Raw genomic sequence first — 115343 nt, forward strand, 5'->3', positions numbered from 1 at the left:
CAGGACTTCCTCGCGAAGATCCTGCACTGAGCCATGCCGCGGCGCGCCATGCCGCCCGTTCCACGCCTGCCCTTCCGATGAAACGACTTCCTTCCCTCAACGCGCTGCAGATCTTCGACATCGTCGCCCGCCACGGCAGCTTTACGCGTGCCGCCGAGCAGCTGTGCCTGACGCAGGGTGCCGTGAGCCGGCAGATCCTCGCGCTCGAGGGCTTCTACCGGTTCCCGCTGTTCAAGCGCACGCCGAAGGGCCTGACGCTGACGGCGGAAGGCGAACTGCTGCTGCCGACGGTGCGCGAAAGCTTCGCGCGCATCGAAGAGGTGTCGATGCGCCTGTCGCGCCGGCGCACCGAGCTCGCACTGAAGGTGCCGACCTGCATGATGCAATGGATGCTGCCGCGCATCATGCGGTTCCAGGCCGAGCACCCCGAACTGCAGGTGCAGATCACGACGACCTGGGACCATCACGTCGATTTCCGCATGGAACCGTTCGATGCCGCGGTGATCTACGCGCCCGGCGCCGGCCCCGACATGCATGCGATCCCGCTGTTCGACGAGCAGCTGACGCCCGTCTGCGCGCCGGGCCTGCTCGAGCGGCAGCCGCTGGCCGATCCCGACGATCTGGCCGGTCATACACTGCTGCATCCGACCCGCGACCATCGGGACTGGAAACGGTGGCTCGACCAGGCTGGCGCCCCTCACGTCGATTCGACGCGCGGGCTGAGCTTCGAAACGCTGGACCTCGCGACGCAAGCGTCGATCGACGGCTACGGCATCGCGATCGGCGACCGGACGCTGGTGGAGGAAAACGTGGCGGCGCACCGGCTCGTGATGCCGTTCGACATCGCGCTGCCGACGGGTTTGGGCTATTACTTCGTGTATCCGGGCGGAGCCGAGCAGCAACAGAAGATCCAGCTGTTCGGCGACTGGATCGCGGACGAGCGCAAGGGCGCCACACTATCCTCGATCGAACGTCCACTTGGAGGCGAGCGCGATCGCGCTGCATTCCGCAGGCCATTTTCACGAGAACAGCCGTAGCACCATTCGACATTTGGACGCGGACAACTTCAACGCATACAACGATGCGCACGGCCATGCGCAGGGCGACCTCGCACTCGCGCACCTGGCAAACTGCATTACCAAGCACGCACGACGGCGTGGCGACCTTGCTGCGCGATACGGCGGAGAAGCGTTCGTGGTGGTATTGCCGGACACGGACGAGAACGGGGCCGCGCATATCGCGGAAACGATACTGCCGAAGTAGCGGGCTCCCGGCCGATGGCGGGAAATCAGCCTTTGGCGCCGTTCACGGTCAGCGTGGGTTACGCTACGGCGATGTCGGCCGCCGTTTCGGGCGCGCCGTGCTCTGCTCGCCCGGGAGAGACCGGGCCGCCCCATCGCCCCCCAGTGCACGTCCGCTGGCAACACCGGGGCCATGGCGAGGTAGTCAGAATTTATGGCGGATTGCGGCACGCATGATGAGCTGATTGCGATTGGAGGAGACGTCGTCCGCCCCGGGCACGAAGGCGACATCCAGCACGGTGCCAGTCTTGTCGCCACCGACATGCTGATATGCACCCTGGAGGTAAACATCCGTTCGCTTCGACAGGTTGTAGTCGGCCATCAATCCGACGGTCTGATAGTTCGGATGTTGTCTACCGGTCGTCGCATTGAAATCCGCTCGAGTGTAGGTATACATCGCACCCACGTAAAACGCCGGTGTGAATTGGTACTTCCCGTTCACCTCGAAATTCTGGAACCGCAGGGACGAAAGCGTTCCGCCAGACGGTGTGATCGCGCCGATGTACCCCGAGCTTTGAGGCTGCGTCACATACGTGTTCGTGTACGCGAAGCCCATCGTCGCAGGGCCGAAGCTGTAATTGACACCGGCACCGAAAATGCGAAGACGTTGCGCGACGAAATTTTCGTCACCTCCGTTGTTGATGGCGCCGCCTGCCGTTGCCGACGGATTGTTCGCTTGCAAATAGGCTGCCGCAATCAACAGTCCGCCGTTCGCATACTGCGCCCCCGCGCTGTACTGGCGGTTGTTCGCAAAATTCGTGTCATTACTGAAGCTATACGTGCCACCGAACTGGAAGCCGGAAAAGTTGGGACTCGCATATTTGATCGTGTTGTTCACACGAAACGTGTTGTCGGTGTTGTCGTTGTCATAGGGGTGCGAGAACATGTAACCCGCCCAGTTCCCGTTTGCCGTCGTCTGCGCGAGATAGTCGACGAGAGAATCGTACTGTCGGCCGAACGTAACCGTGCCGAACTGGTCGTTTGCGAGGCCGACATATGCCTGGCGACCGAACATGAGGCCGCCTTGACCCAGGCGACCGTTGTTGACATTGAATCCATTCTCGAGCTGGAAGATGGCTTTCAGCCCGCCGCCGAGGTCCTCCGCGCCCTTCACCCCCCATCGACTCCCTTGCACGAAACCGCTCTGGAGTTCAAAGACTTTGCCACCACGGACATTATTTGTGAAGTCGAAGCCCTCGTCGATGAGACCGTAAAGCGTGACCGTGCTTTGGGCATGCGCGGAAGCACCGAATGCCGCAAGAATGGATGTCGCAATAATTTTCTTCATTCCATGATCTCCAAATATTTGCTTAGTACGATTAAATAAGTGATAAACAGCGACTATCGGGCGAATCAAGAACAGAATGCAGCCCCAAGGTCTCAGGGTTGCTTGTGCTTATGCTGGAACGGAATAGGGAATCGTCGGAAGTACGGCTGCCGATTCGTGCCACATGCTCGTCTTCCTGCTTCGGTATGTGACGAGGTCGGCAATGGAGATGATCGGCAAGCCGTGCAGCCTCGCAAATGCCTCCAGTTCCGGCCGGCGCGCCATGGTTCCGTCGTCATTGACCACCTCCGCCAGTACAGCGCCGGGCCTGAGGCCCGCGAGCCGGGCCAGGTCCACCGCGGCCTCTGTATGTCCCTGGCGATGTAATACACCACCGGGCACCGCGCGCAGTGGGAACACATGGCCAGGTCGACTGAAATCCCCCGCAGTGGCCCGTTCATCGACCAGCGCGCGTATTGTCGCCGCGCGGTCCGCGGCGGAGATTCCGGTCGTCGTCCCGTGGCGGTAGTCGACGGTTATGGTGTATGCGGTTTTCATCGAGTCGGTGTTGCGCTCTACCATCAGAGGAAGGTCGAGTTCGTCAAGACGCTCGCCCGCAAGGCCGACGCAGAGCATACCGCTCGTATATCGCACCATGAAGGCGATTGCCTCGGGCGTTGCATGCTCGGCAGCCAAGATGAGATCCCCCTCGTTTTCCCGATCCTCATCGTCTGCGACAACGACGATCGATCCTCGCGTCATCGCTTCAAGCGCATCCTCAATTCGATCCATCTTCATTTCGATATCCTCATAATTAATTCCACCAGGTTCCACCCGTGAGTTGATCGAGTCGAGTGCGTCAATACTCAAAATACCGGGTCAACTCGTAGGCCACCCGTTCATATCGACGAGGTTGGGCATATCAGTGAAGAGTTCCGTGTACGCCCCCTTGTAAAGGGCTGCTACGACGACGGACACATCGATGTCGTGAATCATCTGCGGTACTGCGGAAATTTTCGGAATTCCAACGAATCCGGCCGGTTCCGATCCATGCCTGTCTCCTCATTTGCTTCGGTAGCCGAGAACGGCATGTGAACGAAGCCGTATGTCAGGCAAGCACGCTGTACGTGAGGATTTCGCAAAAACTCCAGGCTTTTGAAACCCTCATCCGAGTGCGCTGCGTAGACTCGTGGTGGCAGGATGAATCTTGCTTCGTCCATGTTCGGTCGTAAACGCAGGAAAAAAAAGGGAGCGTGATAAGCCTGGGTTAACAGGCGACCGAAGCATCGGCATCGCCCGAATGTAAGGCTTCGATGTCGAGCCGTGCCGGTCCGCGACGCGAGTCGAGCGGACTGCCGGCTGGCAACCGGATTGAGCGGAATCGGGACGCCACCGATCACCTGGCGGCCACCGCTCCTCCCCCGCACGAGCGCTCACGGGCGCCTTCGAGAGATCGGGTTTGTACGCAGTAGCGAAGACCTCGAGTCGTTACCGCGTCCGGTCCATACGTACGAGCAAAGACTACCCCGGCAACATCCGACTTCCTGCACGCGGCGAGGCGGTGTCGTGAGTGCCGAGCTTCCAGCTCGCCCGAGACGCCGCGCGATGCGGCCTTTTTAGCGAAGGCCGCACAGCAGGTTTCCGCTGACCAAACCTCGCAAACCCTAGGTTAAGAAAAACTTTACGTGCGGCTATTATTTTCCTGCGTTTACCGGGCATGACCGCGTCGATATGATCAGTTCCGCTTACCGCCGAAGTGAGACAAGAACGGCACGGAGCACGCTGGTGGCCGAGCAGTCCGGCCAACCGACCTGACAGCCGGGGCCCGCCTCGCGCCTGTCGCGATGGATACGGAAACGCAGAGGATCCGATGAGCAAGAAGCAGATGAAACTTGGCCTGTCGATCAGGTACATGGGATACCACCTCGGCGCATGGCGCCACCCGGAGCTGCAGGCCGATGCTGCGTCGCAGTTCAATTTGTATCTGGACATCGCGAGGCTCGCCGAGCGCAACAAGTTCGATCTGCTGTTCCTTGCGGACGGCATCGGCGTGCGCTACGACGACGTGCCGAAGGGCTCGCTGTGCCGCTCGAGCCACAACGTCGAACTCGAGCCGCTCACCCTGCTGTCCGCGCTCGCCAGCCAGACCCGGCAGATCGGCCTGGTCGCGACGGCGTCCACCACCTACAACGAGCCGTACCACATCGCACGCAAGTACGGTTCGCTGGACCAGATCAGCGGCGGGCGCGCCGGCTGGAACGTGGTGACATCCTGGTCCGAGCAGGAAGCGTGGAATTTCAACCGCGCCAAGCATCTCGACTACGACACCCGCTACGAGCGAGCGGCCGAATTCGTCGACGTGGTGACGGGGCTGTGGGACAGCTGGGACGCCGATGCCTTCGTGCACGACAAGGAATCGAGCGTGTTCTACGACGAGTCGAAGCTGCACGTGCTCGGTCATGCGGGCAAGCACTTCTCGGTGCGCGGCCCGCTCAGCGTGCGGCGCTCGCCGCAGGGGCGGCCGATCCTGGTGCAGGCGGGAACCTCCGAGGTCGGCCAGCAGATCGCCGCGAAACATTGCGACATCGTGTTCGCTGCCCAGCAGAGCATGGCGGCCGCGCAGAAATACTACGCGTCGGTCAAGGATCGCCTGCCGGCCCTCGACCGCAGCGAGGACGAACTGCTGATGATGGTCGGCCTGACACCGATCGTCGGCCGCACGCGCGACGAGGCGCAGGAGAAATACGCGATGCTCCAGGAACTGATCGATCCGCTGGTCGGGCTGTCGATCCTGAAGCGCTCGTTCGGGGATCTCTCGCACCTGGACCTGGACGGCCCGGTGCCGCCCCCGCCGCTCGAAGACGTCGGGCTGCGCAGCAGCGCGAGCATGTACTACGAGACGGCGCAGCGCGAAGGCCTGACGATCCGGCAACTGTACAAGCGGATCGCAATGTCGCAGGAGCATCTGACCGTGATCGGCACCGCGAACGACGTGGCCGACGCGATGGAAGCGTGGATCGACGGCAAGGCCGCCGACGGCTTCAATATCGCGCCGACCCACCTGCCGCACGCGCTGCACGACTTCGCCGATCAGGTGCTGCCCGAACTGCGCCGGCGCGGACGATTCCGTACCGAATACGAAGGAACCACGCTGCGCCAGAACCTCGGGCTGCCGGAACCGCGCAGCCTCTACGCCTGACGAGCAGGGAACGCCGGTTTTCGTGAAACTCTCTTGAGACTGTCAAACCGATCATGCGCATCTCCGAATCTTCCACGCAGCGCGCGCTCGTGCCGATCGAACAGGGCAACCCCGCCGACGATCCGCGCATGTTCCGCCGCGGCCTGAGCCAGTACGGCACCGGCATCGCCATCGTCACGACCGCGGACGGCGAGCGCCGTTCGGCGGTCACTGTCAACTCGTTTTCCTCGCTGTCGCTGGATCCGCCGCTGCTGCTGTGGTCGATCGACCGGAAATCACGCAGCTTCCCGGCATTCTCGAACTGCGAGCATTTCGCGGTGAACATTCTGTCTTCCGAACAGATCGAGCTGTCGCGCCATTTCTCCAGCAAGATCGAGGACAAGTTCGCGGACGTGGCCTGGCACCCGGACCCGTTCGGCTCGCCGCTGCTGGACGGCTGCCTCGCCCATTTCGAATGCGACGTGCACGCCCGTCACGACGGCGGCGACCACCTGCTGCTGATCGGCCGGGTCACGCGGCTCACACGCTTCGAAGGCGTGCCGCTCATCTTCAGCCAGGGTCAGTACTGCATTGCCAGCGAGCCGCCCGAGGTGCCGGGCGATTCGGCCGAAATCGCCAACGCGGGCACCGGGCCGTCCGGCAACAACCTGCTGCAACTGATCTTCGACACACACCACGCGCTGTCCGAAGCCTTCGATGAACATCGCCGCGCCGAAGGCGTGAGCATCGCGGTGGCGCGCGTGCTCGCCAGTGTTCACGCCAGCCCCGGCATCAAGGTCGGCGACGTCGCACGCCAGACCTATCTCGGCCAGCGCGACGTCGAGGACGCCGTTACCTGGCTGGCCCAGAAGGCGCTGTTGATCCGCGCGGCCGATGGCGGCGTACGGCTGACCGACGCGGGGCTGGCCTTGCGCCAGTCGATCCGCGCGCGCTGGATCGCCTTCGAGGATGCGCAGCTCGACGGCGTGTCGGCCGCCGATATCGCCGTGCTGATGCGCACGCTGACGCGGCTGGTGGAACGCACGCGCGGCCAGCCGGCTACCGCGCGCCAGGCGTGACGCGCCGCGCGCGGACGGGCCTCCCCCCGCCCGCGCACGTAGCCAGGCACGAGTTTTCGGTTTTCGGTCCGCCGCGCGATTGCCAGGCACCCGTACAGGTTCGAAAGGGCACGAAACAATGAGCTGGGATTTCATCATCATCGGTGCAGGGTCGGCGGGATGCGTACTGGCGAATCGCCTCAGCGCCGATCCGCGCAACAGGGTGCTGCTGCTGGAGGCTGGCGGCAGCGACAACCGCTTTGCCATCAAGATTCCGGCCCTGGCGATGAAGGCCATGAACGATCCGGAAACCGACTGGATGTTTCCGACCGAACCCGACCCCACGCGCAACGATCGCACCGAGGTCGTGCCGCGCGGCAAGGTGCTCGGCGGATCGAGTTCGATCAACGCCACCTGGTACGTGCGCGGCAACCGCGGCGACTACGATCATTGGGCCGCGCTCGGCAATACCGGCTGGTCGTACGACGAACTGCTGCCTTACTTCCGCAAGGTGGAATGCAACCGGGACGGCGTCAGCGAGACTTACGGAAAGGCCGGCGCGATCGTGATCAGCGAGATCCGCGGCGTACCGACGCTCACGCGCGTATTCCTCGACGCGATGGAAGAGCTCGGCTATCCGAAGAACGTCGATTTCAATGCCGAGCCGACCGAGGGCGTGGCCATCCTGCACTCGACCCAGCATCGCGGCCTGCGCTGGAGCGCGGCGCGAGGCTATCTCGACCCGGCCAGGCGCCGCCCCAACCTGTGCGTGCTGACCGGCGCGCTGGTGCGCCGTGTCATGATCGAGAACCAGACGGCAGTCGGCGTCGAATTCGATCTCGACGGCCAGCGCCGCGTGGAGCGCTGCCACGGCGAGGTGATCGTCAGCGCGAGCGCCATCAATTCGCCGAAGATCCTGATGCATTCGGGCGTCGGCCCGGCCGACCAGCTGAACCTGGCCGGCATTCCGGTGATCGTGGAGAACCGCGCAGTGGGCCGCAATCTGCAGGAGCACCCGGCCTGCCAGGTCAAGGCCTATGTAAACGTTCGCACCGCCAACCAGGAATTCAACGCGCTCGGCATGCTCAAGTACGGCACGCGCTTCCTGCTGTCGCGCTCCGGCCAGGCCACTTTCTCGTACAGCGGCGTCGGCCTGGTGCGCACGCGGCCCGAGCTTGCCTATCCCGACATCCAGTATCACTTCGGCGCGTTTTCCTCGAGCTACACCGACCAAGGCATCCGCATGGAGCCCGAGGCCGCGATCAACCTGCAGCCCAACGTGAACAATTCGCGCAGCCGCGGCGAGGTGAAGCTGCAATCCTCGGATCCGCTCGCGCCGCCGAGCATCCAGTTCAACATGCTGGCCGACGCCTACGATCGCGAGACGCTGATCGCCGGCGCTCGCATCGCTCGCGCGGCGCTGCGCTCGCGCGCCTTCGCGCCTTATGTGACCGGCGAGTGCAAACCCGGTGACGACGTGCAGACGGACGACGAATGGCTCGCCTACTTGCGCGAGAACGCCGGCGGCAGCTTCCACCCGTGCGGCACTTGCAAGATGGGTGTCGATGCCGATGCGGTGGTCACGCCGGAGCTGAAAGTGATCGGCGTGGAGCGCCTGCGCGTGGTCGACTCCTCGATCATCCCGCAGATTCCGAGCGGCAATCTCAATGCCATCAGCCTCGTGATCGGCGAGAAAGGCGCCGACATGATCCTCGCAGCACGTCGAGCCGCAGCGGCTGTCGAGGCCGTTCAGCATACGTAAGGAGGCTCGCGCCTCGTTGTTTTTACCGTTTCTGTCCCCTCAGCCTTTGTTGGAGATTCAGTGTATGAAATCACGACTCGCAATTCTCGCTGCAGCTCTCCTGATCGGCCCGATCGCCACTCCTGCCATGGCGGCGGAGTGCGGCTCGGTGACCATTACGGAAATGAACTGGTCATCCGCCGCCATCGTCACGGCGGTGTCGAGCTTCCTGATGGAACAGGGCTACGGCTGCAAGGTGCAGAAGGTGCCGACCTCGACGGTGCCGGCGCTGACCTCGCTGTCCGAAACGGGCAAGCCCGACATCCTCACCGAAGTCTGGCCGGCGGTGGCGGACGTGTACTACACGCTGGAAAAGCAGGGGAAGATCGTATCGCTTGCCAACGTGATCGCCGACGGCGGCCAGGACGGCTGGTGGGTGCCCAAGTATCTGGTGGACCAGCATCCCGAACTGAAGACGCTCGACGGCATCCTCGCGCATCCGGAGCTGGTCGGCGGCCAGTTCGACAACGGCCCGCCCGGCTGGGGCTCGACGGTATCGAACAACAACCTGATCAAGGCCTTCGAGCTGGAGAAGCACGGCATCAAGGTAGTCAGCTTCGGCTCCGGCGAAACGCTCGCGGCCTCGCTGGCGGCGGCCTACAAGGACAAGAAGCCGTGGTTCGGCTACTACTGGGCGCCGACCGCGCTGCTCGGCAAGTACCCGATGGTCAGCGTGGACATGGGCCCCGTGGTACCGGCCGTCGCCAAATGCAACGCGCGCCTGGACTGCCCCACGCCGGGCAAGACGGGCTGGCCGCGTGCACCCGTGCTGACCACCATGTCGAAGCCGTTCCGCGACGCCCATCCGGACATCGCGGCCCTGATGAGCCGCGTGTCGTTCTCGAACACGCTGATGAGCCAGCTGCTGTCCTGGCAGGAGACGAACAAGGCCACGGCAGATGAAACCGCCGCCTATTTTTTGACGCACTATAAGGATCAGTGGAAGAGCTGGGTGTCGCCCGCCGCGCTGACCAAGGTCAGCTCCGTCATCAAGTAAGGCACCCCCATCGGCTCCGGGCAGGCAGGCGTACCCGGAGACCGATGCATCGTTTTTCGCGCCCTGCCCTGCCCCAACGCAACGCAACGCAACGCAACGCAACGCAATGCATCCATGACTCGAGCGGCCCCGGAAGCGAGGATTGACATCCATGAACATCGATAACGCATTTTTTGACTCGGTCGGCCTGCGGCCATGGTGCGATGCCCATGCCCAGTCCGGGCCGGTCACCCTCGCGCAGTTGCTGTCGAAGTCCGCCGCCTCGTCATCGAACCAGGACAGCGGATGGAACTTCCCGTTTCCGTCGCTCGACGCGCTGAACGCGGACTGCGCGGCCATCCCCCGCACCCGCGACCTGACCACCGGCATCGAGCAGGGCTTCCTGCACATCCGCCACGGCCTGAAGCTGGTACTCGACCCGATCACCCAGCCGTTGTCGTGGATGCTGCAGCTTTCGCTGCACATGGTGGAGATCGTGCCGTGGTGGCTGGCCACGCTGGCGCTGCTGGCCGTCACCTACGGCCTGTCGCGTTCGAAGAAGGTGACGGCGATGACGGCCGCCCTGCTCTTCTGCCTCGGACTGGTCGACTATCTGCACTACGCACTGCAAACCACGGCGATCGTGCTGACCTGCACGCTGATCTGCATCGTACTGGGCATTCCGGCCGGTATCGCCATGTCGAAGAGCGACCGTCTCAAGAGCAGCATGCTGCCGGTGCTCGACATGCTGCAGACGCTGCCGTCGTTCGTCTACCTGATCCCGCTGATCTTCCTGTTCAGCGTGACCGACCCGAAGCTTTACGGAATCGCCATCATCCTTTACGCGATCGTGCCGATGATCCGGCTCACCGATCTCGGCATCCGCCAAGTGGACGGCACTGTCGGCGAGGCGGCCTCCGCCTTCGGCATGAGCTGGTTTCAGAAGCTGGTGGGCGTGGAGCTGCCGCTGGCGCTGCCCAGCATCATGGCCGGCGTGAACCAGACCATCATGATGTCGCTGTCGATGGTCGTGATCGCCTCGCTGGTATCGGCGCCGGGGCTCGGCGTGCTGGTGCTGCGCGGCATCAACAACCTCGAGCTCGGCGTAGGTCTGCTGGCCGGGCTGTCGATCGTGTTGCTTGCGATCCTGTTCGATCGCGTCACCAAGGTATCGATGTCGCGTCTCGCGGTCCACAAACAAGGAGGCCAGCAGTGAGCCAGGACATCAAGATCGCCGTGCGCCAGTGCTACAAGGTGTTCGGCCCAGAGGCCAAGTCGATGATGCCGCTCGTGATGAACGGCATCAGCAAGGCCGAACTGCTCGACAAGCATGGCCACGTGATCGGGCTTCACGACATCAACGTCGACATGCGTGCCGGTGCGATCACGGTGGTGATGGGCCTGTCGGGCTCGGGCAAATCGACGCTGATCCGCCATCTCAACGGCCTGATCGTGCCGACCGCCGGCGAGATCCTCGTGGACGGGCGCGACATCACCCGGCTGTCGGGGCGCGCATTGCTGGAGTTCCGCCGCTCGAACGTGTCGATGGTGTTCCAGAACTTCGCACTGATGCCGCACCTGACCGTGCTCGACAACGTCGGCCTGGCGAAAAAGGTGTGCGGTCAGGCCAGGCCGGCCGTGCAGCAGGAGGCACGGCGCTGGATCGCTCGCCTCGGCCTGTCGGGCTTCGAGGGCCGCTACCCGCACCAGTTGTCGGGCGGCATGCAGCAACGGGTCGGGATCGCGCGGGCGCTGACCTCGGATGCCGACGTGCTGCTGATGGACGAGGCGTTCTCGGCGCTCGATCCGCTGACCCGTGCCGACATGCAGGACCTGCTGATCGAGTTGCAGCGCGAATTGAACAAGACCATCGTGTTCATCACGCACGATCTCGAGGAGGCGCTCAAGATCGCCGATCACATCGTAATCCTCAAGGACGGCAAGGTCGTGCAGCAAGGCAGCCCGGAAAGCATCGTGCTGCAGCCGAAGGACGACTACATCCAGCGCTTCGTCAACGACATCAACCGCGCACGCGTGCTGAAGGTGGGCTCGGTGATGAGCCCGTCGGCATCCGCGCCGTACCGGGCCGGCGACACGCTCGACGAAGGCGACACGCTCGAGGCCGCCCTGGCGAAGTCGCAAGGCGATCTCGACCGGAGTTTCGCGGTGACCCGCGGCGGTGCGGTAGTCGGTCAGTGCGCGATGCGCGACGTGGTGCGAGCCATCGTGCCGCGGCAGGTTCGCGGACAGCAGCAACCGAGCCTGCCCGATACCGCCGGCCTTCCGACCACGACGGCCTGAACCCGCGAGCGCCCCGCTTCCCGTTGCCACTCAATTCAAGGACTATCGTGCGATACCTCGACCATTTCTACATCGACGGCCAATTCGTTCCCGCCACGCATCCGGCGCGGCGCGCCGTGATCAATCCGGCAACCCTGGCGCCGGTCGGCGAGATCGCGATGGGCACGCGCGAGGACGTGAACGCCGCCGTCGCGGCGGCCAAGCGCCGGTTCCCGTCGTTCTCCACCTCGTCGGCCAGTGCGCGACTCGCCATGTTGCGTCGTATCGAAACGCTGTTCATCGAGCGCAGCGAGGAGTTCGCGCGGCGCATGACGCTCGAAATGGGCACGCCGATCAGCTTCTCACGGCAGGCGCAGGTGGCGGGCTCGCTGGCGCATATCCGGAACGGCATCGAGATCCTCGAGCGTTTCGAGTTCGAAAAGACGCGCGGCAGGACCACCCTCGTGATGGAACCCGTAGGCGTGTGCGGCCTGATCACGCCGTGGAATTTCCCGATATTGCAGATCATCACGAAGCTGATCCCGGCACTCGCGGTAGGCTGCACCGTCGTGCTCAAGCCCAGCGAATACTCGCCGCTGAGCGCGCTCTACCTCGCCGAACTGCTGCACGACGCCGACCTGCCGGCCGGCGCGTTCAATCTCGTCAACGGCGACGGCGCCACCGTCGGCGCCGCAATCGCCGAGCATCCGGATCTGGAAATGGTGTCCTTCACCGGCTCGACCCGCGCCGGCATCCAGGTGGCCCGGGCCGCGGCCGACACGGTGAAGCGCGTCCACCAAGAGCTGGGCGGCAACTCGGCCAACCTGATTCTGCCCGGTGCCGACATCGACACGGCGGTGGCCGCCGGCGTGCATGCCGCGTATCGCAACGCCGGGCAGTCGTGTACGGCGCCGGGGCGCATGCTGATACACCGGCCGCAATACGAACGGGCGGTAGCGCGCGCCAAGGCCGCTGCCGAAACGCTGCGTTGCGGCGACGTGTTCGACGAGCGCACCACGCTTGGGCCCGTGGTCAATCAGATCCAGTTCGAACGGGCCCGCGCGCTGCTCGCGTCGGCCGAGCAGGAAGGCGCCACCGTCGTGACGGGCGGCCTCGGCCTGCCGGCTGGCGTCGACACGGGCTATTTCATCGCGCCGACGGTCGTGGCGCAGGTCACGCCGGACATGCGCATCGCCAGGGAGGAAATCTTCGCGCCGATCGTATCGCTGATCGCCTACGACACCGTCGACGAGGCGATCGAGATCGCCAACGATACCCCCTACGGGCTGGCCGCGTATGTGCAGGGTGACGCGGCGGCCGCCTCGCAGGCTGCTGCGCGGCTACGCGTGGGCCAGGTGGAGATCAACACCCCGGGCTGGGATTCGTGTGCCCCGTTCGGCGGCTTCAAGCAGTCGGGCAACGGCCGGGAATGCGGTGAAGCCGGGTTCGAGGCCTATCTTGAAGTGAAGGCCGTGATCCGCCCGTAGTCACGCGCCCCGTTGCCCACCGGCTATCGCACCATCATGCCGCCCCTGCTCCCGCTCGCACCGCAAGCGCCGGTGCCGGCCGACAGAACGCTGGCGAAGTTCGCCGGCGCCTCGCATTTCGTGTTCCTGCTGGTGCCGAATTTCAGCATGATCGCCTTCGTCAACGCGCTGGAAGTATTGCGGATCGCGAACCAGTTGAGCGGCAAGCCGCTGTATCGCTGGTCCGTGATCAGCGTGGACGGGCAGCCGGTACAGGCCAGCAACGGCCTGACGCTGTCAGTCGACGTGCCGGAAACACCGGGCCCGGCCGATATCGTGTTCGTCTGCGCCGGCAACGAGGTGCAGCACGCCACCACGCCGGCACATCTGCAACGGGTCCGCCAGTTCGCACATGCCGGTGCGCTGCTCGGCAGCATCTGCACCGGCGCCTACGTGCTGGCCAAGGCCGGCCTGCTGGCCGGCCACACCTGCGTGATCCACTGGGAATACCTGCACGCGCAAGCCGAAAGCTTCATCGACGTCACGTTCGAGCGCAGTATCTTCCGCATCGACCGCGATCGCATCACCTGCGCGGGCGGCGTGGCGCCGCTCGAGATGATGCTGTACCTCGTCGGCTTGTCGATGGGCGACGCGTTCGTGCAGCACATCTCGAGCTATCTGGCGGTGGACCGGGTTCGGCATCCCGGCGCGCTGCAACCGCCCGCCGGCTACGGCTCCACCAGTCGGCTGCTCGCCGAAGTGCTTCAATTGATGGAAGCGCACATCGAGACGCCGCTGTCGCTCGTGGCGTTGGCGCAGCGTGTCGGCGTGCGCGAGCGCAGGCTGCTGCGCCTGTTCAGGTCTGCGGTGGGGCAGCCGGTGATGCAGCACTATCGATTGTTGCGCCTGCGCCGGGCTCGCCAGTTCCTGCAGCAAAGCACCATGATGCTGACCGATATTGCGGTAGCCTGTGGATTCCAGTCGCTCTCGGTATTCACCTCCGCCTACCGAAAAACCTTCGGCCGGACACCCGGCCAGGAGCGCCGGCAGGCGCAAAGCCGCACCTTCGGCGGCGACGCGCGCGAGCACGCTGCCGAGCAGCACGATACAGTCGCGGCATTGCGTCGCTGAGCCGCGCGTGGACAGGAGACCCGAGTCATGAGTTCATTGAAAGCGACGCTGCCGCCACCGAACACCTTGATCGTGTTCGAGGCAGCCGGCCGTCATCTGAGTTTCTCGCGGGCGGCCGTCGAACTGAACGTGTCGCGCGTGGCCGTCAGCCAGCAGATCCAGGCGCTCGAGAATTTCCTCGGCGTGCAGTTGTTCGACCGCGCCGACCGCACCATCCGGCTGACCGACAGCGGAGTGCGGTATCACACGGCCATCTCGTCCGCGCTGCGGCAGGTCGGGCAGGCCACCATCGAGATCAGTTCGCGGCCGGCGAACAACATCGTCACCATCAGCGCGACCGCCGGCTTCGTGACCTACTGGCTGCTGCCGAACTTCGGCAGTTTCCGCGCGCAGTACCCCGACATCGAGCTGCGCTTCATCGTGTCGGACCTGCCGTATCTGGGCGAGAAGGATGTGGATCTCGCGGTGACCTACAGTTCCGCGCCGCCCGCCGAGGATTCGATCCTGCTGATCTCGCAGACCATCGCACCCACCTGCTCGGCCAACTACCTGGTCGACCACGACACGCCGATTGATCCCGGCGATCTGCTCGGACATCCGCTGATCCACCTCGAAGGGCCCTACGATCGCCTCACACGCTGGTCGACCTGGTTTACCAACCACGGCGTCAGCATGGACGGAACCAAGCCGAACATCACGGTCAACACTTATACCAACCTGGTCCAGGCCGCTCTGGACGGGCAAGGCTTTGCGCTGATCGGGCCGCCGCTGATGAGCCGCTTTCTCGCCAGCCGGCTGCTCGTGCAGCCCATTCGGACCGATCCGGTGCGTTGCCACGGCTTCCATCTGACAGTGGCGCGCAACTCGGCCGGCACACCGGCCACCGAAGCCGTGGCGTCCTGGGTCAAGGGCTCCTTTGTTCAGCAGATGACCGCCTGAGGCACCGGCCGGACACGTTCACTTTTCATTAACAGGCGGAGATTTTTTCCTTGCGTTTACGCAGGACGGCCCGCGAACGATACTGCTGCCACCGGGCCGGACGACGCTGGCCCGCCCCCGGTGAAGGGCGGCACTGAACCGTGCTCCCATTTATATGCACCACTAATCAATATCGTTCGAAGTGACGCCACCGATTCCCGGCTGCGCATCGTCGGTCCACTTCCCCTCACTGACAGGTATTCGAATGAACCGCCGCTTCACTGATGACACGGATGCATCGACGGTCGCCACGACCGGGCGCCGCCAGTTCCGGCAGGACCCGCTCTCGCAAGGGCATCGGGCCAGTTCCATCGACCCCGGGCTGATCGAGGCGTTCGAGGCGCTCGACCGCCCGGCGCTGCGCGCGTACCGACTCGAGCGATTGCGTGCGCAACTGAAGCGGCACGACTACGCCGGGATGCTGCTGGCCGACCCGATCAACATCCGTTACGCAACCGACACCAACAGTCTCGGCGTCTGGGTGATGCACTCGCCGAGTCGTTACGTGTTCGTCGCCACGGACGGCCCCGTGATTCTGTTCGACTTCTCCACCAGCCGGCACAACAGCGAAGGTATCGAGACGATCGACGAGATCCGGCCGACCATCCCGTGGAACTTCTTTCTCGCCGGGCCGCGTGTGGACGAGAAGGCACGCGAGTGGGCACGCAGCATTGCGGACGTGGTGCGGCAGCATGGCGGCGGCAACCGCCGGCTCGCACTCGACAAGTGCGACCCCTGGGGCGCGGAATGGCTGCGCACGGAGGGTCTTTCCTTGCACGATGCGCAACCGCTAACTGAAACGGCACGCATGATCAAGGGCCCTCAGGAAATCGAGCAACATCGCATTTCGATGGGCGTGTGCGACCTGGGCGTATCGAGGATGCGCGAGGCATTGCGCCCCGGCATCACCGAGAACCAGCTCTGGAGCGTGCTGCAGGACACTAATACGGCACACGGCGGCGAATGGAGCGAGGCACGCCTGCTGAGCTCCGGGCCGCGCACCAACCCGTGGTTCCGTGATGCCACGAATCGCGAGATCCTCGCCGGCGACATCGTCGGCTTCGACACCGACATGGTCGGGCCGGGCGGTTACCTTTCCGATATTTCACGCAGCTTCGTGTGTCCCGGCAAGGCACCTTCCGCCGCGCAACGTACACTGTTCGGCCGTGCCCGCGATCAGATCGCACACAATTGCGCGCTGTTGCGTCCGGGCGTGACCTTTCGCGAGTTCGCCGAGAAAAGCTGGGCGGTACCGTCGCAGTACGTCCACAACCGCTACATGATGATGGTTCACGGTTGCGGGCTGGTGGACGAGTTCCCGAGCGTGGCCTATGCGGTCGACTTCGAGGAATGGGGTTACGACGGCGTGTTCGAGGAGAACATGGTGGTGTCGGTCGAGAGCTTCATCGGCGAAAAGGACGGGATCGAGGGCGTCAAGCTCGAGGAGCAGGTACTGATTACGGCCGAGGGTGCGGTGCCCTTGTCGTCGGTGCCGCTTTGCGATCTGCGGGATATTTGAGCGAGGACGCATGTGGGCGGCGTATTTTGGCGCGAACCGGATGCGCAGCCCATCTTCAAGGCGCCCGCCGCAAAACCCGCTCCGCCAACCTGACGAAATAACTCGCCCCCACCGGCAGCAACGCATCGTTGAAGTCGTAACTCGCGTTATGCAGCAGGCAAGGCCCGCCGCCGTGCCCATGCACGCGATGATCGCCCGCCCCATTCCCGAGGAACGCATAGCAACCCGGCTTCTCGCGCAGCATGAACGAGAAATCCTCCGCCGCCATGGTCGGATCGACGGCCGCGTTCACATGCGCGTCGCCCACCAGCTCGCGCATCACCGCTACCGCCACCGCCGTCTGCTCGGCGTCGTTCACGGTAGCCGGATACTGGCGCTGGAAATCCACCTCGCTCTCGCAATCGAAGGCTGCAGCCGTCGCGGCCACCACGGCGCGCATGCGCGTCTCGATCAGGTCGAGCGTCGCATCGGAGAAGGTCCGCACCGTGCCGCCGAGCCAGGCATCGGTCGGCACCACGTTCATCGCCTCGCCCGCATGCACCTGCGTGACCGACAGCACCGCGCCGTCGATCGGATTCCGGTTGCGCGTGACGATGCCCTGCAGGGCGCTCAGCACCTGCCCCGCCGCGAACACCGGATCGCGGCCCAGGTGCGGCATGGCCGCGTGGCAGCCGGCACCGCGCAAGTTGATCCGGAACAGGCTGGTCGAGGCCATCAGCGGCCCCGGCCGCACCGCGAAATCGCCTGCCGCGATGCCGGGCCAGTTGTGCAGCCCGAACACGGCATCCACCGGGAAACGCTCGAACAGGCCGTCCTCGATCATCGCGCGCGCGCCGCCGCCCGCTTCCTCGGCCGGCTGGAAGAACAACTGCACGGTGCCGTCGAACTCGCCATGCCGCGCCAGATGGCGCGCGGCCCCTAGTAGCATGGCGGTGTGCCCGTCGTGGCCGCACGCATGCATCGCGCCGGGCACCGTCGAACGGTGCGCGAAGGTGTTGGCCTCCTGCACGGGCAGCGCATCCATGTCGGCGCGCAGGCCGATCGCACGCGCGCTGCCGCCGCGCTTCAAGGTGCCGACCACGCCGGTGCGGCCGACGCCGCGCGTGACGGCATAACCCCATTGCTCGAGCCGCTCGGCGACGAGTTCGGCGGTGCGGAACACGTCGTAGCCCAGCTCGGGATGGGCGTGGATATCGCGGCGTATCGCCGTCAGTTCGTCGGCGTGCGCGACGATGGAATCGATCAGTTTCATGCGGAGGGGAGCGCTTTTGTCGGTCGTCGCGGCGCGACGGCGGGCCGGTCCATGCCGCCCGCCGCCGCGCCGCGAGGCATCAGATGTGGAACAGCTGCGCCACCAGGGTCGCGCCGATGAAGGTGCCGGCATTGGCCACGAAGGACACCAGCACGATGCGCCAGCCGAGCCGGCGGAAGGCCGGGATGTCCTTGGCGATCGACAGCCCCGCGAACACCAGCATCGGCGTGGTCACGCCGAGGAAATCGTTGTGCGAGCTGAGCGCGGCGATCTGCGAAGCCCACGGGGACCACGGCGACGTCAGGAACATCGCCACCACCGATACCCAGCAGACCGCCGGAATCCGCCGCCCCGTCACACGCGCCAGCGCATCGCCGACGATCGTCGCGCACACCATGATCGCGATTCCCGGCAGTCCGACCAGCGGTGTGGTGCCGTGGGCAATCCAGTCGCACACCAGCGCCATCGCGGCCGTCACGATCCAGGCGAGCAGCTTGCCGCCGTAGCCGAGCGCGGGCGCCTCCGTCCGCACTTCGCCCAGCGACGGGCTGGCCGCCTCGGGCTGCGCCGATGCCTTGGTGGTGCGGCCGATCAACGGCTCCAGCACGCGATAGCCCCAGACCGCGAGCGGCAGCGAGATGAACAGCGTGAAGTAGGTACCGATGGTGGTGGTGATCAGGTTGCTGGCCGCGGCGAACGCGAGCACGGATTTCGCCGTCTCCGGGTCCTGCTGCGCGGCAATCGCGCCCGAGGCGGCCGCCATCATGCTGCCCGAGCCGACGCCCGAGCCCATCGCCAGCGCGAGCGGATCGAAGATGCCGAGGCTGCTCACGAAACCCGCGAACACGGCGATGAACACCGCACCGAACACGGTGCCGGTCAGGTACTCGGCCAGCACGCCGCGGCCCTCGGCCGAATCCATCCCGTACTTCTCGCCGATGATCGCCAGGCTCGGCTCGCGGCCCACCGAGAAGGTCGCGCCGATCGCCTCGCGCTTGATGCCGAGCAGCAACGCGAGCGGCAGGCCGAGCAGGATGGTGCCGACGAAGTGACCGAATTCCTGGAAGGCCAGCGCCCAGCCCGCCGACGCCAGCTTGGGCAGCGCGCTACCCACCATCAGCCCGAGCTTGGAGACGAACAGCAGCAGCGCCGGCTGCAGGATCGCGGCCGCGAAGAACTGGTCGGGCACGCTCAGGCGCGCGCTGCTGTTCCAGCGCGCGCTGGCCAGCCCCACCGCGGCGCCGAGCAGCAGCGCCCAGATCATCGGCAGCAGCACGACCTTGCCCGGTCCGAGCTTGAACGTAAACGAGCCGATCCATTCGGCGACCAGCAGGATGCCGGCCGCGTAAAGCAGGACCTTGGCGGTGGCCGCGCCGCCCAGCTCGCGGCGCTCGATACCCAGTGCGTGTTCCATGACGAATCTCCCCTTGAAGCCCGGCTGCCGTCGCATGCGGGCCGGTGATTACAGATAACCGAACGCGGTGGGCGGCGCTTCGGCCGTCTCGACCCACACGCTCTTGGTCTGCGTGTATTCGTACAGCGCCTCGACTCCGCTCGAGCGGCCGTAGCCGCTCATGCCGTAGCCGCCGAACGGCGACGCCACGTTGATGGTCTTGTAGCCGTTGACCCAGAAGGTGCCAGCATTCACCTGCGCGGCCACGCGATGCGCGCGCGCCACGTCGGTGGTCCAGACCGCGCCGGCCAGGCCGAAGTCGGTGTCGTTGGCGATCGCGATCGCCTCCTCCTCGGTGTCGAACGGGATGGCGGCCACCACCGGCCCGAAGATCTCGGTGCGCGCCACCTCCATCGCGTTCGACACGCCGGCCAGCACGGTGGGTGCGACGAAGTAGCCGCCGCGGCCCGCCTCGACGCGCTCGGCCGAGCCGCTGGCGAGCGTGGCGCCCGCCGCCACGCCGTTCGAGATCATCGACATCACGTGGTCGTACTGCTTGCGATTGTTGATCGGGCCCACCTCGGTCGCCTCATCGAGCGGCGCGCCGACACGGATCTTCTTCGCCCCGGCAGCCACCATCGCGACGAATTCGTCGTAGATCGCCCGCTGCACCAGCAGACGCGAGCCGGCCACGCAACTCTGGCCCGCGCCGGCGAAGATCGCCGCCTGGGCGGTCAGCGCGGCGCGCTTCAGGTCGGCATCGGCGAACACGATATTGGCCGACTTGCCGCCCAGCTCCAGCACGCACGGCAGCACGCGGCGCGCGGCGGCCTCGGCGATGCGCGCGCCGGTGGCCGGCGAGCCGACGAACACCACCTTGCTCACGACGCGATGCGCGATAGCGGCCTGCCCGGCGGTGTGACCGAAGCCGGCCAGCACGTTGACCAGGCCGCGCGGCAGTCCGGCCCGCTCGCCGAGCCTGGCGACCGCCAGCGAGGTAAAGGGCGTCAACTCCGAGGGCTTGAGCAGCACGCCGTTGCCCATCGCCACCGCGGGCGCCACCTGCCAGCCGCAGGTGAACACCGGCGCGTTCCACGGCGTGATCTGCAGCACCACGCCGGCCGGCTCGCGGCGCGTGTAGTTGAGGTGCGAGGTCGGCACCGGGATCACGCTGCCGTAGAACTTGTCGGTCCAGCCCGCGTAGTACTCGAACATCTCGGCGACCTTGGCCACCTCGCCGCGGCAGTCGCGGATCGGCTTGCCCGAGCCCAGCGCCTCCAGCCGCGCGATCGCCTCGGCCTCGGCGCGGATCGCGCGCACCACCTCCTGCATCACGCGGCCGCGCGCGGCATGCGTGAGCGCCCACCATTCGCGCTGCGCGCGGCGCGCGCTTTCGGCGGCATGGTCGACAACGGCTGCGCCGGCGTCGCGATAGGCGAGCGTGGCCTCGCCCGTCGCCGCATCGTAAAGCTGGATCGTGTCGCCCTGGCCGGCGACGAGCTCGCCGTCGACATACGAGCCGATCGTGGCGGCACCGGGGAAGAAATGCGCGAAGGCGGCGAGCAACTGGTCTGCGTGCTGGGTCATGTCAGGTTTCCGTCTATGGGGGTCGAGCGGGATCGTGGTGCGGGCTGCCCGGCCTCAGGCCGGGTCGAGGAAGTCGACGATGCGGTTGAAGTCCTCGCCGTCGGCGACGGAACACTCGCTGGCAGCCCACACGCGCGCCGCCTCGCGCGCCACCGGCGCGACGCTGTCGAACTGGTCGAGCAGGCCCAGCGCGAGCCGCACGTCCTTGCGCATCAGCTTCATGGTGAAACCGGAATCGAACTTGCCGTTGAAGATCCAGGTCGGGTAGTTGGTCAGCGTCGCGCTGTTGCGGCCGGAGCCGCCGTTGAGCGCTTCGACCAGCTTTTCCGGATCGACGCCGGCCGCGCGCGCGGTGCGCACCGCCTCGCTGGCGACCAGCAGGTGCACGCCGGTCAGCAGGTTGTTGAGCAGCTTGGTAACGTGGCCGGCGCCCACCGGGCCCACATGCACGCGCTTGGCGCTGATCACCGCGAGGATCGGCTCGATGGCCGCGATATCGCTGTCCGAGCCGCCCAGCACCATCGTCATGGTGGCGGTCGCCGCGCCCTTCGGGCCGCCGCTCACCGGGCCGTCGACGAAGCCGATGCCGCGCTCGGCCAGGGCCGCCGCCACGCGCCGCGTGCTGTCCGGATCGGCCGTGGTGGTGTCGATCACGATGCTGCCCGGCCTCGCGTTCTCGAGCACGCCGCCCGCGCCCAGCACCACCGCCTCGACCACCGCCGAGGTCGGCAGCGACAGCAGCAGCACGTCGGCATCGCGCGCGATCTCGGCCACCGAATCGCGCGCCGACAACACTGCCTGCCCGGCCAGCTCGAGCGCCACGCCCGGCGCCGCGTCGTAACCGAGCACCGTGTAGTCGCCGCGCCGCAGCGAACCCGCCATGCCGCGCCCCATGTTGCCCAGACCGATCACGCCCACCGTTTTCATCCGACGACTCCTGATAGCTGTTGGTTCGAGGCCGGCGCGCCAGCTTGCGCCCGCCTTGCATGCCAACGATGTTCGGTCCGTCAACCCGTATAATCAATCAACGCCAATATTGATATTGTTCTCTTTTTTAGAACACTCGAATCATGAGCGATACCCTGACCGACAGCCGGATCGTCTATTTCTACGAGGCCGTGCGCTGCGGCACGATCCGCGCCGCGGCCGACTGGCTCGACGTGGCGCCGTCGGCCGTGAGCCGCCAGATCGGCCTGCTGGAGAAGGAGCTCGACGCCACGCTGATGGAGCGCCACGCGCGCGGCGTGACGCCCACCGAGGCGGGACGCTGCGTGATCGAGTATTTCCGCGAGCAGCTCGCGCACCGCGACGACCTGATCTCGCGTTTGCAGGAGCTGCGCGGGCTCAAGACAGGCCAGGTCAGCCTGGTGCTCGGCGAGGGCTTCGTGTCGGATCTATTGGCCGGGCCAATGCAGCAGTTCTGCCGGCAGTTCCCCGGGATCCGCGTCAACCTCGACGTGGGGAGCACCAACGACGTGATCCGCAAAATCTCGAACGACGAGGGCGAGATCGGCCTGGTCTACAATCCGCCCGCCGAGCCCAAGCTGGTGTCGCGCGCCTCGAAGCGGCAGCCGATGATGGCAATCGTCGGCCCCGACTTCCCTCGCCGCAGCCACAAGGTGCTGACAGTGCAGCAGCTCTCCACCTACCCGCTGGCGGCCACTCACCCGTCCTACGGCACGCGACAGATGATGGAGGCCGTGGAATACGCCGAGCGCGTACGGCTCGCGCCGATCATCACCACCAATTCGTTCGCGATCCTGAAGGAGTTCGTGAAATCGGGACTCGGCATCGCGGTGATGCCGGCCTTCGCGGTGGCGGCCGAACTGCAGGCCAAGGATCTGTTCGCGCTCGAGATCGCGCATCCGATCCTCGAGAACGCCGAGGCGCACATGGTCACTCGCGCCGGGCGCAAGCTCTCGGTGGCCGCCAACAAGATGCTGCAGATGATGACGGGGCAGATGCGGGCGTTCCGCTAACGGCTCCTGCGCGCGACGCGAAGCCGGACTAAGAGGTCTTAACAAAATGCGTTTTTTTCAGGTGTCGCCGGCCGTCGACAACAGTAAACTTGTCACGTTCGCGAAGCAAAAATTTCACTTCGCCCTGCAACAACAGTGGGCCACGCTGTTGCTCGCCCCCGTTCAACCGGGCGTGACCGTCTGATGTGCGGCTTGGCTGGGCTGATTCGCCATGACGGCCAGGCGCCGGCACAGGTCGAGCGGGTGCTCGCCATGCGCGAGCGACAACGGCATCGTGGGCCGGATGGCCGGGGCTTATGGCATGACCAGCACGCCGTGCTTGCTCACGCCCGTCTGGCTCTGCTCGACGCCGGGCATGGCGCGCAGCCGATGTGCAGTGCCGACCATCGTTACGTGCTGGTCTACAACGGCGAGATCTACAACTACGCGGAGCTTCGCCGCGAACTGAGCGCGCACTGGTCGTTCCGCACGAACACCGACACCGAGGTGGTGCTCGCCGCGTATGCGGTATGGGGCGAAGTGTGTCTTCAGCGCTTCAACGGCATGTTCGCGTTCCTGGTGTGGGACACCCATCGTCAACGAGCCTTTGCCGCGCGCGACCGGCTGGGCGTCAAGCCGTTCGTTTACCTGCAACAGGGGGCGGAATTCCTGTTTGCCTCGGAGGCCAAGGGACTGTTGCCTGCGATGCAAGCGCCGCGTGCGAATATCGACGCCGTGCTGGAATACCTGGTGGCGCCGTTCTTCAGCGGCGTGGCGCAACCCATGTTCGATGGCATGGCCTACCTGCCGCCTGGGCATCTGCTACGCGTGGATCGCGATGGCTTGCAGCTATCGCGCTGGGCGCCTGAGATTGCCGAAAACCCGGTTGCCAGGGCGGCCGATGTCGCCCACGCGCTGCGCGAGCGGCTGGCCGCGGCTGTCCAGCGTAGCTTGATCGCCGATACACCGGTCGGCCTGTTTTTCAGCGGCGGCCTCGACTCCACGCTGATCGGCGGCCTGGCGCGAGCGGCAGGTGCGACACCGCGCTGCTTCACCATTCGCTTTGAAGATCACCATCGCTACGACTACGCGCGTTCGCTGATCGTGGCTTCCGATGACCAACCTTTCGCCGAGCAGGCCGCAAACGAGTTGGGCCTGCCACGTGAAGACGTCGCACCGACGCGCTCCGCACTCGCCCAGGATCTGCTGCAATTGGCCACGCAAAACGATGCACTGCCCGCGTGGGAACAGGAGCTGGCGCAACATTACCTGGCGCGAGCCGCCAGCACGCGCGTCAAGGCGGTATTGGTGGGCGATGCCGCCGATGAAACGCACTACGGTTATCACTTTCTGCTCGACCCGCACGCCACCCGTGATCCGACCCATATCCTTCAACGCTTGACCGCCGATCCCTATCTGCGGCCCGGCTTGCTGGAGCAACCGTTGCAGCACTACGGCGAGGCCTATCGCCAACTGGCGATCGTAGCCGGACACGATTGGCATACGCCCGCCTCACGTTTGCGCGCCACGCAATGGCTGGTGCGCCATCGTTGGTTGCAGCGGCTGTTGCATAACGGCGATATCCATGGCATGGCGCATGGACTGGAAGCGCGCGTACCCTTCAGCGATACCGAAGTCCTGGACCTGGCTGCCACTATTCCGGCCGAGCTGGCGCTACGTGATGGCGTCGAAAAGGCCATGTTGCGCGAAGCGGCGCGCGGCGCGTTGCCGGAAGCCGTGCGCCTGCGCAGGAAGTCGGCCTTACCCAAGGATCAAGGCAACGGCGAATCATTGCGCCAGCATACGCGCGAAATACTGGCTACGGACGCCGACCGCATCGCCGGCTTGCTCGACGTACCGCGGCTGCAGCGCCGCTGCGCCGATCCGTCGCCGCTGAACGAGCACGAGCGGGCGGTAATGTTTCGGGCTTGCTCGCTGGCGCACTGGTCGCGGGCTCACGGCGTGAGCATGCCATGAGGCGAGCCTGGTCTTGCGTAGGGCCCGAGAAGGAGCGTCTCGATCTTTGCATCGAACCAGACCAGTGCTTGCGAATCGGTAGGCTTCGAGGTGGCGCTCGCCGCATTGCGCACAACGATACGGCGATCCCACAAGACTCGCGTTGACTATGTAGGGTGTTTCCCGCCCGCAATGATGGCATTGCGTCTCGAGATTTCGTCGGTGGGCGGGACAACGGCCGTCCAACCAGCCGAGGCCGTCACTCACGGCACCAAGGTGTCGCTGATTGGCGTCGGAATGCCGTGAATTGGGATGCGCGACAAACTGGGCCAGCGACAGTGGCGCCCACTCGGGAGGGAACGAGTCGGGAAGTCCGAACGAACCAGTTCAAGCATCGCTGCGACGGTGCTCCCGATCGAGGATCAAGAAATCAGTTCAAGATGCTTCGCTCCATTCGGCACGGCGTCGACAACCAAGCGCCTGTCGAAAGTCGCCAACTTGCCTTTGTATGCGCGAGCGAGCGCGAGGAGGTAAGTGTCGGTCAGCTGAGCAGATGACAGCAAGCGCGTGGGGTCGACGTGCTTTTCGTCGAGCAGGCTCACATCGTCCGACCAGAACGTGTGCCCGGCATGAGACCGCAGTTGTGCAACAAGCGGCGCAACGGATGCCGGAGATCCCATCGTGTTCGGGTATTTCGGATTGCCAATAATTCGAAGCACGCCGTTCTCGGTGAGCGGGCATGTCGCCCACGCGGAATGGCCTACCCGGCCAAACCATGCATGCGCGGGTTCGTGCTGAACGTGCGCAGGGTCGAGCAAAGCAATGAGCACGTTGACGTCGAGAAGGTAGGCCATCAAAGCGAGTCGTCGCGAAGTTGATTTACGGTGTCAAGGGTGACCGGTCGAGAGGTCGCGGAAACCGGCATCAGCGGCAAGCCGTTCCGGCTCGACTGGTTCGTCGTCGGCCGCTGCAGGGCGGCACGAGCCAGATCGGAAATGACCTTCCCGATACTCGTGCCAGGCTTTGCACGCTCCCGTGCGAATGCAAGGACATCGTCGTCGATATCGAGAGTGGTGCGCATCTTGCCCTCCTTGTGAGCATCAAACATCAAGCATCGTCATTATACCGCGAGCACATCAAACATCAAACATCACGCACCAAACGCGTTGTAAACGCTGCTGCCGGGCGCTATACCGGTCTTGCGCCTGAGACAACAGGCGCCGGGTTTGGCGACCCGAACGATTAATGCGCACGGCCGCGTATCACAATTCATTTAGCTTTGGATCGTGGCTGTGCTGCCAGCCAATGCCCGTAAGGCTTTCCGTTCCGCCCCCTTAAAACGAAACTCGCGTCAGCTCGCCCAGACACTAAATAGACACTAAAAAGCGGGAGCGACGAAGCCGCACCTAGAGGTCAACAGGTTCCCACGCAGAATCCGGCACGCTCGCCACCTCAATGCCATCCCCAACCACACTACCTGCCGCCGGCCCCACTAACCGGCAACGGCGCCCTCAACATGGATCCGCTGACGAGGAGTGAGGCGATCCCGCAAGGCAGCCATGCTGAGTATCCGTTGACTTCGGATCACCCGGCTTTGTCTGCCGCCCCATCTCTTTTGGCCTCGTCTTCGAAATTCGACGTCTCCCGCAGCTTGTCCAGCACTTCCCGATAGCTATCATGCAGTTCCGGCCAGTCCACACCAAGCTCCAGTGCCGCTGGATCAAGCCGACCAGAAGTCACTGCAAGACGCACGGCGGGATGGCGGTGTCCGACTTTAGCCAACCATCCGGCACATGCGAACTCCTCCCCTTGCCGGGATTGATGACACGCAAACATACTGGCTCCAAAATCTGGACCCATGCCCCGGTGATCAGGGCATGTATCAGCCAGTTTTTCGGCTAGGTCGAGATCGAAGTTTGGAATATCTGCCGCCCCCGCAGCACGACGCCACGGACACGATGCACAAGGTTTTCCAGGTGTTTTCATAATTCAAATCTTGCTCTTTCCCCCCAGCGGGCACTGACTCCGGAAATCCAACCTCTTGCACCCAGAAATGCCGGCGGGGCCATACCGCGACACCGTTACGCTCGCGGACCACACGGAAAGCAGCGTGAGCGAGTCTATGTACACCACCATAAGCGCACATCTACATCTGCATCGGCAGCAGGCTTGCCTCACTCGACACACGGCCCCTTCGAAGCCGCGTCTTGCCACGCGGCTTCCACAGCCCAATCCCCAGCGCAGGCATGGCCAAGTATTGTTCCAGTGGCTTCGTCATAAACGATCGCACCATCGACGACGTACGCCGACGCCGCGCGTGGGCACTTCACCCGAACCAATTCGCGAGCCTGCGCTTCCGCCTCGTGGCCCGGTCGGCTACGGTCGTTCGACATGTCTTTTCCTAGTTTCGCGCACGCGAAAATCACCGCTCGCCCTCCTATCGCACTGTGCCATTCTTGCAGTGTCCACACCACATGCCTTTGCTCGCATTGCACAATGCAGGGCGGCCACAATACGGGCAACGGATCGAGAGTTATCCTAAGTACATAGTATTTCCTCGCTCAAAACCGGATTGTGTCAACCGGCACGTCAATCCCATGATGCATCAGGACTGCGTCACGCAAGGCACGCCATTCCTCTGTTCCAGCCGCCTCGTGTGTGCAATGCAGGCACTGGTCCGCGCCGGCCAACTGCTCGGTTATGGTCCGATGTACGTCTACGCCAAAACGCTTGCTGAATCGCCCGACACATGATCCATCGTGCCCCGTCACCCACACGGTATCGCCGGCCGTCGAGACGTCGATGCTGTAAAGCTGTTCCATCATTTCCGTGTCCTTAGGCCAGTTCGTACTTGTCGAGCAGTTCGAGTTTTCGCATCTCTTTGCGACGTCGCTCTTGTCGCGACTCCTCGGTCGGAATGATGTCGCGCTTTGCCGCCAGCGTCGCGTCGTAGCGTTCGATTTCCGCCACGAGCGTCAGGAGCTCCTTAAGTTCCGCTTTGGCTCTTGTGAACATATCACTTCCTTTTTCAGTGGATCGGCCGGCGCCACGATTACTTGATCAACTGCATCCCTGCAACCTTGGAGGCCATCACGTCGAAAGTAGCCGTGTACTCGCACTCCGCTACATGCCCAGAACGCTCGATCAGGCAGTCAGCGAAATCCGCCTTTGCGGATGCCGCGAAAACGCGAAGTGCCTTTCGTACCGTGTCAGCACTTTCGATAATCAGTTCTTTGGTGCCGATCATCGAGTCGATGATGTCCTTCATCTGCTCTCGTTCGACACCGTAGCAGCGCCCGAGTACCCACACGACCTCGACCAATGCAACCTGCGAAACGTACCCCGGCCTCTCGGCCGACAGGGACTCCATCAGCAGCGTCGCCTTCATCGACTGAACCTCGTCGTCTTGCGCGAAGTAGCGGACCAGCACGTTTGTATCCAGTCCGATCATCGCGCCGACGCCCCCTGCTCAGCGATGGCCCGATTCATGTCATCAATCGACACCGGTTTCGCAGGCTTCTTCACAACGCCCTTGAGCGCTACGAGCGCGCGCGTTGCTGGATAGACCTCATACCGGCCTGTCGCCTCGTTGAAGCTGAATTCGATCCGGTCACCGGCCTCCAGGCCAAGTTGATTTCTTACGTCTACCGGAATTGTGACCTGACCCTTTGACGTGATGGTTGCCGTAGTCATAACGATACCCCCTTATTCCTTACTTTATGGTAAGGAGAGTCGAAAAGCAAGGGAGCTACGGACGCATCGCGCCGCCACGAGAACATCGAGTTCCAACGACACAATCCCGAGCAAATTGTCCGGACTATCGCCGAATACATCCCACTCGATTGTCAATCCAGTGGCTGGAGCCTTGTGGGAGCGGCGTTTCCGCGCAGTCATGCGGCGTCGATACCGTCAGCGATACCGAAAATCCCGCCCAGCACTTAACAGCTTTCGTCGAACAGCACCGGAGAACCCAAGCCCGCTCTTGTTTCAAAAATCACAGACACCGGTGTCTCCGGACGATTCGTTAGCGCGATACCGTCGCTGATACCGTCAGGCTTGTTCGAACGCGGTCCTCGATACCGTCACAACTGTAGTCCGGCGCAAAAAGGTGGAAGCGTCGATCGAGCAGCGCAAACAAGCTCCCTCGCGGCGGCACCTCGAAGCTGGATTTCCACCTGCGGAAACCCGCCCTGCTCAAGCGGGTTCGATTGAGGAGTGAGCCCGCCACTGCCCTATTCGGGCGATAGGCGTTTGATGAATATTCTATATAACTCTCCGTAATTCGGTAGCTCGTTGTGCCGAGATAGCCATTCGTCCGGCAGGCCGGCGATCGCGCGGAACCGCGGATAAAAATCACGCCGTCGATCGGGATCGAGCGTCGCAACCGCGTCTTTGGCTTGTCGAGAGAGGTGCCGCGGTGACCAAATCTCGCCGCGTTCGTTTATGACGACCACCAGCGATCGATGCGTAAAGGCGCTGGTGTCCCCACTGCGTCCGCTCGACTTCCCCCTGTGATATTTCTGTAGCTTGAGCGCGACGACAAGACTGCGCCCAGACAGCTTCAGCAGCGAAAACAATGCGCTGCGCGTAACGAGCAACCGGTAGCCGGTTTCACTCCATGCGTACTCACCCCGTCCGCCCTCAGCTCCCCAGGCTTCGGCGCGATATGCTTGTACCCCGTCCACAGACCAGTGGCGTATCACATCATCACCTGCGACTGTCCCCAACAGGTCTCGTGTCCAAGCCAATGGGAAAGGCCTGTCGAGTGCGGTGGACGTACCATAGGGATCGTGGCGATCGAGCTGGCGCTCTGTGTTCGGTGTCTTTGCGACCCATGGCTGAACCGTATGACCGTCGCTGCCAAAATTCCGGACAATTTCATCTTCATCGTCGGGCAACCATCTAAAAAATGCTTTCTCTGAGAACAACGTCATGACCACCGCTCGCGCATCGATGGCATTCGCCAGAACGCTTTGAAGCGTGACGCCTGTGTCTCGCCCGATCGACCAACGTCCCGTAACGGGAAGCCAATCCTTCACTATCTTGCCGTCCACCAGACCCAGTAAAGGTGCCAGCAGATTACTATCTTCGCGCACGGTCCCGCTCTCACCGCTCTCCGGCATGGGCATGGCCGCTTCCTTGGTAAGGTCGAGCGGAAACGGATCGGTAAGATCGGCAAGCCAGAGACCGTCGTCTCGTGAGATCGGTTGACGGCGATTCTTGCGTCGACGCGAGGCGTAGATGAAACCATCGGTCTATCATCCAAGCGTCCCGGTGCGTTCGCGACAGGAGGTGACCCGACGTGTGCCGCCACCTCGATGCGATTGTCCAACCGCGCCTGCCGTGCATCCGCCAGACGCGCCAGATCAGCCGCTTTTGGCTCGTAGCCGCTCACCTCGATGCCGAGCAGCGTGCCTTGCAGCCACGCCTCGCCGCGAAATACCTCGTGCCCGGACACTCGAATGCGCCGCCACGACTTCGCATGCGCCATGTCGATCATGGACTCGACTACGTCCGGGCGGTTGTGCTCGGTAACGAGATACGGCCCCAGATCTTCAAATGCCAGCTGATACGGCGCGTCCTTCAGGAAATACTGGTTGCCGGTACGCAGGTAGCGCTTGCGTACTCGTTCAGGCGGTTGGCGATCGCCACGCTCTCGCGTGTGAACACCGGCGGTCGGTAGGTATAAGCCAGCGTGATCACGAAACGCTGCGCAGGCTCGGCATGAGCCTCGCCGTTCTTGAACGACGTGCGCTCGACATGCACGACCGCATGGCCCGGTTCGTCGGGTGGCAGCGTGATCGAAAGAATCCGGACGCGCCGTTCGATACTCGCTCCTAACTGCTGGTCCAGTGCGTCCGGACCGCTGTAAATACCGCGATAATCGCGGGCGACGGCGTCATCGCTCATCGCGAGCACGCTGTCATAGTCCATCTGCAGCAGTCCCCAGTCGTAGCGCTCGCGGGCTCGCACATAGTTCTCGACCCAGTGCTTGTCCTGGATTTCCTTTGTGTGCACATGGCGCGCGTCGAGCACGTCGATCACCTGGGATTCGCCCGTCAGACGATCGACCTCGATCGGCAAGGGGACCACGCGATAGAACGGCACCATCACCGCAAGCGCAATGGCACAAAACACCGCAACACCGACCGCCGCATACGCGACATACCACGCACGTCGTTCAGAGCGCTCCTGGAGGTCAGTCAGCGACGCCTCGATGTCGAGCACGCGGCCATAATCGTGCGACGCGTTCATGATCGGTCTCCAACATCCGACGATGCCGGCTGGTTCGGAGCGGTGGGCACCGCCATTGGCCAGTCCGGGACGGGCAGCACGCGGTTGATCGGCACGCGATGCAAACCGTCCGGCAACACGGGTTTCGGTGGCCCGCTGCTGCAAGCGGCCAGACTCCAGGCGAGGCACCCGGCCAACGTCAGTGAGCTCAGCTTGAACATGGCGTCACCTCAGTTTCCGAATGACAGAGGCACCATACGATCCTGCGGCCGGTTGGTCTTGCCAGCTCGGCTCAATACCAGTTCGCTCCGCTGTTCGGCCACGAGCTTGTCCTCGGTCTCGGCCAGCATCCGGAAGAGTTGCAGCTTCGTCATCTCGTTGCCGACCGCTGTCGATTCCGTCTGAATGCGCGCCTGTAACTCGGCCACGCCCTTCGGATCCTGCGTCGCATTGATCTGTTGCGCCAAGCTCTGGATCTGGTTCAGCTCCTGCAACTCGGTCTTGTATGCCTGCAGGCCAAACGCCTTATCCTGGTAGGGCTTGTTGAGCGCGCGCTGGCACAGCTGTCGATCGATTCCGGTCTGATCCTCGCAGTTGTAAATCTGACTGGCCGAGCGCAACACCTGCGCGCTGCCGGTCAGGCCCGCGTAACCACCGTTCTGGATGGCGGTATAGACGCCCTGCCAGTTCGATGGCAACGAGTTGGCGACGATCGGATTGCTCAGCAGCGCACCGAAGCCGCGTGTACCGACCGTCGACTGGTAGATCTGGATTTCCTGCTGCACCTGCTGCTTGAGCTGACCGACAGTCGCAATGGCCTGCACCACGTTCTGCGCGTCATAGACTGGGATCCCTTGCGCGTGAGCGCCGGCGCACCACGCCGCCCACATGCATACGGCACGCAACCATCTGCTTCGTCCGTTCATGGTCGTCACCTCCCTTTCAGCTGCTCTACTGGCCCAGATTCGCGCGCGCAACGCGCTGGTAAGCCGGCGCTGCGCCGCCGCCCGATCCACCACTCGATCCGCCACCCGAACCGGTCCGGTCGCGAATCTCACCTCCGGAGCGCGGTCCTTGTCCGTTACGGCTGAACGCCCGTCCAATCGCCGTGACGAGACTTCGTGATGCCATGCCAGCCGCAAACGCCCCAAAACCCGATAGGGTTGCGCCACCAGACAGGCCAGCCGCAACAGATGGCAACTGCCAACCGACCATCGCGAGGAACAAGCCGGTCGCAAACATGCCAATCGCGGCGGCGGCCGGAGCGGCATCGTCAAGGGAGGCGGAAATCGCTTGCATCAGGGCTGACGAGTCGGCACCGGGTGAACTGCTCGTCGCATGGAGCGAGGTGAGCTCGGCCGAGAACGCTGTGAGCGCCATACCGAGGAACGCTGCGACAAGGACCTGCAGCAACGCGTAATTGGCAAGCTTCGCGGTCCACGCTTCGAAAAACCGCGCGGTCGGCGCAAATGACCCGCACGCGATGAAGATCGGGCCCAGTCCGAGCACGAGTTCGAGCAGCATCCTCGCCATCACCACCTCGAAGGCCAGGACAATCAAAAAGATCGAGCCACCGAGCGCGGCAATCAGGCCGCAGAGGAAATCCCCCATCGCGGCGGCCAGACCGCTCGGGCTGATCCCCTCGTGCGTCGCTTTGTTGAAGTAGGCGTCCATCACGAGGTCAACCTGCTGGTCGTAGCAGTCGAGCGTCTCATAAATGCTGGTCGCAGCAGCCTGTCCTGTTACGCTACTGCCATTGGTCGAACCGCATCCCGGATTACCCCCACCCGTCGTGTTCGCCGCATTCTGGATTGTCTGGGCCAGCCCCGCCGTTGCACCGTTGACCGCACCGACGACGTGCTGCTGGTAGATCCCGGCGCTCAGCGCGAACGCCAGCGTGATCGCCATTTTCAACCCTCGCCAGGCAAAGGCAGGCACGGCCTCGTGGGCCTCGCCGCGTACCACCGCGAGACCATAGGCCAGCACCCAGATCGTCACGGCCGTGGTCGCAACGGGCACGAGTGCCCCGGAAAGCGCCGACGACACATTCGTCACGTAGCTCGACATGCCGTTTTCAAGGGTGCCACCCACGGCGGTAAAGAGGCCGCTCATCACGCACCTCCCGGACCTGGCTTTGAAGACGGTCGCGCTCCGACCTGCGCCGCGCGGCGCTTCGCGAGCTCGTCATGGAATACGGGTAGCCAATCGTGCGGTGCGTCGCCGACCTGAGCGCGGAACCAACTGGGCTGAATCCGTTCCAGATGGCGCCGGATGAACTGGTGATCGACTTTTGGGAGCGCCTTGTGCGCAAACTTGTCGACATTGGTGCGCCGCTGTCGGCGAAGGACGAACTCGACATCTCGCGTGCTGTTCGCGAGGTCGCGCGTATGGATAAACCGCTGCGCCGCCTGTCGATGGTACGGCAGCTTTTGCCGAACGTCGGTGAAAACAGCTTGCACGCGCGACTGTCGAAATGGTGTGCGGGCGGGCGTCTGGGTTGGGTGTTGGACAATCCGGCCGATCGCATCGATCTGGCGCACGCGGACCTGTTTGGTTTCGACGATACCGAGCTGCTGGACGATACCGAGGTGTCGACGCCCGTCACGATGTACCTGCTGCATCGGACCGAGCACTTGATTGATGGTCGACGCTTCATTTACGTGATGACCGAATTCTGGAAGCGGCTCAGCGATCCGGTCTTTACCGATTTTGCCAAAAACAAGCAGAAGACGATCCGCAAACAAAACGGGCTTGGGATTTTCGACACTCAGTCGCCGGCCGATGTGTTGCGTAGTGACATCGCGAGTGCGCTGATCGAGCAGAGCGCGACATTCTTCTTCCTGCCGAATCCGCGTGCCGACTACGACGATTACGTGCATGGCTTCAAGCTGACCGAAGCGGAATTCAATATCGTGCGCAACCTGGGCGAGAGCAGCCGCCTGTTCCTCGTCAAGCAAGGCCATCGCTCCGCGATCGGCCGGCTCGATCTCGCCGGGCTCGGCGATGTGCTCGATGTGCTCTCTGGCACGACCGACAACGTGGAATTGCTCGACACGATCACCGCGGCGGAATACCGTATAGGTCCCACCCATCGCACGAATCGCGATCTCCGTGCCGCGGTCCTTGTCAAACAGCACGGCTGTGATGCCATACTTGGTCGCCATGGCCAGCAGGAATAGCTCGAGCACCGTCTTGCCCGCGCCGGCTCGGCCGATGATCTGGGTGTTGGCAAGCGCCTTCTCGTCGAACGAGTCCTGCTTGTCGGGTGTCGCGTGGAAGTTCAGATAGAGTGGCTGGCCGCTCGGCGTCTTGACGATCGTGATTGCCTCGCCCCACGGATTACCGTCACGTTTGCCGGTCGCGAAGTTGTGCAGACTCGCCAGGCCACAAAAATTGCGCGACGTGAGCTTTGCCTCGCGCGGCCGGTAGCGCCAGTTGGCCGGCAGTTGCGCGAACCACGCCGCATCAGCCACCAGGTCGATCAGTGCCGTCTGGAAGCCGGCATCGGCCAGTTGCGTACGGGCTTTGGCGATGCTTCGTGACACTTCGTCCAGCGTGTCACCGAGCACCGCCAGCGAATAGTGGTACTCGCCGAGAACGAAATTCCCGTTAATCAGCTCATCGAGCGCCTGGTCGATCGCTTCGACCTGGGACACAGCGACATCTTCGCCGGCGATGAGCTGATTGCGCTGCCGCTCCAGCGCTTCCTTCCCTGTGGGTTTGTCCAGGATCGTAAAGCTCTGCGTCTCGATATACTCGAAGTCGCCGTACAGCAAGCCATTGAGCATGCCTGGTTCGGTGTCTTCCGGATAATCCTTGAGGTCGAGCATCGCCGCGAAGCGCGTTTTCGTCGGCATACGAATCTCGACTTTCTCGGCACCGACAAACAGCCGCGAAATCGGCAGTGCCTCGCGAATCGAGCCGGTGGGCACAGGCTCACGCTCCCAGACCCCGTTGATCAGATAGCCGAGCAGTTCCAGCGCTGACGAATAGCGACGCGAGGTCCTCCCGACGGGGCTGGGCCGGCGATAAACGCCAAGCGCAATCGGCTCGTACGGTTTGAGGCTGGATTCAACCTGAGCGGCGAGCTCCGTCATGACCTTCAATGCGTCGATCTGATCGCGTCGGATATCGTCGCGCGTGCGGCGTGCCGCACGGCTGAAGACACGTCCCAGTCGCGTGCGGTTTGGCCGGTAGACCACCGTCAGATACAACTCGTTGGCCATCATCCGGTAGCCCGAAAAGCTCCCGTAGTAGCGTGTCGCCAGCTCCTCGCAAAAGCGATTGCGGTACTGGCTCGAAAACTGGTCCGACACCCGCCGACGCAAACGATGCGACCACAGCGACACATGGCCGCCCGCGAGTCCACGCACGAACTGGTTGAACCCGTCATGCCGCGCGAGGATGTCGGCGGGATCCGCCGCCTCAAAGGCGATGCCGGCGATCTTCCAGATTTGCACGTAGTCGCCTTCGCGCGTCTTAATAATGTGGTCGGTCACATGTGTCGAGTACGGGATATAGCCGGCAAGCGGTACTTCCCGGTTCGCGACGGACACGATCGGCATCTTTCCCGCCATCTCACGCCCTCCTCTTCAGGCGCACCGGCACATAGGCATGCACGCCCCAGAAGCGGCGATTGCGCTGGCACAGCGCCATACGAACGCGTCGCCCGTGCTGCGCGAGCCGCTGGTCGTCATGGCGTGTGATCCACCGCATCGCGACGAACCCGGGAATCATCAGAAAGAGGATCGCGACGCCCAGCAGCGGACTGGCCAGCAGTGCCCAGATGGCCGGAATCAGCATGCCGCCCCCGATCATCAGGAACGGAACCAGCGGCACCCCCCACAGCATCGCGGGACGGGTGCAGCCTTTGAAGACGGGATCTTTGAGTGCGTGCATGGTTCGGCGCCGCCCGGATCAACTCGTCGGGATCAACATGCCGGCGATGACCGTCGCGCAACCGACGAACAGGCCGCCGATAAACACATTCGCGATATCACCGAACCGGGCGTGCTGGAACATCATTCGAAATCCCGCCCAGATAATGGAAATCGAACAGATCACGCCGCCGACGCTCAACAGTGTTGTCTGGATCATGTTCAGCAGCGCATTAACCTGAGAGAGTTGCGCCCATGCCGGAACAACGAACATCAGGGACGAAGCGGCCAGAGCGATTGCGCGAGCCGTGCTTCGCCCGGATAGCAGTCTCACCATCCACACATCGATCACCAATTTATTAAATCGTATTCCTAAGTACATGTCCGACTCCGCGTCGATTGATCACCACCTGATTCCTAAAATGAAGAGCTAGAACACCACTGCATTCGTGTCCGGTTCGCGCTCCGGATCCGCAGCGGGCGACACCGCATCCACTCCGTCGTAATCCCGTCGCGATGGCTGCTGAATCAAAGATCGAGAGCGTGATGAACGGATAGGCGGCACAGAACCGATCGGTAAGACCGGAATAGGCACGATCTCCGGTACGGAAGACTTCAGCGTCGCGGCGTTCTCAACGACATGCTGTACGTAGCCCGTCCGGTAGCCGGTCGAGAAATTACCGCTCGCATAGCAGGACAGGCCCGCACGCAGCGCGGCTTGGACATCAGATTGATGATCGGTCAGTACACGGAACTCGCTGGCCTTCGCCGCCGCGCTAAAACAACGGTGGAGGATCGCCGCACCGGCCGCCAAGTTGCGGCACGGCTCAAACGCGTTCTCGGGGGTCATGCCGTAGGCCGGCCAATTCTCCCGATTCACCTGCGCGAGTCCGACGCTGAAGTTCCAGCCGGTCTCCTCCAACGCACGTGCTGTCGCGACCGCTTCGGCGGCACTCAATGGCTGTCGACGCAACCGACCGTGTACGACGCCAATCGCGTAGGGATTGAATCCAGATTCGGTCCGCACGATCGCCGCCATCGTGGTCGGATCGATCTGCGGCGCACAGCGTTGCGCGATGGACAAGAAATCGATCGGCATCATCGATTCCTCCAACCAAGTCGATTGACCAGCTGCAGGTGATCCGCTGTCGAATTTGCAAGGTCATAGGTCGACGGTGCGCTGCCAGCGCCATAGAATTTCGCGACCGTCGGTCTCTGGTTTCCGACACGCCGCCAGACACGATCATCGAGTTGATAGTCGGCCTTGGCGTTGATTGCACCAATTGCCTGGCACATACGTTCGCTCTGCTCCGACCCAGCCCAGTACAACATGGGTTCTCGGCAATAGCTGGCGTCGGCGAACGTGTTGGTCGCCAATCCGCCTCGCGCGCCACCTGTAGCGAAATCGCAAGTTGGAAACGGATCACCGTGTCGCAGCGCGTCCCATAATCTTTCGATTGGTGGTTCGCATTCCGCGTACTGCTCCGGGCCACCCGGATTAGACAGACACAACATCACCTGACAGCCCCAATCGTCCGCACGCGTCACATCGGGCCACGCCATGAACGTGCCAAGCACGACGGCAAGCGAAACCACACCGAACCGCGCAGTTCGACGTATATTCGGAATCGACGTGAACTTACACATGACACGCCTCGCTCCATTCCGACTGCAACGGGGCCTCGCGTATGGCATCGAGTCGTCGAGCGATCACATCGAAACACGCGCTCATGGCCATCCATTCGCGATGAACATTCACATCGCCCTGGACAAGTTCCGCTACCGATATCCCACATGCCTGCGCCCGCGGAATGACGTCGAGCCGAGGCAGCAACAGGTGGCCTGTTGGACTTTGATCATGCGGAACCAGCCATGCGCCCATGGGCACCTCGAACCAACCACGCCGAGTCTGCTGCGAGGTCGGCTCGATGCAGTTGGGCACGATGCCGATAAAGCAGAGCGACGGATTGAGGCGCGCGCGTACATCGCGCACGCCCTTGTCGCCGTTGACAAAATCAACGATCGGCTCCAGCGCGTCTGGTGACAACGTAACTGGACTGATCAGCGCATCCGCGAGCGCTGCCGCGCATACGGCACGCAAATCAGGCCACGGTGAACTATCGATCAGACAGATGTCGAACAATGCGTCGACCTGGGACAACAAGTGTCGCAAGTTGGCGTAACAACGCGCGCCGACCGGATCGTCCCGATACGCAATGCCGGCGATGGTGGCTGCGGCGAGCACCCCAATGTACGGTCTGGCCGTGTCAGATAGTCGATCGCGCCGAACATTGGATGACGGGCACTTCGTCATGCGCGCGCAGGTGCCGCGTGTGAGCGAAATGGCACTGCATGCCGGCTCGGCCAGATCAAGCACCAACACCCGGTATCCACGTACCAGACGAAGATAATGGGCGAACTGACACACGAACGTCGTTCTGCCTGTACCACCATGAGCCGAAGCCACTAGAAGCGATTTCATGACCGTCTTTCCTCGGATGAGCTCCGAGCGTCGACGGCCGTCCATGAAAAAGAGAACCCGCGGCGTCACAAAGACCACCGCGGGTTCAACGGGGAATCTTGAAACCCAACCAGCAAACAAAAAGCCTGCGATTGCGAACCAATCGCAGGCTTTCTCATGTGTGCTACGGCACACCTTTCACAGACATCGATGCATCGGGGCCGCTAACGCGTACTCGGTCGTGCTACGCACGTTGACCGGATCAGATTGTTGGCTTCACTGTAGGTCAGCCGTCACGGCGATTCAAGCGCCGACGCTCGCCAACAGAACGCATTTCGTTCCCAGTCGCGCCGCAATATTCCTTGCTGTTCCTATATTTATTTTTTGTTCGGCAAGAACGTGATCTTGTCCACGACTCACCATCGCGATGCGCCTGCGCTTCGCTCTGCATGAGCGCCTATGCAACTGAACTCGCCGAACATTCATTCCGCGAACGCTACTGTGTGAACTTGCCTTCCTCAAGGGCGCGGGCAAGCGCGGACCGCGCAGCACGGAGTTCGAAATCGAACAGATGACCTGGATGGCGAACAATCTTCAGTCGTCGACACACGACCTCCCGACTCGCATGCCAGAGGTAGACCATCCGCAGAACCTCCCGATGTCGTGGCTGCAGCGTTCGCCACGCCCGGGTTACACGTTCGGCATCGCCGGGATCGTACGCGCCGCGATTCGACTGCCCCCAATTGCGAAGACGCTCATCGAGTGACGGCGATTGCTCATCGTGCTTCACCGCCATCTCCCCTGTCTTCCGTCTCGTGCGCCTGGGATGCTCGATATCGCGACGGATCGGCCAGGAATTGTTCGATATCGGTCGCCCGCCACCCTACCATTCGTCCACCAAGCGGAATGGCAGGCGGAAACGTTCCGTCTCGCATGCGCTTATAGATTGTCGATCTCGATAGGCCCGTGCACCGCTCGACTTGTCGGCGGCGCAAGATCGTTCGCGTTCCATCATCATTCCAAGACATGATTAGCCCTCCATATCCGGCACGAACATGGCCGGAACTGAAAGGCATTCAAGCAGCAAGGATGATCAGATACCAAACCCGTCGTACCGACGGGACATTCCGTCGGTTAAAAATGGTGTCTCTCCAGAGATTGCACGCGACATGCTCGTGATCCGTCGCATCGAAGCCTGGCAACGCCATCGCGTTTCGATACGACCTTTCCACAGTGACCGATGTGGTATTGGTCACGCGGAGGCTGAAAGGATGATCTCAGGATGCGCTTACGGTAAGCTGTTTGGCTTCACGGCGCCGCGCCCGACGTCGGAATGGGTGACCGGATCTGTCCGGTCATGAATCGTTGAAGGTCTTCCCATGCGGTGCAGTACCTGTGCATCGATACCGCCGCCAACTGCTCGTCATGGACGACTAACATCTGCTCGATCGTGGACTGCTCGCGATCGAGCAACAACCAGGCAGCGCCCTGCTCCGCACGTGCAATGCAGGCCTCCAAAGCGGCCTCGGCTTGCCGGTACAGGTTCAAATCCGCCCCCGCTCCCGTCTCGTTGCGCATATAGAATGCGAGATAGACGACCCGTAGCAGACAACTAATTTGCTCTTCTCCCCCGTGACCAGCCCTTACAGCGGCCAGTGCCATATGATTTTCGAGGGACAGCGCTCGGACCTTCGCGGTCGGCAACGGTAGAAGGTCGCCTTTGGTAAGCGGCTTGCGTCCCGCGCGTCGGACTATCGGCAAAACCATGAGCCATGAAGTGTTCGTGATGATGTTGGGACATGATACCGCGAGCCTCACGTCGAGGCAGAGCGCACCGTGCTCTGTCGAATCGATGCGTGCGCAACGCAGCCGAAGTCGGATACCGGCCCGGCCGCGTTCTGCTGCAACGAAGCGGCGCAACTTAGAACTTGACCCGCATTCCGGCGCCTACACTATTGCCAGTCGACACACCTGTGATCGTGTCATAACGCCAAGCTGCATACACATCGGTCCGCTTCGACAACGGGTAGTCGTAGCCGAGCGCGAGCGTCGACCAACGGAGATGATCTCCGACCGACGGTCGCCGCCGCGTTCCCGCCCACGACATCAGTACGCTTCCTAACCCTATCCGAACGCTTGCCCCGAGCTGCACCGTATCGTCCGTGACGCGATTGTTGTTGTCCACGCGCTCGTACTGGGCGAACAGCTTGACCACACTCAACCGATACGCGCCACCGACCATCCATGCAGTCTGCGTAGTGGCGCCGTTCAGAAACAACGATGCCGTGTGCAGACTCTGCACGGCGGCCGTCGCCGAAAACGGGCCACCGAAATACAAGACGTTCGCGCTGTAGTTGGCCTGCCCGGCATGGCCGGCAACGCCAGCGTTGCTGTACAGCAGGCTTCCGGACAGACCGGCAACCTCGGGAGTCTGATAAAGGAGCGAATTGTCGATCGCCGTGTCGCTCTGGAGCGACGCAGCACCCATGGCCGAGCCAAGGAAACTATGGACGACAATCGGCGAGAAGACGAACGAATTGCCGAACGGATTGAACAGCAGCGTCGACACGAACAGTGGCGCGGTATTGCGCCCCAGCGTCAACGCTCCGAAATGACCGCTCAGACCAACGAAGGCATTTCGCCCAAAAAATGACTGTCCGGGAAACGAACCGGCCTGACCGCCGTTGATACGATAAAAGCTCTCGAGCGTGAAGACGGCCTTCATCCCCCCGCCCAGATCCTCCGTACCGGACATCCCCCAATACGAAGTCGTCATCCCGCCAGAGCCGACTTGCCACGCGTTGCCGGCTGCACCAGCAGGATGCACTTCGCCAATGAATGCGTCCGCTAGCCCATACAGCGAGACCGATGATTGCGCATGTGCGATCCCGGCACCGGTGCACACGCCCAACGTTACAGCCAACTTAGCCACGCTTCCCCGAAATGTTCTTATCTGCATGATGTCTCCTTCGTCTTTGTGATTGTTTGTTCGTGTCGTGCCGTCTTGGCATCGACACTGTTCAGTCCGGTCGAACACGCGCTAGCGGTCTACCGCTGTCGGCCAGCGCGATCGCCACTACGATCTCGTTCGGCGCTGGCGCATCGGCGAGCGTCAGCGAGACCGTGTCAAAGTGGTCAAAGCTCCACATGTCGGTGCAGCCGTGGAGCGGAATGTCCACACACGCGCCCGGCGCCGCACGCTTGGTCACAGACGGAATCAACGACGTCGCGCCTGGCAAGCTCTCGCGCATGGCCCTTCCCATGCGGGGATGCAAGAGCGCCGCCGCACATTCGAGCGGTACCGCGCTGCCCACGAGCGCTGCCTTGCCGTAGGCCTGAATTGCCGACGGCGTGACATCCAACGCCCATCGCGCCCGTCCGGTCAGCAACGTACCCAGCTCAGCGCCCAGTTCATAGAGCGACTCAAGCGCCGCAGTCGGCCCGTCCGCGTGCCAGTCGTCGAGCCGCAGAACCGCCGCCGCCACGACTTGCCGATGCGGCGGATCGACCTGTATTTGCAGTTCGGCACGCCGCTCGAGGAGGTAAACGACGATTTTGGTGATGGGCGGATTCATATCCGCACCTCTACGACCTCAGTCTGGCCTTGCATTGCTTCTGGCGGAGCCGGAAACGGACCACGTGCGCACTCGTACGCCCGTGCCGCGCGCAGCACTAGCGCATCGCCGCCCGACGGCCCGATGATCTGTAGGCCCGTCGGTAACCCTCCAGGCAAACCACACGGCACGCTCGCCGCCGGCAACCCAGTCTGGTTACACCACGACGTCAACGGCGGCGCCATGCGCGAGTGCTCGGGCTGCCCCTGTGCGAGCGGCGGGGCACAATGGAATGTCGGCGTGAGCAGAAGGTCGTAGTCTTCAAAGAACGCGGCCATCGCGACCGTCAGCGCGTGGCGCGCCTGAAGCGCATCGACGAAGGTCGAAGTGAGAACGTCATCCCCTACCTCGGCCAGTGCACAGACATCCGGGTCAAGCTGCTGCCGCGCAGAGGGAGGAAGCTGCCGTGCTCTTTGCGCAAAGAAGACGGCCCACTGGGTCGCGTGCATGCGACTCTCCAGATAGCCGTCCAGCGGCTTCACGTCCGTTTCCTCGACCCGTGCCCCGAGTGCCTCGAACAGGCCCACCGCCTGACGGACGCTCACGGTGATGTCAGGCTCAACCTGTACGCCAGCAGGCGCCGGGCAATAGGCAATGCGCAACCCGGCGATGCCATCATCCAGACCGATGCGCAGATCGGGACAAGCAGAAACCAGTCTTCGCGCATCGCTCTGGCGGGCCATCACGGTCAGCATCAGCGCCGCGTCGCTTACGCAGCGCGCGATCGGCCCAAGCGTCGATAGGTGCGTCCAACTCACCGCCGCGCCGGCTGGCACAAGGTTGAACGACGGTTTCATTCCGACCACCCCACTCCAGCAGGCTGGGACGCGGATTGAGCCGCCGCCGTCGGTGGCCAGCGACAACGGTCCCATGCCGAGCGCAACCGCTACAGCTGATCCACCGCTGCTCCCGCCGGACGTGAGACGCCGGTCCCACGGGTTACGGGTAATGCCGGTGAGCGGGCTGTCCGTGACGATCTTGTTGCCAAACTCCGAGGTCGTAGTCTTGCCGAACAGCAGCGCGCCGGCCTGTCGCAGTCGCGCGACCGCGGGTGCGTCATCGGCCTCCGGCGCATTGGGTGACGTGAGCGATCCGTATCGGGTAGGCAGTCCGCGCACGGCGACGAGGTCCTTGACCGAAACCGGTACGCCATCCAGCAATCCACACGGCTCCCCGCGCATCCAGCGTCGCTCCGACTCGCGTGCGGCGGCCAGCACGCTGTCCTCGTCGAGGCTGCACACGCCGTTGACAAGGGGATTGAAGAGCGCGACCCGGTCCAGAACCGCGGAAATAACTTCGACGGGCGAGAACGAGCGGCGTCGGTAGCCGACCATTAACTTCTCGACGTTCATTCCCAGTACGTCATTCATATGCAATCCTTAATAATATAGAGAAATTAAAACGTGTTTGATTACCTCATTCCTATCCCTCGCACTGCGGTGAAATCGGTCCGGCCGAGTCCAACACCGCGAAACTATTGTCCGACAGTGCCCTGCCGATACGGGTTTGGCACAACACATGGTCGCCGTCCTGGCTCACGCCCGCCTTCCCCCGCGGCAGATTCAACGAAACACCCGGCAGCGCGACTTTCACGCGGGCAACGTCGACGCTGCCGGCCGCCTTGACAGCCGCTGCAAACAGGCGAAGTCCGGCATACGTGCACTCGCCGTGCGGGAGCACCACGGCCAACTGCCCTAACCGAGGGTCGTGTGGGCCAGCTTCATGTGCCGTGTAGCGCGCGAGAAAGTCCCGGTTCTCCGGGTTGTCGACACTCATGAAATACGAGGAAACGCCAATGATCCCGGTCGACGCGCCCGTGGTCGCGATCGACAGCGACTCGTGCGCAATGTCAGTCACCAGTTGCGGTTGCATGCCGAACGAGCGGTACTGCTTGACGAAGGTGACCGGGTCGTCGCCGATGCTGTGCCAGACAATCTGTGGGTGCTGGCTTGCGATCTGCTGCAAGACGGCACCATAATCGCGTGTGCCGAACGGCAACCAATACACGTTGAGAAACTGCCCGCCGTAACGCTTCACCGCTGCCTGCAGCGCGGGTACCAGCACCTTGCGGTTGCTGCCGATGTCCGAGACCACCGCGCAGACCGTTCGACCACCCTTGCGCATCAGCCAATCGATCAGTGGATCGACGCGCTGGTTGACAGTCAGGCCCGTAGTGAACAGATTCGGATCGCAGCGCCCCTCGTCGAAGTTCGGGTAGATCACGAGCCGCCCAGCGGACTTGGCGGCCTGCAACGCTGCTTCGCGCTCGGACGGTAGCACCATGCCGGTCAGGACCGCGACCTCATCGCGCATCAACAGTTGCCTGGCCTTCTGCAGCGTCACAGCAGTGGACATCTGGGTATCCTCGACGCTCAGTTGCAACGGGCGGCCCAGCAACCCACCGGAGGCATTGATTTCGTCGACGGCCAACTGCGCGCAGTTGCGGTTGGTTTCGCCCACGCGGGTGAGCGGACCGCTCAGCGGTGCAAGCAAGCCAATCTTGAGCGGCGCCGCGGCGCGCGCGAGCGACGGCACCACGGACGTGGCGAGTGCGCCAATGGCACTGAATAAGGCGGTTCGGGTAAAGGCGCGACGATTCATCGTAGTCTTCATCGGGTGAGGTCCAGGTGGGAATGCGTCGAATGTGGTGAAGAGATTGAAAACGTGTCAGACTCGGCGGCCGGCGACAGGTATTGCGCCAACGGATGAGCCCCCGCCGAACCGCTTCGTGGCTCGATGCGGCCGGCATGGGCAACTCGTCCATTCTTGAGCACGATGCAGCGCTGCGCGCTGCGCAGCACGAGATCGAGGTTCTGCTCGACGAGCAGCACCGAGAGCTGCGATCGGCGGCACAGCGTTGGGATGACCTCGCCGATCAGCTCGACCAGATTCGGCTGCACACCGTCGGACGGTTCGTCCAGCAACAGCAGTTTCGGCCGACCGCACAGCGCGCGGGCAATCGCGAGCACCTGTTGCTCACCACCGGACAGCGTGCCGCCGTGCTGCGAGAGTCGGGACTTGAGAATGGGGAAATACTCGAACACCTCGTCGAGAATCGCCCCACCACCCACAGCCTGCGTGCCCATCATGAGGTTTTCGCGCACGGTCAGTTTGGGAAAAATCCAGCGCCCCTGAGGAACTAGTCCGATGCCGCGTCGGGCGATCGCATGGGTGCGCAAGCCGTTGATAGATTGCCCCTGAAACCGCACGTCACCTGTCACGCGTGGCAGCAAGCCCATGATCGCTTTGACCAGGGTCGTCTTTCCCACGCCATTGCAGCCGAGTACTCCGACAACTTCGTTTGGCCCGACGTCGAGGTCGAGTTGATGCAGCACTGCTACGTCGCCATACCCGGCAGACAGATTCTCAATGTGTAGCATGACCCGCTCCCTGACCGAGATAGATGCGCCGGATTTCTTCATCGCGCGCGATGTCCGCATAGGAGCCCCGTCGAACGATCCGGCCGCGGTGCATGACCCAGGTCTCGCACCGTAGCGCTTCGACAAAGCTCAGGTCGTGCTCGATCGCGAGTACCGCGCAGCGCTCGCGCAGACGGTGAATCAGGCATACGAGCCGCTGCGCATCGGCGACCGAGAGGCCAGCGGCCGGTTCATCGAGCAAGAGCAACGCGGGTTGGCACATCATCGCCATACCGATCTCCAGCCACTGGCGTTCACCATGCGGCAGGGTCATCGCACATAAGTTGGCCTGGTCCGACAGTCCTATCTCGTCCAGAATGGCGTCCGGGTTCGGCATCGGCGTATCCCGGTACGCGGCAACACCGAGGCCCGCGACGACGAGGTTCTCGCGCACGCTCATTGAAAGAAATGTATTCGTGCCTTGGAACTTGCGAACCACGCCGCGTCGGCAGAATCGGTGCATCGGCCGCCCCGTCATGCGCTCACCGGCGAGATACAACTCTCCGGCCCCTGGCGCGATCGCACCGGACAACAGCCCGACCAAAGTGCTCTTGCCAGCGCCGTTCGGGCCAATCACGCACAGCAGGTCGTGTGAGCCAATCGACACATCGACGTTGTCGACCGCGTGAATGCCACCGAACGCGCGCTGCAACCCTTCACCCTTTATCAGCGGCGTATCCATTACCGGCCTCCTTCCACGCGTTCGGCACGATGTAAGGGGCTACGTCTCCGTCGAATTCGCTCGATCCGACGTGTCCCGGCAATCAAGCCATCGAGTCGTACGCCGTTGGGCAGGAACAGCACGCAGCAGAGGAACAATGCGCCGAGCAGCAGCGGCCATCCGTCAGTAGTTGCGCTCGATACCGTTTGCTTAAGCAGCGTCAACCCGACGGCGGCGAGTACCGGACCACCGAGCGTGCCTTTACCGCCGATCGCCACCCATAGAATGACTTCGGTAGCCAGCACCGGCGAGAACACATCGGGCGCCACTACCCCCGAACAGGCGGCCATCAACGTTCCTGCAATAGCGGCAAGTCCGGCCGATGCGACGAACACCAGCAAAAGGTGCCCGGACGTGTGATAGCCGCACGCCTTTGCGCGCCATTCGTTCGTCGCGATCGCGGTCAGCACTTTGCCGTACCGGCTGCGGCATACGAGCCAGGTCGCGACAAGCAGCACGGCAAGCACGATCACGACCGTGTACCAGGACCCGCGCGCCCCGCTCAGATCGAGCGTCTGCCCGACCGGTGAGAAGGACAATCCCGGAATGCCGAGGAGGCCCGTGTCACCGCCCGTGACCGACTGCCAGCTTGTCGCCAGTTGCTGGACGACAATCAGCACGGCCATGCTGATAATGGCGAAAAAGTGCAACCGCACACCGGCGAACAACAGGAAATAGCCCAACACGACCGCGACGACCATGGCACAGATCAGCCCTACGATCACTCCAACGGCGGACGTCTGTCCATATTGCACGGTGGCGATTGCGAAACCGTATGCGCCGAGTCCGAAGAAGGTCGTGTGTCCGAGCGTGAGCACACCAGCCCTGCCCCACAGCACGTCGTAGCTCAGCGCCAGCAGTCCCATGATCAGCGCATCCCGCACGGTCGAAAGCGGGTAGCTCCCCAGGCAATACGGCAAGATCAATGCGGCAGCAACGATCGCGGCGCCGATTGCCATCGGAGAGATGTCTTCGATACCGAGCGCTGGCTGAAACAGCCAGCGGCGCATACTCGAAAGAAGTTGTCGGAGCATGATTCAACCTTTACCGTGGAGCTGATGGGCGGCGCTGAAACCGGGCAACAGCCCTTGTGGCCGAAAACGGATCAGAACGATGGACAGAATCAGCACGATCGCCGAGGCGAGCGACGGATCCACGCGATAGCTGAGCAGCGTTTCAGCCGTGCCGACGAAGGCGCTGCCCAGAAGACTGCCGGCGATCGAACCGATACCGCCCAACACGATTACGAAGAACGCCTTGGCCAGATAGGCGACGCCAAGATGGGACTCCACCGATATCATCGGCGCGACAAGTACACCGGCCAGCGATGCGAGTGCGGCACCGCCACAGAACGCCAGCCGGTTCAGCCGTCGCGTGTCGATACCGACGGCCTCCGCCATCGCGGGGTGTTGGATTACAGCACGCAGCTGAATTCCGAAGCGCGTATAGGCGAATAGCAGCCAGCAACCGGTCGTCACCACCGCTGCAACGCCAATCACGAAGAGTCGATACGCCGGATAGCTGCCCCCCGGCACGGGAATCGCCCCATCTACGGGCGCGTACACCAACATCGGATGTGTGCCGAAAATCAGTTCGAGGGCTTTCTGGACAATCAAGCTGATCGCGTACGTCGCGAGCAATGTGTCAAGCGGACGGTCGTAGAGCAGTCGGATCACGAGGCGCTCAAGGAACCACCCGAGCACCGCGCCAACCGCCGGCGCGACAAACAACGCGAGCCAGAACGCATGCGGCCCGCCCAACGATTGCGCCACTGCCAACGTGTAGGCCCCGATCGTCACCCATTCCGCGTGTGCAAGGTTCACAATGTCCATCAGGCCGAAAACAATGGCTAGCCCCAAAGCAATCAGCATCAAGATGCAGACGTAACTCAATATATTAAGCATTCCTACCATATATCCCTCGCAAGCTCACTCCAATCAAAGGGGCGCGCGCGATCTAAACGTGACACGTCACCCTAGCGGGGTCGACGTCCCCTGACTCAAACACCCCACCTTCCGCCGGCCCAGCGCTTGACCGACACCCCCATAAAATTCACAATATATTGTGAATACTAGGACAAAACAAATCGAATTCACAATATATTGTGAATTTCAGAGCGAATGCTCCCCGATACTCGATTTGCCTAATCAAATCGAGTTGGCATGACCACAGAATCATTCATCAAAGCGCTCGGCAACGAGATACGCAGCCGTCGCAAAAGAAAAAAGCTGACACAGGTCGGGCTCGCTGTTCGCGCAAACGTCCATCCCAACACCGTCTCGCTCATCGAACGCGCTGAGACGGTTGCCGGACTCGAGGCCCTGCTCGTTCTGGCTGAGGCACTCGACACGCCGCTGTCGCAAATCATCAAAGGCGCCGAGGACCGCATCAGTCTTCGTTGATCTGTTCTGTTTCGGCTCCCCATCTCAGCGGAGCTCTTCCCCCGTCGCAACACTTGCCGTAGCCCTACCCGCCAACACCGCACTGTCGGCCGTGGTGGCGCACGCTCGGGGACATATCTGACTTCGCCAGCGAGCGAGCTGGAAGCGCTAGACCATACAGGCCGCTCTCGAGCGGCGACACCGTTCTTCGACAGATTTATTATCACTAATCTACGAGCCTAGTAATCAGCTGTCAACGGCCACCGTCGTCGCGTTTACCCTATAAATATCGATCACATGGCGGCCTTGACATACACCATCATCGCACCTACCTTCAATTTATTATAATTAATTGGAGGCGAGATGACGAACAACCTTTGCGAGCTAACGACCCACGAACTCAGCGCGCTCTACGAAAACGGTGAAGTCTCGCCGGTCGACGTCATGCGTGATGTGCTCGATCGCATCCAGTCGCTCGACCCGGCGGTCAATGCGGTCTGCGAAATTACCGACACAGCGCTCAGCATGGCAGAGGCCTCCGAAGCTCGATGGCGACGCGGCATACCCCTGGGGCCGCTTGACGGCGCACCGATCACCATCAAGGACAACGTTTCCATCGCGGGCGTCGCAACTCGGTTCGGCTCTCGCGCTACCGGGTCAGAAGCGTCGCATTCGGACAGTCCCTGCGTTGCAAGACTGCGAGAAGCGGGTGCAATCTGCTTTGCCAAGACCACGCTACCCGACTTTGCACACAAAATAGTCACAGATAGCCCTCTTACCGGTACTACACGCAATCCGTGGGATCTCACGCGTACGCCCGGCGGCAGCAGCGGTGGTGCAGCAGCAGCAGTTGCGCTCGGGATGGGCTCCGCAGCGATCGGGACCGACGGCGGGGGTTCCATTCGTATTCCCGCTGCATTCACCGGAACGTTCGGGTTCAAACCAAGCTTCGGGCGCGTGCCTCATGCGCCACGCGGCCCGTTCGGTTTGCTCAGCCATGTCGGCCCTATGACGCGCTGCGTCGAAGATGCGGCGCGCATCCTGACCGTGATCAGCCTGCCAGACAGCCGTGACTGGTACGCCCTACCGTTCGATGGAGGTGACTACACACGCTGTCTACAATGTCGGCCTGTCCCCGACGGTATCCGTATTGCCTGTAGCCCAACGCTCGGGCTACCGATTGCGGTTGAACCTGGAATCCATGCCGCCGTGATGCGTGCCGCAATCACCCTCCGCGAATTAGGCGCCCGAATTGATGCTGCCGACCCGCCCAGCATCGGTCGATGCAACGCCGTCCATGCGACCCTCTGGCGCGCGTTTTGCCGACAGCTCACGTCCGGCCTGCCAAGTGGCATCGATGATCTGGATCCGACGCTACAGGCATATGCTCGTGAAGGAGAGGACGTGTCGCGCGAAACATTGCTTGGCGCGTTGATCGAACGCGGCGACCTAGGTGCGGCAGTCAATGCCTTTTTCGAGCGACACGATATCCTGATCTGCCCTGTGTACCCGCGTGTCGCCATGCCGCTCGCCGAGGTAGCGTCTACCAATGAGCTGTTTCCACATTTCACTGCATGGTGTAATCAACTCGGCTTGCCCGCGGCGAGTCTTTACGCAGGCTTAACGGACGACCAACTACCCATTGGCGTACAGATCGTCGGAGGCCGTCACTCTGATGCATTGGTCCTTTGGGTCAGCCATGAGCTTGAGCTCGCATTGGGAAGAGCGCCATTTGCTAAGATGACGCGCGCTCTGTCGGCTTCCGTCGCCGGCGGGGCGCGGATGATCTGAGACGCCCAAGCGGATTACGCCTCGATCGTAGCGAACTTAAGCTGATGCGTCATGCGGACGCTGACTGGCGGAAAGAGCCGCAACGTCCGCGCACATCCAAACTCATCGAATCGACAGCGCGCTGTAGGGGCGGGCAATCGATGATGTCACTGCCGCGTCGTCGAACCGACGCTCGTAGTGAATGTCAAAATTCACTGCCCATCATGACTCGCCGCGGTCGCCAAGATCCAATTCGGAGTCCAGCACCAGCTTCTGCTGCAGCGCAGCGTGCACTGTGCGCAACTGCGAATGCGCTTCGTCCATGTGCGCCGTCATGAGTTGCGCGACCGCGTCGGCATCTCGGCGTCGCGCGGCGTCCAGTATCGCGCGGTGCGCGGCAACCGTGTGCCGCCCGAATGCCTGATAGTCCTGCTGTGTCACGTTTCCCGCCACGATCACGAGCGTGTGCAGCATCTGATTGATGATCTGGCACAGGCTGCGCAGAAACGCATTCGGATGCGCGGCAGCCAGTACATCGTGGAAATGGATATCCTCGTGTCGCTGGTCGAGCGCCTCGGCGTGACGTGCCTCGAACGGCTCGCAGACGGACACACTGCGCTCGAGCGCATCGAAGTCCGCGTCGCTCAGATGGGGAACCGCACCCGCCGCCACCATGGGTTCCAGCGTGCGGCGTACCGCATAAATGTCCTCGAGCGTGACGCTCTCGAAAAACAGATAGTTCTGAAGCGACTGGAATGCTCGGGCCAGTGGCACGCGCGTAATCGTCGCCCCGCCATCCGGCCCGGTACTCAGGCTCACGAGTCCTTGTATCTCCAGTGCCTTGAGCGCATCGCGCATCGAGCCGCGGCTGACGTTGAACATTTGCTGTAGCTCAGCCTCCTTGTTCAAGCGCTTTCCTGGCCGTGCCTGCCCGTCGTTAATCCAACGCTTGATCTGCTCGGCCACTTGGTCGCCGCGCTTGATTGCGCGCGAGCCTCGTTTATCCGGCTGCGTCGGCGACATCTTCTTTTCGGTTGTCGGTTTTCGCCCTGCCATATCGGTCACGTCCGTCGTTGGCCATTCACTGCTGTATTCCGGCGCCATTATCGGGCATCCGCGCCCGATACGGACAAATTTCCGGTTCCATGCAAGCCTCCCTCCCAAGGTTAGGAGTAGCCGGGATAGTGACCAGGACCTACGCTGCAATCCGAACACCATACGCCGAGTACCCATCACTTCCCTGCATGTCGGTCACTCAATGTCGGTAGCCACCAGGAGAAATCCCTCATGTCACGGTCGGTGAAGTCGTCTCAGATGCAATCCACGCTTGCGACCATCCAGGCCAAGCTCTCGGCCGACGGGCTGGAACTGGATCAGCTTGCTGCACGCATGCGTTTGCACGGCCCCGAAGCCGACCGGACACGGCAGATTCCAGATGCAGTTTGCGCACCCTCGGACGTACCTGCACTGAACCTGAATCTCGTTCCGGCCGCGTACGGAGGTTGCACGGACGTGCAATCACTAATGTCGCGCACCACACTGATGGAATATCTCGGATATGCAGACGCGGCACTAGCACTCGCGCTGCCCGGCCCCGGCCTCGCAATGCCGCCCGTCCTCGCACTCGGCAGCGGCGAGCAACAGACTCGCTTCTTCAAACGATTTCGCAGCGACACACCGCGCTGGGGTGCGTTTGCCATTACGGAACCCGACTGCGGCTCGGATGCGACCGCGATGCGGACCACCGCTCGCAAGACGGCGCGCGGCTGGGTGCTGAACGGCACCAAGTGCTTCATCACCAATGGCGCACGCGCAGACGATGTCATCATGTTCGCCACCATCAATCGGCACGCTGGTCGCTTCGGTGTTCGAGCGTTCCATGTCGATCGCAATACCCCGGGCTTCTCCGTCGATCGCGTCGAGCAAATGGCGGGGCTGCGCGCCAGTCAACTCGCGGTTCTCTCCTACAACGACTGCGAAGTACCCGACGACGCACTTCTCATACGCGGTGACGAAAAGCCTCTCAACGACGCGTTTTCGGGCGCACAACACGCATGGGACTACTTCCGCCCCCTACTTTCCGCGGTCATGGTCGGCGCATGTCGACGAGTACGCGACGATCTCGCGGCCTACTTCGACGCAGGCGGACATCCTGTGAATCAACGCCATCGCACTGCCGACGTGAACGAAGCTCTGCTCGATATCGATCGGCAAATCACTACGGCCCAGTTGCTCTGCCGACACGCGGCGTGGAAAACAGATCAAGGAATGGCCACTTCGGAGGACGCGTCAATGGCCAAGGCGTACGCGTCACAAGTAGCCGCCCGCATCACCCGAGCTGCAATCGATCTCGCCGGCCTTGACGGTATCGCTGCCTTTCCGTCGCTTGAGCAAAGCTATCGCGATGCAAAGGCCTTCGACATCATGGAAGGTACCGGGGACCTGCAGCGGCTCATGATTGCTCGCTCCACACTCCGCTCGGCTTCTCTTCCCTGGGAGGTCATCTCTCCCGCGTCGCACCGCTCTACAGAAGCGCACCCATCCTGAACCCATCCGAAACTTCGCACTGGAGATCGTTCATGGCAACCCATCCCGTTTCCCCCAGCTCCGCCAGCGTGTCCGAGACAGTGAAAGCTTGCTTGCTATCGGTACTTGGCAGCACCCTGAGCACCGAACTCATCGTAGACGACACCAACCTCTTCGATGTCGGTGTGGATTCGATGAATATGACGGACTTGCTGCTGCAACTCGAACAGCGCTTCGGCTTCACGCTGGCCCCCGAGGATCTATCCGCCGATCTGTTCCTGCGCTTCGGCAATCTCGTCTCTTTCGTCGAATCCCATGCGTCCTTCGACTAACTTCACTGGCACCGAACCGCGCATTGTCGCCACGGCGCGATATATCCCACAGCACGATGTCCCGGCCGATGCACATTCCGAACCATTCATGGTTTCCGGTGGGTCCGCACGAGAGGACGTGATGCAAGCAGTGTATGCCGATACGCTGCGGTGGCGCGACAGTGGTGCCCCATTCGGCGTGGCCGGTATTCCGTTGCCGCAAGCATCACGGGCTACTGAAAACCGGGTCGCTGCGGATTCCGACCAGACATTGTCCGACATGGCACTTGCCACTGCGCGAACGCTGCTTGACTCGTCAGCTCAGGTCGAGGCGCTCACACTCGATCAAATCATCGTATGCACAACGAGCTTCGAGCATGATCTGGCATTGTCGTGCGCCTGCCGTCTCCACAGTGAACTTGGATCAAGCCGAGCACCGCTGGCGGTCGGCCAGCTTCAAGGCGTGTCGTTTCTGATGGCGTTGGAAATTGCCGTGGCGATGATGGCCGCTGACATCCGACTGAATACCGTCGTGATTGTCGCCGCGGAGCGCTGGCGCCGGCCATTCTCACGTCGGATGGGTGCACTGGTCGACATGGGCGACGGGGCCGCTGCCGTCCTGATCGCGAGACACCCCAGCCCCGGATGGCGGGTACGCGGGCTCACGGTACGGACGCCAGGAATCCCACCCCTGGCAAGCGAGCGCGAACCCATCTACACATCGACCCTCACGGATGTCATTGGCGAGACGTGCGCAAGCGCGGGTTTTCAACCTGGCAATGTCGACTGGGTACTTCCGGCGCCAATCGACACTCGTCTGGCTCACGAAATCCACACGCGCTGTGGATTGCGGCCCGAACGTGCCTGCCACATATGCATGGACGCGCCCGGCCATTTCTGCGCAGCCGACACGCCCGCGCGACTCGACGCGCTGCTGCAATCGATCAACCCTAACGAGGGGCAACATGCCCTCGTTTGGTCTGCCGGTTTCCAAGGGCAGGCCGGTTGCGCTCTCCTTGAATTTCGTCGAGGTGGATCATGATTGCGTCGCAACAAGCCAGCTCCCTCGCTCTGTCTGGCATCGCGTTCAGCCTGCCAGATCGGACTGTGGATGCGCATCGCTGGGCGGAGCGCTGTGGTCAGCCGTCGACTCGTGCGCGTGCACTGATCGAAAACGGCGTAACGCAGTTCCACGACGCAGTTGGCGAATCGCCCGTGACACTTGCCGTCGACGCTATATCGTCCCTGCTGCGCAACACCAGAACAGCACCCGAAACGATCGATGCGTTCGTGTACACGCACACGATTCAGACCAGCGTTATCGCACCACCCGCGAGTACTACGCAACAGATCCAGTCCCAAATGAATCTGAACCGTGCGCTGGCATTTTCAATCATGCAACAGCACTGCGTCTCACCAATGGCCGCGATCCGTGTGTTGCAGGCGCTCGCCTCGCGACAACTCACCATCCGGCGAGCGATTGTAGTCTGCGCCGACGTGATCGGTTCCCACTGCGACCGGCTGCGGGCAATCCAGGATCTTGCGCTCCATAGCGACGGTGCCTGTGCGCTGCTGCTCGAACGAGGCGGCCACCAAAATGCCATCGCGGGCTTGCACTTGTATACAGACGGACGATCGTTCCGAGGTACGGACGAGGATCTGCAGCCGGTTCCCGACGATCGATACTACTGGTCTGCGTTCACGACCATGCGTGCCGCTATTCAGCAAGCGGGCATCACGACACGCGAGATTACGCACGTACTGCCTCACCACGCCAATCTTCCGGGCTGGTCCAGGCTGATGGCAATGCTAGCCATCCCTCGCGAGCGGCTCTTCACGGCGAACTTCGCGCCGATCGGCCACGTCTTTGGCGCCGATCCCTTCATTAACTTCCAGACATGTTCGAACCGGGAACCGGGCGGTTACTCGCTGCTGTTCTCATGTGGCCTAGCAGGGTGCTTTGGTGCGATGGTGGTCCGCCACTGATCAGCCCATCGATTTCCTTTCAACGCTCGACATTCGATCCGGATACCGTCATGAGAAACATACTCGACCTCGTGGACGCGGCTGCAAACCGCACACCTGATATGGAAGCACTCGTCTGCGGTTCCGCCCGCATAAGCTACCAAGATCTGGCTCTGCGCGCGCGCGGTATGGGCGACGCCCTCCACGCACTTGGGTTCACGGCCGGCGCGCGCATTGCGATTTATCTGGACAAACGTGTCGAGACGGTCGTGTCGATGCTGGGTGCCGCCGCGGCGCAATGCGTGTTCGTTCCCATCAACCCGCTCCTCAAACCCCAGCAGGTCGCTCACATCCTGCTCGACTCCGGTGCCGATTGCCTGATTACCAGCGCGCTGCGCGCGCGGGTCCTTGACGAACATGGTCTTACCGGCGTTTCCTACACGATCATCGTGGACGATGCCGGCTCCGCAAGCCGGCACCTCCGAACAACAACGCACGTTCAAAGCTGGCCCGAGTACGCAAGCGGAAATCGCACGGAACGCGATAGTGACAATCCGCCACAATCACCGGTGTCGGCCAATGTCGACACGGATCTGGCTGCCATTCTCTACACATCAGGCTCGACTGGATTGCCGAAAGGTGTGATGTTGAGCCACCGCAACCTGCTCGAAGGTGCGTGGAGCGTAGCTCACTATCTGAACAACGTCTCATCCGATCGAATCCTCGCCGCCCTACCGCTCAGTTTCGATGCTGGCCTGAGTCAGCTCACATCTACTTGGGCGGCGGGAGCCACCACCGTGCTCATTAACTATATGGCCCCGCAAGACGTCATCGATGCCTGCGAGAGCGAACGCATTACGGCGATCACGGGCGTGCCGCCCTTGTGGATGCAACTGGTCCGTGCGGCTTGGCCTGAAACGACACGCCGGAAGCTACGCTACTTCGCGAATACCGGCGGCAAGCTGCCGGCGCCCGTCTTGCAGCAACTCCGAGCATTGTTTCCGCAGGCCAAACCATATCTAATGTATGGCCTGACCGAGGCATTTCGCTCCACGTTTCTAGACCCCTCAGAGGTCGATCGTCGCCCCGATTCCATCGGGAAAGCTGTACCTAACGCCCGAATTCTGGTTGTTCGCGATGATGGCTCGCCTTGTGGGCCGGACGAAACCGGAGAACTCGTCCATGTCGGAGCCTGCGTCACGCTCGGTTATTGGAATGACGCGACACGCACAGCCCAGCGCTATCGACCTTCACCCGAGCTGAAACCCGGTGGCGCGCCGCGAGATCGTGCTGTCTGGTCAGGTGATCTGGTACGGCGAGATGCAGAGGGATTCCTGTACTTCGTCGCACGCAACGACGCCCAAATCAAGAGTTCTGGTTATCGCATCAGCCCGGAAGAGATCGAAGAAGTCGTTCACGACAGTGGCCTTGTCACGGAAGCGGTTGCCTTCGGCATCCCTGACGATGAACTTGGGGAAGCGATCGTCCTGTTGGTCGTGCCGGTCGCCACGTGCTTCATTGCTCAAACGCTTCAGGACTGGTGTGTGGAACATCTGCCGCGCTACATGGTGCCGCATCGCATCGTGGTCCGCGAGACAGTTCCGCGCAACCCCAACGGGAAATTCGATCGGGCCGCATTGCGCGCCGCCTTCTCGAGCTCTGACACCGTCTCCGAAGTGAGGCAGTCGTGAACGGGCTGTTTGGGGAGCACAACGGCGTCCTCACCATCGGCGGCGTCGAGATCAATCGCCTAGCCGATCGTGCAGGGCGCACGCCGTTCTTCGCCTATGATCGCGCAACGCTCGACCAGCGTGTATGCACGCTGCGCGATACGCTGCCAGCCGGTATCGACCTACATTACTCGATTAAGGCGAACCCGATGCCCGCGGTCGTCCATCACCTTGCGCCACAGATGGATGGGTTCGATGTGGCATCGGCCAATGAGATGGCACTTGCGCTGAATGCCGGCATGCCCGCAGAACTGATCGGCTTCGCCGGGCCTGGCAAGAGCCGCGACGACTTGCGTCGCGCCGTCGCAAGCGGTGTCAACATTCACCTCGAATCGACCACGCAGTTGCACCTCGTGACTGCGCTCGGCTGGGAGCTCGGTGTGCAGCCCAAGGTCGCCATTCGAGTCAACCCAGACTTTCACGTCGATCACAGCGGCATGCGCATGGGTGGCGGGGCCACCCCTTTTGGGCTCGATGCGGAGCAGGTGCCCGAGCTACTGCGCGAGCTCGATGCAAGGGAAGTGGCACTGGCCGGCTTTCATATTTTCTGGGGGTCCCAGTGTCTATACGCCCCGACCGTCATCGAAGCTCAACGCAAGAGCGTGGATCTCGCCGTGAGATTGGCCGGCGGCCTGCCAGTCGCGCCGCAATACGTGAACTTCGGAGGCGGTTTCGGCATCCCCTATTTCGCGGGGGAAAGACCACTCGACCTCACCGCAGTCACCGATGCCATGCACGATTGGCTCGGTGTATTCCGCAGCAGCTTACCGGATACCCGCACAGTCTTGGAGTTGGGACGATATTTGGTCGGGGAAGCCGGCATCTATGTGTGCCGAGTGATCGATCGCAAGATATCCCGAGACCGAACGTTCCTGATTACCGATGGCGGCCTGCACCACCACCTGGCTGCATCGGGAAACTTCGGGCAGATCCTGCGCCGCAATTTTCCGGTCGCCATCGGGAATCGCCAAACACAAGCCCCTACGGAGCGTTGCCACATCGTCGGATGCCTGTGCACGCCGCTCGACCGGATCGCCGACGACGTGCTGCTTCCCGAGGCTCGCATTGGGGACTTTGTGGTCGTCTTCCAATCAGGTGCGTATGGACGCTCGGCCAGCCCTAGGGACTTTCTCGGCCACCCTGATGCGATCGAGATGCTCGTCTGACCACCCTCGTCCTTTGTGGAGGATTGTGATGTTCTCCCTCGACTCCTTCCCGCCAGGGCCCGCTCCGGCGCCGTGGGCACTGAACGATGATCAACGCAACCTCTATATCGCGAGCCAACGCTTCGCGCGCAACCGACTGGAGCCTTTGCTTGCCGGTTCACCCAGCGTAGCAGCGTGGCAAGAAACCGTCAGACTCGCTGCCGCAACACTTGATCTTGGAGCAATGGTCCTACCCGAGGAACACGGCGGCCTGGGAATCGACCGTCACGGCCTGGCACTTGTTGTCGAAGCGCTCGCCGCCGGACCGCTTGAGCGTGCGTTGGAGTTGACGCTGACAGCACCCGCGCTCATGGTGCTCCGGATGCACAATGCACTCGGTCCAGTTCTGGCTCGGCCAGTTCATGCGTATTTCGACGGCACAACAGCGATCGCATTGTCCGTGCCCGCCATCGACAACGCAACAATATGGCAACTCGGTCCACTGGGCGACGCTGAGACCCTTACCATGCGGATAGATGAGAAGCGGCGCCTCCTCCTCACCGAGCGCCCACGTGATCGGCGACCTTCGAGATCGACAGGCATCGCCACGCTCGGCACCCTCGTGTTGGAGCAATTGCATTCCGACGAAGCCGCGGCCGAAACGCCCCTCGCCGTGATTGCGCGAGCCGACAGCGATAGCGTTCCTCCCGCGCAAACGTACATGACGGAAATCGGCCTCTATCTCGCTGCGCTCTTGACGGGCGCCATGCAACATAGCGTCCGGTTCGCGTTCGATTACGCGACGACTCGCCAAGCGTTCCGAAAGCCGTTGTCAAATCATCAACTCGTCGCGGCGCGATTATCCGACATGCTGATCGCCGCCCATGGCACCCATCTTTTTCTGCAAGCTGTCATTGCGACCCGCCCGGCGGCGCCGGTCTCGCTCGTCCGTCAGTTACTGCGACACGTCGCGGCCGAGTCGGTCAACGTCAGTCGCGAATTCGTGCAGCTTTGCGGTGGGCACGGCTATGTTGAAGGTCTCCCGCCGGCAGCCCGCTTCCAGAGCAGCCATTGGGTTGCCCAACTCCTGCTGCGCATCGACACAGCGCTCGGCTGGCTCGCGGAACCGCGGATCGAAAATGGGAAGGTAGACGTATGAATGGTAACGCCCCTACGGATGGCGCGCTTCAGCCCTCAATGGGCAACGCTGCAACGCATGTAACGTCATCCACGTGCTGGTTACGCAAACCAGGGCCGAATGACATCGACGATATCGTCGCCTGGCTCGCTCAGCCGACCATCGGTCGGTGGTTCGACTTCGGGCTCGGCCGCCAAACCCTACCCGCATTGGCGGTGCAAGCAATGGTTCATAGCAGACAGCATCGAATACGTGTGTTCGGTCCAGCTGGCTATGCAGTGCCGAGCGGTATGGTCGCCGTCAGTGATGTCACGCATCGCTTCGCGACGGGCTCATTCTGGATCCTCCGCGACCGGTTGCGGCCAACCTGCGTCAATATGGCTTTCAACGCAGCGACATACCTCCTTCATGAAGCGTTCATCCGTGATCGGCTGCGGTGCATCACTGCATGGGCTGTCGACTGTAATGTTCCGTCGCAACGTCTGCTCGCGCGCCTGGGTTTTCGTCTGATCGGACAGCAACGAGACTGCCATCTCGTCGATGCCATGCGCGTCGGGCGGCTCCTTTACGACCTGCTGCCCGACGACCTCGCGCTACCACGTGCACGATGAATACACCCGTGATCACGGCACTTGCCAGCTATGTGCCGCACACAGTCGCTGTACAGCGTGAGCGCGGAATCGAGCCGACGCTCGGTGCTCCGATGCGGTCCGGTTGGCACGCTTGGGTCGCGTCGTGGCAAGCGGATTACGCCCCATACCTCACAAAGAAAGCAGCGGCAACCAGAAGCGCTGCAGTCAACTCAGCGACGGACGAATTCCAGTATGTGCCTGTTGAGCGCGATACCGATCTATCCGGGCTCGCCGCCAAGGTGGCGCAGGCAATATGTGCGAGGCGGCCAGCCGGTGCAGCGCCGATCGATATTGCAATATTCTGTCACAGTAGCCTCAACGAGCATGTTTCCACAACAATCGCTGGACGCTTGCGTGCAGTAATCGGCACACCCTGCTTTCCATTCTCGGTCTCCCAACAGCAGGGCGCGTCCACGTTCACGGCGCTCCAGCTGGCGAGTGATCTGCTGATTGCGGAGCCCGAAATCCACACCGTCTTGATCGTCGCTGCAGAAAAGTGGTGTCCGCCGTTCTCGCGATGGACGGATCAGGGAATCGTGCAAGGCGACGCAGCCGGTGCCATCCTGGTGGAAAGCTCCGGACCCGCGTCTTCCGGACTGGTTGTGATCGACGCACGCGCCAGCCGCCTCCACCGGTTCGCGACATTCGCCCCGCTCTCAAGCCTAGATATCCACACAGATTGGGTTCCGGCGCTGCGATCGACGATCGACGCGATACTGCGCCGGCACGCGCTTCAACCGAACGACATTGGCACCGTCGTAGGAGCAGGAATAGATCCGCAACTTGATGAAGCTATTTGCCGACATCTCAGTCGCCGTGTCGTTGAATTTTCCGACCGCCGCCACGCCCATCTTGGCGCAGCCGAAGCTATCGTTCAGTTCGCCAATGCACTCGAATCTCACGACCTGTCAGTGTGCGAGCGAGTCCTGACGTGGGGCATCGGCCTGGGCGGTTTCGTCGGTTGCGCACTGTTCGAATCGCATGGCAAGCCGCTCTTATATCTCAATCCGTCATGAGCGCTTCCATCGGGATCGTGCATGCCGCTTACTATCTGCCTGAGCCGGCCGAGGACGTCCACAGCTGGGCCCAACGAACCAAGCAGTCCGCCGAGACCGTCAAACGCCTCGAAAAAGCGGGGGTGCGCTTGTTCTATGACGCTCGAGGACAGACTGCGCTTTCGCTCGCCGCGAACGCCATCCAATCGCTCGTTCGTGCGACCCATCTTGCTCCCGACACGATCGACTTTCTCGTCTACGTTCATACGCTTCAGGGCAGCGTCGCCCCACCACCGCTATCCTTGCCGCGCCTGCTATGCGAACACTTTGGTTTCGAGCAGGCTGAGGCATTCTCGTTTGCACAACAGCATTGCGCCTCGTCACTGGGCGCGCTACGGATCATTCGCGCGATGTTTGCCGCCCGTCCGGCCATCAACCGCGGCCTGCTGGTCGGCGCGGACGTCATGCCCCTCGCAAACGACCGGTCAATGGCCGGGGCCGGATTGCTCAGTGACGGCGCATGTGCCGTGCTCGTCGAACGCGATACCTCGATCAATCGATTGGTCTCGCTGGCCTTTCACGCGAGTGGAGAAGGTTGGCGAGGCACACTGGGAGAAGATGAATCGCGCTTCGCAGCTCAGTACTTCCTTGCGGCGCGTCGACTCGCGACGCAAACGATCGTTGAGGCAAATGTGCCACCAGCCGAGATTCAGCGCATCTTGCCTTCCCACCTTGATCTGCCAACGTGGCGCCGAACTACCGCATCGCTCGGTCTTCCAGCACGCCGCCTGTTTACTGACAACTTTGCTCGGGTCGCGCATGTGACGGTCAGCGATCCATTCATCAATCTCGTCGACTGCGATGATCTGGTTCCCGGTAAGCCTTTCCTGCTATGCGCCCGCGGAGTGGGAGGATTTTCCGCAGCGGCACTCTTCGTTCGTTAACAGGATCGTTGAATTCAGGAAATTTCGCCGACGGAGCGCCACACGATCGCTAAATACGTCGCAATATCGTTCCCGTTCCGGGCGGCGACTTTTAGAAAATCGCGTATTAAACTATTACAATCTATTGGATGACGCACCGATTCAAACCATTAGACTCCACACTAGCTACGCACCCAACGTCCATCTCGACGTAACCCTCCGGCATCGGCCCTAGCATAGCGGGTGCGCGTACATTCAGCGCCCCACTACCATACTTTTTGTCCGAGTCGCTGCCAGAGTGTCGGCGCCTTGCTCCAGAATTTTTCTTGAATGCCACTAGGCAATAAGCGAGGTAGGAGTCATGAGAACGCGATTTCGGCATCGCACAAGCAAAAAAGCATCCAAGCCACCACCATGGAATGTCACATTGGCCACCCGAATGGCGCCAATCCTGTCTCTCTTTACCGATGCAAAGGATATTTCTTCGCTTTCTGACTTGCTTGGCAATGCGGTGCTTCCCTTGGGTTTTCCATGTTATGCCGTCACACGGATCTCCCTGACTTGCGTTCGCTCTAGACCCAGCATGTCTATGGAGGCAATCTGCTCGCATTATCCCAACAACTGGGTGCAGCACTATCTACAGCACAACTATGGCTCCGTTGATCCCGTACATCGAGCGGCTTTTACTTCCTCAGGACCTTATCGCTGGGGCGATATTACCGACTTGAACCATGCTGAGCGACATGTGCTCGTGGAAGCGTGCGACGCCGGACTCAAAAACGGGCTGAGCATTCCAATTCGTGAGGTCGGGGGCAGTGTTTTGCTCATCAATCTGTCAGGTCCATCATCCCGTATCAATGCAGGGACGAGCCGGCAGCTCGCGAGCGTAATCAGCAATCTATTTCGTTTGGAGCTGGATCGGTTCGCTCCTCCCCATCCAAAGGCGTTCATTCAGCTTTCCCCGCGTCAGCGCCAATGTCTTTCATGGGTTGCGCAAGGCAAAACATCGTCGGATATCTGCATGATTCTCGAAATATCCCGCCATACCGTCGAATATCATATCACTGAAGCAATGAAGGTCCTGAACGTGAATAGCAGGATAGCAGCCGCCGTCATTGCCTCCAATTTCGGCCTACTTGATTAGCCACCTTATTTTCAGTCAAATTTCCCCGTGTGCGAGCGCGTCGCCGGCATGATTTAACCATGCCCCCGGGCCTCTCGAATCCCATATATTGAATAATTCTGGACCAACCAGAGATCTTCAATCTCGCACGGATGATGCGCGTCCAATATTCATCTGCGCCTCCTCCCTACCTAACTAGTTCCTGTTGTTGTTTCGACTTGATACGGTGGCGGCCATCAATAAATGATGGAGAACGCAAATGCCACTCATTATCGCGGGTAGGTTGAGCGACTTACCGTTTGAACTTCGTGATGGACTCGGCGCGTTCCGGTACGACGTGTTCGTGCGCCGTCTCGGCTGGCCGCTACCCGATGTTAAGGAAAATGAAACCATAGAATGGGATCACTTCGATGGCGAAAACACCATTCAGGTTGTTGAACTCACTTCCGAAGGGCAGATATGTGGTTGCGCACGTCTGATGCCAACTACCGCCCCGTACCTGCTCCGAGAACTACTTCCTCGATCGTCGAACCTCGATTTTCCCTCGTCACCCACCGTATGGGAGCTATCGCGGTTCGCCGGCTCGGGCATGCAACTCTTTCCGTATGTCATGGCCGTCGCGGCATCCCTCGGCGCGACCCGCATCATTGGTGTCGTCACCCAGGCCATCGCACGGCTGTATCGCCGCTTTGGCCTCGATCTTCAGTATGTGGGACCTCATCCGGAGACCGCTACCTCTCCGTTCGTGGTCTGCGCCATTGATCTCACGCCCGCCGCGTTCGCCAAACTTGGATCCGATCTCGATAGTCTCCGATCTTCAATCACGTGGCATCGTCCGCTCACGCCGAATGTTCGTGGCTCGGTGGCGGGGACGGTACCACGCGCTGCTCGTTGCACGGCAGACGTCCAATAGATCCCGTCCCGGCGGCGACCGTCGCGCTTCGCCGAAATTTGTGTGCTCGACTTCCACGACTACAACTAGGATGTGGATCGCCGGTGGTGATGTCGGTTATCCGCATCCTTTACCCAATCCGGCCGGATGGCGGATGCGTAGGCCTGACCGGTCCGTGAACCTTCGCCGCTTGTCTGCGCCCTCAGTCCGAGACGTTCATCAATCGCATGAGCGACAGTCGAAGATTTTGGCAGACGGCCGTCATCGCAGTCCGTCCAGAACACATGCATCGCGTCGAACAAAACTGAGAGGATCGCGGTCAGGTAAGGCAGGCGAACGACTACACCGCCTCCCATCGAATTGCCATCAACAGGACCGTAGTGATCGCTCGGCACGTCGGCAGGCAGGTCTATCCGCAACGCGTCAAGTTCACGCTGCAATCGCTCTTCAACGCAGTAGTGTGCGGTCGCCGAGTTCGCCAGGACCTTGCCAAGCTCGCACAGCTTCTCGTCTTTCAGTTGAACGCATCTTGTGAGACGACGAATCTGCGTTTCGGCCCTTCGCAAACGGATCTGTAAGGTCGCGCAATCGCACGCCGGTGCCGAGCATGCGCTTGTATCACTCGATCGCCAAACATTATCGCATTGCTCCATAGCAGGCCTCGCCTCGAACGTGGCGATATGTACTCCACACACCGCGAGAAATCGGACCGATGATGCACCGACCTGGCCGGACTCATCGCGCCGGCGCAAATCGGTTCATCTTTTTTCGTTCCTTCACGCAGCAATGTCAACTGTGAGGATTGGGGGGGGTACCGATCAACGCATCTGCGAAGTTGAACGATATGGAAAAAACGAAACGTCCCACCACAACACCGACGCAGAATTGGTCCATCAGCTGCACGATATCTCGCACGTCCTGAAAAAATGACGCGACTTGTCTGAAGTTTTACGCTTCGGGAAAGTCAGCGATCACAATATAGGTCTCCTCATTGTGCCTACGACGCAATCCAATGGAGACGGCCCCAGCGCCCCCTGGCTGATCAGAGTGGTGAGCGCACATCGGCACACAGCGGGCGACCGCCCAACAATTCGCGAATGATCGTCGACAATTTGCGTACCCAACCGCAATCGGCCAGTGTACGGATTTCGATTGCTCCATCAGGTGCGGCCTCGAAGGCGATAAATGATCGACTCCTGGCCCAAACGGTGAGAAAATCCCGCAATCGGTCCAATTGCGCTGCCCACAATGACATGTCGCAGACATGATGCGTCGCAGCGAATTGCCCTGTTCAAAGCGACGATTTCAATACTGTTTCTTTTAACCACATGGAGTGAAGAATGGCCACATATCATGAGTTGAAAGCCAAGGCTGAAGCACTACTCGTGCAAGCGGAAGAGGCTAGGCAGGCCGAACTAGAGACCGTGCTTGAAGAAGTTCGCGCGCGGGTTCAAGAGTATGGTCTCACACCGGAACAGGTCTTCGGCCGTAAGCGCACTCGTGACGCGAATGGCAGCCAACCTGCGACGCCGAAGTATCAGGATCCAAAAACGGGAAAAACGTGGAGCGGGCGTGGCCGCGAACCGTCATGGATCAAGGGCAAGAAACGTGATCGCTTCTTGATCGCCGAATAATTAAGGCTGCTTATCGATCGGGCACCCTACAGGGGGGGTGTCAGAATTTCCGTGTTCAAGGCGGGTTGAGAATCACACAGATGGTCGAACGAAGCGATCCGCGTAAAGGATAGCGAATTGGTTCATGGCCGTCCTCCAGTCGTGAGCGGCGCGGCTCCAATTGTCGGTGATATCACGCAGCTCGAGCCAGATGAGTTTCGTGGCCGCATCGTCGCTCGGGAAGTGCCCCGCGGGTCCGATGATCTTGCGCAATTGCGAGTTGATATTCTCAATGGAATTGGTAACCGGCATGATATAGCCGGTGCCTTGCGGTCCCGCGCCGAGTGGTTTGAGCGTATGGTGTGACCATCCGGGACAGGGGCACTGGGGAGCACTTCGGGTGGGCATGCCCTTGAGCCCGGCCGTGACGGCAATCAGAATGTCGCTGACGCCGCGCGTCTTCAGACGCGTTGAACACCTTCATCCAGAATTTGGCGCCCTCGGTGCCTTCGATCCGAAGGCGGAAGATGTCACGCGAGCCGTCGGGCAACACGCCCAGCGCCAGATAGACCGCCTTGTTGCACACCACGGCGTCTTCGCGGATCTTGCCCCGCAGCGCATCGAGGAACACGACCGGATACATGGGCTCGAGCGGGCAAGCCTCCCAGGCGGCGACTTCGGTCATCACTTCGTCGGTGACCGAGCTGATGAAATCGGGCGAAACCTCGGTGCCATACTGTTCTTGCAGGAAGCCTTGGATTTCCCGCACGGTCAGGCTCCGGGCGTACATGGCGACGATTTTGTCGTCGAAGCCCGTGAAGCGCCGCTCGTGCTTAGGGATCAGCAGCGGTTCGAAGCTGCCGTTCCGGTCGCGCGGCACGTCGATGCGAGTCGGGCCGTCCTCGGTCAGCACGGTCTTGGCGTCAGTGCCGTTGCGCTGGTTGGTGACAGCGACCGGTTTGGCCGCGCCGGACGGATAGCCCAGAGGTGGCGCATCTCGCCGCCCAGCGCCCGTTCGATCAACGCGTTCTTGAACGCCAGCGAGGCGGCATTGATGGCTTCGGCCGTCATCGGACCATTACCGAACTGCTCAAGCAGCTCGGCGGAAATCGCCGTCAGCTCTGCAGGCTTGGCTTTCGGTTTGCGTGGCATAAACACTCCTTGATTGGATGTTATGCCTTAAACACGAAATTTCTGACAGTCCCCCTACAGCTCTCTCCGAGCCCGCAGCTTCATGCTCAAGGCCAGTCGGATCTGTATCAAGCTGGCTCAAGCGATTCAGATCCGCCTCAGCTGCCCCAACGTTGAAGCACCCGCGCCCCCCTTCGGAATCCATGTCGGTCGTCTCGGCAGCGACTCCATTTCACCAATGGCAGCAATACCGCTAGATATCAGCGAATTCGATCGTCCTCGCATCGGCAGCAGACTCCAACCACCGCTCGCACAGACCCGCCAAGTAAGACTCCCGCAGTCGCAGATGGCTCGCTATCGATGGTCCTACCCGCATTTAGCAGCCGCAATCCAAGATCGGCCGCAATGCCTTGACTGCAAGGGTACGCCGAACAGATCCCGACAAGATGCCCCACAAATTGGTCCTCACCGACTCTGTTACGTCCGGGACGCTCCCTATAAGCCGCCGCGGTGCTGACATGTGGTTTTCGACGAGAGTCTTAATTATGTAAAATACAAATGGAGTACTAACGAACGCGTTTATGGGTACATCGGTCGGCCACTATCGCGTCACCGCAACTGTTGCAATCAACGTAGTCAAGGCGGAGGCCTGCGTAAAGCTGTACGCGTGGGGGCCAAATACTCTCATTGAATCTGCGCGCCGGGTCTTCGAACCATGCTCGTGAAGCACCCAACCGTTCCCACATCTGAGTGTCGTGTCGTCGGCGCACGCATGTGACGCAGCACGTCGATCGCTCCCGCTTCCCGTAAACACTCACCGCTTGGATGCGTCAGACCGCCGACGAGATCGGGCGTGGCCGACGCGCCGCGCACTCTGCACGAGGCAGCAGCGGGGGATGCCATCGATCACGCCGTGCGCCGACCGCCCTGTTCCGACGCGGACCGGCAGATAATGGTCCACCCAACCTGTAGAAAGCAAACATGCAGCTCAAAGCTACGCCAGAATTTCACGCGGGAACCTCCAGGTTGCGAGTGTGAAGACGGGCCGCGTCGTGCGCCGCCTCGCGTTCCACTCTCAGATGTGGCCACGCGCTTGTATGCTTTTGGGGGTGCGAACTCGCTACGCCGGCGAGCGAACCCACGCTGGGAGTGGCCGAACGTCCATTGAGCGCGCGTAGGTGGGATCCACGCAGTCGTCGAAAATGTCGAGGTGACCATCGCTAGGCGCCCAGCTGAGTTCGCGCCGCGTACGCGGCGCGCGCGTGCGGCTGCATGACGAAAACACGATCGGCCCCATGAATTTATCCCAGATCTCCGCTGCTTCGCTGACGGTGACGCTTCGAGTAGGCGCGTCCAAATGCCGACCGATCTTCTCCGCGAGCGACCTGTAGCTCGTCTCGCCGGATACGGCGTGATAAAGCGCCCCTGCAACGCCCTTTTCCAGTGCTAGTCGGTACACCTCGGCCAGATCATCGACGTGAACGTTGGAATAGACGTTAAGTCCGCGGCCAACGTAGCAAACTGCGCCGGTCTTCGCGGCCGAATGATACAAATCTGCAATGACCTTGCTGCCGCCATGCCCCCAAACTAGCGGCGGACGAATGCAGAGCGAACGGATACCACGCGCTGCGCTCGCACGAACCATGTTTTCGATTTCGAGGCGCGGGGCTATCTGACGCCGCGGCGGGAATGTGTCGTCCTCAGCATAAGTGTTCTCGCTCCAGTCGCCGTCGGTGCGCTCGGACAGCAAACTGGTACCGCTGGTGAAGATGAAAGGTTTGTTGCTGCCCTCAAGATTGCGCAACATGGCCGAGACCACGCGCTGCTCGTCTTCAAGCATCAACTGCGCGGCCCAAACAATCGCATCGTGATCGTGTCCGAGCGAGGTAAGTTGGGCATCGTCACTCAGATCGCCATGCAATGTTGTGATGCCAGCCGCCTCGGGCGAGTCTGCGCTTCGGGTGTTCCGGATGAAACCTGTCACGCTGTGACCAGCCGCAATGAGTCTGGCGGCAACGTGCTTGCCGATATATCCTGTTGCACCTAGGAGGAGGATTTTCATTTTCCGGGTTCTCTCTGGAAGGTAATCGAAATCAGCATACCGCCTCGCTTGGGAGGTCTATCGTTGCGCAAGCACTTAGACCGTGCTCGTGTTCAACAAGCACTTAGAAATGGTTTCAAAAAGGCTTCGTAGGGGCTGCTAACCCGTAAGGCAACCTGTTAACCTTGATCGTCGTGACAACAGGATCGAGGAGATGGGCAAACCAATCATCGACGACGAACTGTGGGCACTGATCGAACCGCTGCTACCACCAGCGAAGCCTCGCCGCTTCAAGTATCCGGGCCGCAAGCCGGATCCGGCGGCGCTGACCGGCATCTTGTTCGTGCTGAAGACCGGCATCCGGTGGCGAGATTTGCCTGCAGAGATGGGATGCGGTTCGGGCGTCAGTTGCTGGCGAAGGCTACGCGATTGGCAACAGGCCGCCGTATGGGATCGCTTGCACGCAGTGCTTCTAGCAAGGTTGCGAGCGGCGGACAAGATCGACTTCTCGCGCGTGGTCGTGGACTGGTCCTCGATTCGCGCGGTTGGGGCGGGCGAAAAACTGGTCCGAACCCCACCGATCGAGCGCGACCCGGATCCAAGCATCACCTCGCCACCGACGCCAACGGAACGCCGATCGCGGCAATCCTGACTGGCGCCAACCGTAACGACGTCACTCAACTCGTGCCGCTGATTGAGGCCATCGTGCCGATCGGCGGCAGACGCGGACGGCCTTTGAGCCGTCCTGGCCGCGTCTACGCTGATCGCGGATACGACCACGACAAATACCGACGCGTACTTCACGAGCGCAGTATCCCCACTAGCATCGCCCGGCGTGGCCACCCGCACGGCAGTGGCCTTGGGAAAGTCCGTTGGGTTGTCGAGCGTACACATGCCTGGTTGCATCATTTCCGTCGTCTACGTATTCGCTTCGAACGTCGCGCTGACATTCACGAAGCGTTTCTCAAACTCGGCTGTTGCTTGATCTGCTGGAACACTCTTCAGCGCGCGCAGCAGTCTTTATGAAACCGTTTCTTAGGCTTCGGTTGATCCGCTATGGCCCTGATCGCGGGTTTCACGATATCGACTTAACCATCCCGCTTTTTGCATTAGAATGGCTGCTCAGATCAATCTATCTAGCAACCGTCGCTCAAGCTCTTTCCGAAACTCTAATGCGCCAAACGAGCGAACTTTGCAAAGCTCTCCATTAATTGCAAGTGACGGCAATGTCACTACGCCTAGCTCGATCGCATAGTCAATCTCGTCAATAACATTGACGTCACGCCAAATCACTTCCGATGCGCATACCTCCCTGGCGATTTCCTGCAGCGCATCGTCGATAAGCTTGTATCGGTTGCAACCGGGCGCAAAGAAAAACTCCACTCGCAGGCTCATAGATCTCTCGCAGGACTGGGTAGCGATCTCATCGGCACAGCCGAGCCCGACCTCATGTAGCAGAGGTGATCCAGTTCGCGACCGCTTGGTGAGCTTCGCTACAAACTATATTTGCATGCATGTCAGAATGAGACGCTAATAACGTTGGCGAATGTACGCGGTGAGCGGTGTCAGGACGATCCCGTCCTTCCCGCACCGCGAAGCGATGTTCGTCTTCCGACACCCGATCGGTCATTCGGCGATCCGATTCCGAGTTGCTCGGATACAATCTTGGCCACCCGAATTGCGTCGTCAAAACTCTGCTCGGTCGCAACGTGCTTTCGATCCACGTTCACGATCCAGCTATCGAACGCATAGCGCCAACGAATGCGACGCTCCTCTAGCAGAACAGAAAACCAGCGCCAGATCGATGCATCTTCTGCATTTACGGCCGCCGCCGCATCGAGACGGGCGCGTTGCATGACTCCCATTTCTGCCAACCGTTACCAGTTTGAGGTTCCAAACCGGCGTCGGCTACTAAGCGAGCTGAGTCGCGAGTTCCGGCACGAGCGCGAACAGATCGCCTACCAGGCCGTAGTCGGCTACGCTGAAGATCGGCGCTTCGGAGTCCTTGTTAATCGCGACAATCACCTTCGAATCCTTCATGCCGGCCAGATGCTGGATCGCACCCGAGATGCCGACCGCGATGTACAGCTGCGGCGCGACGATCTTGCCGGTCTGGCCGACCTGGTAGTCGTTCGGCACGTAGCCGGCGTCGACGGCAGCGCGCGATGCGCCCAGTGCTGCCGACAGCTTGTCGGCCAGCGGCTCCAGCACCTTCGTGTAGTTCTCGCCGCTGCCCAGGCCGCGGCCACCCGACACGATGATCTTCGCGCTGGTCAGTTCCGGACGGTCCAGCTTCGTCACTTCACGGCTCACGAACTGCGACTTGCCGGCGTCGGCCGCCGCTTCGATCTTCTCGACCGCCGCGCTGCCACCTTCGGCTGCAACCGGATCGAAACCCGTTGCGCGCACCGTGATGACCTTGATCGGGTCGCTCGACTGCACCGTCGCGATCGCGTTGCCCGCGTAGATCGGGCGTTCGAACGTGTCGGCACTGTCAACCGCTGTGATGTCCGAGATCTGCGCGACGTCCAGCTTCGCGGCGATACGCGGCGCGATGTTCTTGCCGTAGGCGGTCGCCGGCGCGAGGATGTGCGAATAGTCCTTCGCGATGTTCAGCGCGGTCGCTTCGACGTTTTCCGCCAGGCCTGCGGCCAGTTGCGGCGCGTCGGCCAGCAGCACCTTCGAAACACCTGCGATCTTCGCCGCTGCGTCGGCCGCCGCTTGCGCGTTGTGGCCCGCAACCAGCACGTGGATGTCGCCACCGATCTTCGCTGCCGCTGCCACCGTATTCAGCGTCGCGGCCTTGATCGATGCGTTGTCGTGTTCTGCAATCACCAGAATCGTCATTTCTTTCCGCTCCCTCTTACAGCACCTTGGCTTCGGTCTTCAGCTTCTCGACCAGCGTCTTCACGTCCGGCACCTTCACGCCGGCTGCGCGCTTCGGCGGCTCGACCACCTTCAGCGTCTTCAGACGCGGCGCGACGTCCACGCCCAGGTCTTCCGGCTTCACCGTTTCCAGCGGCTTCTTCTTCGCCTTCATGATGTTCGGCAGCGTCACGTAGCGGGGCTCGTTCAGGCGCAGGTCGGTCGTCACGACCGCCGGCAGCGACAGCGACAGCGTTTCCGCGCCACCGTCGACTTCACGTGCGACGGTTGCCTTGCCGTCGGCGATCGTCACCTTCGACGCGAACGTCGCTTGCGGCAGCCCTGCCAGCGCAGCCAGCATCTGGCCCGTCTGGTTCGAATCGTCGTCGATCGCCTGCTTGCCGAGGATCACCAGTTGCGGCTGCTCCTTGTCGACCAGCGCTTTCAGGATCTTCGCGACGGCCAGCGGCTCGACGCTGTCGTTCGACTCGACGAGGATCGCGCGATCCGCGCCGATCGCAAGCGCCGTACGCAGCGTTTCCTGCGCTTGCGTCACACCGACCGACACCGCGATCACTTCGGTCGCGACACCCGCTTCCTTCAGCCGCACCGCTTCTTCCACCGCGATTTCGTCGAACGGGTTCATCGACATCTTCACGTTCGCGATGTCGACGCCCGTGTTGTCCGACTTCACGCCAACTTTGACATTCGCGTCTACCACTCTTTTCACAGCAACAAGGATTTTCGTCACTTCAGGTAGCTCCAGAAAATCGATAACCATCACACATGCTTCTCTCTGTACGAAAGAATTCGAATCTATTAAGTCGGCTCTCACGCCCATTGAGTATTGTCAACTAGACGCAGACGCTCTCTAACGGATGTATCCCCATGCGACTGCGTGGCGAAAAGAATTTTCGTACGATCGCGTGATTCACATCTCTGAGTGAACGAAACATCCAGACCGGAGAATCGTCTTTGTCGATCAATATTGATCGTACTCCTTCGCAAAAATCACCGACCTCGATGGCCCGAACGGCGATATCGAACTCCATGCGGAAACAGTCTTCCAGAGACATCGATCGTGCCCGCAGCAGCATTTCCCGGGTCACATCGAGCATCAACGGAGAACGCGCAAGCAACGCGTCTATTGAAGCTCGAAGCCAGCCACGCTCTTGTTCCGATACATCACTTTCGAGTGCACGGTCCATCGATTCGACGATCTCTTCAACTGTCAAATGGACGCTGAAGTGCTCCCGAATCAACGGGAGGAACCGGCCGAACCCGGAATCCGGAATCGGATCCAACGGCGAGATAAAGACATCTCGCATACTCTGTCGAACATCGGTCAGATCGAGCATCTTGAGCCGCCTTTCGAAGTTCTTCAACGACGCACTGGGCGCATAAGCATCCGCAAGCCCTAGGCGCATGGCATCCGGGCCGGACAGTGTTTTCCCCGTCAAGCCCAAATAGAGCGCCACCTCGATCGGGATACCGGACAAAGACCTGATCGCACCAATTCCCGACAGGAAACCCAATCTTGTTTCAGGCAGTGATACGTTGGTTCGCTCAGTGACGACACGCAATGATGAGGATTGTGCCAGCCCCGTTCCGGAGCCGGCCGTCACGCCATCCATCAGCGTCACGACAGGTTTTTTCAAGCTGCGAAGTGCGAACTGGAGCCGATACAGATCGACAAGCATCTGACGCCATCCTGCATCGCACTTCATGACGAGGCGATACAAATCGTTCATATCGCTTCCCGCACAAAAATTCCCGTCGTGTCCGCCCCGCATCACAAGTGCGACGACATTACGGTCCACGTGACAATGCTCCACCCACTCGACCATCTGACGCACCATGTCATGCGACAAGGCGTTCATCGTCTCCGCCCGGTTCAGTATGACGACTGCAACGCGGTCGATCTGCTCGAACATGATTGTCCGGTCTGCGTTGCAGCTACCCAGCGGGTCGAAGTCAAGCTGAAATGGCACTGCGCGACTGATATCCACTTCATCCATCTCCAACCTGAGCGCTGTTCGCCTCGCGATGCGCGGATTCGTCAAGCTACCGCACAATATGCCGCGCGCCGGCCAGCGAACAACTAATTTCGATTGCCAATGCGAAAACCCGTGATCGACTACTCAAAGTGCTGCGCTCGACTCACTCTTCACTTTTTCCGTCGTAAACAGCATCTTGAGAAGCAGAAACACCACGCGAAAACTCAGCAGCTTCAACGCGCTGCGCAGTTCGCCGGGCGTCAGATGCGCTTCGATGGGCATGGCCCCCATGATGGTTCCAGTAATGACCAGGTGATCGCCGCTCGGCTTCAGCGCGTCCACCTCCATCAAATCTCCGTTGTCGGACGTGTAGAGCTTCATATCCGTATCCTTTTTCCAGTGTCGCGATCACAGGCTCACGAAAGCCCTTTTCAGATCGACCTTCCAATCCATCAGCATCTTCATCGCGGTCGCGCGCCCACCCAGCGTCACGGCGCCACCCGGATGGAGGAACGGCCCGGCAAGATAGAAGCCCTTGAGGCCCGGCACCGTATATTGCGCGAGTTCCGGAATGGGGCGCCGCCCCATGAACTGCGAAATCGTCGTTCCGCATCCGAAGATATCGCCGTGCTTCATGGATGCAGAATGCCGGTGGTGGTCGAGCGGAGTTTCGCGATACGTGCCGATGATCGAGCTGCGGTCAAGATTTGTTGTGTATTTGCACATCTCGTCGTAGATCGCGTCGCACCAATGCTCCTTGACGTCATCCCATGCCGCGAGGCCGCCATTCGCGAGTTCCAGCGGCGCGAAATGGTAGAGGTACATCGCAGCCTTGCCGGCTGGCGCGCGGGACGGATCATGCAAGCTCTGAACGGCAATCAACGGGCTGAGGTGCCCCTCCGGCATCTCGCCGTAGCGATAGGCGTCGAAACTCTTGCGCAGTGCCCGATAGTCGCGCTGCACGCATTCGACAAGCATCGATTTCGAATATTCGTCGCCCGCCTTCCATTTCGGCGCCTCGCTCAATGCGATCTGCTGATTGATCGCGCCGAACGAGCTGAGCGTCACCTTCTCCGCGGCGGCAGCGACTTCGGGATCGACACCCTCGACGAGCTTGCCCAGATCCCACGGATGGATCGAGCCGACGACCGCGTCCTTCGCGGTGATATACGACCCGTCCGCGAGTTCCACGCCAACGGCACGGCCGCCGCTAACCTTGACCCTGACGACCTGCGAATTCGTTCGAATTTCGCCGCCGTAATGCTCAATGCATCGAATGATCGCCTTCGTCAGGTTTGCGCTGCCGCCGACCACGGCGCCCGCGCCCCGCGAGTGCGCGATACCCAGGAGCATCGTGGGAACGATCCCCGTTCCCTTGACCTCCGGAGCCATCATGAGCTCCGCGCACCACTTCATGATGTGCATTTTCAACTCGGGCGACTCGAACGTCCGCTCGAGCACGTCATAGGCGCTGTCCAGCAGGTTTGTGACCATGCGCCGGCCCTTCGGAGTCTGCTCGAGCATCCCGAGAAACCCGCCGACCGGGAGAGGCGGAGCAAAATAGCTTTTCAGAAAAAGTGGCAGCAGCGCTTGACTTTCCAGCACGAAATTCCGGTAGGTTTGCGCGTCACGCTCCGAAAATTTCGCGATCGATTCGCACGTGCGATCGAGATCGTTCCACGTAATCAGCCCGGTGTTATCGTCGAATACGGTTGCGAACGTCGCCTCCGTATAAGCCCACTCCAGCCCGAAGCGGCTCTCCAGTCCGAGTTCATCGTGCGTGAGCGCCGGGTTGGCGAGGCAAATGACCATGCCGGTGGCATGCGGATCACCCGTGAATCCGGGCGCGGGAGCTACCGACACCACGCCACCGCCACAGTGATCATTTTTCTCGAGGACGACCACGCTCTTGCCGATTTTCGCCAAATACGCGGCAGCGGTCAGCGAGTTGCTACCGCCCCCAACTACAACGATGTCGTATGAATCCCGCACCTGACTGTCTCCAATATTTGATGAACACGCGTTCTCACGCGATAGGTACGACGGTCTTTATCGAAAAGAGGCGTCGCGGCAAAATTCTCTTCAATAAGATTTCGGCAGATCGAGCACGCGCTCGGCGATGAAGGAAAGAATCATCTGCTCGGTGACTGGCGCGATGCGCGGAAGAATCGACTCCCTGAACAGCCGCTCGACCTGGAATTCACGCGCATAGCCCATGCCACCGTGGGTCAAAACCGCTCGCGTTGCAGAATCGAATGCGGCGCGCGCGGACAGGAATTTGGCCGCGTTCGCTTCCGCGCCGCACGGGATTCCCTGGTCGTACATCCAGGCAGCGCGCAGGCACATCCAGTAGGCGGCTTCCGTCTGGGTCCAGCACTCCGCGAGCGGATGCTGAATACCCTGATTGCGCCCGATAGGCTGGCCGAACACGACTCGGTCGCGCGCATAGGCAGATGCGCGCCGGATCGCGTCGCGCGCCAGGCCGACGGATTCGATCCCGACCAGAATCCGCTCAGGGTTGAGACTATCCAGCAGATAGTGAAAACCCCGTCCTTCCTCACCGACACGATCCTCTTCCGGCACGAACAAATCGTCGATGAAGACCGCGTTCGAATCCACGGCGTTGCGCCCCATCTTCTTGATTCGCCGAACTTCGACCTTGTTGCGATCGAGATCCGTGTAAAACAGTGTCATGCCATCGGTCGGGCGCTTGCATTCGGATTTCGGCGTCGTCCGCGTCAGAAGAAGAATCTTGTCGGCAACCTGCCCTGTCGACGTCCACATTTTTCGGCCACTGACCCGATAGCCGCCGGGGGCCGCTGTCGCAAACGTCGAGATGCTCGTGGTGTCGAGTCCGGCATCGGGCTCCGTCACACCGAAGCACGCCTTCTGGTCGCCCTTGATAAGCGGCACGAGCCAACGCTGCTTCTGTTCGGGCGTACCATGCACCACCACGGCATGCGGTCCGAAGAGATTGATGTGAATCGCTGACGCAGCGGAATAGCCGCCGCCACTGGACGTCACCGCGTGCATCATCACGGCAGCTTCCGTAACCCCAAGTCCCGAACCACCCAGCTCCTCCGGCATCGTGATGCCAAGCCAGCCCGCGGCCGCCATCGCCGCATAGAATTCCTGTGGGAAGCGACCAGCCTCGTCGCAATCGCTCCAGTAGTCGTCGCCGAATTCGGCACATACCTTGCGCACGTTGGCATCGATTTCCCGATGCAATTCAGTCAGCTCGAAATTCATAGAGACCCAGCTAAAGTCGGTAAGGAGGGCCGGGCGATCGAATCGCCCGCCCGACGGAAGCCATATTAGTACGGATGCATACGATATGCAAGAGGATACTCTTGTCGCTGCGACTTGCCGCAGTCGTGATCGCCAGCGCGCCACGTCGTCGCCACCGGGTGTACGTAGCAGTGTTCCGCGACCATCGACAAAGCGTCTTCGGCGAAGCGCGGAACCCACTCCTAGTCATCGTCTGATGTTTGGCACGCACATATATAGTATGCGTGCGCATGATATGCTATCGAAAAAACGTGGAACGGAGTTGACCGAGGCCCGCACTGTCCGGAGCCCTCGCCGGCCGGACTACATTCACCCACCATTTGGAGACGTCATGCGCAAGGCAGACAAAGTCATCATCACCTGTGCCGTCACGGGTTCGATCCACACTCCCACCATGTCGAGTGCGCTTCCCGTCACACCTGAGGAAATTGCGGAAGCGGCTGTCGGGGCCGCACAGGCAGGCGCTTCCATCATTCATCTGCACGCGCGCGATCCCGAGACAGGGCGCCCCTCTGCGAGTGCGGATCTGTTCATGCAATTCCTGCCTGCGATCAAGCGGCGATGTGACGCAGTTCTGAACGTCAGCACCGGCGCAGGACTTGGCATGTCGATGGACCAGCGCGTCGAAGCGGCACGTGCCGCCTGCCCCGAAGTCGCGTCACTCAACATGGGGTCGATCAATTTCAACATTTCCGGCGCCGCGGAAAAAATCGATCAATTCAAGCACGACTGGGAGCGCCCTTATCTCGAGAGCACAAAGGACTTCGTCCTGAAGAACACGTTTCAAGATATCGAAACGATCATCGTCGAGCTCGGGCATCGACATGGCGTCAAATTCGAGTTCGAGTGCTACGACGTCGGACACTTGTACACGCTCGATCACTTCGTTCGTCGCGGACTTCTGAAGCCGCCGTTCCTGATCCAATGCATTTTCGGCATTCTCGGCGGTGCCGGTGCCGATCTGGAGAATCTCGCGCATATGAAGGCCGTCGCCGACCGCCTCTTTGGCGACGACTACTATTTGTCGGTACTCGCTGCAGGCCGTCATCAGATGCGATTTGTGACGCAGAGCGCGCTCTTTGGCGGTCACGTACGCGTTGGCCTGGAAGACAGCCTGTATATCGGCCGTGGCCGCCTTGCAGAGTCCAACGCAGAGCAGGTTGCGAAAATTCGCCGCATCCTGCAGGAGCTTTCCCTCGAAATCGCAACGCCAGATGACGCGCGTCAAATGCTCGACCTCAAAGGTCAGGATCAGGTTGGATTCTGAGTCGGCACCGCGAATCCACTTGCTCCATCGAGGTGTCATCCCGATCCGCGCACCTCGATCGAGGTGTGCGGCGAGAGAGGCATTGAAGTCGATCTCGCACGCGAAATCATGAAGTCAGGGGGCCCGGAGATGGATCTGCTGCACGAAAATGCGTTGAAACACCCGCAAAAGGCCGCCGTAGTCATGGCGGGCGGAGAATCCATCACGTACGAGGCGCTCGACAGACGAGCGACACAAGTCGCGCATTGGCTCATTTCCGTTGGTCTCGAGCCGGGAGACGGCATAGCGATGCTGATGGAGAATCATCCCGGCACTTTCGAGCTATGGTTTGGCGCCCGTCGAGCCGGTCTCTACTACACGCCCTTAAGCATCCATTTGACCGCTCGCGAGGTAGCCGACATTCTGGACGACTGCTCGGCCAAACTGCTGTTTACCACGTCGAAGACTGCTTCAATCGGTGAGCAACTCCGAACCACGACAGCGACAGCGGCGGCCGATATCCGCCATGTTGACGTCGACGGCCCGGGCAACGATCCGCATTCGTACCAAGCGGCAATCCGAGCCGTTCCGGACGGCGTCGAGCTGCCGCGCCGCCCACTCGGCCGCGAGTTCATTTACTCGTCTGGAACAACGGGAAAACCCAAGGGAATTCGCCGCCCACTCGTTCGACATGAAGATCGCTTCGTGCTCCCGGAACTCGAGCAACGCCTGCGAGCGCTCTTCGAATTGTCGCGCGACACACGCTATCTACATCCGTCACCGCTCTACCATTCGACCGGGCGCTTCAACATACGCGTCATCGAATGCGGCGGGACGGCCGTAGTCATGGACAAGTTCGATGCTGAAGCCGCGCTTGATGCCATTGAGCGATATCGCATCACGCACTCGCATTGGGTGCCGACCATGTTCATACGCATACTCGCCTTGCCCGATGAAATTCGGCGGCACCGCAATTTGGCGTCGATGCGCTTGGCGCTCCATTCGGCCGCGCCATGTCCTGACAATGTCAAGGAACATATGATTGATTGGTGAGGCCCGATCCTGACCGAGTATTATGCGGGTACGGAAAACGCAGGACTCGCTTATATCGACTCATACGACTGGCTGCGGCATCGTGGTTCAGTCGGCCGCCCTATTACCGGGAAGGTCCATATCGTCGGAGACGATGGCGCCGAACTCGTCGCCGGTGAGGTCGGGCATATCTTCTTTAGCGGGGGCGTGAGTTTCACGTACCACAACGACGCAGCAAAAACGGCGTCAGCGATCGACGACCATGGCTGGAGCACATACGGCGACCTCGGTCACGTCGATTCGGATGGCTATCTGTACATCAGTGACCGGCGCGCCGACTTGATCGTCACCGGGGGTGTCAACGTCTACCCACTTGAGATCGAAAACGTCCTTGCTGTACATCCTTCTATATGCGATGTCGCTGTGGTAGGCGTGCCAGATCCAGTCTACGGCGAGCATATAAAGACAGTCGTCCAATTGAAAGCCGACTACATCGGACGTGTATCGGTTGCCGATCTGCAGGCATTCTGCGCAAGCCAGCTATCTAAGCTGAAATGTCCGCGAAGCATCGATTTCACGATGACACTGCCGAGGAATGAGTCGGGAAAGCTGTTGCGGCGGGTTCTCAAGGAGCAGTACCGAACAACCCCTCTTTCTCGCCAAACTCATAAGCAGTAGGTCATTCTCTCAACTATTGAGGATGTCCTTCAGTGCCTGGTTTAGCCGTCGATGCTTGTAGAACGCTATCCAGTCGGTGATCAATAGGCTGGTAGTTTTAAGGTTCTGGAGCAGCGGCTTCGGTCAGACACATCGCTTCCGCGAGCAGAGAAAAATGTGGCGTCGTGCATTTCTTTCGCACGCGATTGCCATGCGTCAAGGGGACGTAACAGCAATATGGAAACCAACACGCCAATCCCGGACATGCCCTGGGAATGCCTACCTCCGACCGATACTGAACATAGGCTTGCCACACGGCATCAGTGGACCGACAGCCCCCCTTTTGATCATCGGCTCGATTAACGCCTCCAACGATTTGCTTGGCGCTGGCATGTGCCCCCTCCGGCCAGCGCCTCGTCTCGATCAAGCTGGACGTGTCAGCTACCGAACGTCAACTTTCCAATGCTGTTTCCGGTAAATTCACCGAACCAAATTTGCCCTGCTCGAGTGCTGTTAAGATCGCAAATCCCCGCCAAGGGTGTATGCACGGGAAACTCCTTGAGGGTGTTGGTAGCGGGATTAAATTGCGCGATCTTGTTCCCGCCCTCAAATCCACCTTCTGCAATATAGATGTTTCCATCCGACCCCTCCCGGATCGGACCAGGGAACGGTAACGGCATACCAAGCGATGACAGCAAGTTTGCCGTCAGGCCCTGAAACGACAACATATCGTATTCGATGATATTTCCGGAATTGACATCGAGACGTCCGAATTTCTGAGCTGCCGTTTCCGTAAACCAGATTATTCCGTTGTGGTCTGTAGTTACGCCCTGCGGCAACGCCGCCGGTGTAGGCACGTTGTACTCATTGATTTGCCTGGTAAAGACGTCGATCGTTGCAATCTTGTTAGCGGCCGCAAGCGAAATCACCATTGTGTTTCCTGGCCCAGGTTGGATGATCTGAGTCGCCACACTCACCGTCGAGAGAGGTGTAGGCAACGGAATAATTTCAATGTTTTTCGTCAATACGTCGATTCGACCTACAGCATTGACACCAGACAGGCTGAACCACATTGCACCGTCTTTACCCGCTGCAATCGCACTCGCCAAGGCCGTGCCGACACTGATCGGCGTTTTCAGAATTTGACCAACTGGAATCGGGTAGTTCTGCATCGCCCCGTTCGTCGTATCAAGTCGTGTGATGACGTTCGCCGCCACCTGAGGAAACCAAAGTGCTCCGTCCGGGCCGATCTCCATTCCCCCTGGCACGGCTGCCGGCTGGCCTAGCGGAAAGGAAGTGAACCTTCCGGAGCTCGGGTCAAATCGAGATATCGCACTCGCGAGAATGTCTTCGATCCACAGAATTCCGCGGCTATCGAACTTTAGTTCGCACGGACCAGCTGCGAGGTTCGGCAGCGCATACTCCGTGACCTGAGGTGACCCGCCAAGCAACTGGGCCATCGAAGCGGATCCGGCACTCAAGAATCCAGCGGCCAGCAAACATCCGATCACACGGACAGCTACTTTCTTGCGGCCAGCGTTCGTCTTTCCGCGACCGAACTTGGCTGCGCGGTTCAATCTCTTATTAAAAAACATGCGATAGTCTCCTTGGAGTACGTGGATCCACGATCAGGTAACGCACTTGCATTCCGGAAAACACTGCCCAGATCGACAACATTTTCTTCTTGAACCAAGAGGTTTTCATGCTGCCGACATTCCGCATTTCATAATAATTCCGTTGTGCGTAATGTTCTTCTCATTTTTTACAATCCCCGTCATTATGCACATTACAATTTCGATAAAAATCGTTAAGTCTTATTTAACATCGATCTATCCTGACTTGAAGAAGTCAGGGAGATAACCTTGTTGTCTTAGTGGCGGCACCTTGACTTCGATGCGTCCGTGGCGCTCACGAGCGGCATACGTCGTCAGCGGTAGGTGAGTCACCGCGTTCACGGCCTGCCCGCTTTCGACGTCGAAACGGGCACCGTGACGCGGGCAATGAATCGTACGTGCATCCACGATTCCACCTTCGAGGGGTTGCCGGGCATGCGGACAGAGATTGGCGAATGCATAAACCCCCGTGTCTATTCTGCAAACAAGGATGTTACGGCCGCTCACGCATGCCGCACGTTGCCCACGGACCGGCAAGTCGGCCGCTGCCATCACATCGACAAAGTCGTCGTCGCTCACAGGTTCCCCTCCCGGACTTGACCGCCTTCAAATGTCGAGGTAACGGTCGAGCGTCTCATGGAAATGACTGATACGGCTTTCCTGATACTGCCCCGGCGTCGTGAACGCATGTTTCTCGCTCGCCGACTTCAGGCCGGCCTGGATGTTGGGCAGATTGCACATGTCCTGCTCGAAGATGTGGCTGATCAGGCCAAGCTGCGGCACGGTATCGAACGTATCGTCGAAACCCAGTTCCACGACCGGTGCAGACGGCGGACGCGGTACATGATTGCCGGGAAGCGGAAGCAGCAGGCGAATGACCATGACCGATTCGTTCGGATTGTCCTTGTACGGCAGGAACTGATACGTCAACGGCAGCCCCTCTCCATACCAGGGACAGAAATTCGGGAACATGAAGTACTGAATCGTGTCGACCAGCTCCGCATCGGACAAAGAGGTAAAGTCGCGTCCCAATGCAGCACCCATTGCCTTCCGGCGCCACTCCGCGAGTTCGGCTCGCCCTCGGCCGGCCGATGCGTCGAATTTCGGCATGACTGCGTCAGGGCCCATTGCCATCGCGAAGACCTGCGTGACGGCATCGAGCGCGATTTGCTCCGACGCGTCGTCGCCGAGATGCGGGCTCGGAATACCAAGCGGCGTGATCAGTCGGCTAATATGACTCTTTCCGTCATCCCAGATGTCGTACTGCGTCGACGCATCACCGGTAAACGGCAGTGCGTCGGCGTGCGTTTCGATGACGTGATACGCTTCGAGAAAGGCCTCCAGCGTCACCTTCCAGTTGGCGCGAACAAGCTTTCGCACATGGACGAATGTGAAGCGGTCCTCGGGCTTCCAGCTCTCGAAATGCTTGGGCAACACACCCAGCGCGTCCGACAGCGGCGCGGCATTCGAATCCGGGTTGATGAAGACGAAGCCGCCCCATGTTCCGACCTTGGCTTCCGGCAAACGGTACTCACCGTCCGAGATCTGCGGAAAATCCCATCGACTCGGAATATGCTTCAGGCTGCCATCGAGATGCCATTCCCAACCGTGGAACGGACAGCGAACGTGCTCGCCAGAACTGCGGCCGCCGCACAAACGCGTGCCGCGATGCAGACATGAATTATGGAACGCGCGAATTTCGTTCGGCGCGCTTCGCACGATCATGAAGGACAGGTTGCCGACGTCGTAATTGATGCGATCGCCAACTTCCGGGATGTCCTCTTCCCGGCACGCGAACTGCCATGTTTTCTTCCAGATTCGCTCCGTCTCGAGGGATGCGATTTCGGGATCCCAGTAGTGAGCGAACGGAATGGCGCGGGCGCCGGGCTCCGTATTTCCGCAAGAGCGCAGCGCTGCCGGAGGCGGACGGCTATCTCTCTCGAGCAGCTTGCAAACCAGGGGGCTCACGCTTGACGAGTGACCACGCTTGCGGTCGCCGGCATTGTTGTTGCTCATCCTGCCATCTCCTTTGCATCATGTGTAGGTATCGGAATGCCTTGATCGTCGCGGCACCCGTGGTGAAGCTTGCACGCTCCTCTTCGGTAGGCTCATGATATATATCAACGGATACGATATGCAAGCATATCTATATTCACTCGGCACCGTAGGCATTCCGCGCAGTTCCGCGGGCGCTGCACAGCGCACCCTGAGCGAGCGCGCCCCTTTTACCCTGCCTGGTGGGCTCGTGCGCGCCGTCACCGAATGTCAGCGCCGCAATAAGCCGTATACGCAGCATCGTTGACTTTCGGTGTAGGCCGGCACTGCGAGCAGGGTGTCAGTCGCTTCCGTGATGCGCCGGTAGACATATGTCGTATGCTTGCCTATAGTATTCCAGAGAACCACATGCGTGGCTTGCCACCCTAGGGAAAAGCCCGATCATTTGCCTATCTACCCATCCAGGAACCATGAATCTCGAAAAGGTACTCACGAAGCAATTTCCGGAACTCGAACACCCGCTCACTGCGCGCGATTGCATGTTGTATGCCCTCGGAATCGGTGCGGGAAGTCAGCCTGACGACCCCGGACACCTGCAGTTTGCGTACGAGCACGGCCTCAAGGTATTTCCGTCGATGGTCAACGTCATCTCGCATCCCGGCGGCTGGGTGAAAGAGCCCGCGCTCGAGATCGACTGGGTGAAGCTGCTGCATGGCGAGCAGAGCTTTGAAACGCATCAGCCGCTCGAAGTCGGCAAGACCTACATCGGCAGCTTCCGCGTGTCGAAGGTGATCGACAAGGGGCCCGGCAAGGGCGCATTGCTGTATCAGGAGAAACAGCTTCGAGAGAAGGAGTCGATGAACCTCGTCAGCACGGTCACGTCGACCTACGTGCTACGAGGCGACGGCGGATGCGGCGGCACAACCACGGAAGCGCCCTCACCCCATGCGATACCGGATCGTCCGGCCGACGCCCGTTGTAGCCTGCCGACCCTTCCGCAGGCAGCGCTTCTCTATCGATTGTCCGGCGACTACAACCCGATCCACGCGGATCCGTCATTGGCACGCAAGGCGGGTTTCGACCGCCCGATTCTGCATGGCCTGTGCACACTTGGCGTCGCGACGCGAGCCGTATTGCAAACCTATTGCGACAACGATCCGCTGCTTCTGCGTTCACTGAGCCTCCGCTTTTCCTCCCCTGTCTATCCAGGCGAGACCATCGTTACCGAGATGTGGCTCGACGGTTCGATCGTCAGTTTCAGCGCGAGGGTCGCCGAGCGCGACGTCGTCGTACTGAACAACGGTCGCGCCGAAATCGCACAGTGAGACATCAGCAAAATGAGCCAATCGATACCCTATTCGAACTACACGAATCTCGCAGTCAAGCGTGACGCCGGAATCGCCACCGTTTCCATCAATCGTCCCGACTCGCTGAACGCGATCAATGCAGGCCTACATCACGAACTGTCGACGATTTTCCACGATCTCGCCGACGACCCGGATGTGTCGGTCATCGTGCTGACGGGCGAAGGTCGCGCATTCTGCGCCGGCGGCGACTTGCAATGGGTCAATAGTCAGCTCGACGAACACCCCCCATTCTTGACGTCGCTGCGTGAGGGTCGAAAGATCGTCATGGGCATTCTTGATTGTCCGAAGCCGATCATCTGCCGCATCAATGGCGATGCGATCGGCCTGGGCGCAACGATCGCGCTGCTTTCCGACATCATCATCGCCGTCGACACCGCACGCATTGCCGATCCGCATGTCCGGATCGGTCTGGTCGCCGGAGACGGTGGTGTACTGATCTGGCCTCAGCTCGTCGGCTATGCGAAAGCGAAGGAATTCCTACTGACCGGAAACAGTCTTGATGCGACGGAAGCCGCCCGTATCGGTCTCATCAACTACGCGGTACCGGCTGCCGATCTTGACACAACCGTCGAGCGCTTTGCATCGCAACTGGCCCGCGGCGCGCAGTCGGCCATTCGCTATACGAAGATGTGCACCAACATTCCACTGCGTCAGATGGTCGCGTCCGTTCTCGATAATTCGCTCGCATGCGAAGGGTTGTCGATCCTCCAGAACGCGGAACTGAGAGAAGGCGTCTCCGCGTTTCTCGAGGGTCGCAAGCCGCAGTACGTCTCGCGCTAATCCGCGCGCCCCCAATCTTCAATGCATTTGCTCATGTCAGAACAGATCAAATACGCCGTCTCGGATCGCGTCGCCTGCATCACACTGAATCGACCAGAGGCCCGGAATGCGCTGAGTCCCGATGTCACGGCCGGGCTAATCACGCTCGTGCGCGCGGCCGACCATGACCCCGACGTCAAATGCGTGCTGATTCGCGGCGAAGGCGAGCATTTCTCCGGAGGAGGAGACGTGAAGAGTTTCGGTGAGACACTATCGCTAACTCCCGATGAACGTTACGACATGTTCGAACGACGCCTCCTCGTCGGAAATCGCTTGCCCCAGGTACTGCTCGACTGCACCAAGCCGGTCGTTGCGGCGACCCGTGGCGCAGTCGCCGGGGCGGGCCTCGCGATCTGTCTCGCGGCAGATTTCGTGATCTGCGCGAGCAGCAGTTATTTTCTTGCGCCGCATATCTTCCTCGGCATCACGCTGGATTGCGGGTTGAGCAGCCTGCTCGTCGGCGCGATGGGCATCAAGGCGGCGAAACGGCTCGCGCTGCTCGGCGACCGCGTCAGCGCCGGCGAGGCGCTTGATCTCGGTATCGTCAGTCAAGTCATTCCGGATGCGAACCTTGAGGAAGCGGTTCGAAGTCTGACAAGCCGTCTCGCGGCAGGCCCTGCCGTGGCGGCCGCCAATACGAAGCGACTCCTGAATCGCGCCGCGTACCCAGGTGTAGTCGAGCAAATTGCCGAAGAGTCGAAGGCCATCGCACAGTGCGCGGCGACTGCGGATTTCTGTGAAGGCGTGAGGGCGACGCTGGCGAGAACAAAACCGGCGTTTGATTGAGCACGGTTGCATTGGGCGCTGTTACGCGCCCAGTGCAACGTCAAGATGAATCCAAGCGGCTGGTCGCGGTCTGGCACGCATCGAGACGCACCAGACCGCACGCTCATTGCAACTCGAGCGTGCCGGGAGAACCAAGCACTTCACCGAGGTGAACGACGAAACGCGCGACGTCCGCGCCATTGAGCACCCGATGATCGTAGCTTAGCGACACCGGGAGCATCAACCGCCACCCCGTACCGCCGGACTCGCGCACCGGCTTCCACTGCGCCTTCATGACCCCCAGAATCGCAACCTCCGGCGCATTCAGGATCGGTGTGAAGCCTGTTCCGCCGATGTGCCCGAGCGAACTGACGGTCATGCAGCCACCACTCATGTCGGTCAACGGAAGCCCTTTCTCGCGTGCAGCCAGGGACAGGCTCGAGATCTCCTGCGCCAGTTGAACTACGTTCTTCTGGTCGCAATCCCGTATCACCGCCACGACAAGACCCTTCGGCGAATCCACGGCAAACCCGACGTGAAAATACTTCTTGAGCACGAGATTCTGACGACTCGCATCGAGCGACGCGTTGAAGCTCGGAAACGCTCTGAGCCCCGAAGCCACGGCCTTGATGAGAAAGGCAAGCAATGTCACCTTGACGCCCGATTCGTCGCACAGTTTCTTGCGCAACGTCTCGAGCTCCGTGATGTCGACGTCATCGTGATGCGTGACGTGCGGAATCGCGACCCAGTTGCGCGCGAGATATCTCGCGCCCAGCTTCTGAATGCGCGACAGCGGCACAGTCTCGGTCTCCCCGAATGCCGCAAAATCGACATTGGGCCACGCAGGAAGATCCAGTTCGAGTCCTGTACTCATCGTATGCCCCCTGTAGCGTTCAGGCGATTTCCGCCAATACGTCGCCGACCTTGTAGACCTCGCCCACCGTCGAAAGAATTTTCACCTTGCCCGATGCGGGCGAAGCGATCTCCTGAATCGACTTGTCGCTTTCGAGACTGTACAAGGGTTGGCCCTCGCTGACGCTCGCTCCGTCTTCGACCAGCCATTCGGCGAGCGTACCCTCTTCCATCGAGAAACCAATCTTGGGAAACAGAACTTGTGTGGTCACATTGACTCCAGCTTAAGAAAATATGATCAGCCGAGCGTCGATCGCACGGCAGCTTCAATCTGATCCTGACTCGGCACGAACGCGGTCTCCAACGGCTTCGAAAACGGCACCGGACAGAAGTGCGACGCGACGCGACGCACGGGAGCCTTGAGCGTCCCGAACAGTTCCTCCTGAATGCACGCCGCCACTTCCGCACCGACACCGAAATTCTTGACCGCCTCGTGGACAATGACTGCACGCCCGGTCTTCGCCACGGATTTGAGGATCGTCTCTGAGTCCAGCGGCGAAATGGTGCGCAGGTCCACGACTTCGACGCTGATCCCTTCCTTTGCCAGCTTGTCCGCAACCGCCACACTCTCCCCCACCTGGCGGCTGTATGAGATGACGGTCACGTCATTGCCCTGACGAACGACGTTTGCCTTGCCGAGCGGAATTCGCACCCCGCGCTCCGGCGGAGCGCCAGGCGTCCAGTAGCCGACCATGTTCTCGACAAAAATGCATGGATCATCGTCGTCGATGCATGAGAGCAGCAGACCGTATGCATCGGCCGGATTGGACGGCGCGACGACCTTCATTCCGGCCGTATGCGCAAACCACGCTTCCAGAAAATCCGAATGCTGCCCGCCCGTGCTGAACCCGGCACCCGTCATCGTGCGAATCGTGATCGGCACGTGTGTCTGACCGCCCGACATAAAGCGAAGCTTCGCCGCATGGTTCACGATCATGTCCATCGCGACGGTCGTGAAATTCATCAGCATGATTTCGGCAACGGGACGCATACCGGCGAGAGAAGCGCCGATCGCCGCGCCGATAATCGCTTGCTCCGAGATCGGTGTCGAACGTACTCGACTGTCGCCATGCTTCGTCGACAAGCCCTTCGTCACACCGACTACGCCACCTTCTTCGCGGTCCGCGACATCCTCGCCGAACAGGATGACATTCGGATCGTTGGCGAGCGCGTCGTCCAGCGCCAGGTTGATGGCCTGGATCGTATTCATGTTGTCTTTTCCAACGCTCATGCTGGCATCTCCTGGGCATAGACATCGCGTCGCAGTTCCGCGACATCCGGATACGGACTCGACATCGCAAACTCCAGTGCTTCGTCGATTTCCTGATCGATAGCGGACTCCATCAGCGACAATTCTTCGTCGGTCGCATAGCCGTTTTCGATGAGCCACGCGCGGTAGTTCGGCACCGGGTCGCGCGCCATCGCCGCTTCCTTTTCCCCCCTGTCCATATAGCCGTCTGCGTCGCCGAACACGTGACCGTGGAAACGGAAAGTCATCGCCTCGATCAGGGTCGGACCTTCTCCCGCTCGAGCACGGTTCACAGCTTCGGATGCTGCATTCCACATCGCCAACGGATCATTTCCGTCGACATGGAGGCCGGGCATCGAATAACCGCTCGCTCTGTCCGCGATGCGAGCGACCGAAGTCCCCGCTGCATATTTCGTGTGCTCCGCGTATCCGTTGTTTTGACACACGAAGATGACCGGCAGCTTCCAAACAGACGCGAGATTGAGTGCCTCGTGAAACGCACCGATGTTGCTTGCTCCGTCGCCAAAATATGCGACCGTCACACGCTTCTCGCCGCGAATTTGCGCGGCGAGCGCCAGACCATTCGCAATCGGCATGCTGCTGCCGACGATGCCGGTCGTCACCATCACGCCCTTGTCCGGATGCGTGACGTGCATGGGGCCGCCCTTTCCCTTGCATGTGCCCGTCGCCTTGCCGGCGAGTTCGGCCCACAGGAGCTTCGCGGGAACCCCTTTGGCAAGCATGTCGTGTACGCCTCGGTAGATCGTGCAGATGTAATCCTCGTGCGAAAGATGCACCGAAATTGCCGACGGAATCACTTCCTGGCCACGCGGCGAGTAATACGGCATAACCAGCTTGCCTGACTTGATCACGGACCGGAATCGCTCATCGTTCTGCTTGATCAGCGTCATCTTCCGGTACATGTCGACCAACGTTTTCCGGTCAGGTACAACTTGTTGTCGACTCATCATTGACCCCTCAATTGATCCAGCTGAATGACTGGAGATGGTTTTACGCAACGGACATTCCTGAGAAAGAAATACGACAAGGCCGGAATCAGGACGAGGGCACCCACCATGTTCCAGAGGAACATGAAGGTCAGCATGATCCCCATGTCGGCCTGGAACTTGATCGGAGACCACGCCCACGTGACGACCCCCGCAGCCAACGTAACGCCAACCAGACCGACCACCTTTCCGGTAAAGCCAACGGCCTTCTTGTACGCATCCGAAAGACTTTCCCCGTGCCGCTGATGTGCAAGCTGAACACTCAGCAGATAGAGCGCGTAGTCGACGCCAATGCCGACGCCAAGCGCGACAACAGGCAGTGTCGCGACCTTCACGCCGATACCGATCTGAGCCATGATCGCTTCCGCGAGCAACGAGGTGAGTACCAGCGGAAGCACTGCGACCACGACCGCACGCCAGTTGCGGAAAGTCAGCGCACACAGGAGGATGACCGCGCCATAGACATAAACGAGCATCGTCTGATTTGCCTGCTTGACGACGATGTTTGTCGCCGCGTCGACGCCCGAGTTGCCCGCCGCGAGCAGGAACTTGCGATCGTTCGTATCGTGCGCGGCGGCAAAGGCACTCGCGGCCTGCGTCACCCTGTCGAGCGTGGCGGCCTTGTGATCCGACAGATAGGCAATCACCGGCAGCACCGTGCAATCGCCATTGAGATACTCCGAGTTCCACGACACCGCGTTGTTAATTTGCGGATCGATCAATCCCTGGCTCTCGCTGATCGTCATCCATTTCGGATTGCCGTCGAACGAACCCATCGTGTACGACCGAACCGTGTCCCCGAGCGAAGAGGTTTGCTGCACGCCGGGCAGCTGCGCGAGCGTCCAGGCGAGGCGATCGGCTTCCACCAGGTTTTCGTACGTGCCGCATTTTCCATTGGGCGTCTTGACGATGACGGCAAACTCGTCGCTCGAGATTCCGTAGTGCCCGGTGATGAACGCATTGTCGACGTTATATTGCGATTTCGGCCGGAGTTCCGGTGCGCCGGCGTCGAGATCACCCACCTGCAATTTCTGCCCGCCGATATAGCCGACGACGGCGAGAACGATTGCGACCAGCACGGCCGCAATCGCCCAACCTCGCTCGGTAAAGCGGTCGAGAAGACTCCAGATATGGCCGAACCCGCCACCGCTCGCTTCCTGCTGATTTTCCCTGAGCGCACGTTTGGCCGCCCTGTTGCTGACTCCGACGTACGACAGCAGCACCGGCAACAAGATCAGATTCGTGAAAATCAGCACGCCGACGCCAAGGCTGGCTGTCATCGCCAGTCCGCGAATGACCGGAATATCGATCACCGTCAGCACCGCGAAGCCGACTGCGTCCGCGAGCAACGCGGTCATGCCGGCGAAGAACAGGCGCCGGTACGTGTAGCGGGCCGCCACCCACTTGTGGGTGCCCCGGCCGATGTCGAGCATGATGCCGTTCATTTTCTGCGCGCCGTGCGAAACGCCGATGGCGAATACCAGGAACGGCACCAGAATAGAGAATGGATCCAGCCCTCGCCCAAGGAGCACGACAATGCCGAGCTGCCAGATGACCGCGATCAGCGAGCATGCGACGACAAGGATCGTGCTGCGCATGCAACGCGTAAAGAGATAGATCACGCAGGTGACGACAGCCGCCGCGGCCAGAAAGAAGTACATGACCTTGCCGAGTCCGTCGATCAGATCGCCGACCAGCTTTGCGAAGCCGACAATGTGAATACGGACTTGCGGCTTGCCATCCGGCCCGGGGACGCTGTATTTCGCACGGATCTTGTCCAGACTCGCGGACAACGCGTCGTAGTCGATCGGCTTGCCGTCCGAGTCCTTGGCCATGAGCGGCACGACGATCATGCTCGAACGGTAATCGTTGGCGACCAGACTGCCCACCACGCCTGCGCGGGCAATATTGATTCTGAGCTGCTCGATGGATTGCGGAGAACCATTGAACGTATTCGGCAACACCGGCCCGCCGACAAATCCGTCCTCCGTTACCTCGGTCCATCTCACGACCGGCGTGAAAATCGACTTCATCCACGCGCGGTTCACGCCCGGCAGCAAAAAGACTTCATCGTTGATCTTTGCCAGCGTGTCGAGATACGTCGGATCGAAGATATCGCCACGCGGATTCCCGACTGCAATGCGAACCGTGTCGCCCAGGCCCCGCAATTCGCCGCGATTTTCAAGAAAATTCTTGATGTACGGATGCGATCGGGGAAGCATGCTCTCGTAACTTGCGCTGACGGTCAGTCCTCGCAATTGAAATGCGAAAAACGCGGTTACTACGATGCAGCCAAGCACGACCCATATTCTGTTGTTGAATATGAGCCGCTCCAAAATATTTCCCGATTTCTCGTCAAAATCTTTTGGATCTGCGACGACCGCCATCGAGTCGGTGCTGTGCTTTGTCGCCATGGTATTCAAGCCTATCTTGCGGAATTCGATTATTTGGCGGAGTTGCCGCTGGCGTCGCCGAGCAACGACAACGATTCCACCTGCACCCCAACGGGCCCCACCAGCGTGAGCTCGCGCTGGAGTCCTGCGCCGACGCCAAAGTACGGCATCGGATGACGGAACTTCACCGCCTCGAAGGTTTTTCCGCTGTCGCGACTGTAAAGCGCGAAGCCGGCCTGGTTGACGAGTAGCAACCTGGATCCACCGGCGTCCAATGCGACGCCCCCGGTTATCCCGGCTTCGCCCGGCGCGGAAACCCTGTCCCAGCTTTTTCCGCCATCGCTGCTGCGAAAGATGGTGCCGCGCATGCCGAACACGAAAATGTTCGAACCCGCGAGAACAGAGCCGAACAACGTTCCCTTGTACGGTGTCTGCATGGGCACGAGCCGTTGTTTCGCCGAATCGATCAGCCATACTATTCCCTGCTCGCCAGTCAGCAAGGTGCGTGCGCCATCGCTTCGAATCGAATAGAAATGCAATTCGCGCGGATTTTCAGTACGCTCCATCCATGGAGTCCAGGTCTTTCCGCCGTCCTCCGTTCGGAATATCCGATTGAACGTCCCCACCACAAACCCGCTCGTGTCGCTGTCGAAATGGACGTCGAGCAACGCCTGGGTGCTGCCGTCCGTTGCAAGCGCCTTGGCCCGCTCGTATGCGTGCCTGACTTCAGGAGACGGATCGCGCTCGACCATCTTCTGGTAGTAGTCGAGCGTCAGCGCGGAGAAGCGCGCGCCGTCCATCTGCTTGACCCAGGTCGCGCCGGCGTCCGACGTATGCACGACGACACCGCCATGCCCGACCGCCCAGCCCTGCTTCTCGCTGGAAAAGGACAAGGCGACCAGGTCAGTACTGACCGGCACGCTGGCCTGCTTCCACGATTTTCCATCGTCATCTGAATAAACGATGTCTCCGCGTAGCCCGACCGCCACGATTCTCGTACCCGCACGGGCGGCAGCAAGGAGTGGCGAGCGAGCGGCCAGTGCGCTCGTCATCGCCGGTGTCGACACCGGGTTTTCGAAGGCTTGCACGCCGTGCGCGATAAGCGATAACGAAGCAAGAAGAGCCGCGCATGAACGAATGATCAACCGGGATTTATCGCTGCGCACCGCATATGATTGACAATTTGAGACGGACACTGACCACCTCTTTACCTTGATGCTCTACGACAATCGGACTCTGCACGTCGTATGCGACGTCACTGATTTCGATGTGACGGTGAAACGTATCGAAAGCAAATCGATCGCCCGACGGGTACCCTGCCCCCGACATCAACCCGGGGGCAGGTGTTCGCATGACTTACTTGACACCCTCTCCCGCGAGTGCCTCCGGACTGAAGTAGACGTCAGGTTTCGATTTGCCCGGCCAGAATCCGGCTCCGGGCGCCGCCGCCGTACCCTGCATGACGTAGTCCCCGGTCACGAGGTCGATATTGACCACCGAGCCGTCATTCCCGCCGTCCTTTTCCCAGTATGTATAGAACGTGTTATATGCGCCTCGATAGAGTTTTCCGGACGCATCATAGGACTCCTGCACACCAGCGCCGTAACTATCCTCATCGAAGTAGAACGTTCGGCGATGGTAGATGTGCCTGAACTTTGGCTTAAGCGTGGAATCGACGACCCACACCCGATGCAGTTCCCAACGCATGCAGTCCGGGTTCGGGAAGTGTTTCGTCGACGTCAGCTTTTCTTCCGGGCAGGTCTTGTAATCCGTCGCGCCGAAGGTGTTATAGGCCAGGAACTTTTCCGCCTTTCCGACCAGCTTGAAGTCGAAGCGATCCATCGCGCCCAGGAACAGCTTTGCATCGTCGACTGTTCCGACGCCGCCATTGGTCGGCTGCGGCGTGTCATAGGCCAGATCCGGCGCCAGCTTGACACGACGTTGACCCGGAAGGTACTGATATGCGCGCCGCCCAATGCCCAGTTGGTCGATTGCGTCGATCAGCATCAGCTTCTGGCCGTTCGAACGCGCGGGCGCGTAGTCATCCAGGCGAACGCGCCAGTAGATGTCTTTGCCCTCCAGCGAAGTCGCCCGCTTGGGATCGTAAATCGGGAACTCCTCGACCCCGCGCGATGCGCTGGACAGGAAAGCACTGCCGGACGGCGGCACGTGCCACGTGCGGATGTTCTGCTCGACAGACGGAGTACCGTAGAAGAGCAAGTGATTCCACATGACCTCCTTGCCCGTCTTCGGGAGCGGAAACGGTACGCCAGCGTAGCAGCCGTCGAGTCGCAGTTCGTCATCGACCGTCTTGCACGAAGTCGCATTCTTCGACGTGTTGTCGAGCACATACTTCGGATACTCCATGGTCCGGTGCGTCGGATAAACGTCCATCCGGTAATCCGGATATTTCTTGAACATCTCCTTCTGAAGCTCGGTCAGCTTGTCCGCGTAGTTTTTCCAGTTCTGCGCATTGATCGAGAACAGTGGCTTTTCATGGAACGGATCGGGTCGCCGGCCCGGTTGACTCTGGTCCCAATCTTTCGGAGTCTTGATTCCATTACCGTCGTATGCCGGAATGGCTCCATCCTTGTTCGCGCCCTTCTCCGCGCCGAACTGCGTCAGCACCGGACCGCCCAACTGCTTCGCATCCTCCGCGCTGACTGCGGCGAAGGCGGACCCTGCAATCGCCATCGTCAAAAGTGCGGGCAAAACTCTGATCTTGCTGATCATCTCCCAGTCTCCTAATCTTACTTAAAACACCGATTCGAATGTCAACGACACCCAGTTCCGATCCCAATACTTGCCCAATGTCGCATTGCTGTACGATGCGACGCCCGCACTGTCGTTACTGTGGAGGGCCAGGTTGCCGATGTATTTCACGGAAATCTTGTATTTCTTCTGCACGTCGAATGTCAGCCCGGCGCTGTAACTGCCCTGCCCCTGGTTGCTCCCGAACATCACGGGCGAATTCCCCTTCAAACCGACACTCACGAACAAGGGCATGCTCACGTTGACACCGGACCACACTTCGTACCAGATAGGTTCGAATTGGGCCGCAATGCCCACTGCGTTGCGAGTCGGGCAGCCATGATGCGTCGCGACACCGTCGGCCCCGCAGTTTTGCGACAATCCGTAATAGAGGTTGAACGGATCGTGCGTAATCGACTTCAGCCCTGCATAGTTGACTTCCGCGGTGAATGTAGCCGAGTCAAACAGCGGCGTCTTGCCAACGTAGCTGATCATGTTTGCTACCGCCGTGACTACGTCGCCTCGCGGTATCCAGTCTGCACTACTGATGTTTTGAGCGATGACGTTTGAAAACGGCGCTACGCTCAATTCAGCATTCGTTCGGTAGGTCAGATCCATACCGAACGAAATCCCCGAAACCTGCTTCGAAAGGCTGAACGCGTACATTCTTTCTCGCGGAGCCCGATAGTCGAGGTCCACATTCAGCGCACCGCCGGACATGCCCCCCAGAACCATCTGCGGGAAAGTCGTCGTGTACTGGCGGAAATAAAATCCCGCCGTGCCGTCGAGCCAGGACGGGTGCCATTTCACGGCCAGCCCGAAGTCGCCTACCTGGTGGTGCGGCTTCTGCGCGCCGGTGAAGTTCGCCGGAACACCGAGAAACGGAACGACGGTTCCCCCGCCGAGCGAAAAGAAGTCGGCCGGTCCGAAATACGTCCCGCCGTCGGGCAACGGGGACGGGGACCAATCGAAAAAGTACTGTCCGGCGACCGTAACTTCAGGTGTGACCGCCGCCGAAAACGAAAACTGCGGACGCGGCAGAAAGAGTTCCTGGGCCTGGGCGCTCGGATCCGTCAACGCCTTCCGGAGATCGACCGGCCCCTGGTTGTAGGCCACACCGCAGACGAAGCAGAAAATCGACTCGCCCCAGTAGATTTCGTGCTGCCCGAGCTTCACATTGACCGGGACGTCACCGATATTGAATTTCGTGAACGCGAACGCATCGAGCAGCCGCCCGGACGGGCCTCGATTCCAGCGCGTAATGTAGTCGGTGTACTTGCCCGTGGGGAATGCATTGAGCCCCTGCGCAAGGAAAAGCGAGTCACCCTTTGGTGAACCCGTGTAAGCTGCGTCATACCAACCCGAGCCGCTCAGGCGGATACCCGTGTCATTCTTGTAGATGACGTTCAACTCGGATACGAGGTCCAGGCGATTCTGGACAAGGTCGCCAGCCTTTCCGAACTTCCGGTCAGACTGATGCGCCGATACGTCACCGGCTCCTTTCCCGTTGCCGCAGATATCCGGATCGCAATCCTCGGCGCGGATGCCCAACGAATAACGTATCGTGTTGGTCCATTCCACAGACAGATTCGGAATTCCGGTCTCGAACTGGTATGCATTGCTGACGCCCGGCAACGCGCAGATCGAACCCACGCCGAGCACCTGCATTGCACGCCATGTCTTGCGGAATCCCCCCCTCTTCGCCATCGCCATCGCCATCGCCATCAACGTCTCCTTGAGTCCGGCCGTCGCTCTGCGTCGCTGTGACAGCAAGCGATCCAGCCTTTGTTTTAAGTTAACAGCCCAACACACACCTCCATGAAACGTATGCTGGCATACGGTACTCATGCAGTCAATAGGGCTTACCTTAGGAACGCAAGTTCGTCGTTATTCGCGAGCAGCGCCGACATTCGTGTCGCAACGGAGCGATACGCACGCCCATCCGATCGGCCTACCGTCCGAAGCGAAGGAGTGTCGGCCCGATTGCGCTGGCGCTGACCTCCCATTGCGCATGGTTCCCACGGCATACATCGATCAGCGCGTCTGCCATGGGCGTCTTCCGGAGAACTCCGGGGTGACACCAATACAGGCGCCCATAATCGTATAGTAGAGTACTTTATGCAACCGCCTTAATTTCGACCCGGATTCAGGTTGATTCGGCTGTCGTCGCCCCCACTCGGAATGCGATGGCGCGCGTGACGCGGAGACGGTTCCTCCTCTCGTTTCCTCGCCGGACCATCGACCAGAGCCGCGTACAAAGTGCCAGATCGCCGGAGCCGGGCCACAAGGTTTTGTGTCGTTCCCGATGAGTCGCCTGATCGAACATTTCACCGAGCGCTAAAGGAAAGTCATGACCAGTTTGATTGCCGAAATTGAAGCCGCATATGAACGAGACCAGCGCGGACAGTCGGAAGCGGTGACCGCAGACAACCTGCCCCAGTCCTTCGAGTCGATCTCTGATCGATGGCTCACCGACGTTCTTTGTCGCCACGTGCCCGGCGCTCAGGTCGTCGGACATACACTGGGCCCCGTCGATACGGGATCATCCAATCGGCGTCGAATCGAAATCCGTTACAACGAAGCCGGAGACCACGCACAGCTTCCGCGCATGCTCTTTTGCAAAGCGAGTCATGAGCTCGCCAACCGCATCGTCCTGGGGGTATCGGGTGCGGCTTTCACGGAGGCACATTTCTATAACCAGATACGCCCCAGGCTCGACATCGAAGCGCCACAAAGCTTCTATGCGCGTTACGATCCAGAATCGTTCAATTCGATGGTCATGCTGGCCGACCTGAGCAGCTCGGTCTCGGAGTTTTGCAACCACAAGACTGTCGTAACGCTTGAACGCGCTCGAAGCCAGATGCGGCTGCTCGGTCGACTGCACGGCACCACGCATTCCCATCCGATCATCCAGGCCGAACTGGAAAAACTGTCGACTTGGCCCGAGTTCTTCCGCAACACCGAAGCCTTCGGCTTACGCGCCGGTTCCACTCAGGGTTTTCTGGCAGCGGAGCAGGTTATTCCTTCCCGATTATTTTCCCGTCGTGACGAAATCTGGCACGCAACCTTGCGAAGCATGGAACTGCATGAGAACGGCACCCAATGCCTGTCGCATGGGGATGTGCATCTTAAAAACTGGTATGTCGCGGGCAATGGTGAAATGGGCCTGAGTGACTGGCAATGCGCGACAAGGGGACACTGGTCACGTGACCTCGCCTATACGATCTCGAGCGCACTGACTGTCAAGCGTCGTCGCACGTGGGAGCGCGACCTCATCCAGTACTACATTGAGGAATTCCGCGCCGCCGGCGGCCCCGCCATATCGTTCGATGAAGCATGGAATGCTTACAGGCAGCAACTCGTCACTGCGCTGACGTGGTGGACCGTCACACTGACGCCGCCATCCGCCCTGCCGGACATGCAGCCCAAGGACCTCACTCTCGAATTCATCCGTCGTATTTCTACGGCAATGGACGATGTCGACTCGCTCGACGCGTGATCTTCGCCCCCCCCCGGATCAGGGTCGTCTCGCCAAAGCGCGAAATTGCGGCTTGCGTTGATATCGAGAACGATAAAGCGAGGCCGCTCACCATCCCACGTGTGGCGAAGTCGGCTATCGCGATCGCAGAACACGGGATGTCACGCGTCCGAAGCAGGGCGATGATCTTGACATGAACTTGGCGACATCCGCATACTTTATATGCAACCATACAATATGGTTCAAAACCAAACCTGACGCGGCCACCGCACATTGGCACCGAACCGATGAGCGCGGTGACGTTTCAGAGCCCGATTCCCAGTTTCGTCGCGCCTGCAGACCGATATGACTAAAGAAGCCTATCCGACCCAGAATCTGGAGCAGATGCTCTGGGTAGCCGACTATCCGTTACACGGAGCTCGCAAGTTTCCGGACCGCCGGGCGATCATCGGTGACAACGATACGGTCACGTATGCCGAACTCGAGCGCAAGAGCGAGAGGTTTGTCGACTTCCTGCATGAGCGCGGGATTGCGCCGGGAAGCCGCATTGCCTATCTGGGCAAGAACAGCGAATTGTTTTTTCCTGTTTTCTTCGGCTGTCTGCGCAGCGGCGTGATTCTCGTCCCGATCAACTGGCGCTGTGCCCCCGGAGAAATCGCGTTCATTCTTCGGGACTCAGGCAGCCAGTTGGCAATCTACGACGCCGAGTTCGCGGAAAAAATCGCCCAAGCGCTGCCGGAGATTCCCGACCCGCCCCGACTCCTGATCACGACGTCGGAAGATGGCGAATCGTTGCGCCGGATACTGCTGAATCCTGCGACCTCGTCGAGAGGCGAGTCACGCGAGAGAACTGCGGACGCATGCGCACTGCTGATGTATACGAGCGGCACCACCGGCAACCCGAAGGGCGTCATGCTCTCGCACAAAGCGCTTTCCATCGCGCGTCACGTCGAGGTGGGCTCGCCCGATTGGGCAGACTGGGACGACGACGACATCATCCTTTCGGCGATGCCAAATTTTCACGTGGGCGGATTGTCATGGATGTTGATCGGATTGATGCGCTCGCTCACCTGCGTGCTGACCGCGGACGCGTCCCCGGCCACCCTGCTGCGACTGATGCGCCGGCACGCCGTCACACGGACATTCATGGTTCCCACTGTCGTGCGCATGATCCTCGAGCAAGTCAGCGCGGATGCGTCACCGCCCCCGCCAATCAGAACCATTTACTACGGCGCGTCTACGATGGACGTAGCGCTGCTTTCGCAATGCATCGAGACGCTCGGCTGCGGCTTCGCGCAATACTTCGGGATGACGGAAAATTGCGGGACGGTCACCTTCCTGCCACCACGCGATCACGACGTTCACCGGCCCGAAAAACTTCGATCCGTCGGCAAGGCGCTACCAGGAATGACGATCGAGATTCGCGACGCGACCGGCAGGCCTCTGCCCCCCCACACGCCAGGCGAAATCTGGATTCAGTCGCCCACCCTGACAAGTGGGTACTGGAACAGGCCCGAGGCCACTGGAGCAGTGCTTGTCGACGACTGGTATCGATCCGGGGATGGCGGCTACCTCGACGAAGAAGGCTATTTGTATCTGACCGACCGCATCAAGGATATGATCATTTCCGGTGGCGAAAATGTCTACCCGGCGGAAGTCGAACAGGCGCTGCGCCTGCATCCGGCAGTCAACGATGTTGCGGTCGTTGGCATTCCCGATCCGACCTGGGGAGAAATCGTAGCCGCCGTGGTTGAATGGCACGTGGACCAGTCTACGAGTCTTGCTGAACTGAGGGCCTTCGCGAGCAAGTACATTGCGTCTTACAAACTCCCCAAGGTGCTCGAAAGCGTGTCGCACCTGCCGCGCACCGCCACCGGAAAAATTCAGCGTGTAAAAGTTCGCGAATGCGTAACAGATGGCTTTGCCGACAAGAATAGCGAAAAATGAGCGTCTCCGGGCGACACCGCAAGCGCACGTGGAACATGACCGATCGATAATGTATAGTAGAATACGATATCTGTTACCTCGGTAGCCGGTCCGTGATATGTCGGCGTTTGGCGTGCGCGCCAGACACCGGCGACACCGCAAGGCCGGAATGACATATGAAGAGCACTGTGGCCCGGAAAAAAACCGCCTCATCCAACTTGACCGTCGTGGGCAACCCGAACGCAAAGGCCTCGGCAAAAAACCTCGACGAGGAAAACTGGGATCAGCGTCTCGGCTTCCTGATGCACGATGTATCGCGCTTGCGACGCATCGTTTTCGACGAGTTCATGCGACCGCTCGGCGTGACCCGATCACAATGGTGGGTGCTTGCGTACCTTTCGCGTCACGACGGCATGATCCAGAGTGATCTGGCGAACGTGCTCGAGCTCGGCAAGGCCGCGCTTGGCGGGCTGATCGACCGGCTCGAAGCGTCAGGCTCCATCGAGCGACGCCCGGACGGGACGGACAGGCGCGTCAAACGTGTCTATCTGACTCCCGCAGGCGCCCATATCGTGAAGCAAATGCGTCTCAAGAATCACGAGATGAATGAACGCATTCTTGCGGGTCTCGACTACGAGCAACGACAGAATCTCGCCGACATGCTGATGCACGTCAAAAAGAATCTCGCCACGCTCAAGCGCGAGAGTGAAACCGGCGACTTCGAGGATCACGGCGGCATGGACGATTGATTTCTCCATAGATAGGCATGACGTCGGCTCGCACACACCCATGAGCCATGTTGCCGGCGCGAGAAACGATGCTCATCTTGGCGCAATTCCGTCTGCCCTCTCCTCTAAGCCACCTCCCCTGATCGCCAGCGTCTTGCCGACAACGCTGGCACTTCCAACCTGACCACCCCGTATGTGACCGGTTTCCGCGATCACGTATCCCCGGTCACCTAAACCAGCCAATCAAGCGATTCAACCTGCGCCTCCGCTCACGCGGGGATATCGCGCGCTCCATCGCGCCTTTTCTCCGACGGCAAAGGGGCCTGCCCGCCGCTCATCCTCCGCGAGTCACGACATGCAATGCGTGTTGCTTCCATCTCGCCCTGCAGTGCGTCTTGACTGATTTTATCAACGTCATGTATCGTATCCATGCATACCTTATCTTGTCATACTTCATCAAGGCAACGTCAATGACATCCACCTCGACGTATGGAATTACCGGATTCGGCGGCTACATTCCGAGACTCCGGATGGAGCGCTCGGCCATTGCCGCGGCACATATCTGGATGGCGCCGTCACTGCGGTCACTGGGCAAAGGTCAGCGGGCATTCTGCAGCTGGGACGAAGACAGCGTAACGATGGCGGTAGAAGCGGCACGCGACGTGTTGGCAGGATGCCCCGCTCAGAAGCTTTCGGCGCTCTACCTGAGTTCGAGCACGATGCCTTTCGCCGATCTGCAGAACAGTGCGATCGTAGCCGGCGCGTTGAACCTCGGGCCTGACCTGCGTACGCTCGATGCCGGCAGCTCGCAGCGGTCAGGCACGTCGGCATTGCTGAACGCGCTTCGAGCGGCCGAGGGCGATGCGTTGCTCATCGCCAGTGAACGTCCGAAGGGCAAGCCGGCCAGCACGCAGGAAATCAATTACGGCGCCGGCGCGGCGGCCTTCACGCTTGGCAACGAAAATGTCATCGCCACGCTGCTGGGCTCCGCGACCAGGACAACCTTGTTCGTCGATCATTTCCGCGCAAACGGCGCAGAATACGATTACGTCTGGGAGGAACGCTGGATTCGGGACGAAGGCTACATGAAGCTGGTTCCGGAGACGGCCAGGGCCGCGTTGGCGCAAGCGAACGTCACGCCGGGTGACGTCAAACATCTCGTGATGCCGTCGCCGTACAAGGGCATTGCCGGCGCGGTAGCAAAAAAACTCCAGATTCCGGCAGAAGCCGAGGCAACCGGTCTCGACGAGAATTGCGGGTTTACCGGTGCCGCTCACGGCCTGCTGATGCTCGCTCACGTGCTTGAAAAGGCTGCCCCCGGCGACATCGTATTGCTGATCGGGTTCGGTCAGGGGTGCGATGCAATCGTGCTGCGTGTCAACGATGCCATTCGCGCGTTCCGTCCGCGCCGCGGCGTTGACGGTGCTCTCGCCGATGCCCAGAACCACGATGCCTATCTGCGCTTGCTCTCCTACGAAGGCGGTATCGCCCCGGAATGGGGCATGCGCGCCGAGAAAAACGTCAAGACTGCTCTGACCGAGCAATACCGTTCAAGCGACCAGCTTTCGCATTTTGTTGCCGGCAAATGCCGTAGTTGCAACGCGGTCCAGTTCCCGCAACTGCCCTATTGCGTCACCCCCGGCTGCAACGCGCCGCAACACAACTTCGATCCGATCTCGCTCGTCGACGAACCGGCACGCGTACTCACTCACACCGCCGACTGGCTGTCCTACCATCCCGCGCCGCCCCTCTATGTCGGCTTCGTGCAATTCGAGAACGGAGCCCGACTCCTGATGGAAGTAGTCGATGTCGGCAAGCATGGCCTCGATGTCGGCACGCCGCTCCGCATGGTGTTCCGCATCAAGGAAATGGACAAAACCCGAGGCTATCCGCGCTATTTCTGGAAAGCAACGCCGGTGCAGGCATAACAGAGGACAGATCATGGCAACAGGCATCAAGGACAAGGTTGCAATCATCGGCATGGGCTGCTCACGTTTCGGTGAGCGCTGGGATACGGGCACGTCGGCGCTGCTGGCCGAAGCATTCGAGGAAGCCCTGACCGATGCCGGCATCGAACGCAAGCAGATCGACGCCGCATGGTTCGGCTCGTGCATGGACGCGGTCAATATCGGCAACTCGGCCATTCCCGCATCGATGGCGCTACGTCTCGACGGAATACCGTTCAGCCGCGTCGAGAACATGTGCGCAACCGGCACGGAAGCGCTGCGGGGCGCCGTCTATGCGGTGGCGTCCGGCGCCGCCGACATCGCGCTTGCGGTCGGCGCAGAGAAGCTCAAGGACACGGGTTACGGCGGACTGCCACCGCCGTTCAAGGGTACGTTCAACGACATGTGGATGCCGCTCGGCTCCGCGCCGGCAGGCTTCGCACAACTCGCGGCCGGTTATCGAACGCGCCATGGCATTTCGAAGGAAGATCTCAAGCGCGCGATCGCGCACGTCTCCTGGAAGAGCCATGAGAACGGCGTACTGAGTCCGAAAGCGCACATCCGCAAAAAAGTCACGATCGATCAAATCCTGAACGCGCCGATGATTGCCGATCCTCTCGGGCTGTTCGACTGCTGCGGCGTCAGCGATGGCGCAGCCGCCGCGATCGTCACCACGCCCGAGATCGCCCGCTCCCTGGGTCGCAAGGATATGGTGACCGTCAAGGCCATTCAGCTCGCGATCGGTTCGGGCGTCGAGACGGCAACGTCGCAGTGGGACGGCAGCTACGTACGTACGACGCGAGAAGCCGCGAAGCGCGCGTACGCCGAAGCCGGCATTACCGATCCGCGCACGCAGCTCGGATTGATGGAAGTGCACGACTGCTTTTCGATCACCGAGCTCGTCACGATGGAGGATCTCTTCGTGTCCGGCGAAGGGCGCTCGGTGCATGATGTTCTCGACGGCTTCTTCGATCGAACCGGCGGCGGCGTGCCATGCCAGGTCGACGGCGGCCTCAAGTGCTTCGGCCATCCGATCGGCGCATCGGGCCTTCGAATGGCATACGAGGTGTACAACCAGTTGCAGGGTCGCGCAGGCGAACGCCAATTGGCCAGCCCAAGTGTCGGCCTCACCCACAATCTCGGGGGCGTTCCTTACCTGGGCATCGCGGCGATCTCGATTCTGGGATTGCATAGCTGACACCCGTCCCGGCCTGTCGAAAGATGCCCGCAGGCCGCCACCCACCATCGATCCGCCGACATGCTTCCCCAAACCAATCGTCAGGTCTTGCTCAAATCACGCCCCATCGGCATTCCGCAGGCAGAACATTTCGAAGTCGTCACGTCGGCCCTTCCAGATTTGCAACCGGGCGAACTTCTGGTCCGTAACGACTATCTCTCCGTCGAACCGGCGATGCGGGGGTGGGTGAACGCCGCCGTCAACTACTCCGATCCCGTTCCCGTCGGCGCCGTGATGCGTGCTTTCTCCGCCGGAGAGGTCATTGCATCACGGCATCCGGACTACCAGGAAGGCGATCGGGTCATGGGAATGCTCGGTTGGCAGGAGTACGCAATATCCGACGGCCATGGCATTCGGCGCAAGGTGAAGGAGACCGACCTGCCGCTATCGCTTTCGCTGGGCATCCTCGGCATCAACGGCGTGACAGCCTACTTTGCCTTGACTGAAGTTGGCCGACCACGGGCAGGCGACGTAGTCGCCGTTTCGACGGCCGCCGGCGCCGTCGGATCCGCAGTAGGACAAATCGCGAAACACCTGGGTTGCCGCACGCTCGGCATCGCAGGCGGCGAAGCGAAAGTCCGGATGTGCATCGAGGAGTTCGGCTATGACGCTGTCGTCGACTACAAATCACCGCATTTCGAGCAGGCTTTGACCGATGCGTGCCCTGAAGGAATCGACGTGTACTACGACAACACGTCGGGGCCAATCACCGATGCCGTGCTGCGCCAGATCAACAAGGGCGCACGTATCGTCGTGTGCGGTACGGCCTCGATTCCGAGCTGGGATCCGTGGCCGAGCGGCCCGCGAGTCGAACGTCACCTGCTCAACAAGGCGGCGATCATGCAGGGCTTTCTCGTCTGGGACTACGAGCATCGATATGAGGAAGCCGTTGCGCATCTCGCAAGCTGGGTACGGGAAAAGCGGTTGCATTTCCGTGAAGACATCGTCGACGGCATCGAAAACGCTCCTGGTTCTATCGACAGTCTCTATCGCGGAGAAAACAGTGGAAAACGGTTGATCCGCTTGCACCATTCTTGACATAACCAAATGAAGTAGCCACTCAATATCGGAGAAGACTCATGAAAATCTGTGAAGGTCGTGTTGCCATCGTGACCGGCGCCGGTCGCGGCCTGGGCCGCGCTCACGCATTGATGCTCGCCAAGCACGGCGCCAAGATCGTCGTGAACGATCTGGGTTCTGCGGCAAACGGGGTCGGCAGTGACGATACCCCGGCGCAGGAAGTCGTCAACTTGATCAAGTCGATGGGCGGCGAAGCCATTGTCGACCATTCCGACGTCGCGGACTGGAGCGCTGCCTCGCAAATGGTCAAGAATACGATCGAAGCGTTCGGCAGGCTCGACATTCTCATCAACAACGCCGGCATTCTGCGTGACAGCATGCTCATCAACACGACGGAAGAGGATTGGGATGCGGTGATCCGGGTCAATCTGAAGGGAACGTTCGCGCCGATTCACCACGCCGCCAATTACTGGCGCGAACAATCGAAGGCCGGCAAACCGGTGGATGCGCGAGTCATTAATACGACCTCGCATTCCGCACTCTACGCGAACATCGGTCAAACGAACTACGCCGCCGCCAAGGCCGGTGTGGCAACCATGACGATCGTCGCTGCGCGCGAGCTTGCACGGTATGGCGTTACCGTCAACGGCCTGGCGCCTCGCGCGGAAACGCGCATGACGCAAGGGCTCAAGCAATGGACGCCGGAGCAGCTCGAGCGGCGCGACCCCGAGTGGATTTCCGCTTTCGTCACCTGGCTTGCCAGCCCCGCTTCGCGTGCGATCAGCGGCAGGATCTTCGAGGCATGGGGTTACGGCTATTCGGTCGCGGAAAGCTGGCAACATGGCCCGATCACGCCCGCGACCAAGAACCCGGAAGAACTCGACAAGGCCATTGCCGATATCATCAAGTATTCCCGCAAGAATGCGGGCATCGACCGCGACACGTGGCTCGAGCCGTAACTTTCGCGGACGCGACAACGAAAACACGGAAAGCGGCAGATTTGCGCTGATCCGGTGCGGGCTTGCAGTTGATGTCGCCTATTCGGTTCAAGCGACGATTCGGCCAGGCCTCACGATAATCCGGGCGGGAGACGTCGGCGTCATCCCGCCCACATCGGAGAAAGCATTCCGCTTCCTCCTTCGACATCGAAACGACCATTCGAGATGTCGCGGATGCCACGAGAAGCCTCACACCAGCCCATCTCATATTTGAGGCGGCAGGCAAGCGGATCGATCCGGCATTCCATATCGTCGCATCCAAGCCTGAAGCCCCACTAGTTCCGCCGACGACGCCTGGGCCGTCAGCTCCCATCGCACGCGCAAGGGTGTCAGCATGCGAACAGCCACGCGTCGTGGCACTCACTTGCGCAAGCCCCCATCGACCGTCTCGCCTACTTGCCAAGCTCCCTCCGACGTTATAGTATGCATGCAGACGATATGTTTGCATTACAAATATCGCCTGCTGATTCCGCTTCGAGACGATACAAAGGAACTTCGTAAATGGCAGGACTCTATTTCGAGCAATTCGAGATCGGTCAACTGTTCCGGCACGACATCCGCCGGACCGTAACCGAAACTGACAACGTGCTCTTCAGCGCAATGACGCACAATCCGGCGGCCATTCACATCGACAAGCAATACGCGAGCAGTACGGAGTTCGGCCGGACACTCATGAACAGCGCGTTCACGCTGGGGTTGATGGTCGGCATTTCCGTAGCCGACACGACGCTCGGGACGACCGTCGGAAATCTCGGATGGGATGAGGTTCGCTTTCCCAAGCCGGTTTTCGAAGGTGACACGATCCGGGTAGAGACCGTGGTACTGGAGAAACGTCAAAGCAAGTCGCGTCCGGATAACGGTATCGTCGTCTTTCAGCATACGGCGATCAATCAGCGTGACGAGACTGTTGCAACCTGCAAGCGCTCGGCGTTGATGTATTGCCTGAGCGCCAAAAGCGCGTAGCCAAGCGAGACTGGGACTCCCCCGCCCCTCTGACCTACAGGCTCCCTGTCATGCGTACCTCACTCGATTCAGAATCGAAAAACCTCATCGAGCAAACCCTGCGCCGATTCCTGATGGATTACTGCGATCCGTCCGCACGCCGTGCCCGGCTCGCAGAAAGCGCCATCGATTACCGGCTTCACTGGTCAACACTGGCGGATCTCGGCGTTCTCGGACTTCCGTTCGATGAGGCGTCGGGAGGGCTCGGCGGGTCGTCGGCCGATCTCGCCGATGCGATTCGAGTCATCGCGGGCGGCCTGATTCTCGAGCCGTTCATCGAAACGGCGGTCATCGCCGGCGGCATCCTGGCCGCGGCAGGCACCTCGGGGGGCGCGGACGAGTCCATTGCCGACCTGATCGACGGCAGTGCCGTGACGGTTCTTCTGGGCGGCAGGAATATCGACGAATTGAAATGCGAAAGGACGGAAACCGGTTTGCAGTTTTCTGGTCGGCTACGCGCGGTACCGTACGCGGCCGAAGCGGATTATTGGCTGATAGCCGCAAAATTCGATGACGGCCCCCCCGTTATCTGCCGCCTGCGCGCTTCAGACCTGGCTTCCGCCGTCAGCACCTATCGACTTATGGACGGTCGACCAGCCGCCGACGTCGTCCTTGACGATGTCACCGTGCCACACGACTGCGTGCTGCTCGTTGGTCTACCGGCCGGGGACGCACGCCAGCGCGCATCGTTCGAAAGCATCAATGCGTATTGTGCCGACGCGGTTGGCGTCATGGGGCGGTTAGTCTCCGTCACGGGCGAGTACTTGTGCGCAAGAATTCAATTCGGTGCGCCACTTGCGAAGTTCCAGGCACTGCAGCATCGCTTCGTGGACATGCACATGGCGTACATGGAGTCGCTTGCCGTCTCGCGCAGGCTTGCAACCGCGCTCGATCTCGCGGACGACGTCGGACTCGCATCGCTCAGCACAGCAACCGTACACGTGATCGGTCGGGCAGCTCGCTCGATCGGTCACGAGGCGATCCAGTTGCACGGAGCAATCGGTGTGACCGACGAGCTCGTCGTGAGTCACTACAACGCGCGGCTTGCCGTCCTGACGAGCATGTTGCAAAACTGGGCCCCGCGGGCGATCGAACTGACCGAGTGAGCCGAAAGCTCGCCGGATCGGACGGGAGGATCTGCATTGGATAACCTGATCGACAATAACTTTGACGCAACGCTGTTTCGTCAGGAAGTGGCTGCGTTCATACACGACAACCTGTCGCCGGACACACGGCATAAAGTCGAGAACGGCCTCTATCTGGACAAGGCCGACTACGTCGACTGGCAGAAGGCGCTGCATCGCCGAGGCTGGTTCGGCGCGACGTGGCCGGAAGAACACGGCGGCCAGGCATGGTCGGTACGCAAGGAGCACATGTTCCTGCAAGAGTGCGCCCTTCAGGCCGCCCCGCCGATCATCCCCTACGGGGTCAATATGGTCGGACCGGTCATCTACACCTACGGTACTGAGGCTCAGAAGCGCCAGTACCTGCCCGGCATTCTCGACAGCAGTACCTGGTGGTGTCAGGGATATTCCGAACCGAATGCAGGATCGGACCTGGCATCGCTCAGAACCTCGGCGGTGCGCGAGGGCGACCACTACGTCGTTAACGGCACGAAGATGTGGACGACTGAAGCGCACTGGGCGGACATGATGCACTGCCTCGTTCGCACCGAGAGAACCGAGCGAAAACAACAGGGCATCACTTTCCTGCTGATCGACATGAATACGCCGGGGATTACGGTCGAGCCGATCGTGACGCTGGACGGCGTTCATCACACGAATCAGGTGTTTTTCGACAACGTTCGCGTTCCCGTGGAAAACGTCGTCGGCAAGGAGGGAGACGGCTGGGCGCTCGCGAAATTTCTGCTGTCGAGAGAGAGGACGTTCATCGCCGATACCGGCAACAAGCAACGCATGATCCGGCAGATCAGCGCAACAGTCGACGAATTCGCACCAACGCTATCGCCCGGGGAACGCGCGATCATGTATGACCGGCTGTGGAAACTCAAAGCCGACCTGATTGCGCTCATTACGCTGGAAAAGTACTACGTCGACGAATGGATGGCCGGACGCGACGACGGCATCGGCGCGTCGATCCTGAAGATTCGCGGGACGGAACTGCTGCAGGCCATGACTGAATTCTGGCATGACGCGCTGGGCCCGTATGCCGCGTGCTACCACGCGTCGAACAGGAAAACCGGCGCGGGCCTCAGCGCAGCCCAGCCGTGGATTCAAGCCGCGTCGGTCAACTACAGCTATCTCTATGCACGCTGCTGGAGCATTTTTGGCGGTTCCAACGAGATTCAACGAAACATCATCGCGGCTTCGCTGCTGCGAGCGTGACCCTTTGCGACACTGGAAACAACATGATCGAACGAACCTTGTTCTCCGAAGAACACGAGATGTTCCGCGATTCCGTGCGGCGATTCATCGACACCGAAATCACGCCCTTTCACCAGCAGTGGGAGCATGATGGCATCGTGCCGCGCAGCATCTGGGAGAAAGCCGGCGCCGCCGGTTTGCTTGGCTGCTCGATTCCGGAGGAATACGGCGGCGCCGGCGCCGATCACCTCTTCGACTTCATCCTGGTCGAAGAACTCGCGCGTGCCGGCATTACCGGCCCCGGCTTTGCAGTGCACAACGAGATGGTCATGCCGTACATCCTCGCATTCGGCACTGAAGAACAAAAACGCCAATGGCTGCCCAGGATGGTGAAAGGCGAAGTCATCGGCGCGCTGGGCCTCACCGAACCTCACGCCGGCAGCGACCTGAAGAACATCCGGACCCGAGCGGTGCGCGACGGTGACGACTATGTGATATCCGGCCAGAAAGTCTTCATCTCGAATGGCCAGCTTTGCGACGTGATCGTGCTGGCCACCAAGACTGATCCCACCGCAAAGAGCAATGGCATTTCGCTGTTCATCGTCGAATCTTCCCGTCATGGTTTCAAGCGAGGACGCCGTCTCGAAAAGATCGGCCTGAAGGCTCAGGACACGTCGGAGCTGTTTTTCGAGGATGTTCGCGTGCCGACCGCCAATCTGCTTGGCCCGGAAAACGGCGGTTTCAAGCTGTTGATGAAGAACCTCGCGCAGGAACGGTTGACGCAGGCCGTACGCTCCGCGGCGGTCATCGAGGCAGTCCTCGAGTGGACCATAGACTATGTCGCCGAGCGGGAAATGTTCGATCAGACTCTCGCGGATTTCCAGAATACCCAGTTCAAGCTGGCAGACATCAAGACCGAAGCGACGATCGGCCGCGTTTTTGTCGATCGCTGCATCGACCTGTTCATGGCTGGGAAGCTCGACGGCAATGACGCCGCGATGGCCAAATTGTGGCTCTCGAACCTGCACGGTCGCGTCGTCGACGATTGCCTGCAATTCTTCGGCGGCTGGGGCTACATGTGGGAATACCCGATTGCCCGCGCATACGCCGACGCGCGCGTCACCCGAATCGCCGGCGGCTCCATCGAGGTGATGAAGCACATTATCGGGCGCAGTCTCTTCGCTGCCCGGAAGAATCGCCCCTGATCATCACACGAGGCAAAACGGCCATGAAACACGCTTATACGAAACGCGGTGACAACAAAGTCTTGCCTTTGCGCTCGCTCATGTTCGTGCCGGGAGACAGCGAACGGAAGCTGATGAAGGCAATTTCGTCTCCGGCCGACGCACTCATTCTCGATCTGGAAGATGCGGTTGCGCCCTCCCGTACACATATTGCTCGCGATATGGTGCTCGAGTATCTCCGGTCGCGCTCGCCCTCGCAGCGCAATCGGCAGCAAGTCTGGGTAAGAATCAACCCGCTCAGCACCCCTGCCGCCATGCGGGATCTCATGGTCGTTGCCGGTGCGCCGAACGGAATCGTGCTTCCGAAGGTCCATTCGCCATCGGATATCGTGCATCTCTCCCACTGTCTCGACGCGCTCGAAGTTCGCGAGGGCGTCGGCGAGGACACCATCAGGATCATTCCCGTCGCGACTGAAACGCCACAGTCGCTGTTCACACTCGGGCGATACGAGGATTGCAGCCCGCGTCTTTTCGGAATGACTTGGGGTGCGGAAGATATCGCCGCCGCGATCGGGGCGAGTACAAATCGGCGTCCGAACGGTGAATACGACACCGTCTACCAGTTGGCGCGTGCCTTGTGCCTGTCAGGCGCGGCCGCGGCAAATGTACAACCGATCGACACGATGTTCGCCGACTATTCCGACGAAGCCGGGCTGCAGGCGGATGCGCGGGCCGCCAGACAAGCCGGATTCACCGGCAAGATCGCCATCCATCCGAATCAGGTCGAGATCATCAACGAAGCGTTCTCGCCGAGCGAAGAGGAAATCGACTGGTCTCAGCGTGTTGTCGATGTATTCAGCAACAATCCCGGACTCGGCACGGTCGGTCTCGACGGAAAGATGCTCGACATGCCGCATCTGAAGCGAGCACAGCACATTCTGTCGCTTGTCGAAAGTCTGAGAGGAAGAATGATGGAGCCGGACCTGCGTGACTGCACCTGACCAAGGCTGACTGAACCAGCAACGGGACGTTGACACGATGTCCCGTTTGCCGGGATCGGACCAGGAACATCGGGTGAAGTCCTTAGTCTAGGATTCTAGAATATCGTATCCGTACATACTATAATTGGCAAAACGTTGTGGACACGCTTACCAACACCGAAGGATCCCATGGACGATCTGTCAAAACACCACGGGTTTCCCGCATTGGGATTGCTCGTGTCAGGACTTTTTGGCATTGCGCTTCAGTTCATCGCACCACTAATCGAATCGGGACAACCCAGTACGATCGGCGATATCTGCCTGTCGAAAATCGGAGCAGTCCTGATTGCCTTTGGCATCGCCGGCGCTTGCTTCCTCGCCGGATTGCTCTGGCGAAAACGGTATAACGAGCAGCGGGCGTTGATGTTTGGTTTCTTCGGCGCCATAGCAGGGGCAGCAGTTATCTATGCGCTCTAGCATGACCAGGCACGCCGTACATTCCACGCGAGTCGTCTCGAAAAGTCTGGCTGTGCCGAACCGCCAACTGATTGCCGCGTTGCGTTGCGGATAGCGCGCGACCGAACAGAAAACCGGCAACGAATACGGTCGCCTGTTTCGCACCACCGGCTCCCGTTATCCGACCATCGCTCTGGACGACGCGCTCAGACGAGCATAAGTGGATCCGATTCGACGAGCTGCCAAATGGCCGGACAATCGATCACCGGATCGTGCGCGCCTGAGCGGCAATTCGCACTTCGGGACTCTCGAGCAACCGACGTGCTCAATGTATTGGCAAACTTCTGCAGAGCCTGCAAGGATCCCACCACGCTACGCGTCTCTCCGCAGCCAGCGACATCATCGGCGATGACCTGCATCCCGGAGTCGACTGCAATTTTCAGGATGTCCATGTCTCTCCATTTCCCTTCGATTAATTGACTTTCTCACGTTCAAAACGACTGCATCAAACAGACGGCTTTCCTCGGAGCACCAAACGGTGACCCCGACTTTTCCTTCATATGCCAAGGAACGTCGTGTCGAAGCTCAACGATTCTGGTAAGTGCAGCTTCCTGCCCCCAAACGGCACTGCGGTATCGACCGTCACAACATTCGGGATTCACGTCCGCAAAGCGAAATCCGTCGACGTCAATTCAAGGAAAGGGCTCATCGTCGGCCCTCGTGAGGTTGGCGGGAACACGCGCCACGAGCCATCGGCGTGACGAAAAAAGATGATCTCCATAGACCTTTCCCCTCCTGACGACTGGACAACGACGTATCGCTGCAATTTGTTCGAGGTTGCACGACCGTATCGCGTTACGTGAGCAGATGCAGCAAACATGAGCGTCAGCCACTTCTCGATCTGCCAACGCAAAGATCCTTCGTCCGGTTCCATTTCGTGCTCCCCCTGCCACGGATCACATTCGCCCTGAAGGGTTTGTGGCTGTCGTACGCCTGAGATCGTTACCTGCCAGCCAACCCGATAAATGTGTCTTTTGACGAAATACTAGTAGTCACGTGACACATTTTCAAGCACCAAAACGATAGGGAAAACACTGCCAGGTACACCTGTACTCGCCCTATTTAGGAGGGTTTTTCCCCAAAAAGCTGGTATTTAGGGTGTTTGCCGACTATATTTAATTCGTCGACTGACATATTGTTTGTTCGTCAGGCGTCTGCTCCCGAGCTCGACAGGATCACAGAGCCGGAAAGCGCCAACTGTAGGGTCAGAGTCCAAGTTTGTGCACTTGTCGTTCCATTGAGGCCCTTTGAGCGCAACTTCCTGCGCGACCGCCCCGCAACGGGAGAATTGCAACCTATGAAAGAAATGACCATCAGGACCGGGGAAGTCTTAGCTTCGACGGAAAGAGCGCCAGCACGCCGCGGCAACCGAACTACACGTGTGCCGGCCATTCTTGAAGTGGCAATCAACGTGTTCGCGACGCTGGGGAACACCGGTTTTACGCAGCGCCGCATCGCGAGCGAAGCTGGAATTCAACTAAGGACGCTGCAACACTACTTCAGTACGCGCGAAGAGTTGTTACGCGCCACCATGGAAGAAATGACACGGCGCTACGTCGAGCGGTATCTGGCGATCGCCAGGGACAAGCGCCGCTCCCCCGAGGCCAGTCTTGATGTACTCGTCGATGAAACGTTTGAAGTACTCACCGGCCCCGGCACGAACGTCAGCGCCTTCGCGTTCGAATGCTGGAGTCTGGCTGAGCATGAAACGTTCGCACGCGATCTCATGGCGCAAGTGACGGGCGAACTTCAGGAGATGTTCGTGGAACTCGTGGCGAAGATCAGTCCGACATTGACGGTTGTCGAATGTACGCTACGTGGCGCGCAACTGGTTTCGCAACTGTACGGACTCGTCGCCTTTCTCCGTCGTGCCGGAGACAATTGCCCGGATCTGGCCGCGTTCCGGCAGGTGACCAAACTCGTATGGAAGGCGCTCAGCGAAACGCCTCAGTAGCCGTGGCCACCGAACCTGGCTCATCCATCTTGCTGGAACCGGGAACCCAATCTCCGCGCCATTGCGCAATGCGTTGCGAGATTCAAGTTTCATTCTGAGGACCCACGCTTGATGCCGGACTCCCGCATGATGTATGCTTGCATATCTTATGTAAGCAAAATTAAACTGCCAGTTACCGGAGGAGACAATGGCTGAATTGAGTGTAAGGCTGCCAACAAGCGCGCGTGCGCAACGACTGTTGATTTGGTGGGGCATCACCTTTGGATTGATCTTTGCTCTGTCTTGGGGAGTCCTCATCCGGCTACTGCCTCTACCGACGGCGACGTGGACACCGGCGCAAGTCGCGGACTTCTATCAGACCCACGCGATTTCCATTCGCATCGGTGCCACAATCTGCTCATGGACTGCCGCCTTCATGGTGCCACTCGCGATGGCGATATGTGTTCAGATGTCAAAGTTGGAGCCCGGCTGGCCGATCTGGTCCGTCCTCCAGCTTGTCGGTGGCTCCCTCATGTCCATGTTCCTTGTATTTCCCCCAATCCTTTGGGGCGTGGCTGCGTTTCACCCGGATCGGGCGGCTGATGCCACTGCGCTGATCCATGATCTGGCAAACCTGACTCTGGTTTCCACGGATCAGTACTTCATCTTTCAGATGGTCCCGATCGCCTACCTTTCGTTGAAGACCGGAGGAATGCCTGGCGCAACTTTTCCACGTTGGTTCGGTTACCTGACCATCTGGATCTCGGCAATCTTCGAGGTTGGTGCTGCGGCGTTCATCCCGAAGGTCGGCCCCTTCGCCTGGAATGGTCTCTTCGTCTTCTGGTTTCCGTTGGTCAGCTTCGGCATCTGGATAGCCGTCACATGTGCGCTTTGCCTTCGAGCCATCTCACGACAGGAGTGCAGGCATGATTAAAGCGGGTGTGAGCTCAATTCCGGAAGAACATCTGGACATCCCGGAATCGTCGGGAAACAACGCAACGCGAATTCCGGGCGAACCTGGTGTCTGGCTACTGATTTTCGGCGATCTATGCGTCTTCGCAGTCTTCTTTCTGCACTTCGTGTCGGCTCGGTCCCACGCGCCCGATGAGTTTGCAGCCGCCCATACCCTCCTGGATCGACCAATTGGCTTACTTGGCAGCTTGCTGCTTCTGACCAGCAGTCTATTCGTGGCGTTGGGCGTCCACCGGCTACGCCGTCAGAGTAGCGCGCGTCGTCAATTCAGCGTCGCGATTGCATTCGGAGCAGCATTTGTTGTTTGCAAGCTTGTCGAGTACGGCACGAAGATCCATCGCGGCATCACGCCAGCGACAGACGATTTCTTCATGTACTACTTCGCATTCACAGGCATCCA

The 115343-nt window shown here is 60.7% G+C and carries 108 protein-coding genes and 3 pseudogenes (1 of these 111 running past the window's edge); 53 read left to right on the forward strand and 58 right to left on the reverse strand.

Features of this window, described 5'->3' with window-relative positions; genetic code table 11:
- Positions 1 to 77 precede the first annotated feature (77 nt).
- Positions 78 to 1037 carry a LysR substrate-binding domain-containing protein gene (locus U5798_RS22900; RefSeq protein ID WP_322083267.1) on the forward strand — a complete coding sequence of 320 codons (960 nt, stop codon included), beginning with the start codon at positions 78 to 80 and terminating at the stop codon, positions 1035 to 1037.
- 13 nt (positions 1038 to 1050) lie between these two features.
- Positions 1051 to 1263 (forward strand): GGDEF domain-containing protein, encoded by a 213-nt coding sequence (locus U5798_RS22905; RefSeq protein WP_322083268.1) that lies wholly within the window; start codon positions 1051 to 1053, stop codon positions 1261 to 1263.
- Between the two features lie 183 nt (positions 1264 to 1446).
- Here U5798_RS22905 and U5798_RS22910 read toward each other — a convergent pair whose 3' ends face one another.
- Positions 1447 to 2589, reverse strand: a complete 1143-nt coding sequence (locus tag U5798_RS22910) for a porin (RefSeq protein WP_322083269.1) — start codon at positions 2587 to 2589, stop codon at positions 1447 to 1449.
- A 108-nt stretch (positions 2590 to 2697) separates the two neighbouring features.
- The gene (gene ribB / locus U5798_RS22915) at positions 2698 to 3366 is read right to left on the reverse strand and encodes a 3,4-dihydroxy-2-butanone-4-phosphate synthase (RefSeq protein WP_322083270.1); all 669 of its coding nucleotides are present in this window, start codon (positions 3364 to 3366) and stop codon (positions 2698 to 2700) included.
- 1072 nt (positions 3367 to 4438) lie between these two features.
- Between ribB and U5798_RS22920 the strand changes: the two genes are divergently transcribed.
- The 10 genes from U5798_RS22920 to U5798_RS22965 all read left to right on the forward strand — a co-directional run bounded on the left by U5798_RS22920 (position 4439) and on the right by U5798_RS22965 (position 16955).
- Positions 4439 to 5767, forward strand: a complete 1329-nt coding sequence (locus U5798_RS22920) for an LLM class flavin-dependent oxidoreductase (protein WP_124457025.1) — start codon at positions 4439 to 4441, stop codon at positions 5765 to 5767.
- A gap of 53 nt (positions 5768 to 5820) precedes the next feature.
- Entirely contained in the window at positions 5821 to 6825 is a 1005-nt protein-coding gene (locus tag U5798_RS22925) for a flavin reductase (protein ID WP_260435013.1), read from the forward strand.
- Between the two features lie 118 nt (positions 6826 to 6943).
- Entirely contained in the window at positions 6944 to 8566 is a 1623-nt protein-coding gene (locus U5798_RS22930) for a GMC family oxidoreductase (RefSeq protein ID WP_322083271.1), read from the forward strand.
- Between the two features lie 64 nt (positions 8567 to 8630).
- Positions 8631 to 9602 (forward strand): glycine betaine ABC transporter substrate-binding protein, encoded by a 972-nt coding sequence (locus tag U5798_RS22935; protein ID WP_185658304.1) that lies wholly within the window; start codon positions 8631 to 8633, stop codon positions 9600 to 9602.
- A 151-nt stretch (positions 9603 to 9753) separates the two neighbouring features.
- The gene (locus U5798_RS22940) at positions 9754 to 10797 is read left to right on the forward strand and encodes an ABC transporter permease (RefSeq protein WP_322083272.1); all 1044 of its coding nucleotides are present in this window, start codon (positions 9754 to 9756) and stop codon (positions 10795 to 10797) included.
- Positions 10794 to 11882 (forward strand): quaternary amine ABC transporter ATP-binding protein, encoded by a 1089-nt coding sequence (locus tag U5798_RS22945; protein WP_124457022.1) that lies wholly within the window; start codon positions 10794 to 10796, stop codon positions 11880 to 11882. The genes U5798_RS22940 and U5798_RS22945 overlap by 4 nt, the downstream gene beginning before the upstream one ends.
- Before the next feature lie 47 nt (positions 11883 to 11929).
- Positions 11930 to 13348, forward strand: coding sequence for an aldehyde dehydrogenase family protein (locus U5798_RS22950; RefSeq protein ID WP_322083273.1), 1419 nt, complete (start codon positions 11930 to 11932; stop codon positions 13346 to 13348).
- 12 nt (positions 13349 to 13360) lie between these two features.
- The gene (locus U5798_RS22955) at positions 13361 to 14458 is read left to right on the forward strand and encodes a GlxA family transcriptional regulator (RefSeq protein WP_260435012.1); all 1098 of its coding nucleotides are present in this window, start codon (positions 13361 to 13363) and stop codon (positions 14456 to 14458) included.
- A 27-nt stretch (positions 14459 to 14485) separates the two neighbouring features.
- Positions 14486 to 15397, forward strand: a complete 912-nt coding sequence (locus U5798_RS22960) for a LysR substrate-binding domain-containing protein (RefSeq protein WP_124457021.1) — start codon at positions 14486 to 14488, stop codon at positions 15395 to 15397.
- Positions 15398 to 15641: 244 nt separating this feature from the next.
- Complete coding sequence (locus U5798_RS22965; RefSeq protein ID WP_322083274.1) at positions 15642 to 16955, forward strand: Xaa-Pro peptidase family protein; 1314 nt, start codon at positions 15642 to 15644, stop codon at positions 16953 to 16955.
- A gap of 55 nt (positions 16956 to 17010) precedes the next feature.
- On the opposite strand, the gene U5798_RS22970 is transcribed toward U5798_RS22965, so the two are convergent.
- The 4 genes from U5798_RS22970 to U5798_RS22985 form a co-directional block, all read right to left on the reverse strand.
- The gene (locus U5798_RS22970) at positions 17011 to 18207 is read right to left on the reverse strand and encodes a M20 aminoacylase family protein (protein WP_322083388.1); all 1197 of its coding nucleotides are present in this window, start codon (positions 18205 to 18207) and stop codon (positions 17011 to 17013) included.
- Between the two features lie 79 nt (positions 18208 to 18286).
- Positions 18287 to 19621 (reverse strand): DUF3100 domain-containing protein, encoded by a 1335-nt coding sequence (locus U5798_RS22975; protein WP_322083275.1) that lies wholly within the window; start codon positions 19619 to 19621, stop codon positions 18287 to 18289.
- A 48-nt stretch (positions 19622 to 19669) separates the two neighbouring features.
- A complete protein-coding gene (locus U5798_RS22980) occupies positions 19670 to 21187 on the reverse strand; it encodes an aldehyde dehydrogenase family protein (RefSeq protein ID WP_322083276.1) in 1518 nt (505 codons plus the stop codon).
- A 54-nt stretch (positions 21188 to 21241) separates the two neighbouring features.
- On the reverse strand, positions 21242 to 22129 hold the full coding sequence (locus U5798_RS22985; protein ID WP_322083389.1) for an NAD(P)-dependent oxidoreductase: 888 nt from the start codon (positions 22127 to 22129) through the stop codon (positions 21242 to 21244).
- 128 nt (positions 22130 to 22257) lie between these two features.
- Here U5798_RS22985 and U5798_RS22990 point away from each other — a divergent pair, with 128 nt between their 5' ends.
- Both U5798_RS22990 and asnB read left to right on the forward strand, forming a co-directional pair.
- Positions 22258 to 23166, forward strand: coding sequence for a LysR family transcriptional regulator (locus U5798_RS22990; protein ID WP_124457016.1), 909 nt, complete (start codon positions 22258 to 22260; stop codon positions 23164 to 23166).
- A 183-nt stretch (positions 23167 to 23349) separates the two neighbouring features.
- On the forward strand, positions 23350 to 25122 hold the full coding sequence (gene asnB / locus U5798_RS22995) for an asparagine synthase (glutamine-hydrolyzing) (RefSeq protein ID WP_322083277.1): 1773 nt from the start codon (positions 23350 to 23352) through the stop codon (positions 25120 to 25122).
- A gap of 401 nt (positions 25123 to 25523) precedes the next feature.
- On the opposite strand, the gene U5798_RS23000 is transcribed toward asnB, so the two are convergent.
- The 12 genes and pseudogenes from U5798_RS23000 to U5798_RS23055 form a co-directional block, all read right to left on the reverse strand.
- The gene (locus tag U5798_RS23000) at positions 25524 to 25955 is read right to left on the reverse strand and encodes a TA system VapC family ribonuclease toxin (RefSeq protein ID WP_322083278.1); all 432 of its coding nucleotides are present in this window, start codon (positions 25953 to 25955) and stop codon (positions 25524 to 25526) included.
- Positions 25955 to 26182, reverse strand: a complete 228-nt coding sequence (locus U5798_RS23005; RefSeq protein ID WP_185658303.1) for a CopG family transcriptional regulator — start codon at positions 26180 to 26182, stop codon at positions 25955 to 25957. The genes U5798_RS23000 and U5798_RS23005 overlap by 1 nt, the downstream gene beginning before the upstream one ends.
- 503 nt (positions 26183 to 26685) lie before the next feature.
- Positions 26686 to 27087, reverse strand: a complete 402-nt coding sequence (locus U5798_RS23010) for a DUF6283 family protein (RefSeq protein ID WP_322083279.1) — start codon at positions 27085 to 27087, stop codon at positions 26686 to 26688.
- A gap of 575 nt (positions 27088 to 27662) precedes the next feature.
- Positions 27663 to 27926, reverse strand: coding sequence for a hypothetical protein (locus U5798_RS23015; RefSeq protein WP_322083280.1), 264 nt, complete (start codon positions 27924 to 27926; stop codon positions 27663 to 27665).
- A 10-nt stretch (positions 27927 to 27936) separates the two neighbouring features.
- Positions 27937 to 28116, reverse strand: a complete 180-nt coding sequence (locus U5798_RS23020; RefSeq protein ID WP_129517840.1) for a hypothetical protein — start codon at positions 28114 to 28116, stop codon at positions 27937 to 27939.
- A gap of 37 nt (positions 28117 to 28153) precedes the next feature.
- Entirely contained in the window at positions 28154 to 28552 is a 399-nt protein-coding gene (locus tag U5798_RS23025; protein WP_322083281.1) for a type II toxin-antitoxin system VapC family toxin, read from the reverse strand.
- On the reverse strand, positions 28549 to 28794 hold the full coding sequence (locus U5798_RS23030; RefSeq protein WP_322083282.1) for an AbrB/MazE/SpoVT family DNA-binding domain-containing protein: 246 nt from the start codon (positions 28792 to 28794) through the stop codon (positions 28549 to 28551). The genes U5798_RS23025 and U5798_RS23030 overlap by 4 nt, the downstream gene beginning before the upstream one ends.
- 539 nt (positions 28795 to 29333) lie before the next feature.
- Positions 29334 to 30230: a hypothetical protein gene (locus U5798_RS23035; RefSeq protein WP_322083283.1), complete on the reverse strand. Its 897-nt coding sequence runs from the start codon at positions 30228 to 30230 to the stop codon at positions 29334 to 29336.
- Positions 30231 to 30334: 104 nt separating this feature from the next.
- Positions 30335 to 30742 (reverse strand): annotated as a pseudogene (locus U5798_RS23040) (LPD7 domain-containing protein); the annotation flags it as partial.
- Positions 30685 to 31356 (reverse strand): type IV secretion system protein, encoded by a 672-nt coding sequence (locus tag U5798_RS23045; RefSeq protein ID WP_322083284.1) that lies wholly within the window; start codon positions 31354 to 31356, stop codon positions 30685 to 30687. The pseudogene U5798_RS23040 and the gene U5798_RS23045, both read right to left, overlap by 58 nt.
- A gap of 209 nt (positions 31357 to 31565) precedes the next feature.
- The gene (virB5, locus tag U5798_RS23050; RefSeq protein ID WP_322083285.1) at positions 31566 to 32261 is read right to left on the reverse strand and encodes a P-type DNA transfer protein VirB5; all 696 of its coding nucleotides are present in this window, start codon (positions 32259 to 32261) and stop codon (positions 31566 to 31568) included.
- A 25-nt stretch (positions 32262 to 32286) separates the two neighbouring features.
- Positions 32287 to 33447, reverse strand: a complete 1161-nt coding sequence (locus U5798_RS23055; RefSeq protein WP_322083286.1) for a type IV secretion system protein — start codon at positions 33445 to 33447, stop codon at positions 32287 to 32289.
- Positions 33448 to 33749: 302 nt separating this feature from the next.
- Here U5798_RS23055 and U5798_RS37145 point away from each other — a divergent pair, with 302 nt between their 5' ends.
- Positions 33750 to 34514: a hypothetical protein gene (locus U5798_RS37145; protein WP_415859514.1), complete on the forward strand. Its 765-nt coding sequence runs from the start codon at positions 33750 to 33752 to the stop codon at positions 34512 to 34514.
- Between the two features lie 249 nt (positions 34515 to 34763).
- Here the strand turns inward: U5798_RS37145 and U5798_RS23065 are convergent.
- The 16 genes and pseudogenes from U5798_RS23065 to U5798_RS23140 all read right to left on the reverse strand — a co-directional run.
- Positions 34764 to 35912 (reverse strand): annotated as a pseudogene (locus U5798_RS23065) (VirB4 family type IV secretion/conjugal transfer ATPase); the annotation flags it as partial.
- A 1-nt stretch (position 35913) separates the two neighbouring features.
- Entirely contained in the window at positions 35914 to 36234 is a 321-nt protein-coding gene (locus U5798_RS23070) for a type IV secretion system protein VirB3 (RefSeq protein WP_107313261.1), read from the reverse strand.
- A gap of 18 nt (positions 36235 to 36252) precedes the next feature.
- On the reverse strand, positions 36253 to 36594 hold the full coding sequence (locus U5798_RS23075) for a TrbC/VirB2 family protein (protein WP_322083287.1): 342 nt from the start codon (positions 36592 to 36594) through the stop codon (positions 36253 to 36255).
- Positions 36595 to 36642: 48 nt separating this feature from the next.
- The gene (locus tag U5798_RS23080; RefSeq protein WP_322083288.1) at positions 36643 to 37314 is read right to left on the reverse strand and encodes a lytic transglycosylase domain-containing protein; all 672 of its coding nucleotides are present in this window, start codon (positions 37312 to 37314) and stop codon (positions 36643 to 36645) included.
- On the reverse strand, positions 37311 to 37859 hold the full coding sequence (locus tag U5798_RS23085; RefSeq protein WP_322083289.1) for a hypothetical protein: 549 nt from the start codon (positions 37857 to 37859) through the stop codon (positions 37311 to 37313). The genes U5798_RS23080 and U5798_RS23085 overlap by 4 nt, the downstream gene beginning before the upstream one ends.
- Positions 37852 to 38694, reverse strand: coding sequence for a ParA family protein (locus U5798_RS23090; RefSeq protein WP_185640838.1), 843 nt, complete (start codon positions 38692 to 38694; stop codon positions 37852 to 37854). Before U5798_RS23090 ends, U5798_RS23085 begins: the two co-directional genes overlap by 8 nt.
- A gap of 755 nt (positions 38695 to 39449) precedes the next feature.
- The gene (locus tag U5798_RS23095) at positions 39450 to 39701 is read right to left on the reverse strand and encodes a helix-turn-helix transcriptional regulator (RefSeq protein ID WP_081052594.1); all 252 of its coding nucleotides are present in this window, start codon (positions 39699 to 39701) and stop codon (positions 39450 to 39452) included.
- Positions 39702 to 39981: 280 nt separating this feature from the next.
- A complete protein-coding gene (locus tag U5798_RS23100) occupies positions 39982 to 40440 on the reverse strand; it encodes a hypothetical protein (protein WP_124570587.1) in 459 nt (152 codons plus the stop codon).
- 154 nt (positions 40441 to 40594) lie between these two features.
- A complete protein-coding gene (locus U5798_RS23105) occupies positions 40595 to 41632 on the reverse strand; it encodes a porin (RefSeq protein WP_124570586.1) in 1038 nt (345 codons plus the stop codon).
- A gap of 61 nt (positions 41633 to 41693) precedes the next feature.
- Positions 41694 to 42248, reverse strand: coding sequence for an amino acid synthesis family protein (locus tag U5798_RS23110; RefSeq protein ID WP_124570585.1), 555 nt, complete (start codon positions 42246 to 42248; stop codon positions 41694 to 41696).
- Positions 42245 to 43657, reverse strand: coding sequence for an amidase family protein (locus U5798_RS23115; protein WP_322083290.1), 1413 nt, complete (start codon positions 43655 to 43657; stop codon positions 42245 to 42247). The genes U5798_RS23110 and U5798_RS23115 overlap by 4 nt, the downstream gene beginning before the upstream one ends.
- A 52-nt stretch (positions 43658 to 43709) precedes the next feature.
- A complete protein-coding gene (locus tag U5798_RS23120) occupies positions 43710 to 44888 on the reverse strand; it encodes an ABC transporter substrate-binding protein (protein WP_322083390.1) in 1179 nt (392 codons plus the stop codon).
- Positions 44889 to 44896: 8 nt separating this feature from the next.
- A complete protein-coding gene (locus U5798_RS23125; RefSeq protein WP_322083391.1) occupies positions 44897 to 45667 on the reverse strand; it encodes an ABC transporter ATP-binding protein in 771 nt (256 codons plus the stop codon).
- The gene (locus tag U5798_RS23130; protein WP_124570583.1) at positions 45654 to 46388 is read right to left on the reverse strand and encodes an ABC transporter ATP-binding protein; all 735 of its coding nucleotides are present in this window, start codon (positions 46386 to 46388) and stop codon (positions 45654 to 45656) included. Before U5798_RS23130 ends, U5798_RS23125 begins: the two co-directional genes overlap by 14 nt.
- Positions 46388 to 47461, reverse strand: a complete 1074-nt coding sequence (locus tag U5798_RS23135; protein ID WP_322083291.1) for a branched-chain amino acid ABC transporter permease — start codon at positions 47459 to 47461, stop codon at positions 46388 to 46390. The genes U5798_RS23130 and U5798_RS23135 overlap by 1 nt, the downstream gene beginning before the upstream one ends.
- 3 nt (positions 47462 to 47464) lie before the next feature.
- Positions 47465 to 48340: an ABC transporter permease subunit gene (locus U5798_RS23140; RefSeq protein WP_322083292.1), complete on the reverse strand. Its 876-nt coding sequence runs from the start codon at positions 48338 to 48340 to the stop codon at positions 47465 to 47467.
- 249 nt (positions 48341 to 48589) lie between these two features.
- On the opposite strand from U5798_RS23140, the gene U5798_RS23145 reads away from it, so the two are divergent.
- Together U5798_RS23145 and U5798_RS23150 are read left to right on the forward strand one after the other, a co-directional pair.
- Positions 48590 to 48829, forward strand: coding sequence for a helix-turn-helix domain-containing protein (locus tag U5798_RS23145; protein WP_043177515.1), 240 nt, complete (start codon positions 48590 to 48592; stop codon positions 48827 to 48829).
- 342 nt (positions 48830 to 49171) lie between these two features.
- Complete coding sequence (locus U5798_RS23150) at positions 49172 to 50599, forward strand: amidase family protein (protein WP_322083293.1); 1428 nt, start codon at positions 49172 to 49174, stop codon at positions 50597 to 50599.
- A gap of 201 nt (positions 50600 to 50800) precedes the next feature.
- On the opposite strand, the gene U5798_RS23155 is transcribed toward U5798_RS23150, so the two are convergent.
- Positions 50801 to 51634: a FadR/GntR family transcriptional regulator gene (locus U5798_RS23155; protein ID WP_322083392.1), complete on the reverse strand. Its 834-nt coding sequence runs from the start codon at positions 51632 to 51634 to the stop codon at positions 50801 to 50803.
- Positions 51635 to 51865: 231 nt separating this feature from the next.
- Here U5798_RS23155 and U5798_RS23160 point away from each other — a divergent pair, with 231 nt between their 5' ends.
- The 12 genes from U5798_RS23160 (at position 51866) to U5798_RS23215 (ending at position 63979) form a co-directional block, all read left to right on the forward strand.
- On the forward strand, positions 51866 to 53125 hold the full coding sequence (locus U5798_RS23160; RefSeq protein ID WP_322083294.1) for an acyl-CoA dehydrogenase family protein: 1260 nt from the start codon (positions 51866 to 51868) through the stop codon (positions 53123 to 53125).
- Between the two features lie 32 nt (positions 53126 to 53157).
- Positions 53158 to 53436, forward strand: coding sequence for an acyl carrier protein (locus tag U5798_RS23165; RefSeq protein WP_111020975.1), 279 nt, complete (start codon positions 53158 to 53160; stop codon positions 53434 to 53436).
- A 121-nt stretch (positions 53437 to 53557) separates the two neighbouring features.
- Positions 53558 to 54457, forward strand: a complete 900-nt coding sequence (locus tag U5798_RS23170; RefSeq protein WP_322083295.1) for a 3-oxoacyl-[acyl-carrier-protein] synthase III C-terminal domain-containing protein — start codon at positions 53558 to 53560, stop codon at positions 54455 to 54457.
- Positions 54454 to 55401 carry a 3-oxoacyl-[acyl-carrier-protein] synthase III C-terminal domain-containing protein gene (locus U5798_RS23175; protein ID WP_322083296.1) on the forward strand — a complete coding sequence of 316 codons (948 nt, stop codon included), beginning with the start codon at positions 54454 to 54456 and terminating at the stop codon, positions 55399 to 55401. The genes U5798_RS23170 and U5798_RS23175 overlap by 4 nt, the downstream gene beginning before the upstream one ends.
- A 50-nt stretch (positions 55402 to 55451) precedes the next feature.
- Entirely contained in the window at positions 55452 to 57071 is a 1620-nt protein-coding gene (locus U5798_RS23180; RefSeq protein ID WP_322083297.1) for an acyl-CoA ligase (AMP-forming), exosortase A system-associated, read from the forward strand.
- Complete coding sequence (locus tag U5798_RS23185; protein WP_322083298.1) at positions 57068 to 58276, forward strand: pyridoxal-dependent decarboxylase, exosortase A system-associated; 1209 nt, start codon at positions 57068 to 57070, stop codon at positions 58274 to 58276. The genes U5798_RS23180 and U5798_RS23185 overlap by 4 nt, the downstream gene beginning before the upstream one ends.
- Before the next feature lie 28 nt (positions 58277 to 58304).
- Complete coding sequence (locus U5798_RS23190; RefSeq protein ID WP_322083299.1) at positions 58305 to 59414, forward strand: acyl-CoA dehydrogenase family protein; 1110 nt, start codon at positions 58305 to 58307, stop codon at positions 59412 to 59414.
- Positions 59411 to 60004: a GNAT family N-acetyltransferase gene (locus tag U5798_RS23195; protein WP_322083300.1), complete on the forward strand. Its 594-nt coding sequence runs from the start codon at positions 59411 to 59413 to the stop codon at positions 60002 to 60004. The genes U5798_RS23190 and U5798_RS23195 overlap by 4 nt, the downstream gene beginning before the upstream one ends.
- 8 nt (positions 60005 to 60012) lie before the next feature.
- Positions 60013 to 61041 carry a 3-oxoacyl-ACP synthase gene (locus U5798_RS23200; RefSeq protein ID WP_322083301.1) on the forward strand — a complete coding sequence of 343 codons (1029 nt, stop codon included), beginning with the start codon at positions 60013 to 60015 and terminating at the stop codon, positions 61039 to 61041.
- Positions 61038 to 61964, forward strand: a complete 927-nt coding sequence (locus U5798_RS23205) for a 3-oxoacyl-ACP synthase (protein WP_322083302.1) — start codon at positions 61038 to 61040, stop codon at positions 61962 to 61964. The genes U5798_RS23200 and U5798_RS23205 overlap by 4 nt, the downstream gene beginning before the upstream one ends.
- Before the next feature lie 418 nt (positions 61965 to 62382).
- Positions 62383 to 63087: an autoinducer binding domain-containing protein gene (locus U5798_RS23210; RefSeq protein WP_260429051.1), complete on the forward strand. Its 705-nt coding sequence runs from the start codon at positions 62383 to 62385 to the stop codon at positions 63085 to 63087.
- 238 nt (positions 63088 to 63325) lie between these two features.
- Positions 63326 to 63979, forward strand: coding sequence for an acyl-homoserine-lactone synthase (locus U5798_RS23215; RefSeq protein WP_322083303.1), 654 nt, complete (start codon positions 63326 to 63328; stop codon positions 63977 to 63979).
- A gap of 65 nt (positions 63980 to 64044) precedes the next feature.
- On the opposite strand, the gene U5798_RS23220 is transcribed toward U5798_RS23215, so the two are convergent.
- On the reverse strand, positions 64045 to 64611 hold the full coding sequence (locus U5798_RS23220) for a hypothetical protein (protein WP_322083304.1): 567 nt from the start codon (positions 64609 to 64611) through the stop codon (positions 64045 to 64047).
- Positions 64612 to 65298: 687 nt separating this feature from the next.
- Here U5798_RS23220 and U5798_RS23225 point away from each other — a divergent pair.
- Positions 65299 to 65592 (forward strand): H-NS histone family protein, encoded by a 294-nt coding sequence (locus U5798_RS23225; RefSeq protein WP_322083305.1) that lies wholly within the window; start codon positions 65299 to 65301, stop codon positions 65590 to 65592.
- 72 nt (positions 65593 to 65664) lie between these two features.
- Here the strand turns inward: U5798_RS23225 and U5798_RS23230 are convergent.
- Positions 65665 to 66723 (reverse strand): annotated as a pseudogene (locus U5798_RS23230) (IS256 family transposase).
- A 1099-nt stretch (positions 66724 to 67822) separates the two neighbouring features.
- Complete coding sequence (locus U5798_RS23235) at positions 67823 to 68764, reverse strand: NAD-dependent epimerase/dehydratase family protein (protein WP_322083306.1); 942 nt, start codon at positions 68762 to 68764, stop codon at positions 67823 to 67825.
- Between the two features lie 193 nt (positions 68765 to 68957).
- Here U5798_RS23235 and U5798_RS23240 point away from each other — a divergent pair.
- Positions 68958 to 69769, forward strand: a protein-coding gene (locus U5798_RS23240) for an IS5 family transposase (RefSeq protein ID WP_322083307.1) whose coding sequence is annotated in 2 segments (ribosomal slippage) — positions 68958 to 69300 and positions 69300 to 69769 — 813 coding nt in all. Because the reading frame shifts where the segments join, the coding sequence is not laid out codon by codon here.
- 96 nt (positions 69770 to 69865) lie between these two features.
- Here U5798_RS23240 and U5798_RS23245 read toward each other — a convergent pair.
- From U5798_RS23245 to U5798_RS23280, 8 genes are all read right to left on the reverse strand, one after another.
- Positions 69866 to 70138, reverse strand: coding sequence for a glutaredoxin (locus U5798_RS23245; protein ID WP_322083308.1), 273 nt, complete (start codon positions 70136 to 70138; stop codon positions 69866 to 69868).
- A gap of 170 nt (positions 70139 to 70308) precedes the next feature.
- On the reverse strand, positions 70309 to 70599 hold the full coding sequence (locus U5798_RS23250) for a hypothetical protein (protein WP_322083309.1): 291 nt from the start codon (positions 70597 to 70599) through the stop codon (positions 70309 to 70311).
- A gap of 55 nt (positions 70600 to 70654) precedes the next feature.
- On the reverse strand, positions 70655 to 71590 hold the full coding sequence (locus tag U5798_RS23255; RefSeq protein ID WP_322083310.1) for an electron transfer flavoprotein subunit alpha/FixB family protein: 936 nt from the start codon (positions 71588 to 71590) through the stop codon (positions 70655 to 70657).
- A gap of 16 nt (positions 71591 to 71606) precedes the next feature.
- Positions 71607 to 72389 (reverse strand): electron transfer flavoprotein subunit beta/FixA family protein, encoded by a 783-nt coding sequence (locus tag U5798_RS23260; RefSeq protein ID WP_322083311.1) that lies wholly within the window; start codon positions 72387 to 72389, stop codon positions 71607 to 71609.
- 73 nt (positions 72390 to 72462) lie between these two features.
- Positions 72463 to 73626: an enoyl-CoA hydratase/isomerase family protein gene (locus U5798_RS23265; protein ID WP_322083312.1), complete on the reverse strand. Its 1164-nt coding sequence runs from the start codon at positions 73624 to 73626 to the stop codon at positions 72463 to 72465.
- 123 nt (positions 73627 to 73749) lie between these two features.
- Positions 73750 to 73986: a hypothetical protein gene (locus tag U5798_RS23270; RefSeq protein WP_322083313.1), complete on the reverse strand. Its 237-nt coding sequence runs from the start codon at positions 73984 to 73986 to the stop codon at positions 73750 to 73752.
- 27 nt (positions 73987 to 74013) lie between these two features.
- Positions 74014 to 75597, reverse strand: coding sequence for an NAD(P)/FAD-dependent oxidoreductase (locus tag U5798_RS23275; RefSeq protein WP_322083314.1), 1584 nt, complete (start codon positions 75595 to 75597; stop codon positions 74014 to 74016).
- A gap of 90 nt (positions 75598 to 75687) precedes the next feature.
- Complete coding sequence (locus U5798_RS23280; RefSeq protein WP_322083315.1) at positions 75688 to 76854, reverse strand: acyl-CoA dehydrogenase family protein; 1167 nt, start codon at positions 76852 to 76854, stop codon at positions 75688 to 75690.
- A 370-nt stretch (positions 76855 to 77224) separates the two neighbouring features.
- Between U5798_RS23280 and U5798_RS23285 the strand changes: the two genes are divergently transcribed.
- The 3 genes from U5798_RS23285 to U5798_RS23295 all read left to right on the forward strand — a co-directional run bounded on the left by U5798_RS23285 (position 77225) and on the right by U5798_RS23295 (position 79849).
- Complete coding sequence (locus U5798_RS23285) at positions 77225 to 78160, forward strand: 3-keto-5-aminohexanoate cleavage protein (RefSeq protein WP_322083316.1); 936 nt, start codon at positions 77225 to 77227, stop codon at positions 78158 to 78160.
- A gap of 129 nt (positions 78161 to 78289) precedes the next feature.
- Entirely contained in the window at positions 78290 to 79192 is a 903-nt protein-coding gene (locus tag U5798_RS23290) for an AMP-binding protein (protein ID WP_415859511.1), read from the forward strand.
- A 186-nt stretch (positions 79193 to 79378) separates the two neighbouring features.
- The gene (locus U5798_RS23295; protein ID WP_415859512.1) at positions 79379 to 79849 is read left to right on the forward strand and encodes an AMP-binding enzyme; all 471 of its coding nucleotides are present in this window, start codon (positions 79379 to 79381) and stop codon (positions 79847 to 79849) included.
- A 416-nt stretch (positions 79850 to 80265) separates the two neighbouring features.
- Here the strand turns inward: U5798_RS23295 and U5798_RS23300 are convergent, their stop codons facing one another.
- The 3 genes from U5798_RS23300 to U5798_RS23310 form a co-directional block, all read right to left on the reverse strand.
- Complete coding sequence (locus U5798_RS23300) at positions 80266 to 81423, reverse strand: hypothetical protein (RefSeq protein WP_322083317.1); 1158 nt, start codon at positions 81421 to 81423, stop codon at positions 80266 to 80268.
- A 234-nt stretch (positions 81424 to 81657) separates the two neighbouring features.
- Positions 81658 to 82020 (reverse strand): Rieske (2Fe-2S) protein, encoded by a 363-nt coding sequence (locus U5798_RS23305; RefSeq protein WP_322083318.1) that lies wholly within the window; start codon positions 82018 to 82020, stop codon positions 81658 to 81660.
- 27 nt (positions 82021 to 82047) lie between these two features.
- Positions 82048 to 83457, reverse strand: a complete 1410-nt coding sequence (locus U5798_RS23310; RefSeq protein ID WP_322083319.1) for an aromatic ring-hydroxylating dioxygenase subunit alpha — start codon at positions 83455 to 83457, stop codon at positions 82048 to 82050.
- A 449-nt stretch (positions 83458 to 83906) separates the two neighbouring features.
- On the opposite strand from U5798_RS23310, the gene U5798_RS23315 reads away from it, so the two are divergent.
- From U5798_RS23315 to U5798_RS23325, 3 genes are read left to right on the forward strand one after another with little or no spacing between them, the layout of a single operon-like run.
- On the forward strand, positions 83907 to 84761 hold the full coding sequence (locus U5798_RS23315; RefSeq protein ID WP_322083320.1) for a MaoC/PaaZ C-terminal domain-containing protein: 855 nt from the start codon (positions 83907 to 83909) through the stop codon (positions 84759 to 84761).
- Positions 84762 to 84773: 12 nt separating this feature from the next.
- Positions 84774 to 85583: an enoyl-CoA hydratase/isomerase family protein gene (locus tag U5798_RS23320; protein ID WP_322083321.1), complete on the forward strand. Its 810-nt coding sequence runs from the start codon at positions 84774 to 84776 to the stop codon at positions 85581 to 85583.
- A gap of 33 nt (positions 85584 to 85616) precedes the next feature.
- Positions 85617 to 86408 carry an enoyl-CoA hydratase/isomerase family protein gene (locus U5798_RS23325; protein ID WP_322083322.1) on the forward strand — a complete coding sequence of 264 codons (792 nt, stop codon included), beginning with the start codon at positions 85617 to 85619 and terminating at the stop codon, positions 86406 to 86408.
- A 103-nt stretch (positions 86409 to 86511) separates the two neighbouring features.
- Here U5798_RS23325 and U5798_RS23330 read toward each other — a convergent pair whose 3' ends face one another.
- The 8 genes from U5798_RS23330 to U5798_RS23365 all read right to left on the reverse strand — a co-directional run bounded on the left by U5798_RS23330 (position 86512) and on the right by U5798_RS23365 (position 96424).
- The gene (locus U5798_RS23330; protein ID WP_322083323.1) at positions 86512 to 87261 is read right to left on the reverse strand and encodes a 2-oxo acid dehydrogenase subunit E2; all 750 of its coding nucleotides are present in this window, start codon (positions 87259 to 87261) and stop codon (positions 86512 to 86514) included.
- Between the two features lie 19 nt (positions 87262 to 87280).
- Positions 87281 to 87511, reverse strand: coding sequence for a lipoyl domain-containing protein (locus U5798_RS23335; protein ID WP_322083324.1), 231 nt, complete (start codon positions 87509 to 87511; stop codon positions 87281 to 87283).
- A 26-nt stretch (positions 87512 to 87537) separates the two neighbouring features.
- Complete coding sequence (locus tag U5798_RS23340) at positions 87538 to 88530, reverse strand: alpha-ketoacid dehydrogenase subunit beta (protein ID WP_322083325.1); 993 nt, start codon at positions 88528 to 88530, stop codon at positions 87538 to 87540.
- Entirely contained in the window at positions 88527 to 89459 is a 933-nt protein-coding gene (locus U5798_RS23345) for a thiamine pyrophosphate-dependent dehydrogenase E1 component subunit alpha (RefSeq protein ID WP_322083326.1), read from the reverse strand. The genes U5798_RS23340 and U5798_RS23345 overlap by 4 nt, the downstream gene beginning before the upstream one ends.
- A 56-nt stretch (positions 89460 to 89515) precedes the next feature.
- Entirely contained in the window at positions 89516 to 91969 is a 2454-nt protein-coding gene (locus tag U5798_RS23350) for an efflux RND transporter permease subunit (protein ID WP_322083327.1), read from the reverse strand.
- Positions 91970 to 91998: 29 nt separating this feature from the next.
- A complete protein-coding gene (locus U5798_RS23355) occupies positions 91999 to 93093 on the reverse strand; it encodes a WD40/YVTN/BNR-like repeat-containing protein (protein ID WP_322083328.1) in 1095 nt (364 codons plus the stop codon).
- Between the two features lie 211 nt (positions 93094 to 93304).
- Positions 93305 to 94681, reverse strand: coding sequence for a DUF1329 domain-containing protein (locus tag U5798_RS23360; RefSeq protein WP_322083329.1), 1377 nt, complete (start codon positions 94679 to 94681; stop codon positions 93305 to 93307).
- Positions 94682 to 94702: 21 nt separating this feature from the next.
- A complete protein-coding gene (locus U5798_RS23365) occupies positions 94703 to 96424 on the reverse strand; it encodes a DUF1302 domain-containing protein (RefSeq protein ID WP_322083330.1) in 1722 nt (573 codons plus the stop codon).
- 625 nt (positions 96425 to 97049) lie between these two features.
- Here U5798_RS23365 and U5798_RS23370 point away from each other — a divergent pair.
- The 13 genes from U5798_RS23370 to U5798_RS23430 all read left to right on the forward strand — a co-directional run bounded on the left by U5798_RS23370 (position 97050) and on the right by U5798_RS23430 (position 111999).
- Complete coding sequence (locus tag U5798_RS23370; RefSeq protein ID WP_322083331.1) at positions 97050 to 98198, forward strand: phosphotransferase; 1149 nt, start codon at positions 97050 to 97052, stop codon at positions 98196 to 98198.
- Positions 98199 to 98522: 324 nt separating this feature from the next.
- The gene (locus U5798_RS23375; RefSeq protein WP_322083332.1) at positions 98523 to 100124 is read left to right on the forward strand and encodes a long-chain-fatty-acid--CoA ligase; all 1602 of its coding nucleotides are present in this window, start codon (positions 98523 to 98525) and stop codon (positions 100122 to 100124) included.
- A gap of 155 nt (positions 100125 to 100279) precedes the next feature.
- Complete coding sequence (locus U5798_RS23380; protein ID WP_322083333.1) at positions 100280 to 100852, forward strand: MarR family transcriptional regulator; 573 nt, start codon at positions 100280 to 100282, stop codon at positions 100850 to 100852.
- Positions 100853 to 101301: 449 nt separating this feature from the next.
- On the forward strand, positions 101302 to 102759 hold the full coding sequence (locus U5798_RS23385) for a hydroxymethylglutaryl-CoA synthase family protein (protein ID WP_322083334.1): 1458 nt from the start codon (positions 101302 to 101304) through the stop codon (positions 102757 to 102759).
- 13 nt (positions 102760 to 102772) lie between these two features.
- Positions 102773 to 103975, forward strand: a complete 1203-nt coding sequence (locus U5798_RS23390) for an acetyl-CoA acetyltransferase (protein ID WP_322083335.1) — start codon at positions 102773 to 102775, stop codon at positions 103973 to 103975.
- Positions 103976 to 104035: 60 nt separating this feature from the next.
- Positions 104036 to 105052, forward strand: coding sequence for an NADP-dependent oxidoreductase (locus tag U5798_RS23395; protein ID WP_322083336.1), 1017 nt, complete (start codon positions 104036 to 104038; stop codon positions 105050 to 105052).
- Positions 105053 to 105093: 41 nt separating this feature from the next.
- Positions 105094 to 105993, forward strand: coding sequence for an SDR family NAD(P)-dependent oxidoreductase (locus tag U5798_RS23400; protein WP_322083337.1), 900 nt, complete (start codon positions 105094 to 105096; stop codon positions 105991 to 105993).
- Positions 105994 to 106533: 540 nt separating this feature from the next.
- Positions 106534 to 106995 carry a MaoC family dehydratase gene (locus U5798_RS23405; RefSeq protein ID WP_322083338.1) on the forward strand — a complete coding sequence of 154 codons (462 nt, stop codon included), beginning with the start codon at positions 106534 to 106536 and terminating at the stop codon, positions 106993 to 106995.
- Between the two features lie 50 nt (positions 106996 to 107045).
- Positions 107046 to 108140, forward strand: coding sequence for an acyl-CoA dehydrogenase family protein (locus U5798_RS23410; protein WP_322083339.1), 1095 nt, complete (start codon positions 107046 to 107048; stop codon positions 108138 to 108140).
- Positions 108141 to 108176: 36 nt separating this feature from the next.
- Complete coding sequence (locus tag U5798_RS23415) at positions 108177 to 109379, forward strand: acyl-CoA dehydrogenase family protein (RefSeq protein WP_322083340.1); 1203 nt, start codon at positions 108177 to 108179, stop codon at positions 109377 to 109379.
- A 23-nt stretch (positions 109380 to 109402) separates the two neighbouring features.
- The gene (locus U5798_RS23420; protein ID WP_322083341.1) at positions 109403 to 110563 is read left to right on the forward strand and encodes an acyl-CoA dehydrogenase family protein; all 1161 of its coding nucleotides are present in this window, start codon (positions 109403 to 109405) and stop codon (positions 110561 to 110563) included.
- 23 nt (positions 110564 to 110586) lie between these two features.
- Positions 110587 to 111543: a CoA ester lyase gene (locus tag U5798_RS23425; protein ID WP_322083342.1), complete on the forward strand. Its 957-nt coding sequence runs from the start codon at positions 110587 to 110589 to the stop codon at positions 111541 to 111543.
- 168 nt (positions 111544 to 111711) lie between these two features.
- Positions 111712 to 111999 (forward strand): hypothetical protein, encoded by a 288-nt coding sequence (locus U5798_RS23430; protein WP_322083343.1) that lies wholly within the window; start codon positions 111712 to 111714, stop codon positions 111997 to 111999.
- A gap of 185 nt (positions 112000 to 112184) precedes the next feature.
- Here U5798_RS23430 and U5798_RS23435 read toward each other — a convergent pair whose 3' ends face one another.
- A complete protein-coding gene (locus U5798_RS23435) occupies positions 112185 to 112430 on the reverse strand; it encodes a hypothetical protein (protein ID WP_322083344.1) in 246 nt (81 codons plus the stop codon).
- Positions 112431 to 113335: 905 nt separating this feature from the next.
- Here U5798_RS23435 and U5798_RS23440 point away from each other — a divergent pair.
- The 3 genes from U5798_RS23440 to U5798_RS23450 form a co-directional block, all read left to right on the forward strand.
- Positions 113336 to 113992 carry a TetR/AcrR family transcriptional regulator gene (locus U5798_RS23440; protein ID WP_322083345.1) on the forward strand — a complete coding sequence of 219 codons (657 nt, stop codon included), beginning with the start codon at positions 113336 to 113338 and terminating at the stop codon, positions 113990 to 113992.
- Between the two features lie 187 nt (positions 113993 to 114179).
- Complete coding sequence (locus U5798_RS23445) at positions 114180 to 114905, forward strand: hypothetical protein (protein WP_322083346.1); 726 nt, start codon at positions 114180 to 114182, stop codon at positions 114903 to 114905.
- On the forward strand, positions 114898 to 115343 hold the 5' portion of the coding sequence (locus U5798_RS23450; protein WP_322083347.1) for a cytochrome c oxidase subunit 3. Its footprint extends 172 nt past the window's final position; the window shows 446 of its 618 coding nt (coding positions 1–446); the start codon lies at positions 114898 to 114900; its stop codon lies beyond the right edge, outside the window. The genes U5798_RS23445 and U5798_RS23450 overlap by 8 nt, the downstream gene beginning before the upstream one ends.

The sequence above is a fragment of the Burkholderia sp. BCC1972 genome, assembly GCF_905339605.1.
GTDB lineage: Bacteria > Pseudomonadota > Gammaproteobacteria > Burkholderiales > Burkholderiaceae > Burkholderia.

Coding starts and splice junctions, on each gene's coding strand:
- U5798_RS22900 (WP_322083267.1), top strand. CDS start 78: ATGAAACGACTTCCTTCCCTCAACGCGCTGCAGATCTTCGACATCGTC.
- U5798_RS22910 (WP_322083269.1), bottom strand. CDS start 2,589: ATGAAGAAAATTATTGCGACATCCATTCTTGCGGCATTCGGTGCTTCC.
- ribB (WP_322083270.1), bottom strand. CDS start 3,366: ATGAAGATGGATCGAATTGAGGATGCGCTTGAAGCGATGACGCGAGGA.
- U5798_RS22920 (WP_124457025.1), top strand. CDS start 4,439: ATGAGCAAGAAGCAGATGAAACTTGGCCTGTCGATCAGGTACATGGGA.
- U5798_RS22925 (WP_260435013.1), top strand. CDS start 5,821: ATGCGCATCTCCGAATCTTCCACGCAGCGCGCGCTCGTGCCGATCGAA.
- U5798_RS22930 (WP_322083271.1), top strand. CDS start 6,944: ATGAGCTGGGATTTCATCATCATCGGTGCAGGGTCGGCGGGATGCGTA.
- U5798_RS22935 (WP_185658304.1), top strand. CDS start 8,631: ATGAAATCACGACTCGCAATTCTCGCTGCAGCTCTCCTGATCGGCCCG.
- U5798_RS22940 (WP_322083272.1), top strand. CDS start 9,754: ATGAACATCGATAACGCATTTTTTGACTCGGTCGGCCTGCGGCCATGG.
- U5798_RS22960 (WP_124457021.1), top strand. CDS start 14,486: ATGAGTTCATTGAAAGCGACGCTGCCGCCACCGAACACCTTGATCGTG.
- U5798_RS22965 (WP_322083274.1), top strand. CDS start 15,642: ATGAACCGCCGCTTCACTGATGACACGGATGCATCGACGGTCGCCACG.
- U5798_RS22970 (WP_322083388.1), bottom strand. CDS start 18,207: ATGAAACTGATCGATTCCATCGTCGCGCACGCCGACGAACTGACGGCG.
- U5798_RS22975 (WP_322083275.1), bottom strand. CDS start 19,621: ATGGAACACGCACTGGGTATCGAGCGCCGCGAGCTGGGCGGCGCGGCC.
- U5798_RS22980 (WP_322083276.1), bottom strand. CDS start 21,187: ATGACCCAGCACGCAGACCAGTTGCTCGCCGCCTTCGCGCATTTCTTC.
- U5798_RS22990 (WP_124457016.1), top strand. CDS start 22,258: ATGAGCGATACCCTGACCGACAGCCGGATCGTCTATTTCTACGAGGCC.
- asnB (WP_322083277.1), top strand. CDS start 23,350: ATGTGCGGCTTGGCTGGGCTGATTCGCCATGACGGCCAGGCGCCGGCA.
- U5798_RS23000 (WP_322083278.1), bottom strand. CDS start 25,955: ATGGCCTACCTTCTCGACGTCAACGTGCTCATTGCTTTGCTCGACCCT.
- U5798_RS23005 (WP_185658303.1), bottom strand. CDS start 26,182: ATGCGCACCACTCTCGATATCGACGACGATGTCCTTGCATTCGCACGG.
- U5798_RS23010 (WP_322083279.1), bottom strand. CDS start 27,087: ATGAAAACACCTGGAAAACCTTGTGCATCGTGTCCGTGGCGTCGTGCT.
- U5798_RS23015 (WP_322083280.1), bottom strand. CDS start 27,926: ATGATGGAACAGCTTTACAGCATCGACGTCTCGACGGCCGGCGATACC.
- U5798_RS23020 (WP_129517840.1), bottom strand. CDS start 28,116: ATGTTCACAAGAGCCAAAGCGGAACTTAAGGAGCTCCTGACGCTCGTG.
- U5798_RS23025 (WP_322083281.1), bottom strand. CDS start 28,552: ATGATCGGACTGGATACAAACGTGCTGGTCCGCTACTTCGCGCAAGAC.
- U5798_RS23030 (WP_322083282.1), bottom strand. CDS start 28,794: ATGACTACGGCAACCATCACGTCAAAGGGTCAGGTCACAATTCCGGTA.
- U5798_RS23035 (WP_322083283.1), bottom strand. CDS start 30,230: ATGCCCATGCCGGAGAGCGGTGAGAGCGGGACCGTGCGCGAAGATAGT.
- U5798_RS23045 (WP_322083284.1), bottom strand. CDS start 31,356: ATGAACGCGTCGCACGATTATGGCCGCGTGCTCGACATCGAGGCGTCG.
- virB5 (WP_322083285.1), bottom strand. CDS start 32,261: ATGAACGGACGAAGCAGATGGTTGCGTGCCGTATGCATGTGGGCGGCG.
- U5798_RS23055 (WP_322083286.1), bottom strand. CDS start 33,447: ATGAGCGGCCTCTTTACCGCCGTGGGTGGCACCCTTGAAAACGGCATG.
- U5798_RS37145 (WP_415859514.1), top strand. CDS start 33,750: ATGGTACGGCAGCTTTTGCCGAACGTCGGTGAAAACAGCTTGCACGCG.
- U5798_RS23070 (WP_107313261.1), bottom strand. CDS start 36,234: ATGCACGCACTCAAAGATCCCGTCTTCAAAGGCTGCACCCGTCCCGCG.
- U5798_RS23075 (WP_322083287.1), bottom strand. CDS start 36,594: ATGTACTTAGGAATACGATTTAATAAATTGGTGATCGATGTGTGGATG.
- U5798_RS23080 (WP_322083288.1), bottom strand. CDS start 37,314: ATGATGCCGATCGATTTCTTGTCCATCGCGCAACGCTGTGCGCCGCAG.
- U5798_RS23085 (WP_322083289.1), bottom strand. CDS start 37,859: ATGTGTAAGTTCACGTCGATTCCGAATATACGTCGAACTGCGCGGTTC.
- U5798_RS23090 (WP_185640838.1), bottom strand. CDS start 38,694: ATGAAATCGCTTCTAGTGGCTTCGGCTCATGGTGGTACAGGCAGAACG.
- U5798_RS23095 (WP_081052594.1), bottom strand. CDS start 39,701: ATGTCTTGGAATGATGATGGAACGCGAACGATCTTGCGCCGCCGACAA.
- U5798_RS23100 (WP_124570587.1), bottom strand. CDS start 40,440: ATGGTTTTGCCGATAGTCCGACGCGCGGGACGCAAGCCGCTTACCAAA.
- U5798_RS23105 (WP_124570586.1), bottom strand. CDS start 41,632: ATGCAGATAAGAACATTTCGGGGAAGCGTGGCTAAGTTGGCTGTAACG.
- U5798_RS23110 (WP_124570585.1), bottom strand. CDS start 42,248: ATGAATCCGCCCATCACCAAAATCGTCGTTTACCTCCTCGAGCGGCGT.
- U5798_RS23115 (WP_322083290.1), bottom strand. CDS start 43,657: ATGAATGACGTACTGGGAATGAACGTCGAGAAGTTAATGGTCGGCTAC.
- U5798_RS23120 (WP_322083390.1), bottom strand. CDS start 44,888: ATGAATCGTCGCGCCTTTACCCGAACCGCCTTATTCAGTGCCATTGGC.
- U5798_RS23125 (WP_322083391.1), bottom strand. CDS start 45,667: ATGCTACACATTGAGAATCTGTCTGCCGGGTATGGCGACGTAGCAGTG.
- U5798_RS23130 (WP_124570583.1), bottom strand. CDS start 46,388: ATGGATACGCCGCTGATAAAGGGTGAAGGGTTGCAGCGCGCGTTCGGT.
- U5798_RS23135 (WP_322083291.1), bottom strand. CDS start 47,461: ATGCTCCGACAACTTCTTTCGAGTATGCGCCGCTGGCTGTTTCAGCCA.
- U5798_RS23140 (WP_322083292.1), bottom strand. CDS start 48,340: ATGGTAGGAATGCTTAATATATTGAGTTACGTCTGCATCTTGATGCTG.
- U5798_RS23145 (WP_043177515.1), top strand. CDS start 48,590: ATGACCACAGAATCATTCATCAAAGCGCTCGGCAACGAGATACGCAGC.
- U5798_RS23150 (WP_322083293.1), top strand. CDS start 49,172: ATGACGAACAACCTTTGCGAGCTAACGACCCACGAACTCAGCGCGCTC.
- U5798_RS23155 (WP_322083392.1), bottom strand. CDS start 51,634: ATGGCAGGGCGAAAACCGACAACCGAAAAGAAGATGTCGCCGACGCAG.
- U5798_RS23160 (WP_322083294.1), top strand. CDS start 51,866: ATGTCACGGTCGGTGAAGTCGTCTCAGATGCAATCCACGCTTGCGACC.
- U5798_RS23165 (WP_111020975.1), top strand. CDS start 53,158: ATGGCAACCCATCCCGTTTCCCCCAGCTCCGCCAGCGTGTCCGAGACA.
- U5798_RS23170 (WP_322083295.1), top strand. CDS start 53,558: ATGCAAGCAGTGTATGCCGATACGCTGCGGTGGCGCGACAGTGGTGCC.
- U5798_RS23175 (WP_322083296.1), top strand. CDS start 54,454: ATGATTGCGTCGCAACAAGCCAGCTCCCTCGCTCTGTCTGGCATCGCG.
- U5798_RS23180 (WP_322083297.1), top strand. CDS start 55,452: ATGAGAAACATACTCGACCTCGTGGACGCGGCTGCAAACCGCACACCT.
- U5798_RS23190 (WP_322083299.1), top strand. CDS start 58,305: ATGTTCTCCCTCGACTCCTTCCCGCCAGGGCCCGCTCCGGCGCCGTGG.
- U5798_RS23195 (WP_322083300.1), top strand. CDS start 59,411: ATGAATGGTAACGCCCCTACGGATGGCGCGCTTCAGCCCTCAATGGGC.
- U5798_RS23205 (WP_322083302.1), top strand. CDS start 61,038: ATGAGCGCTTCCATCGGGATCGTGCATGCCGCTTACTATCTGCCTGAG.
- U5798_RS23210 (WP_260429051.1), top strand. CDS start 62,383: ATGGCGCCAATCCTGTCTCTCTTTACCGATGCAAAGGATATTTCTTCG.
- U5798_RS23215 (WP_322083303.1), top strand. CDS start 63,326: ATGCCACTCATTATCGCGGGTAGGTTGAGCGACTTACCGTTTGAACTT.
- U5798_RS23220 (WP_322083304.1), bottom strand. CDS start 64,611: ATGGAGCAATGCGATAATGTTTGGCGATCGAGTGATACAAGCGCATGC.
- U5798_RS23225 (WP_322083305.1), top strand. CDS start 65,299: ATGGCCACATATCATGAGTTGAAAGCCAAGGCTGAAGCACTACTCGTG.
- U5798_RS23235 (WP_322083306.1), bottom strand. CDS start 68,764: ATGAAAATCCTCCTCCTAGGTGCAACAGGATATATCGGCAAGCACGTT.
- U5798_RS23245 (WP_322083308.1), bottom strand. CDS start 70,138: ATGAGCCTGCGAGTGGAGTTTTTCTTTGCGCCCGGTTGCAACCGATAC.
- U5798_RS23250 (WP_322083309.1), bottom strand. CDS start 70,599: ATGCAACGCGCCCGTCTCGATGCGGCGGCGGCCGTAAATGCAGAAGAT.
- U5798_RS23255 (WP_322083310.1), bottom strand. CDS start 71,590: ATGACGATTCTGGTGATTGCAGAACACGACAACGCATCGATCAAGGCC.
- U5798_RS23260 (WP_322083311.1), bottom strand. CDS start 72,389: ATGGTTATCGATTTTCTGGAGCTACCTGAAGTGACGAAAATCCTTGTT.
- U5798_RS23265 (WP_322083312.1), bottom strand. CDS start 73,626: ATGGATGAAGTGGATATCAGTCGCGCAGTGCCATTTCAGCTTGACTTC.
- U5798_RS23270 (WP_322083313.1), bottom strand. CDS start 73,986: ATGAAGCTCTACACGTCCGACAACGGAGATTTGATGGAGGTGGACGCG.
- U5798_RS23280 (WP_322083315.1), bottom strand. CDS start 76,854: ATGAATTTCGAGCTGACTGAATTGCATCGGGAAATCGATGCCAACGTG.
- U5798_RS23285 (WP_322083316.1), top strand. CDS start 77,225: ATGCGCAAGGCAGACAAAGTCATCATCACCTGTGCCGTCACGGGTTCG.
- U5798_RS23290 (WP_415859511.1), top strand. CDS start 78,290: ATGGATCTGCTGCACGAAAATGCGTTGAAACACCCGCAAAAGGCCGCC.
- U5798_RS23300 (WP_322083317.1), bottom strand. CDS start 81,423: ATGTTTTTTAATAAGAGATTGAACCGCGCAGCCAAGTTCGGTCGCGGA.
- U5798_RS23310 (WP_322083319.1), bottom strand. CDS start 83,457: ATGAGCAACAACAATGCCGGCGACCGCAAGCGTGGTCACTCGTCAAGC.
- U5798_RS23315 (WP_322083320.1), top strand. CDS start 83,907: ATGAATCTCGAAAAGGTACTCACGAAGCAATTTCCGGAACTCGAACAC.
- U5798_RS23320 (WP_322083321.1), top strand. CDS start 84,774: ATGAGCCAATCGATACCCTATTCGAACTACACGAATCTCGCAGTCAAG.
- U5798_RS23325 (WP_322083322.1), top strand. CDS start 85,617: ATGTCAGAACAGATCAAATACGCCGTCTCGGATCGCGTCGCCTGCATC.
- U5798_RS23330 (WP_322083323.1), bottom strand. CDS start 87,261: ATGAGTACAGGACTCGAACTGGATCTTCCTGCGTGGCCCAATGTCGAT.
- U5798_RS23340 (WP_322083325.1), bottom strand. CDS start 88,530: ATGAGCGTTGGAAAAGACAACATGAATACGATCCAGGCCATCAACCTG.
- U5798_RS23345 (WP_322083326.1), bottom strand. CDS start 89,459: ATGACGCTGATCAAGCAGAACGATGAGCGATTCCGGTCCGTGATCAAG.
- U5798_RS23350 (WP_322083327.1), bottom strand. CDS start 91,969: ATGGCGACAAAGCACAGCACCGACTCGATGGCGGTCGTCGCAGATCCA.
- U5798_RS23360 (WP_322083329.1), bottom strand. CDS start 94,681: ATGATCAGCAAGATCAGAGTTTTGCCCGCACTTTTGACGATGGCGATT.
- U5798_RS23365 (WP_322083330.1), bottom strand. CDS start 96,424: ATGGCGATGGCGATGGCGATGGCGAAGAGGGGGGGATTCCGCAAGACA.
- U5798_RS23370 (WP_322083331.1), top strand. CDS start 97,050: ATGACCAGTTTGATTGCCGAAATTGAAGCCGCATATGAACGAGACCAG.
- U5798_RS23375 (WP_322083332.1), top strand. CDS start 98,523: ATGACTAAAGAAGCCTATCCGACCCAGAATCTGGAGCAGATGCTCTGG.
- U5798_RS23380 (WP_322083333.1), top strand. CDS start 100,280: ATGAAGAGCACTGTGGCCCGGAAAAAAACCGCCTCATCCAACTTGACC.
- U5798_RS23385 (WP_322083334.1), top strand. CDS start 101,302: ATGACATCCACCTCGACGTATGGAATTACCGGATTCGGCGGCTACATT.
- U5798_RS23390 (WP_322083335.1), top strand. CDS start 102,773: ATGGCAACAGGCATCAAGGACAAGGTTGCAATCATCGGCATGGGCTGC.
- U5798_RS23395 (WP_322083336.1), top strand. CDS start 104,036: ATGCTTCCCCAAACCAATCGTCAGGTCTTGCTCAAATCACGCCCCATC.
- U5798_RS23400 (WP_322083337.1), top strand. CDS start 105,094: ATGAAAATCTGTGAAGGTCGTGTTGCCATCGTGACCGGCGCCGGTCGC.
- U5798_RS23405 (WP_322083338.1), top strand. CDS start 106,534: ATGGCAGGACTCTATTTCGAGCAATTCGAGATCGGTCAACTGTTCCGG.
- U5798_RS23410 (WP_322083339.1), top strand. CDS start 107,046: ATGCGTACCTCACTCGATTCAGAATCGAAAAACCTCATCGAGCAAACC.
- U5798_RS23420 (WP_322083341.1), top strand. CDS start 109,403: ATGATCGAACGAACCTTGTTCTCCGAAGAACACGAGATGTTCCGCGAT.
- U5798_RS23425 (WP_322083342.1), top strand. CDS start 110,587: ATGAAACACGCTTATACGAAACGCGGTGACAACAAAGTCTTGCCTTTG.
- U5798_RS23430 (WP_322083343.1), top strand. CDS start 111,712: ATGGACGATCTGTCAAAACACCACGGGTTTCCCGCATTGGGATTGCTC.
- U5798_RS23435 (WP_322083344.1), bottom strand. CDS start 112,430: ATGGACATCCTGAAAATTGCAGTCGACTCCGGGATGCAGGTCATCGCC.
- U5798_RS23440 (WP_322083345.1), top strand. CDS start 113,336: ATGAAAGAAATGACCATCAGGACCGGGGAAGTCTTAGCTTCGACGGAA.
- U5798_RS23445 (WP_322083346.1), top strand. CDS start 114,180: ATGGCTGAATTGAGTGTAAGGCTGCCAACAAGCGCGCGTGCGCAACGA.